Source organism: Rhodoglobus sp. G.S.4, assembly GCF_056619605.1.
Genome location: NZ_CM152748.1, coordinates 977765 through 1093107, shown reverse-complemented (window position 1 = coordinate 1093107; position 115343 = coordinate 977765). Strand labels below are relative to the sequence as shown.

The following is a 115343-nucleotide window of genomic DNA, read 5'->3' as shown; positions in this document are numbered from 1 at the left end:
GCTGATCGCGGCAAGTACTGCAGCATCCGCGGGCGCTGAAAGCTCGCCATCGGCATCATCAGTATTCGACGAAGCGCCAAGCCGAATCGTTGCCGTGTACTGCTTGTCGAGGCCAACCAAGTAGGTCAGAAGCCGAGTCGCATTGTTCGCGCCGAGCACGAGAAGACCCGTGGCCATGGGATCTAGAGTGCCGGCGTGGCCAATCTTGCGTGTTCCCACGGATGCCCGAGCTCTGGCGACAACGCCGTGGCTCGTTATTCCTTGAGGCTTGTCGATGAATAGGATTCCGCTCGTCGGATTGCGCGGTGGTTTAGCCATGACCGCACCTCCCGAACCCAGCGGCCCCGGATGGGCAGCGCAACAACATTAGCCAATTCTCTCGCATCGCACACGCGTATCGACACCGCCGGTCAAGTCCCAGCCGTTCGCGCGGTCAAGCGCTTAGACTTCGACCATGCGAATTGGCATCATTGGGGCGGGTGCCGTCGGCGGCGCAATTGCGGCTTTGCTTGCGCGCGCCGGCCATGATGTCGAAGTGACAGCGCGCGGGGCGCACCTCCACTCCATTCGCCAATCTGGCATCGCGCTCACTGGCGCGTGGGGCGAAAGCACCGCCAGACTTCGCGCGGCAGCGACCCTCACGCGCGTCAACGAGCTTGTTGTCGTGGCGACAAAGGCCCACGACGCTGAGCAAGCACTTCGCGACAACATCAAATATTTGCGCAACGTTCCCGTCGTCGTTTTTCAGAACGGACTCGATTCGCTCGAGGCCGCACAGCACGCCTCGCCTCGCTCCGACATTATTGGAGGCCTCGCGACTTTCGCTTCGTCGTTCCTCTCCCCTGGCAAGATCCATGTCACCGCCGCTGGCCCCAGCTACGTCGGTGTCGCTGGAGATAACGATGTTCCTGCTCGCTATGCCGCCCACACCCTCAATGACGTCATGCCGACCTTCGTTGTGCCCAACTTTCGCGGTGCACAGTGGACAAAACTCGTCATCAATCAGGTCAACGCGCTGCCCGCGATTAGCGGCCGTAGCGTGCAAGCCGTCGTTTCACACCGAGGCCTACGACGCATAATGACAGCAAGCATGCGCGAAACAGTGCGCGTTGGGCTGGCCGGCCACATCCACTTCGAAACACTCCAGGGGCTCACCCATCGCCAATTGCGCACGTTCGCTCGAACACCGCTGCTGCTCGGCGAGCTACTCCCCCGGCTCATGGCACGGCGCATGGGCCGCACCCCCAACCCTGGCTCGACCCTTCAGAGCATTCGACGGGGCCAACCAAGCGAAGTGGACGCGCTGAACGGCGCCGTTGTGCGCACCGCAGCCGCCAACAACAGCAGCGCTCCCGTAAACGCCCTTATGGTCGAGCTCGTACACGCGGTAGAAGAACGCGGCACCTTCTTCAGCCCCGATGACATCGCCGCCCGCTATGCGGCTCTCACGAGTGGCAACTGAGAATTCGGCCGCAGATCTCGTCATACTTTCGCGGCTGATTCGAGAATGGTTCGTCGAGAACGGTCGTGAATTGCCGTGGCGCCAGGATGGCTACGGCGCCTGGGGCATCTTGGTCAGCGAAATCATGCTGCAACAAACCCCGGTCATCCGAGTCATACCGCGACTCGAGCAATGGCTCGAGCGGTGGCCGACACCGGCTGCACTCGCCTCAGCGCCTCCCGGCGATGCCGTACGGGCGTGGGAACGGCTTGGGTACCCCCGACGTGCGCTCAACCTCCACGCCGCGGCCACAGCAATTACTGAGCACCACGGCGGAATTGTGCCGGAGGATGTGCCAACGCTCATGGCTCTTCCCGGCATAGGTGACTACACCGCTCGCGCTGTCGCCGCCTTCGCCTACGGTCACCGGCATCCGGTCGTCGACACCAATGTTCGGCGAGTAATTGCACGAGCAGTGCGCGGTCAGGGCGAAGCGGGGCCGCCGTCAACGAAACGTGACCTCGCAGCGATGGAAGAACTGCTGCCAGCCGAACGCGATGCGGCTCGCGCAACTAACGCTGCGGTCATGGAACTTGGTGCCATCGTCTGCACCGCGAGAAAGCCGCTGTGTGACGAGTGCCCGATTAGGGAGCACTGCCAGTGGCGTGCCGCGGGCTACCCGCTGTATGAGGGAAAACGGCAAGCCACCCAAAAACGGTTCGAGGGATCCGACCGCCAAGTGCGGGGCCTGATCCTCGCCGAATTGCGCGCAAGCGATGTACCGGTGACGGCAGAAGAAATTGCCCAAGTGTGGCCAGAAAGTGTCCAACGAAATCGAGCCATCGCTGGGCTCCTCGCGGACGGCCTCGCCGTGAAAGTGGGCGCCGACTACGAGTTGCCGTAGTCGAATGCTCTTATGCTCTAGTCGTCTTTGCTGACGTAAACGGCGTCGTCATCGTCATCGTCATCGTCATCGTCATCGTCGAAGCCAGCAGCTTCTTCATCGGCGGCGATATCGCGCGGTTTGACGTAAGGGTCTTCATCGCCGGCGTAGGTAGCGTTCTGCTTGAGCGAACCGATCGATGCGTCACGCTGATGGGCCTCGGTGAGGAGGGAATCGATCAGTGCGGCGTTCTCGGGAATTCCATCGGGAATGAACTCAATCGACGGGGTGAGCCGTGCGGTGAGATTCTTCCCAACTTCGCGACGAACAAGACCGGTAGCGGATTTGAGGGCGGCGGCGCTGTCGAGGCGCTCCTCATCTGTTCCGTAGACGGTGAAGAAGATTGAGGCGTGCTGCAAGTCACCGGTAACACGAACGTCAGTGATTGTGACAAATCCGAGTCGCGGATCTCTGATGCCACGCTCTAGCGTCTTCGCAACGATTACTTTGATGCGGTCGGCCATTTTTGCCGCACGAGCTGCGTCAACCATCTCTACTCCTTCTATAACTTTTGCTGCCTCAAGATTAACTGAGGCGTTGACGGCAACCTGAGCAGGAAGCTCGAGGAGCCTGCGTAGCTCCGCTTCCTGCTCAGGTTGCCGTCATAAGCCAACGAGTTAGACTCGCGGCTTTTCCTTCATTTCAATTGTCTCGATCTCGTCACCGATTTGGATGTCGTTGAACTTGCCAAGTCCGATACCGGCTTCATAGTCGGTGCGAACTTCAGTGACGTCATCCTTGAAGCGACGCAGCGAGTCGATTGCGAGGTTGTCGCCAACGACGACACCTTCGCGGATAACTCGTGCTTTGGCGTTTCGCGTGATCGTTCCCGAGCGCACGATGACACCGGCGATGTTTCCGACCTTGGAGGAACGGAAGATCTCGCGGATCTCGGCAACACCAGACTGAACTTCTTCGAATTCTGGCTTGAGCATGCCCTTGAGCGAGTTCTCGACGTCTTCGAGTGCTGCGTAGATGACCGAGTAGAAACGAACGTCGACACCTTCGCGAGCGGCACGTTCCCGTGCCTTCGGGTCGGGGCGAACGTTGAATCCAATGATGATTGCGTTGTCGACGGTAGCGAGGTTGATGTCGCTCTCGGTAACAGCACCAACACCGCGGTGGATGATGCGCAGCTGAACCGAGTCATCAACATCAATCTTGAGGAGCGACTCTTCGAGGGCTTCAACAGCACCCGATACGTCACCCTTGATGATGAGGTTGAGCGATTCGACCTTGCCATCTTCGAGGGCCTTCGTGAAGTCCTCGAGGCTGATGCGCTTGCGGCTACGAGCGAGCATTGCGTTGCGCTCTGCTGCTTCACGCTTTTCGGCGATCTGACGAGCCATGCGGTCATCGTCGGTAACCAAGAACACGTCGCCGGCCTTGGGTACTGAGGTCAAACCGAGCACAGCAACCGGACGCGACGGCTCAGCCTTGAGGACAGAGTCGCCGTTCTCGTCGAACATTGCACGAACGCGACCGTAAGCGGTTCCGGCAACGATGGGGTCTCCGACCGAAAGCGTTCCCGACTGGATGAGCACGGTAGCAACAGCACCGCGACCCTTGTCGAGCTTGGCTTCAATCGCAACACCACGAGCATCCTTGTTGGGGTTTGCGCGCAGGTCGAGCCCAGCATCCGCTGTCAGGAGCACAGCGTCAAGAAGCTCGGTGATACCGATCTTGTTGAGCGCCGAGACGTCCATGAACATCGTGTCTCCGCCGTACTCTTCGGCCACGAGGCCGAATTCGGTGAGCTGCTGACGTACCTTGGCCGGGTTTGCACCCTCTTTGTCGATCTTGTTGATTGCGACAACGATCGGAACATTTGCTGCCTGAGCGTGGTTGAGGGCTTCAACCGTCTGGGGCATGATTCCGTCATCTGCAGCAACCACGAGGATCGCAACGTCGGTGACCTGAGCACCACGAGCACGCATGGCGGTGAACGCCTCGTGACCCGGGGTGTCAATGAAGGTAATCGGACGCTCGAGGCCGTCGTGCTCTTTGACAACCTGGTAGGCACCAATGTGCTGCGTGATGCCTCCGGCTTCGCCAGCGACAACGTTGGCGTTACGGATAGCGTCAAGCAACTTGGTCTTACCGTGGTCGACGTGACCCATAACGGTGACAACGGGAGGGCGAATTACGAGTTCGTCTTCCGACTCGTCTTCAAGTTCTTGATCGAGGTCCATGTCGAAGCCGAGCAGCAGTTCGCGATCTTCTTCTTCTGGCGAGACCATTTCGATCTTGAAGCCGAGCTCTTCGCCCAAGATGTCGAACGTTGCCTCGTCGAGAGACTCCGTTGCCGTTGCCATCTGTCCCAAGTGGAACAGTACGGTAACGAGGTTTCCGGGGCTTGTGTCGATCTTGTCGGCAAAGTCGGTGATCGATGCGCCACGGCGAAGGCGAATTACTTCCTTGCCGTTTCCGCGGGGGACGCTAACGCCACCAAGCGAAGGAGCTTCTCTCAGTTCGAACTCTGCCCGCTTCGCCCGCTTCGACTTGCGTGCCTTGCTCTTGCCGCCACCGCGACCGAAAGCACCAGCAGTGCCGCCACCTGGACCGCGACCACGACCGCCGCCTGGCGGACGGTTGGGTCCAAAGTTATTGGGTGCGCCGCCTGGACGAGCACCGGCTCCAGCACCAGCGCCACCGGGACGCTGACCGCCACCGGCACCTGGGCCACCTGGACGCTGACCGAAGCCACCGGGGCGTGCGCTCTGGCCAGGGCCGCCTGGGCGCGGAGCGCCTGGACGAACTGAGCCGGGGCGAGCAGTGCCTGGGCGAGGTGCACCCGGACGAGGAAGTCCGGGGCGAGGTGCGCCTGGGCGAGGAATTGAGCTGTTGCCGCCGCTTGCAGCGGGACGCCCCATTCCCTGGTTAGAGGCAAAGGGGTTGTTTCCCGGACGAGGTGTACCCGGACGAGGAACAGAGGATGGGCTCGGAGTCGCAGCGGCGTTGCCCTCTGGCTTCGCTCCAGACTCAGCGGATGCTTTCTCTGCAGCCAAAGCCTTTTCGGCAGCGAGTGCCTGAGCTTGACGCTCGGCGACAGTCAACGGTGCGGGGGCCGCGCCCTCTTCTGATTCGTGAGTCGGCTCGGGCGCTGGCGTAGGAGCCGGGGCTTCTACAACAACCTCTGCCGGGGTCGGAGCACTAGGCACCGGGGTCTTGGGTTTTGGCGCAGCTTTCGGCGCGGCCTTGGGAGCAGCCTTGGGCTTCTCTGGCTCTGCCGGTGCTTTCGCAGCGTCTGCTTCTAGAGCAGCTTTTAGCCGTCGTGCGACGGGTGGTTCAATGCTTGACGAAGGGCCTTTAACGAATTCGCCCATTTCTTTGAGCTTCGCTAGTGCAGCCTTGCTATCGACGCCTGCTTCGGCGGCAACTTCGTGTACGCGTGGTTTGGAAGCCACATTTCTCCTGTCTGGGTCTGCTCCCAGACAGGGGCAGACCGCTAATTACGGACGGAACTCATTTCGAGCCGCTCATTAGTTGTCCATAGGTCAATCAGCCTGTTCGTTAGGGGACATCGGTTGATGTCCCGTCTCATATTCAGCTAACACTGAAAGAAGTGTTCCGGTATCTAGTGGCAACTTCACCTTCAATGCACGCTCAAAAGCCCTGCGTTTGACTGCAGACTCTAAACACGTGGATGTGGGGTGGAGCCACGCACCGCGACCCGGACGTGTGGCCGAATGGTCGGCCACAACCGCACCGTGAGATGCGATAACCCTCAGTAACGAGGATCTGCTGCCGCTTGCGCGACAGCCAATACACGTTCTTACTGCGTCCATGATACCCCTACTCTCCAATCCCGCACTCCCCCGCGCCCAGTATCGGCACGTCAGCAGCGCTGGGGAGCGACACACAACCGCGGTCAGCCCTAACTCACGGGGAGCAGAGCCTGCCGCAGTCGTATGACTACTCGTCGTCGAGAATCGAGTCTGGCTGGATGTCGATGCGGGCGCCGGTCAGTTTTGCTGCCAGGCGCGCATTTTGTCCTTCTTTACCGATTGCCAGTGAAAGCTGGTAATCGGGAACGAGGGCACGAACAGCTTTGGTTGCTTCGTCGATGACAAACGAGCTGGACACCTTGGCGGGCGAAAGCGCGTTTGCGACGAAAACAGCAAGATTCTCCGAGTAGTCGACAATGTCGATCTTTTCGTTGTTGAGTTCTGCTGTGACCGCGCGAACACGCTGTCCAAGCTCGCCGATGCATGATCCCTTGGCGTTGATTCCCGTTTCGGTCGCCCGCACGGCCATCTTGGTGCGGTGACCGGCTTCGCGGGCCACCGACGTGATCTCGACAAGTCCGCTTGCAATCTCGGGGACTTCAAGGGCAAAAAGCTTGCGTACGAGCGAAGGATGCGTGCGGCTGACCGTAATCTGGGGCCCCTTATCGCCCTTGTTCACTGCGGTGACATAGACACGAAGTCGTGAACCGTGCTTGTACTCTTCGCTCGGAACCTGCTCTTCTGGAGGCATAATCGCCTCGACGGTTCCCAGATCAATGTGGATCATTCGAGGGTTAGGACCCTGTTGAATGACGCCAGCAACAATGTCGCCTTCACGACCTTTGAATTCGCCGAGAACTTTGTCGTCACCGATGTCGCGAAGCCGTTGGTTAATTACCTGCTTCGCTGCGAACGCGGCAATACGACCAAAATCGCTCGGGCTGTCTTCAGCCTCACCGATGATTGCGCCTTCGTCGTCGTATTCAGGAACCCACACACTGACGTGGCCAGTCTTGCGGTCGAGTACGACGCGAGCAGTCGGCGCAAGTTCTGCGACCTTACCTTCGGGAGCCTCAACGTGCTTGAGATAGGCACTCATGATTGCCTGCTCAATGATCTGCACTAGCTCTTCGAACGGTATCTCTCGCTCGCGCTCCATCATGCGCAGCACGCTCAAGTCGATATCCATTGAGGGCCTCCGATATTCATTTAGGGGTGATAAACCGGAGCCTCACTGGCTCCGAATAGGCTAGTTTAGCCGCCTCAGGCGAGCAGCGCCGCACCAACCTCGTCGATGCTCGTGCTGGTGCGCTCGTTTGTCGTACGATCCCAGACTTCGACCATTCCGTTGGCAGCATCACGACCGACAATGACGATCTTGGGCACACCGAGCAGCTCAGCGTCGCCAAACTTTACGCCGGGCGAAACTTTGAGGCGGTCGTCGAAGAGCACGTCGAGTCCGGCGCTTTCGAGCGAAGACACCAAGTTCTCAGCGGTCTCGAAAATGAGCGGGTCTTTTCCTGCCGCCACGATATGAACGTCGAAAGGGCTGATGTTTTTCGGCCAGAGCAAGCCCTTACCGTCGTTGGTGGTCTCAGCGATGGCGGCCATGAGGCGAGTAACCCCGATGCCGTAAGAGCCCATCGTGACGGTCACAAGCTTGCCGTTCTCATCGAGCACCTTGAGTCCGAGAACCTCGGCATATTTGCGGCCGAGCTGGAAGACGTGCCCAATCTCCATTCCGCGAGCGGTTTCGATGGGTCCGCTGCCGTCAGGAGCCGGGTCACCGGCGCGGACATCGGAAATCTCTACAGTGCCGTCGGCAATGAAATCACGACCGGCGACAAGACCGAGAACGTGCTTCTCGTGGATGTTTGCCCCGGTGATCCACTGAGTTCCATCAACGACACGGGGATCGAGCATGAAACGGACACCGGTTGCTGACTTCTCACCGATAACGGCACCCTCGGGTGACCACGGGCCGATGTAACCCTTGACAAAGCCGGGGTTGCCCTCGAGCTTGGCAAGGGTGGCGAAATCTTCTGGAGTTGCCGCTTCGACCTCAGCAGGCGCGAAGGCAACCTCAGCGCGCTTGAGATCAACATCGCGGTCGCCTGGCAGCCCAACAACAACAAGCTCGCGGGATCCATCGAGCGAGCTGAGCGCCAAGACAACGTTCTTGAGCGTGTCTCCCGCAGTCCACTGGCGGTCAGCGCGAGGCTGCTGCTCGTTCGCTAGAGCGACAAGCGTGTCGATCGTTGGTGTGTTTGGCGAATCAAAAATGAGCGGTTTAGGAAGCCCATCAATGGGAAGCGACTCTGGGACTGTTGTGCGGTACGCCTCAACGTTCGCGGCATAGCCTCCAGCAGAGCGAACAAACGTGTCTTCGCCGATAGGGGTTGGATGCAAGAACTCTTCGCTCTTCGAGCCACCCATGGCTCCAGCATCCGCAGCAACCACGACGTACTCAAGGCCCAAGCGAGCGAAGATTCGCTCGTAGGCGTCACGGTGCTGCTGATACGAAACGTCGAGGCCGGCATCCGTGTAATCGAAAGAGTAGCTGTCTTTCATCGAGAACTCGCGACCACGCAATAGGCCCGCGCGAGGGCGTGCTTCGTCACGGTACTTGTCCTGGATTTGGTACAGCGCCAGCGGAAGATCCTTGTAGCTCGAGTACAGGTCTTTCACGAGCAGCGTGAAGACCTCTTCGTGCGTTGGCGCCAAAAGATAGTCAGCCCCGCGGCGGTCCTGAAGACGAAAAATACCGTCACCATACTCAGCCCAACGACCAGTCAACTCATAGGGCTCGCGCGGCAGCAACGCCGGAAAGTGCACCTCTTGCGCGCCAAACGATTCAAGCTCATCGCGGATGATCGCCTCGATATTGCGGCGAACCTTGAGACCAAGTGGCAACCACGCAAAGACACCAGGAGCCTGACGACGGATGTAACCGGCACGCACCAAAAGGCGGTGACTGGCTACCTCAGCATCGACGGGGTCTTCGCGGAGCGTGCGGACAAAGAGTTGAGAAAGACGTGTAGACACGTCTCAATGTTAGTGGCGCTACGGTGTCAGTACTTGCGGGGTACCGATCTCACCGGCAGGCATTTCTGCTGCGATGCGATTGGCCTCTTCGATGAGAGTCGCAACGATCTCTGATTCGGGCACAGTCTTGATGACTTCACCCTTCACAAAGATCTGGCCCTTGCCATTACCGCTGGCAACACCGAGGTCAGCTTCGCGAGCCTCACCCGGTCCATTCACGACACAACCCATGACAGCAACGCGCAACGGAACCGTCATGCCCTCGAGGCCCTCGGTGACATCGTTTGCCAACTTATAGACGTCGACCTGAGCGCGACCGCAGCTGGGGCACGAGACGATTTCAAGCTTGCGCTCGCGAAGGTTGAGCGACTGCAGGATTTGCAGTCCAACCTTTACCTCTTGAGCTGGTGGTGCCGAGAGGGACACCCGAATGGTGTCGCCAATGCCTTCGGAAAGCAAGATGCCGAACGCGGTAGCGCTCTTGATCGTTCCTTGAAATTCGGGGCCAGCTTCGGTGACGCCCAAGTGCAGCGGCCAGTCACCGCGCTCAGCGAGCAGGCGGTAAGCCTTAACCATGACGATGGGGTCGTTGTGCTTGACCGAAATCTTGAAGTCGTGGAAGTCGTGCTCTTCGAAGAGCCCAGCCTCCCAGACGGCACTCTCAACGAGCGCCTCTGCGGTTGCCTTGCCGTACTTCTGCAGAATGCTCGGCTCAAGCGAACCGGCATTCACACCGATCCGCAGGCTTACGCCAGCATCTTTCGCTGCCTTGGCGATCTCGCCAACTTTGTCGTCGAACTTGCGGATATTTCCGGGATTGACACGAACAGCGCCCACTCCGGCATCGATCGCTGAAAAGACATAGCGCGGTTGAAAGTGGATGTCGGCGATAACCGGAATTTGGCTCTTCTTCGCGATGATGTGCAAGACATCTGCATCATCCTGATGAGGAACAGCGACGCGAACAATGTCGCAACCGGAGGCGGTAAGTTCGGCGATCTGCTGAAGAGTTCCGTCGATGTTCGTGGTCTGCGTCGTCGTCATAGACTGCACGCTGACTTGCGACTCGCTGCCGATTCCTACAGAACCGACCTTAATCTGCCGGGTCTTGCGACGAGGAGCGAGGACTTCGGGAACTTTCGGCATTCCAAGATTGATTGCTGGCACGATTCCAGTCTAGAGCCGACTCCTGAACAACACCGGAACGCTAGTTCGCGGCGAGGTGCGCGCCGAGGGCTTCAACGAACTCCTTGGGGTGTTCAAGGTGAGCCGAATGGCCGCAGTTTTCCCACGCCAACTCGGTGTATTCGCCGCCATTGGCGACGTAGCGATCGAAAACAGCGCGAGTTTGTTCGATCATTGGCTGCGGCGGAGCGATGTCCGCCCCCGGCCAACCAGGAATGACACCGAGTTGGCCCAAGAAGTTGAGATCAAATCCCGAAGCATCCGAAACAATCGCGTCACCGAGACCGCGAACCCACAGAATGGGCGGTTTGCTCGCCAATTCGGTGATTCCACTGACATTGAAGTGGTCTGGCGTCATCGTATTGAGCACTCCGCGACCGCCGGGACCGAATCCGGGCCACGCCTCAATAACGACAGAATCGCCAGGGTAATTGTCTTCGCCTGTCGCCGTCGTGAGCATCGACTCAACCCACAGATCTTCATGCTCAGCGTGCACTTCGGGGTTCGCAACGTATGCCGTGCGGAAAACCATGCGAGCGGATGCCGGAGAGTCGACACCCGTATTACCCGCCTGGAGCTGGGCGATAAAGTCGGGGTTCGCTCCCCCGCCACCGGTGCCAGGGCACTCCGGGGCGAGAATCTCGCCGGTGGGGCCCTTGGTTCCGCCAAAGCCATAGGGCGACACTGGGGAGACAAACGTTGCTGTTGCCACACGCTCAGCGTGGTCGATCATGAACTGCATGACGACGCCGCCACCCATGCTCCACCCGACAAAGTTTGCGCGCTCTACACCGAGAGAATCCAGCACTGCTGCGATGTCGTCAGAGAAATCGCGAACGCCACGGGTGGCATCCACTGGCAATGTCTCGCTGTCTCCAAAACCGCGAAGATCGATGGCGAGCGCACGAACATTCGGGTCGAGTCCGAGCATTGTTGGTTGCCAGAACAGTGACGATGACACGTTGCCGTGAACAAAAACGACGGTCGAGCTCGCCGGATCTGCTGGCCTTTCCAGCACTGACGCGACAAGGCGCGGGGTCGTAATGCTGTGCTGAATGATGCCGTCGAGAAGAGTAGCCATGGGGTGTCCTTTAGTCGGTGAAACTGCTGGAAATGCGGGTGTCCACAGAAACCTAGTGAGCGATGAGGTCGACCGTGAGTTCAGGCTCGGTAGCGGCCCGCACGGTGGCTTCGTCGACTCCGGGAGCGAGCTCGCGCAGCACGAGACCCGTTGGAGTGATATCGATCACGGCAAGATCCGTGATGATGCGGTGAACAACACCTCGGCCGGTGAGCGGTAGCGAGCACTCATTCACGATCTTGGGAGTTCCGTCTTTCGCGACGTGTTCCATGAGCACGATCACTCGTGCAGCACCGTGCACAAGATCCATCGCGCCGCCTGGGCCCTTCACCATCTTTCCGGGAATCATCCAATTGGCCAGATCTCCGGCAACAGATACTTGCATTGCACCCAAAATGGCGGCATCGATCTTGCCACCGCGGATCATGCCAAAGCTCATAGCAGAGTCAAAGAAGGCTGTGCCGGGAAGCGTGGTGACGGTTTCCTTTCCTGCGTTGATCAGGTCAGGGTCGACGTTTTCCTCCGTCGGGTACGGTCCAACACCGAGGATGCCGTTCTCCGACTGCAACACAACAGTGCGCCCCTCGGGAACATAGTTCGGCACGAGCGTCGGAAGGCCGATGCCCAGATTCACATAGGAACCGTCAGCAAGTTCGAGCGCCGCCCGCGCGGCCATTTCTTCACGAGTCAAAGCCATTACGCAACCACCTTCTGCACTGTGCGACGTTCAATACGCTTCTCGACATCGGAACCAACCTCAATGACCCGCGTGACATACACACCGGGCAAGTGCACGGCATCCGGTTCGATTTCACCAGGTTCAACTAGCTCTTCAACCTGAGCGATACAGATGCGGCCAGCCATTGCCGCGAGCGGCGAGAAGTTGCGGGCCGACTTGGCGAACACAAGGTTGCCGCGACGGTCCCCTTTAAGGGCATGTACGAGTGAAAAGTCAGTCGTGATCGATTCTTCGAGAACGAACTCTTTTGACGTTCCGTCCACATCGAATGAGCGAACCTCCTTCGGAGGCGAGGCGATCGCAATGCCACCGGCACCGTCATAGCGCCGCGGAAGACCACCCTCAGCGACCTGAGTACCCACGCCCGTCTGGGTGAAGAACGCCGCCACTCCGGAACCACCGGAGCGTAGCTTCTCGGCGAGCGTGCCCTGTGGAGTCAGCTCAACTTCAAGCTCACCCGTCAAAAACTGGCGCTCAAACTCCTTGTTCTCACCAACATACGACGACGTCATTTTCCGGATGCGACGGGCCGCCAGTAGCACGCCAAGCCCCCAGTCATCCACACCACAGTTGTTGCTCACAATGCTGAGGTCATCAGAGCCCAACTCCAATAACGCCTCAATCAACACCATTGGGTTGCCACAGAGACCGAAGCCGCCAACGGCAAGAGATGCCCCACTCGGAATATCCGCGACTGCCTCCGCCGCCGACCCCACTGTCTTATCGATACTCACGCTCGAACCTCCCGCGGTTGACTCGCCAATAGTTCACCCATGACGTCCGCAACACAATCTGCGCCGCGCTGCGTCAAAGTAATTGTGTAGTGGTTGACATCGTGCGCCTCATGAAAAATCACCTGAGGAAGCTCTCTGTGCCACTGCTCACACTGTTCCGGAGAATACAACGCGGGCACCTGATTGAGAAGCCCTCGAGGTGCACGGATGAAATGAACCGGCACCCTAATTGCCCGAAGCGCACCCAAATATTCCGCATCGCCGCTCAACTGCAACGCATCATAAGTGACCGCCTCAATATTGCTTGCCGGATGCAACGCTGGCTCAGTACCAACCAAGTCGTAGTCAACATAGTCACGCACCGCTTGAGTGAAATTACCCTCAAATGCCGGATGCTGAGCCCAAAAATCTTGATAGCTGGCACGATCCGGGAACGTCATCGACAGTCGCTCCGCCGCCGGCCCCAAAATCACTTGAGGAAGTTCCTCCATCGTCGTGCCCTCCGGAGCCGGAATCGGCAGACCACCATCAATGAGAACCAACCCGGTCACGCGCTCCGGGTAGAGCGCCGAAAGGCTTGCAGCGACAAAACCACCCATCGAATGAGCAACAACGAGCGCCGATTGCGTCTCTGTCGCAGCCAACAGCGCGTTCATGTCAGCGGCGTGCTGCGGCATCCCGAACGGAGCAGGAAGGCCACGGCTCGCACCGCGCCCCCGCAGGTCGGGAGCGATAACGCGATACTCAGGAAAAGCTGCGGCAATCAGAGGCCATGACATATGGGATGCCGTGATGCCGTGGATCGCCAGGATGGTGCCCTTCGGTGGCTCGGCTGGCTCCCAGATGGCTGCCGTGAGTTCGCCGCCATCGACGAGACACGTGATAGTTCGATAGTGCTGAGTCATCGTGCGCTCCAGCCGCCATCCATTGTGTACGAGGCGCCCGTCACCATTCCGGCGGTGTCACCAGCAAGCCACAGCACGAGGTCGGCAACTTCGGACGGCTCAAGCAAACGCTTAATGGCACTCTCAGTGAGCATGACCTTTTCGACAACCTCAGATTCGGGAATGCCGTGAACCTTTGCCTGATCAGCGATCTGCTTCTCGACGAGCGGAGTGCGAACGTAACCGGGGTTGACGCAGTTGCTTGTCACCCCGTGCTCGCCGCCCTCCAGCGCCGTGACCTTCGAAAAGCCTTCAAGGGCATGCTTGGCGGCAACATACGCTGACTTGTATGGCGATGCCCGCAAACCATGAACCGAGCTGATGTTGATGATGCGACCGAATTCGCGCTCATACATGCGCGGCAGTGCGGCCCGCACAAGCAAGAACGGTGCCTCAATCATGAGATCGAGAATGCGGCTAAACATCGCCGGCTCGAAACTCTCGATCGGGCTCACGTGTTGGATACCGGCATTGTTTACGAGAATGTCGATGTCGAGTGAGAGGTCCGCAAGAGCCGCGGTGTCGGTGAGGTCGACCTGCCAGGCCTCCCCACCCACGAGCGTCGCCTGAGCGGTGGCAGCATCACCGTTGAGATCGGCAACAATCACGTGAGCTCCGGCCTTGGCCAGCGCGACAGTACAGGAGGCACCAATTCCACTTGCGCCACCCGTAACGAGGGCCCTTCGGCCCGTCAGATCAGTCATTTCTCGACTCCTTCACTGCGCGGCTCTGGCACTGCCAGACCTCGGCGGATAAACGTGATCATTTGATCGAGAACTTCATCGGGAACCCGCGATGTTCCACTTGCGGTCGGATCGGCGTCATGGCCCGCCGACGGGGAGTCTCCCCACAAGACCCACCGCATCCCAATCATTTCGCCGATGCCCATCAGCGCCCAGGCTGCAACGGTCGGATCAACGTCACCGATTTCCCCGAGCAACTGTGCTTCTTTGAGACCTTCGATATAGCCATCGACGATGCGCGAATAGTGCAATCGCAGCGACTTGGGCGAAACAAATTCAGCCTCGCGCACCACGCGGTACAGCGCGGGGTGTTCCGCCGTGAATTCGAAGAACGCCCGAAAGCCGGCGCGCTCTGATTCAATGCGATTGGATGCTGCGCCCGATGCTTCACTCATCGCCCGACGAACACGCCGATTCAGATCCTCCACGAGCTCTTCGAAAATCTCGAGCTTGCTCGAAAAGTACAAATAGAACGTGCCCTGACCTACGCCGGCCTCTTCTGTGATGCGCACGACAGAAGCATCCGTGTAGCCATAACGGGCAAAGATTGTCTCGGCAGCCTCGATCAGTTTCGTCTTGGTGCGGGTGCCGCGAGCGGTAAGTGGTGTGCTCATGAACTGATCCGTCCTGATTGTGCCGACTGTTCTGTCCATTGGCTAAGAAGTACACGACGTCGAACTTTGTCGCTGGATGACCGGGGAATCGACTCCACGAATAGCACTCGTTTCGGCACTTTGAACTTGGCGAGAGAAGCGAGGGCAAAATCGAGAACGTCAGTTTCATCGGTCGATTCACCAGAGCGAACGACGACCCAGGCGACGGCAACTTCGCCCCACTGCTCGTCTGGCACTCCGACAACGGCGACGTCAGCAATAGCTGGATGCCCGAACAGCACACCCTCAATTTCTGCAGGAGCTACCGACTCTCCCCCGGTGATAAAAATGTCCTTGATTCGATCGAGAACGCGGTAGTAACCTTCCGCATCCCGATCCACCAGGTCTCCCGTGGCCAGCCACCCTTCGCGAAGAGCGAGTGCCGTCGCTTCTGGGGCGCGAAAGTAGCCAGTGAAGACACCCGGGCCATGAACCAGCAGCTCTCCCTGCCCGGCGCCAGTGATTCGTTCTCCCGTGACGGGGTCGGCGATATCGACGTCAACATGCGGATACGGTTTGCCCGCTGATCCGATGCGAACGCGCGCTTCCTCATCGGGAAGGCACAGCACATTGGGGGCAGCTTCGGTGAGGCCATAGCCCTGCGTAAGCGCTACACCCCGACCGTGCCACACCCTCAGCAACGGTTCGGGCATAGGAGCACCACCAACAATGGCGTGCGCCAGACTCGACAAATCACTCGACGCGAATCGTGGATGCTGCGACAAAATTAGGTAGTTCGCTGGCACGCCCATCATCGTCGTAATGCGCCGATCAGCAATAAGTTGAAGCACGCGTGCGGGGTCAAAAGTGCGCTCAAGAACCACTGTTGCCCCCATCCACCACGCCAAGAGTGGCTGAATGTTCCACCCGCCAACGTGATACTGAGGCATTACCGCGAGCACCGTGTCAGCGCTCGTGATCTCGGCAGTACGAGAGAGTGACAGGTTCGTCCAAAAGCAATTGGAATGACTGAGGATGGCGCCCTTAGCTTGCTCGAGGGTGCCCGAGGTAAACACGATGAGGAGAGCGTCCTCGTCTCGGACGGGTCGTCGCACCGGCAGTGCCGCATCCTGGCGCAACGGGGCAACAATGTCTCGTTCGATACCGTGGGTGCCCAAAATGCTACGGGCAATGGGGGCCCGAAGGCGATCTGTGGCGAGTGAAGCCAGGGTCGAAAATTCGTCTTCGACGAGCAACAGTGCGGGATCTGCTTGCTCCAGTTGCTGAGCGATCTCTCGCGGAGAGAGGCGCCACGACAGTGGCACAAGTACGAGCCCTGCCTTTGCACACGCAAAGAACACCACAACGTGGTCTGAGCTGTTGCCGGTAATCGTCGCAATTCGATCGCCAACACCGTAGCCGCCATCGAGGAAAGCGGCGGCGAGGGCTGTGGCCCGATCATCCAACTGCCGGTAAGTCAGCACCACACCACGGTCATCAACAGCTACGCGCTCTGGCGTAGCGATGGCGCGATCGGCCGTCCACCGCCCTAGCGTGTGTAGCCCATCAGGCTGACTCATTCCGCCTCCTCAAGCTGCTTGCGAGCAGCCGGCGTCGAACGAGTGCCTGTTCCTAGGCGCCGCACTGCACCGGCAATTCCTCCGGGAAGGAACAACACCACAAGGATAAACAGCGTGCCCAAGATAAAGAGCGGTTCTGACAGAGGAATACGCAAAACTGCGGGAAGTCCGGCAATTGCGTCGGAACCTGCGAGCGCCGTCAGTCTCTGATCGAGCAAGGTGTAGATGATTCCGCCGACGATGGCACCCCATCGCGAACCGACACCTCCGAGCACCACAATCACCAGAATCGTGAGCGTGAAGTCTGCGGATGTTGCTCGAGGAGTCGTTCCGCTCTGAAGCAGCAAGTGCACCATTCCCACGAGCGATGCCAAAACCGACGCGATGACGAACGCCATGAGTTTGACGCCGAACGGGCGTAATCCGAGCACTCGCACTCTCAACTCGTTTTCGCGCGTTGCCGTCACCGCGTGACCGGCTCGAGAATTTTCGAACCACGCCACGACGACAAAAACGATGACCAGCAGCGCGAGCGCAAGCCAGTAAAGGTTTCGTGTATTGATCACACCAACGAAAAAGTCGGGGATGTGCTCGGTGTCGAGCCGCAGCCCCTCCTCGCCGCCAGTGGCGGAAGGATTACGTCGCACGAGTACGTTTCCTGCCTGCGCAAAAGCCAAAGTGACCATCGCGAAGGAGATTCCAGTAACTCGTAAGCTCAGCGAGCCGAGTAAATAGGCGGCCGCGATGACAATCGCCAGAGTGAGGCCGAGCGCCGGGATCAGGGTGAGCTCAGTTTGCTGCAACACAATGCCAAGTCCGTAAGCACCGAGGGCAAAGTAGAGCGCATGGCCAAAGGACAGCATGCCCGCCGTGCCAAACAGCAAATGGTAGCTCAGAGCAAGCGAAGCAAAGAGTAGCGCGAGGGCGAGCAACTGAAGCGTACCCGGCGTGTAGGTGGCCCCTGGCAGTACGCCGGGGATAGAGATGTTCAGCAGCGGCAGCAGGGCGGCGAACACCACAAACGCTCCCCCGAGCATCCACCACGTGCGCTGGCTGAGGTTCGTTAGCGACTTCATGCCTTCTTCCCCAAAATTCCGGTTGGGCGAACCAACAGCACGACAGCGAGCAACAGAACAACCATGAGGTCGCCAGTTCCGCCCAAGAAATAGTTAGCAAACTGCTGCAGGATGGCGACAGCCACCGACGCAATCGCCGCGCCAGCGAGCGAACCCAAACCACCAATCACGGTGACGATGAAAGCAAAGATCAGCAGTGATCCGCCCAGCTGCGGTGAAACGTAACCGAAGTAGTGCGAGGCGAGCACCCCACCGAGACCAGCTGCTGCCCCTCCAATCGCAAAGACAACGGTGAAAGCTTTACGCACGTCGATCCCCAACGCGGTCACCATCGAACGATTTTCGACACCAGCCCGAATGACAAGCCCAAACCGCGTGTACCTCAAGAATGCAACAATGCCGAGCAGTACGAGCACCGCAGCCCCGATGAGCAAGAAGCGATCATTCGGAACGCGCGCCCCCAATATCTCTGTCGTTTGCGACAACCATGGTGGTGCAGTGACGTAGATGGGATCAGTACCCCAAATTCCCTCAAAAAGTGCAACCGTCGCCAGAGCCAATCCCACGGTGACAAGCACTTGCTCAATGTGCCGGTTGTACAACCGCCGGATCAGCAAAAACTCAGTTGCCGCAGCGACGGTAGCGCCAACGACCATGCCGAGCAGCAACGAAGCAATTAGCGTGCCCCAGCTCTCTCCGCCCAGACGCCGCGCCAGTTCCCAACCGGCAAAAGCGCCGAGAGTGAGAAATGAACCGTGCGCGAAATTCAGCACTCCCATGAGGCCGTAGATCAGCGAGAGACCGGATGCCACCAAGAAATACAGTGCACCAAGCCCCAGGCCGGTAATCAGCAGGAGAATTATGGTGCTCATGCGACTCCCAGCAATTCTTTTGTCAGGGCTTCATCGCCCAAGAGTTCTTCGGCGCTGCCGTCGTAAACAACGCGGCCACCTTCAAGCACGATGGCTTTCTCTGCGAGCATCCGCACAACCTGAAGATTTTGTTCAACGAGCAGAACGGGAACAGACTGCGCTGCCCGTTCCAGAGCCCGAGCGACATCCATGACAATCAACGGCGCTAGCCCCTTAGTCGGTTCATCAACCAACAGCACGCGGTTGTCGTTAACGAGTGCACGAGCAAGCGAGACCATTTGTTGCTGACCACCAGACAGGGTTCCCGCAAGTTGGCCAGCCCGCTGAGTGAGATCAGGAAAAAGCTCGGCGATCAGTTCACGATTTGGTGAAGAGTCACGCTCAGCGAGGCGCAAGTTTTCGGCAACCGTGAGAGACGCAAACACTTCGCGATCCTCCGGAACATAGCCAACACCGCGCTGCACAATTCGATGGGTAGGTTCGCGGTCGACCCGCTCCCCCGCCAACGTCACTTCCCCAGAACGTTCGATTAGCCCCATGATCGCGCGCAAAGTGCTCGTCTTGCCAACACCATTGCGCCCCAAGAGTGCCGTCACACCAACGGGGAGCATCTCGAAACTCACCGCTTCAACAACCTGCTGACCCTCGATGCTTGCGCTGAGATCAGCAACCGTCAAAATCGAATCTGTGATCGTCGGCGTCGTGCCGGTCGACTCGGTCATAGTGGTGCCCCCAAATAAGCTTTCTGCACCGCTTCGTCTGCCATCACGGCATCCGGGGTGTCACACGCGAGCAACTGACCATGGTGCATAACCGCAACACGGTCAACCAGGCCGAGCACGACATCCATGTGGTGTTCAACCATCAACACTGTGCGTCCAGACTGATGAACCTGGCGGATGACGTCGCTGAGTCCAGCAACATCTCCAGAGGCGACCCCTGCCATCGGCTCGTCGAGCAAGATCACGCTCGGGTCAGTAGCGAGCAGCATGGCGATCTCAAGCTTGCGCTTGTCACCGTGGGAGAGAACTCCTGCCAGCGTCTCACTGTGATGACCCAAACCGACCTCGTCGAGCCCCGCTCGAGCAATCGTCGATGCGGCATCGGTTGGCCTGGGAAAGCGAAGCACCGAAGTAGCACCACCCAGCTTGACTTGAGCTGCCAGCCTCACGTTCTCCACAGCACTCAACGCCGGAAAGAGACTGGAGGTCTGAAAGGTTCTGCCGAGCCCAGCCCGGGCTCGCGCATCAATGGTCTGATTCGTGACATCGCGCCCCTCAAGACTGACGGTTCCCGTCGTGGGAGTCATCACTCCAGAGATGAGGTTGAATAGCGTGGTTTTTCCGGCCCCGTTAGGGCCGATCACGCCGAGCATCTCGCCCTTCGCTACCGACAGTGACACGTCATCGATGATGACGGCACCGCCAATCGTGAGAGCTAGATGCTCGACCGTGAGCACGGGCTGGTTCGACATAGCTTCTAACTTCGTTGGTTATTCAGCGACGGGAGGCGTGACAGCTTCAGCGTCAACCGCGGTTACCAGCTCAGGCATCCACGAGTCGCCGTCAGCGACAAGAGTTACCTGGAACATGGGCTGGATCATGGCGTGGTCTTCAGCGCGGACGGTGATCGATCCCTTGACGGAGTCGAACGTCCAACCTTCAAGAGCCGCAATCATGGCGTCGACATCGTCGCCGCCTTCACGCACAGCCTGAACAACCATCTGCGCGGCAACGAAGCCATCAGGCGAGAACAGGTCAGCCTGCTTGCCCTCTGCCTCGAGGTAGCTCACCATGGCCGAGTTGGCGTCGTTGTCTGTTGCTCCACCGAAGTAGTGGTTGAGGAAGCTGATCTTGTCGCTAGCGGGACCGTAGGCGCCGTAGGTCGAGATGTCGCCAAGCCCGGTAGCAACCGGAACGCTATCGAACACGCCCTGCTGGCTGAGTGCCTCCCACATCGCACCAGAGGTAGCTCCAGCCCACGCCACGAACACGAGGTCAGGCTGGGCATCAACAATCTGCTGGGCGAACGGGGTGAACTCGGTTGCATCTTCAGGAACGAGCAAGCTCGTCACATCGGCACCTTGGCCGCCGAGGACGGCAGTTGCTGCGGCAACGTTGCCTTGACCGAATGCGGTGTCCTGACCGAAGACGAGAACCGACTTACCCGAAGGGTCTCCGATAAAGGTTCCTGCAGTAGCGACGTCTTGGTAGCTCTGGCGACCTGAACGGAAGGTGTAGCCATTGACACCGGTGATGGCATCAGCGGCTGCGGGGCCCGAAATGTAGAGAACCTTGTTTTGCTCAGCCTGTTCGGCCAGCGCGAGCGCGATTCCGGATGACACCGTGCCCATGATGATCTTCTTGCCTTGACCGATCACGTCTTTCGCTGCGGTGACTGCCTTGTCGGCATCGCCGGCGTCATCCGTGATTTCGATGTTGAGTTCACGGCCGTCGACGGTGCCTGTGCCGTCGGTGGCGTAGTCGAGACCGGCGTCGAATCCGGCGAGGTAGGCCTCACCATAGGCCGCAAGGGGGCCGGTTTGGGAAGTGATGATGGAGATGTCGACCGGAGCGAGCTCGTCGCCGCCCGAACCGTTATCTACGCTGGGGGCACAGCCCGCCAGTGTGAGAGCTACCGTCGCAATTAACGCCGGAGCGAGGTACTTTTTACTGACCCGCATGATGGGACCTTTCCTGCTGCCTTAGGAGGATTGTGATCTGAACCTGAGACCCGGTTCAGGTTTCATGTAGCCTATGGTTGCTCAACCTCGCTGTCAACAACGGCGCACCAACAAAGGAGTTTGCACAGTGGCCAACACCCCTGCACCCAACGATGTAGTAATCCTTTCCGCAACACGCACTCCACAAGGGAAACTGCGCGGACAACTCGCCTCACTCACCGCCGTCGAGCTCGGCGCCATAGCGCTTCGCGCCGCCGTCGAACGCTCCGGCGTCGACGTTGACTCCATTGACCAAGTGATCTTCGGCCAGGTCATTCAGGCCGGCGCCGGGCAGAACCCCGCGCGCCAAACGGCCATCGCCGCAGGCCTCGCCTGGAAAACCCCCACCGTCACAGTGAACAAAGTGTGTCTTTCCGGGCTTGCCGCAATCGTGGATGCTGCACGCCTCATCCGTCTCGGCGAAGCAAATGTCGTCGCTGCCGGCGGTCAAGAATCCATGACTAACGCACCGCACGTGCTCCCCGGATCGCGCATGGGCTGGGCTTACGGCACAGTTTCAGCGCTGGACTCTGCCGCGCACGATGCCCTCACCGATGCTTTTGATGCCGAGTCAATGGGCGCTAGCACCGAACGTCACAACGGCCGCCTCAATATTGGCCGCACCGAACAGGACGAAATCGCCGCTGCCTCGCACCAGCGAGCGGCCGCCGCAATCGAAGCCGGCATCTTCGTCGACGAGATTGCACCGGTGACTATCCCGCAGCGCAAGGGTGACGACCTCATTCTGGACACGGATGAGGGTGTGCGAGCAACCACCACCGTCGAAACTCTCGCCGGGCTGCGTCCCGCTTTCGATCCCGAAGGCACGATCACCGCCGGAAACTCGTCGCCCCTAAGCGACGGAGCATCCGCCGTGATCCTAGCCAGTCGCGCCTGGGCTGAAGAAAACGGCCTCACCTGGCTTGCCGTGCTCGACCGCTCCGGCCATGTCGCCGGCCCAGACAACTCGCTGCACTCGCAGCCAGCGCGCGCTATCGCCGCCGCCCTCGACAACGCAGGATGGAGCGCTGGCGACCTCGACTTTGCCGAGATCAACGAGGCCTTCGCCGCAGTGAGCCTGCGCTCGACCGCCGAGCTCGGGCTCAGTCATGACATTGTCAATATCCACGGTGGCGCTATAGCAATCGGACACCCCGTTGGCGCGTCCGGTGCTCGCCTCGTCGTTCATGCAGCGCACGAACTTGCCCGCCGCGGCTCAGGTCGCGCCGCAGTCGCACTGTGCGGAGGCGGCGGTCAGGGCGACGCCCTGCTGCTAACCCGCTAGTACTGACTAGTTTGCGCTAGTCCGTCGGTACTGCGCCGTCGGCGTTGCAGCGTTCGGCACTCGCACGGTTGATTGCGGTCTGGCCTCACGGGGCTAGACCGCAATTCGCCAAAAACTAAAAGATCGAAATGGGCTTCACAATGTCTGCATAGATGAGCAGCGCGCTCATTGCTCCGAGCAAGACAACAACCACTAGCGTCAACGGGATGATCTTGGCGGTATCGACCGGTCCAGGATCGGGCTTGCCAAAGAGCTTCGCGAAGAAGCGTCGAACACCTTCATAGAGCGCACCGGCGACGTGTCCACCATCAAGCGGCATGAGTGGCACGAGGTTGAAGACGAAGAGTGCGACGTTTAGTGAACCAATCAGTCCAATGAGCGAGGCCACTCGGTCTGCAACCGGAGAGGAATCGAGGCTGGCAATCTCGCCAGCGATCCGGCCGACTCCAACAACACTGATTGGTCCGTTGGGGTCGCGCTCATCTGGCCCAAAAGCCGCATTCGCGATATCAACCATGCGCTGCGGAAGGTGCAGGATGACGTTGGCGACAGCGACAACGTTGTCACCGACCGCGGGAAGCACTGCGGTAACAGGCTGGCGCACCGTTTCAACCGCCGAACCAATCCCCAAGAAACCGTACTCTTCGGTCTGAGGGTTGCCGTCGGCATCTTCGACAATTGCCCCTCGATCATCGTAAACATAGCGTTCGGTCAGCAGCGGCTCGGCCACCAGAGTGACCTCGGCGCCATCGCGCTCGACAACGACCGTTAGCTCGTCGCCAGCAGCCGCACGGATGTACTCAGTGGCTTCAGCCCACGTCTCGACCGGCTCACCGTCCATCGACACCAAACGGTCGCCGGGGAGCATCCCAGCCGCAAAACCAGGGGCCGCAGGATCAGCGCTTTCGCACGACTGACGTTCAGAAGTCGCAGGGAGCACACACTCCGAGACACTCCCGATTGTGGTGCTCGTCTGGGCAACACCAAATCCCATGAAAAGAATCGCGAACATGACGATGGCAATAAGCAGGTTCATCACCGGGCCACCCAGCATGATGATGATCCGTTTGATAATGGGCAGGCGATAGAAGGCCCGCGACTCATCAACGTCCACGAGAGTGTCAGCGCTGGCAGTACGAGCATCCTGAATCAGAGCCTGAAACATACCTGTCGTGGCGGTGCGCCCCCCACTGTTTGCTTTGCCCGGAGGATACATTCCCGCCATGGCGATGTAACCGCCAAGAGGAATTGCCTTGACGCCGTACTCCGTCTCTCCCCGTTTGCGGGAGAAAATAGTCGGGCCAAACCCAATCATGTACTGGCTTACGCGCACCCCAAAGAGCTTCGCCGGCAGTAAGTGGCCGATTTCGTGCAGGCCGATAGACACGGCGAGTCCGACGACGACAACAAGGATGCCGAGAATATACAAGAGCACGTTTTCCACCCGCTAAGAATAGCCACGAGCGCCGACGTCCACCTGTGCCAGCGCTGTGCAGACCTCAGAACTACCCCGCACTGGGGGTTTTTGAGACTCAGTGGCGAGTCTTTGACACAACCGAATCTGCTTCACGACGAGCCCAGACCTCGGCCTCGTGCAGGGCGTCAAGACTCAACTCGGTCGGCTGGTGGCTCTCAACGACCCGCTCGACGACATCCAAGATGTCGAGGTAACCGATAGCACCAGCGTGGAACGCCAGCACCGCTTGCTCGTTTGCCGCATTGAAAACTGCCGGGAATGTGAGGCCTGCCGTACCGACAGCCTTCGCCATCTCGACTGCAGGAAAAACTTCGCTATCGAGCGGCTCAAAACTCCACGTGCTTGCTGTAGTCCAGTCCAGCGGTACGCCGACACCCGGAACACGGTGCGGCCAATCCAATGCGAGCGAAATGGGCAAGCGCATATTGGGCGGGCTTGCCTGGGCAATCGTCGAGCCATCCACAAACTCGACCATCGAATGAACAATGGACTGAGGATGGACGGTGACAGCAATGCGGTCATATGGCACGTCAAACAGCAAGTGTGCCTCAATCACTTCGAGACCCTTGTTGACCAGTGTCGAGGAGTTCGTGGTGATTACGAGGCCCATGTCCCACGTCGGATGCGCCAACGCCTCGCGCGGCGTTACCTCATGCAACGACTCTCGCGATCGACCGCGGAACGGACCACCGGATGCCGTCAAAACTAGACGCTGCACCTCCGAGTGCTCCCCCGAACGAAGTGCTTGCGCGATGGCCGAATGCTCGGAGTCCACCGGAACAATCTGGCCCGGCTTCGCTCGCGACATCACTAAATCGCCACCGACAATCAAACTCTCCTTGTTGGCCAAAGCCAACACTGCGCCAGAATCAAGCGCAGCGAGCGTGGGACCCAAGCCCACAGAACCCGTGATTCCGTTGACGATAACGTCAGCCTCGACATCCCGAGCCAACTGAGCAGCCGCTTCAGCACCGAACGCAATGTGCTCGACGCCAAAACGCGCAGCTTGTTCCTCAGCGAGCGCGCGGTTCGACCCGGCGGCCAGCCCCACTACTTCGAATTGGTCGCGATTGGCATCGATGACGTCAAGCGCCTGAGTGCCAATTGATCCGGTCGATCCGAGCAGAATTATCTTGCGCATTCCGCTACCTTAGCGAGCCAGACGAAACTGACGAGCGGATGCTAGCCAATGCCGAGAATATCGACAACGAACACGATGGTGTCAGTTCCACTGATCGCAGCGCCTTCGTTGCCAGCTTCGCCGTAGCCTTCGCTTGGCGGGAGGACTGCGATGATCTGAGATCCGACTTTTTGTCCCTCAAGAGCAGCTTTGAAACCGGGAACAACCTGTCCGGTATTGAAAGTCGATGGGGTGCCGCGCGCCCAACTTTCATCAAAGATTTCGCCAGTTGTCCAGTTCATTCCTACGTAGTGAACGGTGACATCGGAATTTTCGCCAACAGTGTCGCCGTCACCTTGCTTAAGCACGGCCACGGCGAGCTCAGTGGGAGGATCAGTCGAAGGAATCGTGATGGTCGGGCGACCATCGTCGTCGAGCTCAACGGTAGGGAAGCCATCCTCAGCGGGCTGATCTTCGCCATCAGCTCGGGGAAGAGCTGCCGGCGCTGGAGCGTCAACGGAAACGATGTCGACCACAAAGACAATGTCGTCGTCGGCGCCAACACCAAGCTGCTCGCGAGCGGCATCGTCGGCAAATGACTCGTCAGGAGGAATTACACCCACGACGCGCGAACCGGCGGTAGAGCACTGAATGGTCTTGACGATACCGACGAGGAACTGCTCGGCATCAACCGGGAATGGAGCGAGACCGGCTTCGTCATAAGTCGTCGACGACAGCTCTTCACCAGTAGCACCGCTGTACAGAGAGAACTGAACGTTAGCGGTTGCGCCCTCAACAGCAACCTCGTCACCGTCTCCGGCGATAGCAACGGTGCGCTGAGTTTCAGAAACGTCTGTGGGGAAGTCAATTGTGACTTCTGGCTTCGCGCCGAAGTCGCCAGCGGTATTGACGGCTTCCGAAGCAGATCCCGATGCTGTGGGCGAGCAATCACCTGATTGTTCAGCCGTTGTCGAGTCGCCGGGGGCGCATGCGGCAAGCGAGGCCACAACACCGAGGGTCAGGAAGAACGGAATCGCTTTACGCACAGGAACCTTTCACAGCAACAACAAGAAGAACCAATCCTCGCGCACTATTGCTGTGCGTAGCGTGTGGAATCGCCGCCCAGTGCACGATCGCCAAGCGATGTTGGCTCAGACCGCTTTCTCATCCCCGACGATGATCCGCGGCTGGTGAAGCACAGGGAAGTTGACGGATGACGCGATGAAACACTTCTGACTGGCTTCGGTGTGCGCATCCATCGCATCCTCAACGCTTCCGGCAGAGATCGTCACCACCGGCCGAAGCGTCACCGAGGTGAAATGCCCGCCTCCGTTGTCCGTCTGCTTCATCGTGCCCGAAACTTCGTCGTGGTAGGCGGTGACAACGATGCCGCGGCTGACCGCTACGTGCAGATAGCTGAGCATGTGGCACTGGCTGAGCGCGGCAATGAGCAACTCCTCCGGGTTCCACCGTGTGGCATCACCGTGAAAAACACGAGCGCTCGAGCCCTCGATGCTGTGCTTGCCAACGGCAGTGACTTCGTTATGGCGAGAGTACCCACGATATTCGCGCGTTCCCTCACCAAGATTGCCCGACCATTCGAGTCGCACTTCAAAGTTGTGATCGATATTCATCAGAAACTCCTTCGCCAGCATCTAGCCCAAAGCCCATGATCGCAGTACGAAGTCCCACCACCACGCGCGACTCCACCGTATCTCGCTCAGACCTCACGGCGAAGTGCTTGAAGTGCTTCGAAACGGCTAGCGTGGGATGGTGAATGAAGCTACCTCAGGCCAAGCCAACGCCCTCACCGTCGAAGACACCGTGCAGCTTGCTGTGCTCGAGCGGTCGGGGATGATCGAATCTCGCCATCTCGGAGCGGCAGTAGTGCTCGCCCCTGACGGTAGCGAATTGCGTCGTCTCGGCAACCCCGAAGCACTCATCTATCCGCGCTCGACTCTGAAACCGATGCAAGCGATCACTGTCCTGCGCTCAGGAGTCACACTCAGCGACGAACAACTCGTGTTGGCCAGCGCAAGTCACATCGGTAGCCAACGCCACCAAGACGTTGTCGCCTCGACCCTGGCCGCCTACGGCCTCAGCGATGATGATTTGCGTTGCCCGCCCGACTGGCCAGCAGACTCGGCTGCTCGACGCGCAACGGATGCTCCTAGTCGGCTGGCCATGAATTGTTCAGGAAAGCACGCGAGCTTTCTTGCGGCCTGTGTCGTCAACGGTTGGCCACTTGAGAGCTACCTTGAGCACGATCATCCGCTGCAATCTCGAATCCGCGAAACGATAGTCGAGTTCACTGAAGCTGAGCTGGCACATGAGGGTACCGACGGTTGCGGCGCCCCCGTCTTCGCGATGAGTCTTGTTTCCTTGGCACGGGCAATCCAACGCGTGACCACGGCAACCGCGGAGAACGATCCCCACGCTCACGCCCTCGTCAGCGCGATTCGGGCCAACGCCTGGGGGCTAGACATGCCGCAGGTTGCCGAAGCGATGGACACCCTCGGCATTATTGCCAAGCGCGGCGCCGAGGGTGTTCTTATCGCGGCGGCGCCCGATGGCACCACTGTCACGCTGAAAATCCTTGACGGGTCTATTCGGCCGCTGCTCCCTGTCGGTTTGTCCTTGCTCGCTGAAGTTGGTGCCATCGACGCGGATGCTGCCGCTGCGGTTCTCGCCTCGACTACCGAAAAAGTACTGGGTCGAGGCGTGCCCGTCGGTGAACTGCGTTTTCAGCTCACGTAAGAACTACGTGCTAATGATGGTGCGAGGATGACGGCAGGTCAGCCCTTACCGGTGATGCGACGGAACTCGGCATTGAACGCTTGGTCATCGGTGGTACTGAGCGTGCGGAAAGAACTGGCGCGCGACATTGCAGTGGCGTTGGGGAACGTGAACTGGTTTGTGGCCAACTCCGGGTAGTTCTCGATTGCGTACTCAAGGGTGCCGTCAACAGGGCTCACACACTTGATCCACTGCACGACCTTGGTCGCGTTTGCGGGATCGTAGTAAAAGTCCATCAGCTTTTCAACGTTGGCTTTGTGCTGAGCACCCGCAGGAATAACGAGCGAGTCCGTGAAGAACGTGCCCCGCGATCCTGGAAGCAAGAACTTGTACTTTTCGTACCCAGCTTGGGCATTGAGCACAGCGATATCGCCGGCACGAGCAAATCCGGCTACTGCTTCGCCTGACTTGAATTTGTCGATGTAGTCACTGCCCATGACCCCAAGAATGTGTTTGGACGCGAGGTGCTTTTCGAGAACATCACTCGCCTTCTTGAATTCGTCGATTCCCCAGATATCTTTCGAGATATCGACACCTTGGGCGAGCAAGAGCATCCCCATCGTGTGGCGCATTTCTGCGAGAACAACGACTTTTCCTTTGAGTTCATCTGCCCACAGTTGCTCAACCGAAACTAGGCCCTTGGGATATTCCTCGGTGTTCCAGGCAATGCCGATGAATCCGCTTTGCCACGGCAGTGAGTAGTCACGGTCGGGATCGAAGTCGGGATGAGCAAGCTTCTTGTTGAGGTTCGCCTTGTTGGGGATGTTCGCCGAATCAATCTTCTGTGCGTAGCCGAACCTGATCAGTCGAGCAGCCATCCAGTCGCTGACAACGATTACGTCAGCCCCTGTTGGCTTTCCCAACGCGAGTTGGTCTTTCATCGTCAAGTAGAAGCCAACGTTGTCTTTGACAACAGAACGGTATTCAACACTGACACCGGTCTGATTCTTGAATTCTTTGAGGGTCGCGGAGTGTCCGCTGAGGTCTTCATCAATGTATGAGGGCCAGCTTGCCCACACGAGAGAGCTATCACTCTCTGAAATATCAATAGCACTCGAGCCGTCTGGCGCGGCGCATGCGGCAAGAGCTAACGCGGATGCGCCAAGCCCTGCTCCCTGCAATAGCCGCCTGCGGCTGAGTTGAGATTGCTTCGCCTGCAGCATCAGCTGTTGGATCGCTGGATCCTGCGGAAGTGGTCTCGTCACGTTTTCTCCTTCGCCACACCAATTACCCCGATGGTAGTGAGCGCAGTTTGCGTAGTTGTAGCCCCAGTTAGGAGGGGCTTTATGGGCGCGTGGCAATAATTCCATGTTTTGTGCTCAGATTCGCGCCATTATTGTGCCCAATTCGGGTACCGCTGAAGATCACGTCCTCACCACTTCTCGTCGCGAGATTACACCGTGGTAGTTCTTGGCAGTCGCACTCTCTCTGCTCCAGCTTCGGTGACGTTCCAGTAGTGGCCCGAGCCGGGAGCAAGAGGGGGTGGCAGTTCCCGAGTGCGCGCGAGCGTGCGGTAGTCGCTGAGGTTGCAGCCATCGAGCAGGATTGTGGCGTGCGCTCTGAGGAGCGTTAGCGCGCCCCAGCGCGACTGCCATTCATCGATTGATCCGATAATGGCAACGGGGTCGTTCCCGTTGGGGATGAACAATTCGCGTTCGGAACCAGGCGCTCCTTCGAGTACGCGCGTTTGCCATCCTGCTGCGGCGAGTGCTGCTCTGGTTGCTGTGGGACGGCTGCTGGCGACAGCGAGGTGCTCATGACGATTGAGGGTTCTGACGGCTGCCGCTCGCGGCACAGGTGGCACATCTTCGCTTCTGGCGATGTGCACTCGCATGTCTTTCCATAAACCACCTCCGGGAGGTAGTGCCGGGTTAAAATCGTCTGAGGCGCCGCCGGAAAGTACGAATTCCTGCCGACTGCTGAAGCGGAGCCTCAGGATGTTTGGCATGAGTTGGGCGATGGCCTGCAGCGCTGCGGTGACACGTTGAGCGCTCGCGACCACCCAAATTTTGTGAGCGGGTCCCTCGCGGAGGAGGCGAATAAGTCTCTCGAGAATTGCGGCTCGGTGGTCGTCGTCGAACCGTGAAACTATCGCGTCTAGATCATCAATGAGCACGATCGTTCCCCCCGCGGACTGCTCGCGCGATGTCGAATTATCGAGTAGCGCATGAATTTCGGCAAGCGTGTCCCAGAATCCTGCCGCGTCGAGCCCTCCGGCTTCAATGCGGAAGCAAGGCTCTTCGCCCATGTGTGGGCCTGTGACCGCTTCTGCAGAGTCTGCCGTCACAGGGCGAGCAACACCGCGAGAAGCGGCCGCAGCGGCGACTGTGGCGATCGCGACACTCTTGCCGCTGCCTGGGCCACCGAGAATGAGAACATTCCCGTCTGCCATCGGCGACCATTCCGCAATGCCCTGGCGCTGCTCCTCGGGGATATCGCTGAGCCCAAAGCAGATGGTGGCCTCTTCTCTCCCCTGTCGCCAAGCCCTCCCCCCAGCGGAGCTACTGCGTTCAGCGACATGAGCGAGCGAAACATCGCCGGGAAGGGGTTCGCACCATGGTCGTCTCGGGGTTACGGTGGCTGGCCATCGTTTGGCAACTGTCTGAATGTCGTCTGGCGTCGCGAGCGCGAACTGCGCTAGCTCGGCGGATGAGGACCCGTGAGCAAGCCACGCGCGACCCTTCGCTCCCGTTGGCAGCTCGGCCGCGCGATCGCTACCGATCACGGCGGAGCTATCTGCTCCGTTGTTCACCCGCAGCGAAATCCGAAGATCGGCATTGGCTAGGAGCGAATCTCGCACCACTCCTGACGGGCGCTGTGTGCACAAAATCAGGTGCACCCCGAGAGACCGGCCACGGGCAGCAATGTCGCTAAACAGGGCGTGCAGTTGAGGATAGTCGGCCATCATCGCCGCAAACTCATCAACGACAATCACTAGGCGCGGAAGTGTGTCCAGTTCAGCGACATCTCTCACCCCGGCGATGGCGAGTGCACGCTCTCGGTACTGCAACTCTGCTCGAAGGCTGACAAACGCTCGACTGGCCTCGGCAGCGTTGAGGTCAGTAATGATTCCCACCGTGTGGGGAAGCTCTGAAAGGTGAGCGAATGCTGAACCACCTTTGAAATCGACGAGCAGGAAAGTGACATCGTCCGGCGAGGATTCTGCAGCCATTGCGAGAACCCAAGAGATGAGCAGTTCGCTCTTGCCGCTTCCCGTGGTCCCCCCAACAATTGCGTGCGGCCCGTGAGCAACAAGATCGACAACGATGCGACCGTTCGCCCCCACCGCTGGCCGACTCGCTAGCGACTTGGTACGACGCGGTCGCAGCTCGCAGCCAGGATCCAGCTGGCCCAATAGGCCTCTCAGTTCGACCGAATTAGGCACTGCACCATCGCTGCTTGCTAACCCGTCGCGGGAGGCAATGTCGTGTGCCGCGAGCGCCCACGCCAATGCTTGCTCCCGACCGAGAAACGATGGTGCAAAGTTTCGCCGCTGATGTTTGTCCGGATGGCGGACAACAGCGACCGTGCTCCCGTCGGCGCGAATAATAATTCGATGCCCGCTCGGGGCGTGCTCCTCATTCTCGACAACGCTGATCGAGACGCTGGGTACACCATCTCCGAGTACTCCCCAGTGAACACTTGCCCGGGTGTGCGCATGGTCAGCATCATCGACACCGCTCTCTGAACGCAAGACTCGGTGCGGAAGATGTGCACTCCATTGCTCTGAACTAAAGACGCCGCGCAACCTCACCCAGCTTGTCGTTGGCGAAAGCGTGCGCGCTAACTGAATGGCCAGCCCCCTGGCTAGGGAGAGTGCAATTGGCTCGGTACCGAAAATCGCAATGCCGAGCCGAGCATTCACAGCGATGGGAGCACCGTGCACACTCGCAGCCTGATCGACTAGGTGCTGGTAGTGCTCGTCGGTAACCGGATCCACCGCATCGTGCGATCCGGAACGATCAATGACGAGGTCGCTACGAACTGTGCCGTAGCCGAGGTGCACCGGCAGAACGTCGCGAGGCTCTCGCGCCCAGCGCAAGGAATCTATCTGCACGTCGTTCACCATGACGATCGCCGGTGGCGTGCGCTCAACAAGATCGCCTCGCTCCTGCCGATGGTAAGCCTCAATGGACAGTTGGGTCGCCGCTACTTCCCGGGAAAATCGTGCGGTTTCGGCGCGCAGCTTTTTGCGTGCGGAAACCCGCGAATCAATGAAGCTTCCCGTCGCCGCTAGTGGGCCAAGCGCAGCGAAGACCAATGCGAAGGTGGATCCTGTTATGAGCCAAATCGCCAACGAAGCCACGATCGGAACTGTTGCAGCGACGATCGGGAATCTAAAGGGCGCTGCGGGCTGTGGAGCAGTAGGCAAAGTAATACGGGGGCCAGTAGCGCGAGAATCGGTCACTCACTGAGTTCATCAGCCTTCAGCATCCGCTCATATCACTCACCCCAAGTAGTGGAAAGAGTGCATCCTGTAGGATTTGTGAGGGACGCTTCTCCCCGGTTCGACCGCACCGACGGTGAGTAAAGCGAACGCCGGTGAGTTCTGTCGCTAACTAACGATGAAGAACTGTTCGCCGATCTCAACTCGTGTGCCGCGCATGACTCGATAACGCTTGCCGGGTTCACACCGCTTGGGTTCTCCCCCGGGTTCTCGCACGACCGTTCCGTTGCCGGAGTAACGGTCGCTAATCCAGAAGGCACCAGTGATTTGACCGAACTCAAGATGCGTCTTGGACACGGACTTACTGGGGTCGGTAATCGGCACGAGAATGTCGAACTTTTCTGATGGCTCTGCAATCGGATTGCGACCAACCAGACCGGTTCCCGTCACAATCACGCTGTCGCCCGTGCTGAACTGAAGCACAAAACGTGTGCCAGAAAGACTTCTCTCGACGATCCGAGTGTCTTCGATGTCTTCGTCGTCGGAAGCAAGCGATGCAATCGGGGTTGGCGGAGCGATGGGAAGCTCCACTCGGTGATGAGACATCGGCGGCGGTGCAAGAACTGAGAGCCCAGCCGTCTCAGATGCGCCGCTACCATCCGTGCTTGCGCTCACCTCCTCGGCAACTCGCTGATCATCGCTTGACGCAAAATCTGGCACTGCGCTGAGTCGCTCGAATTCGGCAGCTGAGCCGTTATGGTTTCCGTCAACGGCACCAACCGAAGCTGCCTCATCCAAGGAGTCGATTGATTCACGTGGAGCGGATGTCGACGCTGCCTCAGAACTCAACTGTCCGATTTCCGTCGCACGGGAACTCGAATCCGCATCCGAAAATTGTGGGTCGCCTGAATCGTCGCGTGCCTCGTCGCTCGAAGCAGAGTGGTCGTTTTGCGAGTCTGCGTTGTCATCATCGTTCTGGGAAATTGTAGGCAGTTCTGGGGCGTCTCCCGATTCGGGATTCCCCGCGTTCATGGCCTGGTCGGCGATCTCGGCCTGCTCGGCGACCTCAGTGTGCCCGGATAGTTGTGCCTGCTCAGCTAGTTCAGCCTGCTCAACGTTCTGATTCTGTTCAGTCTCGTCTTGTGCCGCTACCTCGTCGATGTGACTAGCAGCGAGTGTGTTGCGCGCTGAAGCGACTGCCCCGGTGCGGGCGGTTGGTTTTCCCCAGGGGAAGGGGTCTAGTGGTGGCGCGACCGCGGTGCGAGCTGTTGGCCCGATTCCGTGTTTGACGAAGCCACAGGAGCCGCAGAAGATATCGGATTCCGAAAGAGCTTCACCACATTGAGCGCAGACTGCATCGCTCGATGCCGACACGACCAGTGGCGCCGTCGGTGCTTTTTCGGAATCAACAGAAGCGACTGACTCGTTCTGCGGACCATTGACACTGTCGGATGCCCGGGGAGCAGTTGCGCTGAACGAAGTCACCTCAGCCTCTGGCTCGACCGCTGTCGTTGAGGGAGCTGGCTGATCGGCTACGCGCTCCGATGCTACAGGCGCAAAAGCGGACGCCCTCAATCGATCTGCTGTCGTAAAGAGCGTTTCTTCACCGAGGGGGCGCACCTGCTTTGCAGGGGAACGCTCGGCGGCAGGAACGGCCACCTCGGGCCGACCCACATTCTTGAGATCTGGCGCAAACGCCGATCGCGGCAGGGGCGACGGCTCGACCAAGGGCTCTGGCTCAACGAGTGCTTCAGGCTCGGCCGGAAGCTCAGGCTCGGCTTGCTCTTCGTGCTCTGTCTGCGGCTGCGGCTCTGGCTCTTGCGCTGGCTCTTGCGCTGGCTCAGGCTCGGATTTAGCGTCGGATTCGGTTTCGGTTTCGGGCTGAGACTCTGATTGAGGCGCGGGCACCGGTGCGTCGCCCGCAAGCAGCACTACCCCGTCGCGATCGCTGTCACGGACGCCAGAGTGATCCTCTTCGAGCGATCCATTGACGTCACGAGTTGGATCGTCTCCGCCACGCGCATCGTCATCGACAAGCGCACCGTCATCGTCAGCAACATCGCCGCCGTCAGCGGCCTCGCCAGCCTTAGCGGCACCCGCATCAACACCCGCATCATTAACTACAGCAGCGTCAGCGTCGCCGATCTCAGCTATCGGGATTTCGTCATCAGATTTCGGCGCGTGGTCAGAATCGGCGTCAGTTTCGGACTGCACCGAATTCTCAGTCGCTGCGTCGTTGACCACCACTGCCTCGTCCGCGGCTGCTGCGTCCACCGCTGCCTCGTCCGCCGTGGCGTCGGGTGACTGCGGCCATGCCGCTTCTTGGGGGTTTGGCGCCGGAAGGTCGCGCCAACCCTCGTCGGCTGCGGGCGGGACATCGCTCACCACTGGTGATGGGGAAATGGTGGCGGCGAAAGTGAGAACTGAGGGGTCGACGACTTCGTCGTAGGGACCATCTTCGTCGAACGGCAAAACCTCGTGCTCTGGGCCGTCTTCTGGCTCGTCCTCGGGAGCGCCGTCGTGCTGAACTGATTCGCTGTCGTCAGTCGGAGTGTTGGGAAAGTCGCCAACATCGTGGGCTGAGAGTTCATCAGCGCTGGGGAGCACCAGCGGCTCGCCTAGCTGCAAAACTATGGTGTCGGATGCTGTGGGCGCGGTCTCATCGAACTGATGAGTTTTGTCGGCTGACGCAGATGTTTCGGCGCTGACTTCGTGAAGGTCAGCGGTGGCGGCAGTCGATGTCGGAATCGTGGGGCGTGAAACCGGACGAGACGCGGCTGCCGGTGCGACCTCAGCGCTCTCAGCGCTCTCAGCGCTCTCGCCGCTTTCGACCGAGTGACGGCGACGTGCGCTCAGCAAAGCCGCTGCCTTTGCCTTCTTTTCCGCGCGCTTCACTCGTGCGGATTGTGAGCGTTTGGGAGCAGCATCAGCGCTGCGGCGGGCGCGCCGGGACATCGCGGGCCGCCCGCACTCGGCACAGTAAACAGCATCGGCGGGCAGTTGCGTCGCGCAGAAAGAACAGATCATCGGGTAGTCCTCTATCGCTTAAACAGACTTGTGACACTATAACCACCGAGCGATCGCAGTGATATTTTGGTCGTGAACCGCGCCCAACGCGACAGTCCAGTGTGAAGCTGATTTTCGAGATCGGTGACGTTCGTCCAGAACGCATCGACCTCGTCTGACTTCGGATCAGCTCCGGAGAAAATTACGCGGTCGGCATGCACCGCAAGGTCATGGGCGGCTGGTACTTGCACTATCGCAGCGACCTCCGTTCGGGTTCCTGACGGTGGTGGCGTGTAGCCGTGGTCAAGGAGGGAGTCTTCAAACTCTTGCCAACCACCGCTGATCTGGTCGAGGGCGGAATCTGCGCGTCGGCGCAATATCCGTCGACGCAGTTTCGCGGCGACAATAAGCAAGAATGGGGCAGCGATCACGAGGAGCACGAGCAACGTCCAACCGACAGCGCGGAGAACCGCGAGGATCGCCTGCAGCACAGGATCAAGGTCAGGTTGCAGCGCCTGCTCACTATCCGGGTTTGACTGGCGGTTGAGCGTGTCCGATTCGATTTCCGGAGGTTGCACGACTGTTTGGGGGCGAGCAACCTGCGCAGTGTCATCCGGATCTTCGTCCGGAATCTCACGCAATGGTGGATTGGGGTCAAGCGTGACCCAGCCATATTCTTCGGTATTGACTTCGATCCAGGCGCTCACGTCATTGCCGCGAATCTGCTGGTCTGAAGTGACGAACCCGAGCACTATTCGGGCGGGGAACCCCAACTCGTTTGCCATGATGGATGCCGCAACCGCATACTGCTCTCCATCACCGATCATTCGCTGCTCAGTAAACAGCTCAGCAATTCGATCTGCTGAGTGACCAGATCTGCTAGCCGGTTCGTCTACACCGACACCGTGACTGATGTAGCCGTCAGCTGCCAGGCCGGCAAGCATGGCGGCGAGACGCTCGCCTGGCACGGTGATCCCACGCACGTACTGGTCGAGTTTTTCCGTGAGTTCGTCTGGCGAGACTCCGATGGGAGGAACTTCAGCTGCACCAGGCGTAAGTGTCGAAATTTCGTCATCCGTGGGTTGGACGGGGACAACGCCTTCAAGGGTGTAGCTATCGCCACGCTCGAGTCGCTCGGTCACCGCTGCAGTGCCGGAAACTTTGTTGTAGTAGAACGAGTCGCGCAAATCCGCGGCTCGATCTCCACCGAAGTCAACCTCTTCAAACAGGCCAACGGTCGGCACCCAAACTCCTGAATATGCGGCAATAGTGATTGCCATCTGGGCCGGACTTCCTTCGACTTCAGACTGGTCAAAGCGAGAAGGCACACGAGCAAATGATCCGGAAGCGCTCGTGACGCGACCGCTACCTACCGCGTAAACAACCCCATCGTAGCTATCAAGTGTGGCAAGCCTGACTCGAGTTCCCAATGGGACACCCGACACTTCGAAAAGCACAGAGTTGGCTGTTGTTGGCTGCCAATAGCGCCGAAAACCAGAAAGCGGGCTCACGTAATCTCGCGGATCAAAAGGCTCAACTATCGCCGTGCGAAGCACGGAGCGATCGTTCACGGGAGGCACAGCGTTGGCAAAAGCGACTGCGGCACTTGTCGCGATCGCCAAAATCATGACCGCACTGATTACTGTTCGCGCACCAGCAAAGCCAAACTCTCGCTTGCGTCGAGCTACACCAGCGGTATCCATCGCGGCTTCAAGAGCATTGACGGTGTCGCGTCGACGTCGCCAGCGAAACCACACCAGCGCGAGCGCAATGACGACCAATAGGGCGATTGCCAATGTTGCCGGTCGATCGGGGTAGGTGGGGCCAAACGCCACTGCCGACAAGAACAACGCGATTGGTGGAATCACTGAAAGTTCTGGGCTTCTGGTGCGATAGGCGATGCTGAGCGCAGCGACTGTGGCGGTGAGGACAAGCACGAGGGCTGGTACGAGCAACGCTTGATAGCTGCCAACGGGAAGGGAAATTGTCAGAAGTTGCTTCCACCCGAGAGCAACACCGAGAACGAGATCGATAAGTCCGCCGAGCGTCGGCAACACTGTATATTGCGCCTCGGATGGAATCGCAATAGGAACTCCGATCACCAGAAATGCAACAAACGTGACAAGCGTTGTCGTCACGAATGACCATTTTCTCCAGAGCGAAACGACGGCCACAATGGAGCCGACGATCACACTCACGGCGATGAGAATGATCACGGCGGGGCTGCGGTAGATCGGCCACAGCGCGGCCGCAGCGAGAACAATTGCCAGCCAGAGCAGTCCGCCGCTGACAAGGAAGAAGGAACGTGACAGTGTGCGCCTCATACTGCCGCCGATCGCGCGAGGGCTCGTTTAAGATCCTCGAGGTAGCCGATCGTGAGAACGCTCAGTCCGGCGACCCTGCGCAAACCAGGAACTGTTTCCGGGTCACACACAATGGCAACCACTTCCACGTTCGCGGCGAATTTTGTTGATGCAGCGCGCAGTTGCTGCGAGGTCACGGGTGAACCGCAAATAAGAAACGCGACCGAAACACCGCTCGTCTGCTCAGAAGTAACGCGTGCGACATCCACAATTCGAAGAGCCGTTTCTGCATTCTGCACGCGAGTGAGGTCGTCGAGGAGTCGGGTCCCGGTCAAAGTGGAAAGGGCTCGTACGGCGAAAATCTTCCGTTTGGCAAACTGCGGTGTTTGCGCGCTAGCAACTACCGTTACCGTTCTGGCATCGCGAATAGCTTGCGCGCCCAGAGATCCGGCAACGCTCACCGCCATCTCGAATTCATATTCGCTCGCAAAGTCGGCAGTCGCCAAGCTTAACGCGATCACCAAATGACTGCGGCGGGTCTCCTCAAACTGACGAACCATATACCGGCCGGTTCGCGCAGTGGTTTTCCAGTGGATGTTGCGCCGCTCGTCACCCGGAAGGTATTCGCGGAGCGCATGAAAAGAAATGTCGTTATTTGCTAGATCCTTGGTGGGGTTTCCTTCAAGGTCGCGGATCAGACCAGTGCTGACACTGGGGATACTGATGGTGCGCGGGTGAACGAAGACTTCCGCGGACTCAGTCCACACGAGCTCGCGGCGTACAAGCCCTATCGGGTCAGCGCGCACTGTTCGTACGGGGCCGACTGATATAACGCCTCGACGATGAGTAGGGATGGGAAAATCGTGCGTTGCCGAACCGCCGGGCCGGATGCTCGGAAGCACTGCCTCGGCAAAGGTCTGAGCGACCGGAATTTCAGCGACAACTCCGAGGCTGCGTCGCTTACTCTCGTTGACCCCGCGAACCTCGCCGCTTGCAGCCTCCCCGACAACCACACGCCGTCGATCCACGTGAAGGCTGATTGCGAGCTGGCTTCGCCCAAAGAGATAAATGGCCGCCATCAGCGATACAGCGATGAATGCGTAGCCCGCAATAACGAGTTCGACCCACGCTATCGAGTAACCAACGATCAGGCTCAGAGGGATGAGGGCAAGAATCACCCAGCCGAGCGGAGTCACGACTGACGTGACTCTCGCCGCGTAGCGAGAGATCATGGTGCGCGCGAGGCCAACGAAACGCACGATGGCCACGATTAGGTCAGCGAGAAACCCCGTGCGGTACCCGACAATTCGAGTTCGTGCGTTGTCGAGTCCCCGGATTGCAGTCGGGAAGTCTGCGTCAGAGCGCGCTCGTTCGCCGCTCGGATCCTGATGTTCCGCTGCGGGTTGTTGACGGGGCTCTCTTTTAGCCTGGCGCGAGAAAATCGAACTCACACGGCTTGCCGTTCAGTGGGTGGAGGATTCTCAATCAGAATCTGGGCGATAACACTCGAGGCGGTTACACCTTCAAACTCTGCTTCGGCATCGATCACCAGTCGGTGCGCAAGTACGGGCTCGGCAAGTGCTTTCACGTCATCGGGAACGACATAGTGCCGACCGTTGGAGGCCGCCAGGGTCTTGGCTGCGCGCATCAGCGCGAGCGCTCCACGGACACTCACGCCAAGTCGAACTTCAGTTGCGCTGCGAGTCGCTTCAACTAGCCGGCTTACGTAGTCATTTATTGTCGGGTCGACATGAACAGTGCGAGCGAGCTGAGCCATTTCAACAACAAGCTCAGCGCTGACGACAGGGTCAATGGTCACGGAGTGCGCGGCCACGCCGGCACCATCAAGGATACGAAGGGTGGATGCCCGGTCTGGGTAGCCGATCGAAGCTTTCATCAGAAAGCGATCCAGTTGTGCTTCGGGTAGACGGTAGGTACCCGCTTGCTCGATGGGGTTTTGAGTAGCAATCACCATGAAGGGCGCGCCAACGGGGTGTGAAATTCCGTCTACGGTTACTTGCCCTTCTTCCATCACTTCTAGCAGCGCAGCTTGAGTTTTGGGGCTCGCACGGTTGATCTCATCGGCAAGAACAATATTGGCAAAGATTGGTCCGGGGTGGAACTCAAACTCGTTGTCCCGCTGATCGTAGATACTGACTCCGGTGATGTCACCCGGCAGTAGGTCTGGGGTGAACTGGATGCGGTTCGTGGTTCCTGACACGCTTTGCGCTATCGCGCGAGCGAACGAGGTCTTTCCTGTGCCGGGGTAGTCCTCAAGCAGCAGGTGCCCCTCGCTCAGCAGCGCAGTGAATCCGAGGCGCACCACAAACGTCTTTCCGAGCAGGATTTGCTCGACATTCGTGACGAGCCTGTTGAAACTCTCTGCGAACCATGCAGCTTCATCGGGAGTCATGCTCATACCGCACCTCTAGTCATAATCGAATCCGTTATACGTTCTGTCGTAGGTTTGGCCACCGTTGGCGATGACGCGGACGACAAGTGTTGGGGTTGCCAGTAGGGCCACGTCCGCGTGGCAGCTGCCGCCGGGCGTGCTGGTGTTGGCTGTCTGCCAAGCATCAAGCGTTGCGCCTCCACAGCGATACTGCACAGCCTCGTAGGTGCCGGTGGGCCAATCGAGCCACGTGAAGGTTCCGCTCTGGTTAAGTACGTCATTGTCAGACGTGAACGTGAGGCTTGCCACTGAGGGGTTTACGGGAACTCCGAGCGGGAATGGTGTTGACCAGGTCGGCTGGCAGATCGGGCCCGATCCGTAGCTTCGGCACGCGCGCACTTCAACGGAAACGTAGGTTCCATACTGTTGACCACCGTCGGCCGTGAGGAACGAGCCGAGCGCAACTGGTCCAAAAATTGTGCCGGGAACGCTGCCACCGCTGAGACGGTAGTAGAGCGTGTAGTCGCTTGTCAGCGCGTCGCTGCCCATCATTCCACCGTTGACGGTGAAGTCGAATCGGTTGCCGTTTGCCACCGGTCCTGCCGTATTGAGCGCGGTCACGACAGCGGGAGGGGTGTGCGCAATCACTGTTGGAGATACGGTGCAGCCTTGCCCGTTGTAAGCAAACACAAGCATTGTGTACGTGCGATTGGGGGCTAGCCCGGTAAACGTTGTCGACGTACCGCTGGCGGCCGCCGAAAGCTTGGCACCGTTGCGAGCGATCGATCCGTCAGCAGCACAGGTAGGAGCTGTCCCGGTATAGGCAGCGGCGGTGTACTCGGTAACGGGGCGACCATTCTCGCTAAATGCTCCCGCCCACGTCAGATTGGCTGTGCTGTCGTTGACAACGCTCGCAACGGGAGCAGCAAGTGCGATCGGTGGGCCAGCGGGTACTGCGCTGCGCGGCTCGCTGGTATTCCACACCGATAGCGCTGTGTAGGCCGCGTTCCGCGGGCTGACTGTATAGGTAACGGCGACACCGTTGTCGAGTACCCACGTCGCTGGAGTATCCCAGGTGCACGTGGTGCTGTCGCATTGCGTCAACCCGAGCGAGGTCTCGAATCCACCAACGACAACGCGGTAACGGTCCACTGGTGAACCACCGCTCGGTGTGGGCACCGCATTCCAGGTCAGTCGCAGACCGTGGTCAAGAGGGGCTGCACTCAATGCAGTGGGGGCTACGGGGATGATGTCAGACCAGACAGCGTCTGCAAGCGTTACGGGGTCGGATTCTCCGATCGCGTTAATAGCGACCACCGTAACTTTGACCGCATTCGTTGGGCCGTTGCCTGCGGTGGCGATTGCACACGTTGTGCCGGCACACTCCGTCGTGTTCGCAACGACGGTGCCGACTTTCGTGGTCACCCGATACGACGTAATGGCCGAATTGTTAGACGGACCGGCGTTCCAGCGCATCATGATGGTCTTGTCCCCGAAGCCGCTTGGCCCCAGGTTGGAGACCGGATCAGGTCGATCCTGAACGGAGACCGTCACTGTTCCCCACACGTAGCGAGACACATCGTTGGTCGCGTCAGCAACCCGATACTGAAGATTCACGTCGCCGGGCACTGCGTCAGCCGAAACGGTAACGGTCAACGTGCTCTTATCGCTGCTCGGCACGATCGTCAATCCGGCGGGGATCGCTCCGCCACCGAGCCCGCGAATATCGATAACCCGCAATGGTGCACCGGGGAACGGATTGGTCGACGCGTCGTTGGCTAGTACGTCGACGACCGTGGTCTGACCGCGTTGAGCAATTGCAGAGTCTGGCGCTGGGCTTGCCAGCGGGCGAGTTGAAGGAACTACATTGAGCTCGATACGCCCGGATTTACCCTCAGAGAGGTCGTCCTTGACCCCGAGCGAGATCGACGTCCGAGTTCCCTTAAACGCGCTGTTGTTCGCGCGAAGAATCAACGTCGTGCCCTCAAGCGAATAAGTGAAGCCCTCAGGGAGTGGGCTCAACACGGAGTAGGCGAGTTCGTCCAGGTCGTCAGGGTAGGGGTAGTTCGTCAGCTTGAGGAGATCGATCTCCTTCTCCTGGCCCGGCTCAAAATCAATTACGGCGCCGCCAAAAACTGGAGCTTGGTTGTCTCGAGGGAGCACGTCGATCGGCAGCACCAAGATTGCTTTGCGGCCTTCAGGGTCGGTCGCTGACGTGCCGTCCGTGACCTCAAACGAAATGGATGCCGGACCAAAGTACTTTTCTGCCGACGTGTAAACAAGAGTGTCTTCGTCGCGCACGAGGCTCGTGCCATCACTGTGGGTCGCCAAGACCGTACTGGAGTCGGTGAGTCGAACCGGCTTCTCCCCGACCGCAATGATGTAGTCGTTGAGATCGATAACTAGCGTGCTCTCACTATTGACGCTCAACTTTTTGGCTCGACGATCGATCTGGGGCAAGGCGTCGTTGTACCCGGGCACTTTGATGAAGGCGTAGCTGAAGGCTTCGGGGTCTGCCGGGTTGGTGACGCGGAACGGGATGATCTGTCCGGCATCCTCAACAGAAATTTCGATCTTTTTGTCAGAGGTCACTCGTGCGACATCGCCGAAGCCTGTGTAGATTGCCAGCGATAGCGTGCGAGGGTCACCATCCGCAAAGAACACGTCACCGAGCACATCGACCGTTACACGATTGCGGTCGAGCACGTCTGACAGTGTGAGAACACTATCCGTCGCTATCGGGTAGGCGGGTTTGGCTTCAGGGTCAACTGTGACGCGGATGAAGTTCTGGCTCGAACCGCCCGTTTCGTTCTCGATGACATAGATGATTCCGTAGTCGCCTGGTTCTTCTGGCGGAGTCACATTGACGACGTCACCGTCGATTTCAGCAACGGTTGCAGGATCGTTCGGTTCGACAGACACGACAGACAGCGGACTACCATCAGGGTCGGAGTCGTTAGCAAGGACCTGAACTGAGACTGTAATACCCGGCTTGACAGTGACCTCATCGATGATTGCCACGGGGTTCCGCGCACCATCGATTCGTGGGCTGATACCGATATTGATTTCGCCGTTCGCTCGCGCACCCAGCGAATCAATGAGCGTGTAGCTAAAGGTGTCTGTTCCGGCGGAGTACTCTCCGGCTTGGTAAACAAAGGTATTCGAATCGACTTCAATGACCGCGCCCTTGCTGGGGTTGGTTGCTTGACCCAGCAACTGAACGGAGTCACCATCGGGGTCTGCTGACGTCAACGGGATTTGCACTCGCACGGTGTCTCCAGCAAGAACGCGAGCAGTAACCGTCGGGGGAACTGGCGGGTTGTTGCTTGCCGGGTCGAGTTCACGAACGGCAATGCGCACAATCGCGGTTGCTGACTGACCATCGGGACCAGCGACTTGATAGGCGGCGGTGAAGTTTCCGGTGCGGTCGGGCGCAAGGTAGCGAAGAACTTGGCCGGAGGCGAACAGGAGCCCGGAATCCTCAGGGAGGTCCTGAGCAAGCTTGGGCACGAGAGTCAGTTCGAGTCCATCAGGGTGTTCGTCGTTGTGGAGTACCCGAATGTCGACAGCTTGACCCACGCGAACGGTAACGGAATCATCGTTCGCGATCGGAGCTTGCAGCCGCGACGGGGCGGGAATTTCAACAACAGTAATAACGCCAATGGCGTCCGCAAGGCCGTTACTAATGCGGTAATTGAAACTCACTGGACCGTCGTCGAGTGGAGCTTCCAAGCTGACACGCACGAGTCGCTGTTCCAAGACTTCGGCGCGTACGCCAGAGCCGGCGGGCAGATTCATGATTTCTGTGACGAGAAGCACTCCGCCGGCGGGGTCAACGTCAGTGCCCGCAACATCGATTCGTTCGTTCTGCAGTGTCTGCACGAAAATCGTCTTGGGTACCGTAATCGGTGTCGTGTTCGCGTCTGGTGGTGCAACGACATCGATTCGTACGATTGCCGTAAACGTCAGGTTTCCGTCTGTGACAACGTACTCAAGATTGTGGCTGCGAATCTCATCGCTCTTGAACCGGAAGGTGCCCGTCTCGTAGCTGGGCAAGACTTGAGCACCAGTCTTGGCTGGAACGCTATTGAGGCGGATGTTTCCGTTGCCACCGCGAACATGAGCCAGCGGTGAGACCGTGACTTCTTTGCCCGCATACGCCAGTACGACAAAAGGATCGGCTTCGATCGGAACTTCCCCGGGCGATTTGACCGAAACGGAAATGCTACCCGAGCTTTCGGCGTCGCCATCTGAAACGACGAGAGTGACGATTTTGAGTTCGCCGCCAGCGCCGGAGTCAGAGAAAATAACGTCTCCGCCTGGCTTGTAGCTCACAGTGTCGGGAACCGCGACTGCCGCGCTCGTCAGATAAAACGGATCACCATCGGGATCAACCCAGTCGCCAAGCACTTGTTCGGTAATTCGTCCGCTGGTTTGAACGGTGAACTTCGTCGCCCGCACCTGCTGCGGCGGCGAGTTTTCAGAATCTGGGCGAATGTCGACGACCACGGTTGCTGTCGCTGTACCACCGCGACCATCACTGATGGTGTAGCTGAAACTAACTTGGCCGCTCGCACTTGGCTCGAGCGTAAGTTGAATCTGCTGGCGTTCATTGATTCGGTCGATGCGACCTACACTTGCGCTAATCGTCGGCAGTTCTTCGACAACGAGGACGTCGCCGTTTGCGTCATAGTCATTCAGTAGCACCGGAAGAACTGTTGCGCGACCGGGGCGAGCCCCGAACGCGTCGTCAACGGCAACGGGTGGTTGCTGCACCTTGTCGACTTCGGGTTCGAGATCGAGAAGATTTTGTTCAACTTCAGGTTCTTCCTCATCTGTCGTGATGAGTTCGTTCCAGTTATTGATGAGCTCGCCATCATCCTGAATGGCCCAGGTGCGTCCGCTGAGTCGATCATTGAGAACCGCGCGCGTGCCATTAACGGAATATGACAACTGCGCGTTGGCTTGCATCTCGGCCAATTGCAGCATCACACCATCACCGGCATCCGTTGGACAGCGTCGCCAGTTCTCGCCGCTCGTCCAAGCGGCGAACTCGCAATCACCAATCCGAAGCGGTGCCGAGGCCAACCCTGACTGGCCAGTTGCCAAGCCAACGGCGGCGGCCCCACTGAGCGGAACGCTAAGAACCCCATCGCTATAGCCGATGAGCACTCGCTCTCCCCCGGTGGATGGGAGCTGGAGGATCGGGCCATTGCCACCATCAATAAGGCCAGTGAGGTCGACCGTCCTGCCGTCCATATAGAGCAGTTGAGCATCCGCATCGAGAATTGCCCACTGGCCGGCAACAGAGGTAATGCTGAGTTCCGCAGTGGTGTCGAGGTCGAGGGTAACGCTCGATTCTGCGGTGTCGGAGATCGCGGCGTTCACCCGAAAAAGCTGACTTGTCGACGGGGAGAAAGCGAAAAGCAATCCGTCTTCGTCAACGCTGACAATCGCGTCGGCACCGAGGCTCAGCGACGCGACAGACTCAGCATCGAAATTGAGGAAGTCGTCGTAAGAGCGGATCCATACTTCGCCGGTGCCATGTTCAAGCACAACGACGTTTTTCCCTGCGAAGAAGACCTCGGGTTGGTTTGGCGGGAGCGCAATACTCTCGGCTACCTCTGAAAGCGCGGGATCAACCACATCGATCGCGCTCTCAGAGCGATCGAATAGCAGCACGTTCTCCCCGTGCTGAACAACCTCAAGGTCAGCGCTTTGAGCGTTCACCACCGAGTTGATTTCGAGCACTTCTGTACTTGCGCGGCCAATAGCCTGCTGCTGGTTGTTGGCAACCCACACAGCACCGTCGGCAAGATCAACGCGCTGTGCTGTGTAACCCGTCGACACAACGGCGATCGTTGCGATCAACGCAACGATCGCAGAGATGGCTACCGCACCAACAACAGTGGAGCGGCGCGCTCCGCGCCACAGCTTAGCCATCGTCACCGCCTACTTTTACTGGCGTCATGGCAACACCGCGCACTTCTGAGCACTCGATGACCCAGACTTTCCGTCGCGCGTCACTGTCACAGAAATGCAGACGTTCTCGCCTGATTCCGCATCGACGACGAAACTCGGCTCCCGTTGTTGCACCGGCGGTTGACCGTCGGTCGTGGTGATTTGGTACGAATCACCCGCTTCGAGTCCGGGATCTTTCCAAGAAAATTCCACAACATCGCTCGATATTGTCGCGCTGATATCGCTAACAACAGGAATGCCACTCGACTGTGACTGCAACTGGGTGAACGTCACAGTTGCCCCCAGCACCACAACAAGTGCGGCAACAATTACTCCGACCCACGCGATGGCCTGCATGCGGTAGCCGCGAGGTGGCGGGTTCGAGCCAGTCTTTCGTCTTCCCGCTTTTTCATCGACGGCCTCGCTGTCGAAAGAACCGAAACTGTCATCGATCGCTGCCGGACGACGACGCTTTCGGCGTTGAGATGACGAAACCGGCAAAGCCTGACCTGGACGAACTCGAGTGCGGTCTTCCAACTCTGCAACGGTCGCGAGTGCCCAGTCATCCATAGCAACTTCGATCGGAGTTTGCGAAAGGCCGAGTTCCGACTCCACCGCTTGGAGCTCGTGCACAAGCTCAAGCACACTGCCTTGGCGAGATTCCGGCTTGCGCGACATCGCACGATTCAATGCACGCTCAAGGCTCTCGGGAACGTCGCCACGACCGGTCGTGCGAGGCTTGGCTCGGTTGATTCTCGAAATCAAGTCCGTCGACTTATTCGACTCGCCCGGTACTTCGAACGGCGAACGACCGGCCAAGAGGGAATAAACAGTCGCAGCGTACGACCACAGTTCAGACTCAATAGTGCCAGCAGTCTCATCCATCAAGACTTCTGGTGCGGACCACGGAATCGACATTCCGACGGCTTCAAGATTTTCGGATTCGCTGAGGGTCGCTGCGATTCCGAAGTCAGAGAGCACCGGATGCCCGTAGGCGGTCGTCAGGATGTTCGATGGCTTGATGTCACGGTGAAGAACGCCGGCGCGATGAGCTGTTTCAATCGCGCTGCCGATCTTGATAGCGATGCGCAGCACCTCGGGAACTGGCAAGCGCTCGGCCCGGTAGCGCTGACTCAAAGTCGATGAGCAAAGTTCCATCACCAAGTACGGTCGGCCATCGGAAGAGACGCTCGCCTGATAGACCGTGAGGATCGACGGGTGGGCGCTGAGCTGCGCCATAAGATTCGCTTCGGCCTGAAACATTTGTCGAACTTGGTCGTTGACAACTTCACTCAGCATCACCTTGACAGCGACCTGACGTCGTGGCATGTTCTGCTCATAAAGAAATACGTCAGCGAATCCGCCGGAACCAAGAACGTGGACGTGGGAAAACCCCGGCAGCGCAGGGGGCTCTGATGGCAGTCTTCGAGCCACAGCACACCCCTAACATGTCGACGAGTTCGACCATTCTAAGTGAGCAATTAGCTCAATATCCGGATTCTGCCCCTTGTTTGGGGTCAGAGAGTCTGTCCCCAGTATGGAGGACCTACCGCCTAGTCCACTGTAGGTACTTCTAGTACATCGAGGATGATCGCGGTGATGTTGTCACGACCACCACTGTCGAGTGCTGCTGCGATCAAAGTTGACACGGTTTGTGCCGGGTCAGTGCGTTCGGCCAGTTGACGCGAAAGTTCATCCTCCGGCACCTCGCGAGTGAGTCCATCAGAACAGATGAGCAGTCGTTGTCCCCGGTGGATCGGCAGCATCCAAAAATCTGGCGATGGCGCCGCGTTGAAGCCGATCGCCCGTGTGATGATGTTGGCGTCTGGGTGATCGTCAGCTTCGTCACGAGTGATGAGTCCAGCATCCACAAGATCTTGAACTACAGAGTGATCTCGGGTGATCTGGGTGAGCACGTCATCTTCGAAAGAATAAACCCGACTGTCACCAACATTGAAAACTGCGAAGGCCACCGACTCGTGATGCTCAGTGAGCACAACACCGGTGACGGTAGTGCCGACGCCAAGTTCGCTGTCCTGAGCGATCAACCCGATGTAGTCAGTGGCGCGCTCAAGTGCACGTTCCACCGAACGCGCAGGCAAGAAGTCTCCCGTGATGGCGTCATCGAGGCGCTCGACGACGGCAGCGCTAGCGAGGTCACCAGCCGAATGTCCGCCCATGCCATCAGCAACCGCGAACATCGGTGCCCGAGCGACATAACTGTCCTCATTTGCGGCACGCCGATGTCCAGTATGAGTGCCTGCAGCCCACGCAAACGTAAACGTCTGGTCTTCTCGCCCTGGCAATGCGATCGTGTGCCGTGAATTGTTGCCGCCGATTTCGGTCACGGCCACCTTCCTGCTTGCTTTACTCCAGACGCCGCCGCGGCAGAATCCGAATAATGTTTCCGTCTCCAATATCCACTAGCGTGCCGGCAGTTACGACTACCGACTCACCCTGCCGAAGTTTTTTCGCGGCATTGCCGGGAACTTGAACAACGGACCCGTTGGTAGATCGAAGATCTGTCACGATAACTGATGAACCCAACTGACGTATCTCTACATGGGTCTCTGACACTTCTCGCGTTGGCGAATTCACCGCGATAAGCCTAGGCCCGACGCCGCGAACGACGCGTGGGGGCCTAGGGTCACGGCCAAACACACACGGATGCTCAAGATTGTGGGCACCTGCTGCACCATCGATTTGCACCCGGTAATACAGTGCGGATGTCTCGGGCGTATTCGCGGCAGTGGGACGTGAACGAGTCACCGGTTGGGCCCTGACCCGCGTCGGCAGGCGTGCAGGAACTTGTGCGGTTGGCGAGGCTGCGGCCCGGCCAGCGGAGGGCGCAGCACCAGCGCCTGGCCGAATATACGGCTGCACTACTACCGGCCGTTTTCTGGACGAAAGAATGATCGTGTCATCGAGGTCGGGCTCAGTCGGCTGCACGACGGGACGCTGGCCCGCAGTAATCGTGTCGTCGAAGTCTTGCTTCACCCCGTAAGTTTAGGCTCGCTTGACGATTTCTCGTGGGAGAACGTCACGCTTTTCCGATAAAACTCATGACGTGCTTGATGCGGGTGTAATCCTCAAAGCCATAGCTTGAGAGGTCCTTTCCGTACCCAGAGTGCTTGAATCCGCCATGAGGCATTTCGGCGACGATCGGGATGTGGGTGTTGATCCACACGCATCCGAAGTCCAAATGCTTCGCGAAGCGCATCGCGCGGCCGTGATCGCGAGTCCACACGCTTGACGCGAGCCCGTAGTTGACATCGTTCGCCCATTCGAGCGCTTGGTCTTCATCAGTGAACTTCTGAACGGTGATGACCGGCCCAAAGATTTCGTTTTGCACGGCAGAGTCATGTTGCTGAAGCCCGGAGATGATGGTCGCTTCATAGAAGTAGCCACGCTCACCTTGACGATGCCCGCCTAGCTCAATCTGAGCATGGGATGGCAACTCATCAACTACGCGGGAGACCTGCGCAAGCTGATTCGCGTTGTTCACGGCTCCGAAGTACACGTCTTCGTCTGGCGCTCCTGTCTTGGCGTTTTCTCGTGTCCACTTCACCAGCTCAGCGACAAATTCATCATGCACGTCCTCCTGCACGATCAGGCGCGTTGCCGCCGTGCAATCTTGACCAGCATTGAAGTATCCGGCGGCACCGATTCCTGCTACCGCCGCAGGGATGTCTGCATCGTTGAAGACCACAACCGGGGCCTTACCGCCAAGTTCTAGATGAACCCTCTTGAGATCAACGGATGCCGCCTTAGCGACCTCCATACCGGCCCGAACCGACCCGGTGATGGAAACCATTTGCGGTGTCTTGTGGTCGATCATGAGGCCGCCCGTTGTGCGATCGCCCGTGAGTACGTTGAATACGCCTGCTGGGAGAAACTCGGAGGCGACTTCTGCAAAGAGCAGCGTTGATGACGGGGTCGTGTCGCTCGGCTTCAGGACGGTGGTGTTGCCAGCGGCAATAGCTGGCGCAACTTTCCACACGGCCATATTGAGCGGGTAGTTCCACGGGGCAACTTGACCGATAACGCCGATAGGTTCGCGACGAATCGATGATGTGTGGTCTTTCAGGTATTCGCCGGAGGCCATACCCGAAAGGTGCCGTGCCTCCCCCGCGAAGAATCTGATTTGATCGACGGAGAGCAGGATTTCATCGGCCACCAAACTGTTGCGCGGTTTGCCGGTGTCTCGTGATTCCAGATCGGCGAATTCTTCGGCTCGAGCTTCCATCGCATCAGCGATGCGGAACAGGGCTAGTTGACGCTCTGACGGCGTGGTCTCGCCCCACGTCTCGAATGCTCGCGCCGCAGCGCCGTAGGCTGCATCAACATCGGCGGCTGACGATATTGGTGAGGTGGCGTAGCTCTTCTCCGTTGCCGGGTCGACCACATCGAAACTGTTCTCGGTGGTGGCGGCAACATACTCGCCATTGATGAAGTTTTGGATCTCAGAAGTGCTCATGCCACCAAGATACCTACCGCGTCGTCAGTAATCCACTGCTGAACTGACGATTTCCGCTGTGAAACGACTATTTTGATACGGAATCACTTGCAGAAGAGGGTTTCAACTGACAAAATCGAGCAATGAGCACCTCGTCTCGCAGTTCTGCGGCCAAACCTGTGCACCTCGACGATGTCTCAAAGGCGATCATCGAGCAACTGCAGAACGATGGGCGCCGCTCCTATGCCGACATCGGCAAGGCGGTCGGTCTCAGCGAAGCAGCTGTTCGGCAACGTGTGCAGAAACTCACCGACTCGGGTGTCATGCAGGTCGTTGCTGTTACTGATCCCATGCAACTTGGCTTCTTTCGCCAGGCAATGATCGGCATCCAGGTATCAGGAGACACGACCTCTGTCGCCGAACAAATCGGCAAGCTTTCGTCAGTTGACTACGTCGTGCTCACCGCGGGCAGCTTTGACCTTCTTGTCGAAGTCGTCTGCGAAAACGACGATGACCTTATTGATCTCCTGAACCGCGACATCCGCGGAATTCAGGGCGTTCGCTCTACGGAGACCTTCGTCTACTTGCGTCTCCACAAGCAGTTCTATAACTGGGGCACGCGCTAAACGGCGCTCCCATTCCCCTCAAGAAAGTGTCTGTCATGCCAGAGTTCGACGAAGCCGATCTGCAGCAAAAAGCTAAGGATCACCTGTGGATGCACTTCTCTCGCCAATCGGTGATGGAAGACGGTCACGGCGTGCCCATTATTGTGCGCGGCGAAGGCCATCACATTTATGACACTGCAGGCAAAAAGTACTTCGATGGACTGAGCGGGCTCTTTGTGGTCAATGCTGGTCACGGCCGCAAGCGCTTGGCCGAGGTTGCCGCTAAGCAGGCAGAAGAACTCGCGTTCTTCCCGCTGTGGTCGTACGCCCATCCGAAAGCCATCGAGCTTGCTGACCGTTTGGCAGGCTATGCTCCTGGCGACCTCAACCGGGTATTTTTCTCCACCGGCGGCGGCGAGGCCGTAGAGACGGCGTTCAAGTTGGCGAAGCAGTACTGGAAACTTCAGGGACGCCACACTAAACACAAGGTGATTTCGCGGGCAGTGGCCTATCACGGCACACCTCAGGGGGCACTGGCGATCACGGGCATCCCCGGCATGAAAGAGATGTTCGAGCCTCTGGTTCCTGGTGGCTTTCGCGTGCCGAACACCAACTATTACCGCGCCGAGGAAATGGGTTTCCGTGGCACGGAAGAAGAGTTCGGGCTGTGGGCAGCCAACCGTATCGAGGAGATGATTCTCTTTGAGGGCCCCGAAACCGTCGCAGCGGTCTTCTTAGAACCCGTGCAGAACTCGGGCGGATGCTTCCCACCGCCGCCCGGCTACTTCACGCGAGTGCGCGAGATTTGTGATGAGTATGACGTGCTGCTAGTGAGCGATGAAGTCATTTGCGCATTCGGGCGCCTTGGCCACATGTTTGCGTGTGACGCCTATGACTACATTCCTGACATGATTACGTGCGCGAAGGGCATGACGAGCGGGTACTCCCCGATCGGCGCGACGATCGTGTCAGACCGCGTTTATGAGCCCTTCAAGCACGGCGCGACGACTTTCTATCACGGATACACCTTCGGCGGGCATCCTGTGTCGGCCGCTGTCGCTCTCGAGAACCTTGACATCTTTGAAGAAGAGAAAATCAACGAGCACGTTCGGGAAAACTCCCCGAAATTCCGTGCGGCTCTTGAACGTTTGCTCGACCTACCAATCGTTGGTGATGTGCGGGGCGATGGGTACTTCTTTGGCATTGAGCTCGTCAAGGACAAGGCGACGAAAGAGACCTTTAATGATGATGAGTCCGAGCGCCTTCTGCGTGGTTTCCTCTCCAAGGCTCTCTATGATGCCGGGCTCTACTGCCGTGCTGACGATCGAGGGGATCCTGTGATTCAGCTGGCACCGCCGCTAACGATCGGTCCAGCCGAATTTGACGAGATAGAATCGATCCTGCGTTCGGTTCTCACCGAAGCATGGAGCCGCCTCTAGAACCACAGCAGGTTCGTTCTCTTACCCGCGGCTCAGTTAGAGTTGTTTCGTGAGTACTGAGGATAATTCGCCGATATTGCGCGAGCGCGATCGCCGTTCCCCCATGACCGTGTCCCGGGCAATTGCGATTGCCCTCGCGGTCATGCTCAATGTTGCCGTCATCGCTAGCGGAGTGTGGGTACTCACTAATCAGCAACGCATCGCTGATCAGTTTGCTGTGTGGCAGTTCGAACCGTCATCGAGCGTTGAGAAGTATGTCGGTGAGGCCGGCATGTCCGACGAGGGCAAGTTCTTGTTTTACGCAAGCCAGCCGACGATTCAGACGAACCCCACCTTTAACAGCACGTGCTCGAACGTCGAAGAAAACTTCGGGGTGCTCGGCTGCTACTTCCCGAGCAATAAGTCGATCTACCTCTTTGACGTTACGGATGATCGGCTCGCCGGTATCGAGCAAGTCGTCGCCGCGCACGAGATGCTGCACGCGGCGTGGGACCGCACCTCTAGCGCGGAACGAGCACGGCTTACTCCGCTGCTGGAAGCAGAAGCGAAGCGGATGAAAGACGACCCAGAGTTTGCCACAACTCTAGAGTTCTACGCTAAGACCGAGCCCGGAGAGCGGTCGAATGAACTCCATTCCATTATTGGTACGGAGTTTGCCGAACTCAGCCCCGAACTTGAAGAGCACTACGCCGAGTACTTCACCGACCGCTCGGCGGTTGTTGCCCTGCACGAAAAGTCCAATGCTGTCTTTACCGCTCAGCAGGAAGCTAGCGAGAAGCTGGTAGCCGAGCTCGATACGCTACGCGCCAGCATTGATGCCGACTATGACTCTTACAATGCGGGCTACGACCAATTAAACCGGGACATCGATAGCTTCAATACCCGCGCAGACAACGGCGACTTCTCCACGGCCCAGCAGTTCAACAACGAGCGCAGTTCGTTGATCGATCGTCAAGAATCCTTGAATTCGTTCTACGCCTCAATCGAAAAGAATGTCGCGACGTACGAAGACATGGTGACGCAGCTTGAGGCACTGAACGCGACGATCAGCGAACTCAACAAGAGCATCAATATCGAGCCGCGGGACGACAAACTCTAAGACTCATCCTCCACAGCGCTCCCCCAAAGCCGAATATCGCGATGTCCGAAAATAGCCAGCGGCGCCTCTAGAGTCAGGATTACGCTCGAATCATGCAACCAGGCAACGCACTCCAGCACGAAGAAACCTACCTTCGCCGTCTTCCGTCTCCTATCGGCCGCATCGAGCTCACGAGCGATGGGGAAAGCCTCACAGGGCTAGCCATTGAAAACAGTGGCGTTCTGCCTCATGGCGCCGAAGACGAGCGTTCCTGTGCCGTGCTCGATGAGGCGGCACGACAGCTCACCGAGTACTTCGCTGGCAAACGTCGCTCATTTGACTTGCCTCTGTCTGCTAGTGGCACGGCATTCCAGCAGTCGGTCTGGCACGAGCTAAACCAACTCCCGTTCGGTTCAGCTGTTTCCTATGCCGATATCGGCCGCGCGACGGGCCGCCCCACTGCGGGCCGTGCGGTAGGAGGCGCCGTTGGCGCTAACCCGATCCCCATCATTGTGCCCTGTCACCGCGTGCTCGCGTCGAACCAGCGCATCACCGGTTACAGCGGTGGTGCGGGCATTCCTACGAAGGTGTGGCTACTCGCACACGAAGGAATCAGTCACCGATGAGCGAGCGGGCATCGATTATCGTCGGGCCCGATGGCCGCGGTCGTTGCGGCTGGGTCGGGGACGACGAACTCTATCGCCGGTACCACGATGACGAGTGGGGGGTTCCCCTTCGCGGCGACCACCGGCTCTTCGAGAAGATCATGCTTGAGGCTTTCCAAGCCGGGCTTTCTTGGATTACGATCTTGCGACGACGTGAGGGACTACGCGATGCGTTCGACCACTTTGACCCAATGGCGATCGCGAAGTATTCCGACGCAGATGTGGCTCGACTGCTCAACGATCCCCGCATCATCCGCAACCGCCTCAAAGTCTCAGCAGCAATCACCAATGCCCGAGCAACGCTGGAACTCACTCAGCAGGCACCGGGCGCGTTGGATGCACTGCTGTGGCAGTTCGCTCCCCCAACACGGGCGCGACGGCTATCGTCGCTTGCAGATGTACCTGCCGTGACCGCCGAGTCCACAGCCATGAGCAAGGCCCTCAAAGCTCAGGGGTTCCGATTCGTGGGGCCGACGACGATGTACGCCCTGATGCAATCGGCCGGCATGGTCGACGATCACGTCGAAGGCTGTTGGCGAGCAGCCTAAGTGGCGGCGGCGACGACCAGATCGAGTTCTCCAGGTTCGCCGCGCTCAAGCTGAAAACCCGCACCCCTCGCCCACTCCATTAGCGATTCGACGGTGGAATGGTGGATACCGGCGCTGATGACCGCCCGAGAGAAGATACCCTTGGACTTCTTGTTGAAGTGGCTCAGCGCGACGCGCTTTCCGTCCGGCCCCTCAGTGACAATTCGAAGATAGACACTGTTACCCGACGCAGCGCCCAGCTGCGCATAAGCCTCAGAGCGAAGATCAAGTTGCAGCCCCTCGACGGCGCTCAAAGTCTCCGTAACCGAGGCACGCCAATGTGATTTAAGAGTCAATCCGGGTAAGCGCGAATTGTGTGAAAGTCGGTAGGCTGGAATCGGATCTCCGGCCCCAATGGGCCCGAAAAGTGCAGAATGCACAACCACCGTTTTGTGGGCGAAGTCACGTTCTGCAGGAGTCAGGCTCGGCGCATCGAGTCCGTCAAAAAGTACGCCGGTATAGCGTTCGAGGGCTGGCATAACGGGTGCGGTGGCCAGCGTACGGTTCCGCTCGACCTCGAACTGTTGTTTAAGGCTGAGTCCAAGCGCTCGTCGGGCGGTTTCGGAATCGCCCGTGAGGTGCGTGAGCTGTTGAGCAACGGTTTGACGGTGCTCGGTCAACGCAGGGAAAGATAGCCGTGACCAATCGAGGGCGGAGCCGTGGACTCCGCCGTCTCGTTTCGTTTCAGAGGGAGGAAGAAGAACGATCACGCGTCAAGAAAGGCGATGGCCCGTTCAACGTTGACACCGATCGCGCCGGCAGAATCAAGGGTGATGCGTGCAGTCGCACCGCTCGCTCCAGTCCAGGCCGAGTATTCGTCCAGATTGTGTTCCACAGCATCTCGAGCCAGAACACCGGACCGTTCTCGTTTAGCTGCGCGCTCGACGAGTCGAGTTTTGTGTTCTTCGCGATCGGAGCACACGACTTCGATGAACCGGATGCCGGAACCTGTGCGCTCAGCGAGGTTAACCCACTGCTCGCGCGCAGGATCCACGGCGTTTACGGCGTCGATGATGATATCTCGATCGTGCATGAGAACAGATTCTGCGAGAGTCTCTGCTACCAAATAGGCGGCAAGACCTGTCGGTTGTCCACTACTAATTCCGGCTTCCAGAATCGCAGTTTCTATTTGGTCGACCGACAGGATTGTGATCTTGCGCCGGGCACCAATGACCTCTGCGAGAGTGGTCTTACCTGCGCCCGGCAGCCCAGCCATTGCAATTAGCATGAAACGAAAACTAGACCAACTCTGCGGAACTCGCCACGACTGTTACCGTGTTGTTCTCCACTGAGAGGAATCCGTTATCTGCGTTTGCGGTGACGAGTGTTCCATCAGCGGCGGTGACTCGAACTTCACCCTTCGCGAGAATCGCTAGAAGCGGTTCGTGGCCAGGAAGAATTCCGATTTCACCTTCGGTAGTGCGCGCGACGAGCTGGCTCGCCTCTCCCGACCAGAGTTCCTGGTCGGCAGAGACGACGCTCACCTTGAGAACGGCCATTGTTAGGAGTTCTCTTTCTGAATCTTGGCCCACTGCTCTTCGACATCGTTGATTCCACCGACGTTGAAGAATGCCTGCTCGGCAACGTGGTCGAACTCACCCTTGACGATCGCGTCAAACGACTCGATGGTCTCCTTGAGCGGAACAGTCGATCCCTCAACACCGGTGAACTTCTTCGCCATGTAGGTGTTCTGTGAGAGGAACTGCTGGATGCGACGTGCGCGCGAAACGGTGATCTTGTCTTCTTCAGAGAGCTCGTCAACACCGAGGATCGCGATGATCTCCTGGAGTTCCTTGTTCTTCTGCAGAATCTGCTTCACGTTGGTAGCAACACGGTAGTGGTCGGCACCTAGGTAACGAGGGTCGAGGATACGACTCGTCGAGGTGAGCGGGTCAACGGCCGGGTAGAGACCCTTCGACGCGATTTCACGGCTGAGCTCAGTCGTAGCGTCGAGGTGGGCGAAGGTCGTTGCCGGAGCTGGGTCGGTGTAGTCGTCAGCAGGAACATAAATTGCCTGAAGCGACGTAATCGAGTGACCACGCGTCGAGGTGATGCGCTCCTGAAGGATACCCATCTCGTCGGCGAGGTTCGGCTGGTAACCAACGGCCGAAGGCATGCGGCCCAGAAGGGTCGATACTTCAGAACCGGCCTGCGTGAAGCGGAAGATGTTGTCAATGAACAACAGAACGTCCTGCTTCTGAACGTCACGGAAGTACTCAGCCATGGTGAGAGCCGAGAGTGCAACGCGCAGTCGCGTTCCTGGTGGCTCATCCATCTGGCCGAAGACTAGAGCAGTCTTCTCGAAGACGCCTGCTTCGTCCATTTCGGCGATGAGGTCGTTACCTTCGCGGGTACGCTCACCAACACCGGCGAAGACGGAAACTCCACCGTGGTCCTGGGCTACACGCTGGATCATTTCCTGGATCAGAACGGTCTTACCGACGCCGGCACCACCGAACAGACCAATCTTTCCACCCTGTACGTAGGGGGTAAGGAGGTCGATGACCTTGATACCGGTCTCGAACAGCTCAGTCTTTGCTTCGAGCTGGTCGAATGCCGGGGGCTTGCGGTGGATGGGCCAGCGCTCGGTGATCTCGACAGTTTCACCGTTGACCTTGCCATCTTCATCCGCGTTGAGGATCTCACCGGTAACGCTGAAGACCTTGCCCTTGGTGACGTCACCAACGGGAACAGTGATCTGCTCGCCGGTGTCGCGCACTTCTTGGCCACGAACGAGTCCGTCAGTCGGCTTGAGCGCGATGGCGCGAACGACGTCGTCACCGAGGTGCTGTGCGACCTCAAGTGTGATCTCAGTCGTCTGACCACCGATGGTGACGTTGGTCTTGAGGGCGTTGTAGATTCCGGGGATCGAATCGTGCGGGAATTCGACGTCCACTACGGGGCCGGTTACTCGCGAAATGCGACCAATACCGGCAACTGTGGCTGCCGCAGCCTTCGTGGCTGCAGGCGCCTTCTTGGCTGGTGCTTTTTTGGCTGGGGCCTTCTTGGCCGGGGCTTTTTCAGTCATGGCTTCCCTATCTATGGTTCTTACTTAGCCGAGCTGAGGGCGTCCGCGCCGCCCACGATCTCGGAAATCTGCTGGGTGATCTCTGACTGGCGCGCGTTGTTTGCGAGGCGCGTGTAGTCGTTGATTAGCTTGTCTGCGTTGTCGCTTGCAGACTTCATTGCCTTCTGTGTAGCAGCGTGCTTTGCAGCAGCCGACTGAAGCATGGCGTTGAAGATGCGACTTTCGATGTACACAGGCAGCAAAGCGTCGAGCACCTTGTCCACCTCTGGTTCGAATTCGTAGAGGGGAAGAACATCCTTCTCGTCGGGCGCTTCAACACCCTCAACGATCTCCAGAGGGAGGAGACGAACGACCTCGGGAACCTGCAGAAGCATGCTTACCAAGCGGTTATACACGATGTGAATTTCATCCACGCCGCCCTCGCTCGCTGGCTGCAAGAACTTGCCAACTACGGCATCGCCGATTTCCTTGGCAATTTCGAACGCTGGCGAATCTGTTCCGCCGGTCCAAATCTGCTCAGCATCTCGCTTGCGGAAGGCGAAGTACGCCGCGGCCTTGCGACCAACGAGGTAGTAAACAACTTCTTTGCCTTCGCCCTCGAGCCGAGCTGCGAGTTCGCCAGCTTCGCGGAGAACGTTCGTGTTGAACGCTCCTGCGAGGCCACGGTCGCTCGAGAAGATGACTACCGCTGCGCGGTCGACTGTCTCTGGCTCGGTTGTCAGCACGTGATCGACATTCGAGAAAGTCGCCACCGCCGAAACGGCACGAGTGACTGCACGTGAGTACGGTCCCGATGCAGCAACCCGCTGTTTCGCCTTTTGAATGCGCGACGCGGAGATCAGCTCCATCGCGCGTGTGATCTTCTTGGTCGTCTTGGCAGAACTAATCTTCTGCCGGTAGACCCGAAGTTGCGCTCCCATAGCTTTCTAACTTTCTCTGTCGTGTTGGTCGATGATCACTGGTTCGCTGATTACTGGCGCAGAGCTCAGCGCTTCTGCTTGACGATCTGCTCTTGAGCGATGTCTTCTTCAGCGATCTCTTCGAACTGCTCGGATCCTACCGAGTTGAGCGACTTGCCCTCACCGGTCTGGAAACCTAGCTTGAATGCTTCGACTCCCGCATCCATGTCAGCAATTAGCTGGTCATCGAGTGCGTTCTTCTCGCGGAGGGTGTCGAGAACCTTCGTGTTACGAGCGAGGTAGTCGTGCAATTCGCTTTCGAAACGAAGAATGTCTTCGACGGGAACCTCGTCGAGCTTGCCGTTCGTGCCGGCCCAGATCGAAACGACCTGGTTCTCGACGGGGAAGGGCGAGTACTGAGGCTGGCGAAGCAGCTCGGTGAGGCGTGCGCCTCGAGCGAGCTGGCGACGGCTAGTTGGGTCGAGGTCAGATGCGAACATTGCGAATGCTTCGAGCGAGCGGTACTGAGCAAGCTCAAGCTTCAGTGTTCCTGAAACCTTCTTGATCGACTTGACCTGAGCGTCTCCACCAACACGCGAGACCGAAATTCCCACGTCAACAGCGGGGCGCTGGTTGGCGTTGAACAGGTCGGACTGCAGGAAGATCTGACCGTCGGTGATCGAGATCACGTTGGTCGGGATGTACGCAGCAACGTCGTTTGCCTTGGTCTCGATGATGGGAAGGCCCGTCATCGATCCGGCACCGAGCTCGTCGGAGAGCTTGGCACAACGCTCAAGCAGACGGGAGTGCAGGTAGAACACGTCACCGGGGTATGCCTCACGTCCTGGCGGACGGCGCAAGAGCAGCGATACGGCGCGGTAGGCCTCAGCCTGCTTGGAGAGGTCATCGAAGATGATCAGTACGTGCTTGCCGCCGTACATCCAGTGCTGGCCGATGGCTGAACCGGTGTAAGGGGCGAGGTACTTGAATCCTGCAGGGTCGGATGCGGGAGCAGCCACGATGGTGGTGTACTCCATCGCGCCGGCCTCTTCGAGCGCGCCCTTGACAGCAGCAATCGTCGAACCCTTTTGCCCGATGGCGACGTAGATGCAGCGAACCTGCTTGTTCTCGTCGCCCGACTCCCAGTTTTCTTTCTGGTTGATGATGGTGTCGATCGCAATGGCGGTTTTACCCGTCTGGCGGTCACCAATGATCAGCTGGCGCTGGCCACGGCCGATCGGGATCATGGCGTCGATAGCCTTGATTCCGGTTTGCATGGGCTCGTGGACACTCTTGCGATCCATGACGCCAGGTGCCTGAAGTTCGAGCGCACGGCGAGCTTCTGCCTTGATCTCACCGAGGCCATCGATCGGGGCGCCGAGAGGATCGACTACACGACCGAGGAATGCGTCGCCAACTGGTGCGGAAAGTACTTCACCCGTGCGGGTAACCTCCATACCTTCGACGATGCCGGCGAATTCGCCGAGGATGACAACACCGATCTCGTCTTCGTCGAGGTTCTGGGCGAGGCCCAGTGTGCCGTCGGCGAAGCGGATGAGTTCGTTGGCCATTACGCCGGGGAGGCCGTCGACGTGAGCGATTCCGTCTGCAGCGTCGACGACGGTGCCGGTCTCGGTTGTCGCAGCCTTGCCGGGCTCGTAAGCCTTGACGAAGTCCTTGAGCGCGTCGCGGATCTCGTCCGGACTAATGCTGAGTTCTGCCATTGTGTTTTCCTATTCCGTGGAAAGGTCTGCTAACTCGCTAGCCCGCGAGTTGGATCCTGAGGTCGTTGAGCTTGGTGGAAACGCTGCCGTCGATGACTTCGTCACCGATCTGAACGCGTACCCCACCGATGATCGAGGGGTCGATGCGAACGTTGAGCTTGAGCTCGCGTCCGTAGTTCTTAGTGAGGCCCGTGCGCAATCGTTCGAGCTGCGCTGCCTTGAGCGGCGCCGCAGTCGTGATCGTGGCGACTGACTGACCTGCCTGGTCGGCAACGATGTCTGCTGCAGTGGCGATTAGTTCACCGATGCGGCGGCCACGTGGCTGCTGAACGAGCTGGTCGATGATGACGACAGCCTGTTCTGAAGCCTTGCCCTTGAGCAGTTCGTGAACCAGCGCAGACTTCGATGCGGCGGAGCCAAGCTTGCTGCCTACGGCGAGTTCCAGTTCGGCATCTGAAGAAACGGTGCCACCGAAAGCGAAGAGCTCGTTATCAATAGAGAGCTTTGCGGGAGCAGAATTTGCCACCGACCGAATGCCGATCTCTTCGATTCCTGCGAGCAAATCATCTGCACTCGACCAGCGAGCGCTCACGATGGCTGAAAGAACGGTGCGCGTAGAGGCGCTCAGCGACGAGAAAACCGAACCGATAATCGCGGCCTTGTCTTTCGCAGCGGCGGCAGGATCAGCCAAAGCGGAACGCAATTGGGCGGAACCGCCCACAACGCGCCCGGCTTCAAACAGCTCTGCGCCAGTGGCCAGAGAGTTCTTGGCAGCGACCGATGCCAAAGCATCCTTCGCGGCAACAAGCGCTTCTCTCGTAGCTGATCCCATTACTTTTTCGCCTTTGCCTTCTCTGATGCCTCAAGGTCAGCCAGGAACTGATCGACGAGCGCAGACGACTTCTTGTCATCGGTCAAGCTCTGCCCGATGACGCCCGATGCGAGGTCGATGGCCATTGAGCCAACCTCGGTGCGGAGCGACACGAGAGCTGCTTGACGCTCTGCCTCGATTGTGGCCTGTGCGTTCGCAGTGATGCGTGCAGCCTCAATCGATGCCTGCTCTTTGAGCTCGTTGACGATCGCGGTGCCTTCGAGTCGTGCCTGTTCGCGAATTTTCGCGGCCTCGGCACGGCCCTCAGCGAGCTGCGTCTTGTACTGCTCGAGAGCTGCAGCAGCTTCGGCCTGAGCGATCTCAGCCTTCTTGATGCCACCTTCGATAGCTTCGGCGCGTGCGTCGAGCGTCTTCGTTAGTGCAGGAAGGAACTTCTTCCAGAAGAAGAACAAGATGATCGCGAAGCAAACCAACGACCAAACAATGTCGTAGGTCTCCGGAATCAACGGGTTGGGCGATTCGCCCTCCGTTGCAGCAGCCAGTAGTGCGGTTAGCATCCCAGCCTCCTCTTAGTCAGTTAGCGATTACGGGAAGGGGATGAATGCAACTGCGATCGCAACGAATGCGAGCGCCTCGGTGAATGCAATACCGAGGAACATAAGGCCGGTAAGGCGACCCTGAAGTTCTGGTTGGCGTGCAACCGACTCAACGGTCTTGCCAACAACGATGCCTACACCGATAGCGGGTCCGATGGTTGCAACACCGAATGCGAGGGGTGCAATGTTTCCAGTCAGCTCTGCGACGTTCATTTGTGTTTCCTTCCGTGGTTTTCTAATCCAGGCGAATGCCGGGATCGGTCTAGTGCTCTTCGACCAGCGCGAGCTGGATGTATACGGCGGTCAGGAATGTGAAGACATAGGCCTGAAGTACCGCGACAAGGAGTTCGAAGATTGTGAAGATAAAGCCAAAGGCGAGGGTGCCAATACCGAAGAGTCCGAAGAGCCCACCGGCGGTGAAGAAGAAGAACTGTGTTGCCGAGAAGCACAGCACGAGAAGCATGTGGCCAGCGACCATGTTCATGAGAAGTCGAAGCGCCAGTGTTACGGGGCGAAGGATGAACGTGGAGAGGAACTCAATCGGCGTAACGACGATGTAGAGGTACCACGGAACACCGGACGGGAAGAGCGAAGCTTTGAAGAAGTTGCCACCCTGCTTCTTGATTCCTGCGTAGATAAACGCCACGTAAGCAACGAGAGCCAGAACAAGCGGAACGCCGATAACTGAGGTGCCAGCGAGATTGAGACCCGGAACTATACCGGTGAGGTTCATGGCCAGCACCATGAAGAACATGCTGGCGAGAATGGGCATGAAACGCTTGCCGTCTACCTTGCCAAGAGCGCCATCGGCGATGTTGGACTGAACGAAGCCCACAGCCATCTCGAGGAGGCTTTGGCCGCGACCGGGAATCATTCGCATGCGGCGGGTGCCGATCCAGAACAACACCACAATGAGCGCTACCGCAATAAAGCGAATAAGCATGAGGCGGTTGATCTCAAACGGCGTGCCGTCAAAGAAGATCGCTGGAGGGTAAAAATCGAACAGCGTGGGGCCATGAAAACCCCCATCGCCGGATCCGTCATCGGTGGCAAAGGGCGCTAGAAGCGCGAGAGCGTTATATAACAGCGCTGTCTCCAGAATCGGGGCGTGTCATCACGCGGCGATGGAAGTGGGGGGTTGAACAGGTCAAAGTCTATCAAGAGAATCAGTCTCACGACGAATCCAGAGGCGAATCCGACGAGAATTAGTTTGACGTCGAGATATCTTCACCTGGCAGCTTGACGCCGGGTACATAACTCTCACGCGCACGAACGAACGCGAGCACGTCAACGACGAGACTGCCGATCACAGCAGCGAGGATTGCAAAGAAGAACACGAGAGGTTCCAAGAACGGTTGCCCGCGCAGCACGACGAGGATTGCGATGAACACCACGAACTTGAGGAGCCACGCGCCAAGCACGATGCCAAAGAACAGAGTGCTCGAGGAATCACCGTTCGTGGCTCGCGAAGCCACAACGATAGTGCCGGCCGTGAACGCCATGAACAGCGCAGTGAGTCCAGCACCGATGAGTGCGCTGATGAGTCCCGGCGTTCCCGCGACCAAATAACCGATGACTGAACCGGCCAAGGCAATAGCGACAGTCAGTATCGCGCCATAGGCAAGAGCACGGCCGAGAATGGCGGAAGACTTCATAGGGTGGGTTCCTTCGTGAGTGGCGTTGGTGAGGTGTCGGTGGACGCGGCATCCAAACCGTCGTATCGTGCGTCGTCGTTCTCGGGAGTTTCGCGCAGCTCGCCACGACGTTGAGCAGCGGCCTCACGTGCCTTGCGAGTGCTCAAGGGAGCAAGGGTGATCGCGGCGCACACCGCAAGCCCAGTGACGAACATCAGCGCGCCCCAACGCCACGGCACAAACGTAAAGGCGAGAACACCGACGGAGGCCACGAAGGTCCAGCTGTACAGAATCAGAACAGCGTGAAGGTGCGAATGCCCCATGTCGAGCAGTCGGTGATGAAGGTGCTTACGGTCAGCACTGAACGGCGATTTGCCTGCTCGGAGACGGCGGATCATCGCGAGCCCAAAGTCGAGCAGCGGAATGACGAGCACCGCTACCGGAAGCAGGATGGGAATGAAGGCCGGCAAGAAATCGAGCGTAAATTTATCGGGCTGCGCGAGATAGCCCGCATCCACTTGTCCAGTGACAGAAATTGCTGATGCCGCCATCAAAAGGCCGACGAGCAGTGCACCGGCGTCGCCCATAAACATCTTGGCTGGATGGAAGTTGATCGGCAGGAAGCCGACACATGCACCGATAAGGATCGCTGTGGTCAGCGACGCCAGGTTGAAGTATTCGGTTTGGGCCTGTGACTGCAAAAGATAGGCGTAGATGAAGAAGACGCCATTGGCGATAACAGCGACACCAGCCACTAGCCCGTCAAGGCCATCAATGAAGTTCACGGCGTTCATGACCAACACGACGGCAAAAATCGTAATGATGAGCGAGACATACGGCGAAAGGATGGTCTGCCCGCCGACGGGAAGCGTAGTGAGCTGCACCCCCTGCCACGCCAAAACTCCAGCCGCGATTATCTGCCCGGCGAGTTTGGTGAGCCAGTCAAGATCCCAAATGTCGTCAGCGACACCGATGACAACAATGATGAGCGCTGCGCCAAGCAGGCCAAGAACCTTACCTGGGTCGTTGAAGATCAGCGAAAAGTTGCTGAAGCTCGATGCAACGGCAAACGCAACGATGATCCCAAAGAACATCGCGACGCCGCCAAGTCGAGGCGTAGGCGTTGTGTGCACATCGCGTTGGCGAACCTTCGGGTAAAGCCGGTATTTGAGACTCAATTTGAGTACAAGCAGCGCAAGGGCGTAAGTAACGATTGCCGCAATGCCCGCGATGAGCAAGTAGAAGATTATTCGCATCGGTCGGCCCCGATCAGTGCACGGATCGACTCTGCCGGGATAACACCCTCACGCACAATGCGCAGTTTGCCACCCTCAGAAAGCAAACCAGTGGCATCCACAATCGTGGAGGCAAGTTCGCCGCCCTCACCATCATCGAGGTACACCGAGACGGATTCGCCCAGCATCGCTTGAGCCTCTGCTGCAGTACGCGCGGCGGGAAGCCCCGTGCTGTTTGCGCTCGAGACGGCAAGCGGGCCCGTTTCAGACAGAAGCTCCAAAGCAATCCGGCTTGATGGCATCCGCAATGCAACAGTGCCGTGGGTCTCCCCCAGATCCCAACTCAGCGAGGGCTGTGCTGGCAAAATGATCGTCAGACCGCCTGGCCAAAACTCGGCGACAAGAGTGCGCACCTCATCCGGAACCTCGGCTGCAAGCGCGTCGAGAGTGGGGATGCCAGGAATCAGAACGGGAGGCGGCGACTGACGCGTGCGCCCCTTGGCATCGATGAGCTTCTGAACAGCCTCGGGCTGAAAAGCGTCTGCCGCAACCCCGTAGACGGTGTCAGTCGGGATGACAACAAGATCGCCGCGGCCAATAGCAACACGTGCGAGCCGCATGCCGGTAAGAAGCTGAGCGTCGTCTGCGCAATCGTAAAGATCATCCATGTCCCCAACATGGTACCCGTCTAAACAGTGAAAGACTGATCACGACAAACAGATAGCGATGGTCAACAATGACGCTGCTTTTCATCTTTGACATGGATGACGTGCTCTATGAGTACGACTGGCGTGCACGCATGGCCGCAATGAGCGAGCTGACCGGCCTCAGTTTTCTCGAACTGCGTCGCCTCTGGTGGCACGATGACGGCGAATTCGGCGCCGAAGCTGGCCTCTACCCCACGGGTGACGAGTACCTCGCAGCGTTTGAACGTGCAATCGGTCAGTCAGTGGATGTCGCACGCTGGGTCGAGATCAGAGCAGCAGCAATGACGGTGTGGCCCGATTCCATCGCAGCTGCACAACGCGCTTCCGAGCTAGGACAGGCGACCCTGCTCACGAACAACGGAGCCCTCCTTGGCGATCATTTGCCCACCCTCGCCCCTGAACTCGTAGATATTTTCGGCGACAACCTGCGCACCTCAAGTCACTACGGGGCGCGCAAACCCGATCCGGCAGTCTATGAACGAACCCTCGATGCCTATGGTGTTGATGCCCGCAACGCTTTCTTCGTTGACGACATGCAGGTGAATGTGGAATCAGCGCGGCAACTCGGAATAACAAGTCACCAATTTCTCGATTGCGCCGGACTACACCGTGCTATCGAAGAGTTCGCCAACGCGCGCGCCTAAAACGACCGCAGCACAAGCGACGCTGGCACGCGAGAGCGGGCCAGAAGCGCGTTCCTAGAGCAGCGCGGTAGTCGCGCGATCTCGGCCGAGCAAGTCTTTGTGGTGGGCAACAGCATTCCAACCGTCTGCCGTGAGCAGCGCGGCCAATGCCGAGGCTTGCTCTTCGCCATGCTCGAGCACGAGAGTGCCACCCTGGTGCAAAAGCCGGCGTGCCGTCGTTGAGACGCGGCGTACGACATCCATGCCGTCTTCTCCTCCATAGAGCGCCAGAGCGGGGTCGTGGAGCTGCACTTCGATGTCGCGCGGGATTGCGGCCGCGGGAATGTAAGGCGGGTTCGAAATCACAACATCGACGGTGCCGTTGAGTTCAGGAAAGGCATCCCCGAGGTCAGCGTTGATGAGAGTCGCGTTATCGGCGCCGTAGCGACGAAAGTTTTCGCTCGTGTATGGCATCGCGTCGGGCGACAGCTCGACCGCATAAATACGAGCGCGCGGCACCTCTGTGGCCATTGAGAGAGCAATCGCTCCACTACCGGTGCCAAGATCGACACCGATCGGCTCAGGAGTAGCACTCGCATTGAGCGCATCGATCGCGAACTGCACCACTGTTTCTGTCTCCGGGCGTGGCACAAAAACACCGGGGCCAACCCGAAGCTCAAGATTTCGGAACGGCGCCATGCCCGTAATGTGCTGCAGAGGTTCGCGAGCGGCGCGGCGAGCAAAGAGTTCGCGCACTGTCGACTCCACCTCCGCAGGCACTGTCGACCCGGTGACCACGCGAACACGAACCTCACCGCGGCTCAATTCAAGAACGTGCGCTACGAGAAGTTCGGCATCCACAGCGGGACTCTGCACTCCCGCGGCAGTCAACAATTCAGTGCCGCTGCCCAGAAGGTCAGCGACACTGATGTTGTGTGCAGATGTCACTTCAGGCTTAGGAGTCGTTGCCGACTGCCGCCAAGCGCGCCTCTTCATCAGCCATGATGCACGACTGGATGACAGGCTCGAGAGCACCGTTGATCGCCTGGTCAAGGTTGTAGGCCTTGTATCCCGTGCGGTGATCAGCGATGCGGTTCTCAGGGAAGTTGTACGTGCGAATGCGCTCGGAGCGATCCATGGTGCGAATCTGACTCTTGCGGTATTCGCTCGCCTCAGCGTCCGCTTCTTCTTGATAGCGGGCGAGGATGCGCGCACGCAGCACTCGCATACCGGCTTCGCGGTTTTGCAGTTGCGATTTCTCGTTCTGCATGGCCACGACGATGCCGGTCGGAAGGTGAGTAATACGAACAGCGGAGTCCGTTGTGTTCACCGACTGGCCACCGGGGCCCGAGGAGCGATACACGTCGATCTTGAGATCGTTCTGGCTGATCTCGACCTCTTCTGGCTCGTCGACCTCAGGGAAAACGAGCACTCCAGCAGCAGAAGTGTGGATGCGGCCTTGAGACTCAGTGGCAGGCACACGCTGAACGCGGTGCACTCCCCCCTCGTACTTCAAGTGCGCCCACACGCCCTCAGCGGGATCGCTCGAGTTGCCCTTGACGGCCAACTGAACATCTTTGATGCCGCCAAGATCGCTCGAGGTCTGCTCGATGATCTCCGTCTTCCACTTCTTTGACTCTGCGTAGTGCAAGTACATGCGCAGCAGGTCGCCAGCGAAGAGAGCCGATTCTGCACCGCCCTCCCCCATCTTGATTTCCATGATCACGTCACGGGAATCGTTGGGGTCACGCGGAATCAGGATGCGGCGAAGCTTCTCCTGCGCTGCATCCAGTTCCTCAGTAAGACCGGGGACCTCGGCAGCGAAAGACTCATCTTCGTCAGCCATTTCTGTGGCTGCCGCGAGATCATCGGTCAACTGACGCCAGTTGTTGTAGGCCGCGACAATGCGCGACAACTCGGCGTAACGTCGGTTGACTTTCTTCGAGCGGACCGGATCTGAGTGGAGCTCGGGGTCAGCTAGCTGACCCTCGAGCTCCCCATGCTCGGTCAGCAGCGACAGTACTGACTCGAACATAGTTAGTCCTCTTTTTTACCGTTAGTGGAAGGAAGTGATTTCTGGATCTGCATGAGGAACTCAACGTTCGACTGCGTTTCCTTGAGTTTATTCAACACGATCTCGAGAGCGGCCTGCTGATCGAGACCTGCAAGAGCGCGACGCAAGTTCCAGGTGACCTTCACTTCGTCAGCACCGAGAAGCATTTCCTCACGACGCGTGCCGGAGGCATTGAAGTCGACTGCCGGGAAGATGCGCTTGTCAGCGAGCTGGCGCGAGAGACGAAGCTCCATGTTGCCGGTGCCCTTGAACTCTTCAAAGATAACTTCATCCATCTTCGAGCCAGTCTCAACGAGAGCCGTCGCGATGATCGTGAGCGAGCCGCCCTCTTCAACGTTGCGAGCCGCACCGAAGAAACGCTTCGGCGGGTACAGCGCTGCAGAGTCGACGCCGCCCGAAAGGACGCGGCCCGACGGCGGCGCCGTCAGGTTGTAGGCACGGCCGAGGCGCGTGATCGAGTCGAGCAAGACAACAACGTCGTGACCGAGCTCAACGAGGCGCTTAGCGCGCTCGATAGCAAGTTCAGCGACGGTGGTGTGGTCTTCAGCTGGACGGTCGAAGGTCGAAGCAATAACTTCGCCCTTGACGGTGCGCTGCATGTCGGTGACTTCTTCAGGGCGCTCGTCGACGAGAACGACCATGAGGTGAACCTCAGGGTTGTTCTTCGAGATCGCGTTCGCAATAGCCTGCAGAACCTGCGTCTTGCCTGCCTTGGGCGGCGAAACGATGAGACCGCGCTGGCCCTTGCCGATCGGAGCAGCAAGGTCAATGATGCGGGTCGACAGCATGGTCGACTCGGTTTCAAGACGTAGACGCTCCTGCGGGTAGAGCGGGGTGAGCTTGCCAAATTCAACGCGGTCGGCTGCCTCTTCAACGGGCAAACCGTTGATCGAGTCGATGCGCACGATAGCGTTGTACTTCTGGCGGCCCTGGCTGTTGTCGCCGTCACGAGGCTGGCGGATGGCACCAACGACAGCGTCGCCCTTGCGCAGGTTGTACTTCTTGACCTGACCGAGCGAAACGTAAACATCGCTGTTGCCGGGAAGGTAACCAGTGGTGCGAACGAAAGCGTAGTTGTCGAGAACGTCGAGGATGCCGGCAACCGGGATCAAGACGTCATCATCGGTGATCTCTGGCTCGAAGTCGTCCCCCATGTTGCCACGGCCACGCTTGCGGTCACGGTAACGGCCACGTCCACCGCGCTCGGAATCAGCGTCGCCACCGCGTGAGTCGTCCTGGTTGTTCGGGCCGTTGGTGCCGCGGTTGTCATTGTTGCCGCGGTTGTCGCGGTTGTCGCGGTTTTCCCGAGGCTCGCGGTTCTCACGAGGTTCGTTGCCGCCACCGTTGTTGTTCTGGCGACGGTTGTTGTTCTGACGACCTGAACCATCGGCGTTCTGGCCGTTGCGGCTGCGGTTGCGGTTGCGGTTACGCCCCGAACCCGACTCACCGTCGGAGTTGTTGTCGCCATCGTTATCACTGTCGGAATCGGAATCTGATGATCCACGGCCGGAGTTGTTGCTCTTGTCGCTGCCGCTGTCGGAGTTGTCCGCAGTGTTGGCGTTGTTGTCACGCTTGTTACGGCCAGCGTTGCGACCCTTGCCAGCATCGCTGCCCTTGTCGGCGTCGCCGCCCCTGTCGGAATCGCTCTGCGCCTTGTCTGGCGTGGCATCGGTTGACGCGCCAGAGTTGGCGTCATCGTTCGAGCCCGACGTGGCTTCTGCGGCGCGGCTTGAGCTGCGACGGTTGCGCTTAGGCGCTGCGGCGGCTGCGGCGGCATCCGATGATGCTGGTGCATCGGTCGGTGCGCTCGAGGTTGCTGCAGCATCCGACTCGCTTGCTGCTGGTGCAGCGTCGACCTTCTTCTTTCGAGGAGCCGTCTTTGGCTTCTGCTCTGCGGCACCGGTTGACGGCGCAGCGTCTGCTGCGGGAGCAGCAGGATCAGTTTTCGGTGCAGCAGTCTTTGGTGCAGCGGTCTTGGCAACCTGCGGGGCGCCAGCGGGAGCTTCGGAGCCTGCGATCGCGGCGCCGTCGACGCTCGTGACACGGCGCGAAGCGCGCTTGCGTGCGGGAGCTACTTCAGCTGCTGTTGATGCTGCTGCATCTGTTGATGCGGATGGTGCGGTGTTGCTGTTCTTCTCGTTGATAGCTTCCACGAGTTCTCCTTTGCGAAGTTTTGAAGTGCCGGTGATGCCGCGTTCGGCTGCCATTGCTTGAAGCTCGGGCAGTCGCAACGCGCTCAGCGCGGCACGGGAATCCACGCTTGATGCGTGGTTGTTGACGTCAGTCACTACTTGGGGTTCCTTTCCCCAACCACGCTTTCGAGCGATGGTGGAGAGCTAGTCGCTCACCGATGTCTACGCGGATGCGCAGGAATCTAATTCGGGGATGCGACGGGTGAAGTGCAACCGGGATGCTACGACTACGCCGTAGCTTCTACCTGGTGCTCAATCACTGTAGCACCTTTGAAGTCCACAGCTAAGAGTAGGCATTCCCAAGGCGTGGCGGCGTGTTCCTGCACGAGTGCCATAGCCTCAAGTCTTCTCGCTGGGTCGTCGGCGAGCACGAGCACAGACGGGCCGGCACCAGAAACTACGGCGGCGTGACCGTGGGAGCGCAGCATCCGAATCAGTTCAGTTGTCTCGGGCATCGCTGCAGCCCGGTAGTCCTGATGAAGTCGGTCGCCGGTGGCCTCGAGCAACAATTCGGGGCTCTGGGCAAGAGCTGCGATGAGCAGTGCCGCCCGGGAAACGTTGTAAACCGCATCAGCGTAGGGCACCGTTTCTGGCTGCAAGCTGCGCGCATGGGCCGTTGACACCCGAAAGTCGGGAACACAGACGAGAGGTGAAACTCCGCGATGCACGATCAACTTCTTCGCTTGCGGCCCGGTCTCGGTGCTCCATGCGATCGTGAGTCCGCCCAAAAGGGCTGGTGCGACATTGTCGGGGTGCCCCTCTAGCTCGGTTGCGAGCACCAGGAGCGTCGCGGCATCCATCTCGACGATGCCCTCGAGCAGCCCCTTGGCTGCCATTACTCCAGAAACGATCGCCGCCGCAGAGGAGCCGAGCCCTCCACCGTGCGGGATGACGTTGCTTGCGCTCACATGCAGTGCTGGCATTGTCTGCCCGAAGTGGGTAAAGCAATGCTGAATCGCTTGGATCACCAGGTTGGACTCGTCGGTGGCAACAATGCCGGCGCCGACACCCGTGACATCGATCGTGACACCCGAGCCCTCTACCGCTGTGACGATGAGTTCGTCATAGTGCGAAAGGGCAAGCCCGAGCGTGTCGAAACCTGGACCAAGATTCGCTGAGGTCGCCGGCACACGCACTACGACGCTGCGACCGACCAGCGAGGTCATGCCTTGGCCAACCCCAGAACGCTGGCGACCTCAGCGGTGTCAACGGGAACAATCTTGGGCGTGATATCGTCGCCGCTTGCCGTCTTGAGCGCCCACTGTGGGTCTTTCAAGCCGTGACCGGTGACGGTAAGAACTACTGTCGATCCGCGAGGGATCTGACCAGCTTCTGCGCGCTCCAACAAGCCCGCAACGCTGATTGCGGATGCCGGTTCAACAAAGATGCCGACTTCGGCAGACAGAATGCGTTGAGCTTCAAGAATCTTGGCATCGCTGATGGCACCGAAGTAGCCATCGGAGACTTTGTGGGCTTCGGTGGCGAGGTGCCACGAAGCGGGATTTCCGATGCGGATGGCGCTAGCGATTGTTTCGGGATGCTTGACCACTTCGCCGCGAACGATCGGTGCACTGCCTTCGGCTTGGAAACCAAACATGCGCGGCAACTTGGTGGTGGCCGAGCGTGCAAGTTCTTCGCTGTAGCCCCGGAAGTATGCGGTGTAGTTTCCGGCATTGCCGACGGGAACGATGTGGAAATCGGGGGCATCGCCCAAGACCTCAACGACCTCGAACGCAGCAGTCTTCTGGCCCTCGATGCGGTCAGGGTTAACGGAATTCACGAGGTGCACGGGGTAGTTGTCTGCGAGATCGCGAGCGATATCGAGGCAGTCATCAAAGTTGCCCTGAACCTGAATGAGTTCGCCATTGTGGGCGATGGCCTGGCTGAGCTTGCCCATCGCGATCTTGCCCTCAGGCACAAGAACAGCGGCGGTAATTCCGGCGTGAGCGGCATACGCTGCTGCCGACGCTGACGTGTTACCGGTCGAGGCGCAAATGACCGCCTTCGCACCGTGCTCGACTGCCTTGGAAATGGCCATTGTCATACCGCGGTCCTTGAAAGAACCGGTCGGATTCATGCCCTCGAACTTGACCCACACGTTCGCACCAGTGCGCGCAGAGAGAGCTGGAGCAGGAAGAAGCGGTGTGCCACCCTCCCCCAAGGTGATGATCGGAGTTGCATCAGAGATGTTCAAACGATCTGCGTACTCGTGAAGAACGCCTCGCCACTGCCGATTCTTGATTTCGCTACCCACTGGTTAAAGCCCCTCAACTCTCAAAACGGACACAACTTCACGCACAACCGAATTCTCGGCAAGCGCGGCCACCGTGGCGGCAAGCGACTCATCTGTCGCCTCATGCGTCACAGTAACTAGGGTAGCGCTAGGCACACCCTCAGTTACTGCGCCGACGGTCTGGTTGACCGCCTCAACAGAGACTCCATGATCGCTAAAGACTGCGGCAATTGACGCGAGCACACCCGGCTCATCGACAACCGTCAAGGTGATCTGATAGCGCGTCATTACGCTCGAGATCGGCAAAATAGGAAGATTGGCGTGCGTGGACTCGGCAACGCCGGGGCCGCCAATGACGTGCCGACGTGCAGCAGAAACGACATCGCCAAGAACCGCGGATGCCGTCTCGAGTCCGCCAGCGCCCGCGCCGTAGAACATGAGACTGCCTGCAGCCTCGGCCTCAACAAAGACGGCATTGTTGGCACCGTGCACGGCAGCAAGGGGGTGAGCTAGCGGTACGAGCGCAGGGTGCACCCGCGTGCTTACCCCGTCAAAGCCGCTGGAAGCATCGACGATTCGTTCGCAAATTGCGAGCAGTTTGACGACGTAGCCAGCTTTGCGGGCAGCGACGACCTGCTCGGCGGTGACGCCTGTAATACCTTCACGGTGCACAGAGTCGAGCGGCACACGCGTGTGGAACGCGAGGCTCGACAGGAGCGAAGCTTTCTGGGCGGCGTCATAGCCTTCGATGTCGGCTGTGGGGTCTGCTTCGGCATACCCGAGGCGAGTTGCCTCGGCGAGGGCGTCGTCAAAACTGTCGCCCGTGGCATCCATGCGGTCAAGAATGTAGTTTGTGGTTCCGTTGACGATTCCGAGGATGCGCTGCACGCGGTCACCGGCGAGGCTGTCACGTAGCGGGCGAATGATGGGGATCGCACCGGCAACGGCGGCTTCGTAGTAGAGCTGGGCGCCAACCTGAGCGGCTTCTTCGAAGAGCTCGGCACCGTGGTGAGCGAGCAGGGCCTTGTTGGCGGTGATCACGTCGGCCCCGGAGTGAAGTGCCTTGAGAATCCAGGTGCGAGCGGGCTCAAGCCCACCAATCAGCTCGATCACGATGTCGGCGCCAACGATGAGCGACTCTGCATCGGTCGTGAGCAACTCCTTCGGGATGTTGGTGTCGCGCGGTGCATCAAGGTCACGAACGGCGACTCCGACAACTTCAAGCCCGGCTCCCGCGCGGGCAGCAAGCTCGTCGGCGTGCTCGAGCAATAGTGCGGTGACCTGTGATCCGACACTTCCTCCGCCCAAAACTGCGACGCGAAGGTTGCGGTATTCGATCATTCAGATTCTCCCGATGGTGTAATTCCTGCGTCGCGGCTGAGTAAGTCTTCTTCGGTTTCACCGCGCACAATAATGCGAGCTTTTCCGTCACGCACAGCAACTACGGGTGGCCGCGCGAGGTAGTTGTAGTTGTTCGACATCGCCCAGCCGTAGGCGCCCGTTGCCGGTACAGCGATAATGTCGTCTGGCTCAATATCTCCAGGCAAGTATTCGGCGCGCACAACGATATCGCCCGCTTCACAGTGCTTTCCCGCAATCCGGGCGAGCGTCGGCTCAGCCTGCGAAACGCGATTGGCAATCCGGGCCGAATAATCGGCACCGTAGAGGGCAGTGCGAAGGTTGTCGCTCATGCCGCCATCTACGCTCACGTACTTGCGCACAGCTTCACCGTCAACAAGCACATCTTTGATTGTGCCAACCGTGTACAGCGTTGTCGTCGATGGCCCAATGATGGAACGGCCTGGTTCAATCGCAATGCGAGGAACAGCGATGCCCAGGCGTGCACATTCGGTTTCCACAATGGTGGCAAGCGACGCGGCAAGTTCGGCAACCGGCAACGCCTCGTCTGCCGAGGTATAGGCGATGCCGAAACCACCGCCAAGATTCAGCTCAGGCACCGGACCCTCAGCAGACAGTCGCGCATGCAACTCAAGCAAACGCTGCGCCGCCTCCGCAAAGCCAGCAGTATCGAAAATTTGCGAACCAATATGCGAATGGATGCCCACAAACTCCAACGAGGAGTGCGAACGAATGTGCGTCACCACAGCCTCAGCATCCGACAACGGAATCCCAAACTTCTGGTCTTCACGTGCTGTCGCCAAATACTCGTGAGTTGACGCGTGAACCCCGCTATTGATGCGCAAGCGCACCGGCTGGGTTCGACCGTGCCGTGCGGCGGCTTCAGCAACCCGACCGATTTCGACGACGCTGTCGATAACGATGGGGCCGATGCCCGCGCGCACGGCACGGTCGATCTCGGAAAAACTCTTGTTGTTGCCGTGGAATCCCAGTCGCGACGCGTCGACACCAGCCGCGAGCGCAACAGCCATTTCGCCGGCGCTAGCAACATCGATGTTGAGGCCGGCTGCCGTCATCCAGCGGGCAACTTCGGTGCACAAAAATGCTTTGCCCGCGTAGTACACCTTGACGCTCGAACCGATGCGAGCGAACTCGCTATCGAAGGCATTCTTGATCTCGGTGGCGCGCGCGATTGCATCCGCTTCGTCGATGACGTACACGGGGGTGCCAAAGTCACGAACAAGTTCACTAGCGGTAACGCCGGCAATCGCGAGTTCGCCAGTTTCTGTGCGCGCCGCATTATGCGACCAGACGGTCGACGGCAAAGAGTTTGCTTCGGCGGGAGCGTTTAGCCACTCGGGCGCCAGCGGATTCGCGAACACAGTCGCACCTCACAGAGATGTAGACGAAAAGCGGCGGATTGTGTCCGCACGAGCGTAGGGGATGCAGACCACTCTAACGGCAGTCTCGGCTAGCGCTGAATCGAGTTACTCCGCAGCGCAAACGCCGTATTGCTGCCATCGGTCATCGCCGAGGGCAATGCCATCTGCGCTGAGCTGGATGACGAGGTCAGAACCCTCAACCGCGACGGAGTCGATCGTGAGCGCTGCGGGCATCGACGAGGCAACGCAGAACTTTTGCGAGCTAAGGAGGCTGCCAGCAAGCCCAGAAACGAGAGGGTTGTTTCGTAGATCGGCAACCGAAATTTGTTGATCTCCTAGGAGCACCGATTGCGGCTCAAACTCGAGGGAATCCCCCGCCGCCACTGGCAAGAGGTCAAGCGCGACCGGGATGCGGATGAAGAGCAGTTGGAACACGGTGGAGACCCGGATCGCTGGCTCCTGCAATTCGATGGAATCGAGCTCGATGCCGCTGAGCGTGCTCGCCAATTTGGTGATCTCAGAGTTCGGGATTGATGCCTCCATCGTGAAGGTGTCAAGCGCGCCAGAGGGAAGCAACGGTACTTCTGTCGCCACAATGTGGGCGGATGCTTCGAGGCCGTTCACTTCGACACGATCGAGTTCGACTGTCACGACATCGATTCCGCCGGTGAGTGCTTGCAGCACGAGGGAGCCAGAGCCGAGGTCAACAGCGACGCCATCCGTTGACTCAATTCCGAGCGAAGAGGCGATTTCGTCGCGCACCAGAGTCTCGGCGGCAGCGCGCCCTGCCGTCTCAACGAGCACAACACCAAGGATCAGGATGACCGCGATGATGCCGCCAGCGATCCACCAGCCTCGCCAACCACGACGACGCGATTGCGGACGGGATGCTGACTGAGAGCCATCATCGAGAACAAGTTCGACAGTGGGCTGCTGGTCTGTGTCTGCCACGAAATCTACATCCGCTCCGGTGCACTGACGCCGAGCATCCAGAGCGCATTGCGCAGAACCTGGCCGACAGCGTCATTGACCCAGAGCCGAGTGCGGTGCACATCGGTAACCTCTTCATCGTTCATCGGCGTGACCCGGCACTGGTCGTACCAGCGGTGGTAGCTGCCCGCGAGTTCTTCCGCGAAGCGCGCGATGCGGTGCGGCTCGCGCAACTCTGCGGCCTGAGCCACGATGCGCGGGAATTCAGCAAGAACACCCAGCAGGATGCTCTCGGTTTCGTTCGTGAGTAGTGAGGCATCGAAGACGCTGCGATCCACTCCCGACTCCCCCGCATTGCGAGCAACGCTGTGCGTGCGGGCATGCGCGTATTGCACGTAAAACACGGGGTTGTCGTTCGTGCGCTTCTGCAGAATCTCCGGGTCGAGGTTGAGCGGCGAATCGGAGGGGTAGCGGCCGAGCGAGTAGCGCAGGGCATCCGTTCCGAGCCATTCGCGCAGGTCGTCGAGCTCAATGATGTTGCCGGCGCGCTTAGAGAGGCGAGCGCCGTTGATGCTGACGAGCTGCCCGATGAGCACCTCGATGTCTTTGTTGGGGTCGTCACCGGCCGCGCCGGCGAGCGCCTTGAGACGGTGAACGTAACCGTGGTGGTCGGCACCGAGTAGGTAGATCTTGTGGGCGTAGCCACGGTCACCCTTGCTCAAGTAGTAGGCCGCATCGGCAGCAAAATAGGTGTAGATGCCATTGCCGCGCTTGATCACACGATCTTTGTCATCACCAAAGTCGGTGGTCTTGACCCACACTGCGTCATCGATATCGGCGACGTGGCCCTGAGCCCGCAAACGCTCAACGGCCGTATCGATCGCGCTCTTGCCGTCGTCCTTCACCGCGTGAAGGTCACGCTCACTGAACCAGACATCGAAGTGCACGTTGAACGCAGCAAGTGACTTCTTGATCTCGCCGAGCTGAAGTTCGTAGCCACGCTCGCGCGCCACAGCGATCGCAGCATCGTGGTCAAGTTCAAGAATTTCGGGGTTCGACGCGAGCACACGCTGAGCGAGTTCCGCAATGTAGGCACCCGGATACCCGTTCTCGGGGGTCGGTTCGCCCTTCGCTGACGCCAGAATTGACGCCCCAAAGTTGTCCATCTGGTTTCCGGCGTCATTGATGTAGAACTCGCTAACCAGCTCAGCACCGGCAGCTTTCAGGATGCGGGCCAGTGAATCGCCGAGAGCGGCCCAGCGAGTGTGACCGATGTGCAGCGGGCCGGTGGGGTTCGCCGAAACGAATTCCACGTTGATGGTTTGCCCGGCAAGCGAAACGTTGTTGCCATACACATCACCCTGCTCGACGATCGTCTTCGCGAGTGCGCCAGCGGCAGCAGCATCCAGCGTGATGTTAATGAAACCGGGGCCTGCGACATCCACCGAAGCAATGCCGTTGATCGCACGAACCTGTTCGGCAATCTCAGTTGCGAGCTCTCGGGGGTTGGCCCCGAGCGCTTTCGCCAATTTCATAGCGATGTTGGATGCCCAATCACCGTGATCGCGATTTCGCGGTCGCTCTAACACCAGATCGGTCACGGTCAGGCCCAGATCGGGCGTGCCGCGGTCCGCCGCAATGCGGGAGACGACAGAGAGCAGGGTGGCAGAAAGATCAGCAGGATTCACTCCTTAAGAGTACTGGGTGGTCGCCGCCGTTCTTTTCGAAGTTCACGACACTGCCGGGTCACTGCGCAGCAATGCCACTACAGGTCGCGAGAATGGAACCATGGCTCTTCGACTTCGTGTTCTTCCCGCAGTTATCGCACTTAGCGCATCTGCTCTTCTGCTGACCGCTTGTGTTCAAGCAGAGCCCGACCCTACTGGACCCAATCCGACACGCACCATTGACCCGTCGAGCACGCCTTCTAGTTCCGCGACGCCCGAGCCAACGACCTCAGCAACCGCTGACCCTGAAGCTACTGCCGTCACTCTGGCCTGTACAGATCTGATCTCGCCTCAAGCGATGTATGACTTCAATCCCAACTACTTGTTGCTGAACAACTTCTCCCCCGCTGCTGGGTCTCCCGCCGCTACCGCACTCGCGTCGAAAGGCATCGCGTGCCGCTGGGAGAATTCCACCAGCGGTGTGACGATCGATGTGTCAGTTGCCAAGCCTGCCCCCAACAAGCTCGACGGACTCAAGTCGAACGCTGGTAGCGCTGCGAGCGGCTTTGACGGCTACTTCGCTGCTGCCGGGGGCACCGGAACCGCGCAAGTATTCAGCGGAGCCTATTGGGCAACGTTGAGCTCACAAGCATTCTTCGAAGCCGCGGATGCCGCAGAACTTGTTTCTGACGTGCGTTCAGCACTGAAATAACCGAGCAGACGCGCGATAACCGAGCGGACCCACGGCGCGCAAGATTCTCGCCGTAGCTGCGGCGCTCGTTAGGAGAGCTGTACCGGTGACTGGTGGTCGTCGATCGGCAGCGAGTCTGCTGTTGCCGTGATGACAAGGTTCTGCAGGAACAGGTCAGCCCAATGATTGGTGAGGAACGCGACATCGGCGGCGTCCCGGCCTGTCGCAATGCGCACGAGTGACTGGCGAGGAGCGAGTCCCGTGGAATCGACAACCCACCACTGACCGTCAATGAATGCCTCAGCGACGGCATGAAAATCCATCGGGCTCAGCCCCGGTGCGTATACCGAGGCGTAGCGAGCGGGAACATCCTTGGCGCGCAACATCGCGATGGTGAGATGCGCAAAGTCGCGGCACACTCCCCGACGCGAAAGCAGGGAATGAGCCGCGCCATCCGTCGCGAGAGAAACACCTGGCGTGTAGCGAAGATTCTGCGCTACCCAATTGCGCACCGCGTGCACCAACTCGTGACCGGTCTGAGTGGGAAATAGTGAACGCGCGGTCGGCGTGAGTGCATCGGATTCGCAATAGCGACTGGGGCGCAAGTACTCGACCCGATCGATGTCATTGACCGGTGCCGGTTCGGGGCTCGCCTCAACGGCGGCGGCATAGTGGACGACGAGCCGGCCAGGGCCCGCAATCAGCGTGTGAAGTCGAGTTCCGCGCGCATCGACCAACTCTGTTGGTTGCTGGGGCACGCCATCCAACACGAAATCCAGCGACTCGGATGACGTAGGCCACGAAGAGGCGACAGCGATGCTGAAGACCATTTCGGTGCGACCGCGAAGGTCAAGTTCTTGGTGGGATGAAACTGTGCGCAGCATGACTCGATACTGTCACGGGAACCTGAAGTGGGTATGAGAAGACCGTGCTAATCGTTGGGGCGATTGCTTGCTAAGCTAGGGTCCTTGCCTTCGTAGCTCAGGGGATAGAGCGCCGGTTTCCGGTACCGTAGGTCGGGGGTTCGATTCCCTCCGGGGGCACTGTTATTTCTGCTCTTCGCCGCTTCAGGCTGTTTCCACTGGCTGTCGTGACAAAGGTTATTCGTTGACCTGAGGTCGTTGCGGCGAGATACTGGGGTCACCACCGGAAAGCTTCCGGGGGAAGGGTTCAGGCGTCATCCGCCGATTCGAACCATCGGCATGATTAGGCCTGCAGCTCGGACAGGAAAACTGATCATGGCCGGATCAATCGAATTCCTTTCGTCGACAGGCGATATAGCGCGAGTGAACTACTCAGTTCCACTTCCCGGCAGCCATCAGGGCAGGCGCCTTGTTCGCCTTGATCTTGGCTTGACTGCTGGTGACTGGGTGGAAGCAGAACTGACGGGCGGAACCACCCCTGCGTTAGCCGCAGGAATCCACCAGGATCAGTCTGGGAAGATCACTATAGATCCCGGCGCCGCGACCACATTCTTGCGCAAAAAGTTGACGCGCCTCGGCTACCCAGCCGCCGATATTGACACGGCACTTGCGGCGCTTCCTGACGAGATCGAAGGCAATGATCCGCCTCCGCAGCAACCCGGACTGGCGCCAGACACGCCATTACCGAACCCGCCGAAACCGGGCGGCCTTGAGGGGCTTGCCAAACGATTCGTGTCAGCGGCACGGGAGGGAATGGTCTTGTCGCCTTTGCCCGGGCCCGGCGGATCCGACGTCACGGAAACCGTTCCTGTTGACATCGAGCCAGATCCACAACTGTTCCTCGTTGAAAAAGTCGCTATTTCGTCATTCCTCGGGGACTACGGCATGGGCAAAACTGTCAAGACCTTCACCCTTTTGCCTGGCGAGTCCACCACGATCCGTGTCAAGACGTGGCAGTCCACGAAGAAGAGCCGCAAGGAGTCATCGTCGATCATTGATTCGCACGAAGACGAAGCCAAAGAGCGGTTCGAAACGACCGTGCAAAACGAGACAACGGACAAGAGCACCAAGTCACAGGAAGAGAAGTGGTCTGTCGAGGCGGAGGCTTCTGCCACGTGGGGGTGGGGAAGCGCGAGCGTTAAGGGTTCAGCTTCAGGCGAATACCAATCCGGCCGCGAGCAGTTTGCCAAACAGGTCTCTTCAGCCATCGGCGAGCACGCGAAGACAGCGTCCTCGAAGCGTGAGTTATCGGTAACATCCGAATCCGAAGTTTCGGTCGAAGAAGGATCTGAGGAAGTCATCGAGCGCACCATCACTAACGTCAACGTGCGTCGCGTGCTCAACTTCGTGTTCCGTGAACTCAATCAGGAGTACCAGACGCATCTGCACCTGACCGATATCCATGTTGCTTATACAAACGGCATGGACGGCGTCTGGCGCGAAGTTCCGATCTCTGGCCTTCGCGGACTGCTAGCCGAACTCTTGCACGAAGGCAGTGGCAAACGGGACGAGATTGCCAGACAGATAGTGAAGTTTGCCTCGGTGGTCTTCGATGGGCACGATGAACCCGTCCGCACACTAGAGCTGGTTACCTACGACCCGATCGAAGATACGTTCACGATCAGCACTATCGCCAAGGACGCCGACGGCCTTCCTGAGGCCCCGACCCAGAATCAGTTCTACCGCTTCAAGAAGGGGAATTTGGCCCAAGATCTGGTTCCAGGGGTGCTGCTGTCGACCCAGAGCATCGTGATGCGGACTGATTCGGTGATCGTTGAGGCGCTCTTGGGCGAGTCCGATGCACTCGACGCATTCGCGATGGAAATTCAGGGCGCAGCTGCCACCGCGAAGACTCTTACTAACCAACGCGAGAGCCTGATCCAAGACACTTTGGCGGCAATCCCCGATCCTGAGCAACGGGCGAAGTTGGCTGCGGCGCTCTTCGTGCCGCACGCCTCGGAGCCGTCGCTATGAACCGGGCAAAGTCGTGAGCGGTAACCGGGGCCCTCTCGACGAAGACGGAATAACTGACACCGAGGTCTTGACCGAAACGAGAGTGGCCGACGCAGGTCCTGTAACTAAAGCGGCCCGCAAGTCGACGCCCAAAAAAATTACCCCCAAAGAGGCTGATGCACGTGCGCGCAGCGTCGCCGGCACGTGGCTAGAGCGGATCGACCCAACATTGACGCCGAGAGCGGTGGAAATTTTGGGCTGGGAAAGCCCAAAATTGTCCGAATTTGTCCAGGGCTATCCCTATGGAGCCTGGACTAACTCGCCTTCACTGATCTTCGTCAACTTCGACGCCGTGCCCGTCTGGTCCGATCGCTTGGACGCTTGGCTTATCGCCACCTTGAAGCATGAGTCCATCCATGCGGCGTGGTTCCGTGACGGACCAGCAGCAACACCCCCACGCGCCAAGGGACACCCCGCGACATTTCTCATTGGCCTGGCTCATGAAAAATTGACCTACAAGGAGTGTGCCGCGTGGCTAAAGTCCGGCGCTGCTACCACGCTGATCGAGGACCACATTCGTAAACCGGCCCCTCCGGCTGCGCTTAAAGAGATCAAGCAGCACGAGCGTTCGCAATTCGGCTACTACAACGACCTCACCCGTGCACACGAGCGGGTCGTTAAGCTGCCCGAGGCGCAGCGCGAAAAGGCGGCGTTTATCGAACTAAAAAAATTCGGGCTCCCCGCCACGTTAAGTGCCGACCCTGAAGCGGCCATGAAACAGCTCTACAAGGAGCCGTAGCAACTCGCCGGCCAATAGCGACCCTGCGCGGTTACCGACGATTGATTTATCAGTCAACTGAACCACGTTATGAAACGACGCAGCAGGCCTTGGCGCCGGCATCAGTGCTGGTTGCCACGGAGGCGAGCATCTTGACTGGATCGGCAAAGGCTTCGCAGCAGAGTTCGTAGACGTTGGAACGGCCACGTGGCGTCACTGTTACGAGGCCGTTCTCGCGCAGTGGGGCGAGGTGGTGGCTCACGAGGGTTTGGCTGAGGCCGGTGGCATCGGTCAGTTCACGCACTGTGTGAGCACGCTCGGTGAGCAGCAATACGAGTTGCAACCGATTGGGATCACCGAGGGCTCGCAATAGGGGCGCAAGACTGTGAGCGCGTTCAGCACTTGCCGACCACGCGGGCTTCTGAATCATCAGAAGTTCAACCGGTTTACTCATGACCGCAATCGTACACGAACTGTTTGTTATCAACAGTAAGTACTGTTATTGTGAGCAAACACTGAAGTTGACTTTGAGGAGCGTTGTGACCACCGAACACTCAGCGCCAAGCGCACTGCCCGTCGTCGTTGTCGGAGCCGGGCCCATCGGGCTCGCAGCCGCCGCCAACCTCGTGACTCGCGGCATCCGCACCGTCGTTCTTGAAGCAGGCACCCACGCCGGTGCAGCAATCAGCGACTGGGGTCACGTCGCATTCTTTTCCCCCTGGAACTACAGCATCGACCCCGTAAGCCGCGAACTACTCGAACGCGCTGGCTGGACCTCCCCCGCTGCCGACACCCTGCCAACGGGGGCCGAAATAGTGAAGGACTACCTGCAACCGCTCGCCGCCACCGCCGAACTTCACCCCGTCATCCGCTACAACAGCAGGGTGATCGGGATGTCGCGCCAAGGCATCGACTCCACCAAGACCATCGGGCGCGAACGCCGTCCACTGCTCGTTCGCGTTGACTCCCCTGATGGCGTGTATGACATCCTCGCCTCGGCGATTATCGATGCGTCGGGAACGTGGGGCAACAGCAACCCTGTCGGCGCTTCCGGGCTACCCGCGACGGGTGAAGCCGTCGCCGGTGAGTGGCTAGTTGGCCCGTTACCTGACGTTCTGGGGCGCGACCGCGCTCGCTTCGCAGGCAAACACACCCTCGTGATTGGCATGGGACACTCTGCCGCCAACACCCTGCTGGCTCTTGCCGAATTGCGCGAAAGCGAGCCGGGCACCGAAATCACGTGGGCGATTCGTGGTCGTTCCCCACAGCGCCTCTATGGCGGAGGCACCGCCGATGAATTGCCGGGTCGCGGCGCCCTCGGCACCAGACTCAAAAAGGCCATCGATGCTGGCGCAATCGCGCTTCTCACCGACTTCACTGTCGCGAGTCTCGCACCAGACGATGACGGTCGCCTTGTCGTGACGAGCGAGAACCCTGACGGCGATCAAACCGTGACAGTGGATGCTCTCGCCGCCGCCACCGGGTTCCGCCCCGACCTTGACATCCTGCGCGAACTGCACCTCAGTCTTGACCCTGTGCTTGAAGCTCCTGTTGAGCTTGCACCGCTCATCGACCCCAATGTGCACAGTTGTGGCACGGTGTCGCCGCACGGAGCGAATGTGCTTGCGCATCCGGAGAAGAATGTTTATGTCATAGGCATGAAGAGCTATGGCCGCGCGCCGACTTTCTTACTTGCTACCGGGTATGAGCAAGTGCGATCGGTGGTCGCCGCGCTGGCGGGCGACACGGTGAGCGCTGATCGCGTGAACCTGTTGCTGCCCGAAACGGGGGTGTGCTGCGGAAGCGGCGCCGGATGCTGATCCCGACCATCTGAGCGAATCTGCGACCGCGGCGGGCACTCGTCACTAGTCGTCGATGACGATCCCGAGGTTGCTCGCAAAGAGTGGGGCAAGCTCAGTGAGCTGATAGGAGTTGAGCGTCGCGCCCTTCAGATGCTCGACCCCGCCAAGCTGCCGCAGTTCAACTCCGCGAAGATCAAAGTTGGTCAGTGTCGAGCGTGTGAGATCGAGGTTGTTGATCTGGGTGTTCGCGAACGAGACCCGATTGGCGGTTGCAGCACCTAGGTCGAGTTCGTCGATGCGGCAGTCCGTGAAGAGAACGTCTTCGAGTGTGGCTCCCCGCAGATTGAGGTAACCGATTCGGCAGTGGGTGAATCGAACAGAACTCCAACTCGTTTCGTAGAACTCAGCTGACCCCAATCGTAAGTTTTCGAAACTCACATCGCGAAAATTTGAGCGGGGTGCCGTAAAGATCGGAGCATTGAGTTTGTCGAAGCGAGTGTCAACAAAGGTTGCCGCTCGAAAATCGGTTTCGCTGGCTTCGAGTTCAACAAACTCACATTCAGAGAATGACACTCCGGCCAGTTGCTGCTCCCGAAAGTCAGCCGCAACATACTGCTCACCGCTGTAGCTTTCGTGCGCCTGTACAGCAGCGGCAGTGCCAATAGCGAGGTTCTCGAATCGCAGTTCATCGAATCGAGGGGCTGCGGTTAGCGGTTTTCTAGTCATGCTGTTCGCACTTTCTGGTCCGTTCCCGAATCATCGAATGCCTGCACACCCTCCTGAGCACGCGAATAATCCACGCTACTCGACCCCCAGGAACGCTCCCACCACTAATCTGTCTCCATGACTTCACCCGCCACCGCCGCTGACCGGATCGCCCACTTCTCCAGCAAACTTGACTTCGAAACGGATGCCTCCGACGTGCACGCTGCCATGCACTCAGAGACGACATTCGTGCTCGTCGACACTCGAGGCGATGTGGCTTGGGCCCAAGGCCGAGCCGTTGGTGCAATCCACATTCCTACGCGCGAAATTGCGGAACGTGCCGCCGCCGAGATCCCTGCCGGAACGCCCGTCGTTGTTTACTGCTGGAGCCCCGGATGCAATGGCGCGACCAAAGGTGCCCTCGAGTTCGCGAAGCTCGGCTACGAAGTGCGCGAGATGATCGGCGGATTCGAATACTGGGCGCGCGAAGGCTATCCCGTCGTCAGTAGCGACGGTCGATTAGTGCGCCAGCCTGACGTCCTTACTGCACCTGCGGCTGGACCCGACTGCGACTGCTGAGCTGGCACGGTGCCAGCACCAGGTTTCACAGCGCACCCAGCGTTTTTAGTGCGCCGAGCGCGCCCAGCGCGCCTAGTGCGCGTCGCTTGAGTGCAGCTCCAAGAATTCGTAGAGTTCGCGGTCGTCAACGCCGGGGAATGTTCCTGACGGCAGCGGTGACAGGATGTGTGCGTGGAGCTTTGCGCTCGACCAGGCATTGCCAGCCCACCGGTCGCGCAGAACATCCTCTGGTTTGCGGCAGCAGGTTTCGTCTGGGCAGGTAGATGATCGGCGGTTGTCGGTGGCACGGCCGCGGAACCACTTCGAGTGCGAGAACGGCACCCCGATAGTGATGGAGAACTCTTCGGCATCCGTTGTGCCGGTTTGGGTAGATTCGAAGAAGCTGCCATCGGGGGTGTCGGTGTATTGGTAAAACTCGGTTGTGCGGTTGGTGCGGGTGAATGCGGTGCGGGCGCTCCAATTGCGGCACACAAATTGGCCCTCGGCTGAACCTGTGACGTCCACGGGCAACCGCAATCCGTCATTTTCGTACGCCTTGTAGACGGCACCGTCGTCGCCGACCCGCAAAAAGTGGGTTTCGAGATCCAGGTGCGAAGTTGCAAGGTTAGTGAAGCGCAACGCTGCTGCCTCATGCGTAACACCGAAGGCATCCCGAAAGTCTTCGACAGCAATATTGCGCTGGGCTTTGGCGTTGCTCAAGAATTCGACAGATTGTTTCAACGGCATCAGAACGGCGGCCGCGAAGTAGTTGATCTCCAGTCGTTGATGCAAGAACTCGGCGTAGCTGGTTGGCTCAGTGTGGCCAAGCACTCGGTGCGCCATCGCCTGTAACGCCATCGATCGCAGTCCGTGCCCACCGGGGATTGATGCCGGTGGTAGGTAGATGCGGCCGTGTTTGAGGTCAGTGACCGAACGGGCTGAGTGCGGCAGATCGTGCACGTGAACGAGCTCGAATCCTAATGATTCCGCCATCAAACTCACTGCACGGTGAGTGAGTGCTCCCGTGGTGTGGTTTCCGGCAAGCGTCAACTTTTCTGCTTCTGCTTCGAGATCAGGAAGGTAGTTGTCGAGAGTACGCATCTGCTGGCGCAACTCGGTGTTGGCCCGTCGAGCTTCTTCGGGGGTGGCGATCGCTTTGCGTGAACGGGTAGATAGCTCATGGTGCAATCCAACGATCGCTTCAAGCGTTTCGTCAGGAATTCCTTTTGACGGGCGAATCTTGGGCAGCCCCAATGAGGCGTAGATGGTGCTGCGCTGCACCCGATCCAATTCAATCTCCAAAGCTGCCCGTTTTGTGGGCGGCGCCTCGTCAAGCAAATCAGCCAATTGGATGTCCGTGGCTGACGCAATTGCTGACAGCAAAGTCAATCGTGGCTCGCGTCGCCCATTCTCCATAAGGGAGAGCTGACTTCCAGCAACACCGACTCGGTCGCCGAGTTGGTCGAGGGTGAACCCGGCGGTCGTACGGAAATGGCGGATGCGTTGGCCCAGAGTCACAAGATCATTCACAGGTTCACTATAACTAAAGAAAGCAGATTCTTTTCAGACAAATCCCGAGCAATGCGCAGAAATATGGGTGATCATCGAATAAGAACAGTTTTTTCAGCACCACACACTTCAGCGGAAGGTAGAAATGAGCATCGCCGAGATGACAAAGACCCACTTCTCCGCACCCGACGGAACCGACCCCAGCGTTGTCGCCTGGGTGGAAGAGATCGCCACCCTCACCCAGCCAGACGAAATTGTCTGGTGCACCGGCAGCGCTGAAGAAGCCGACCAGCTCGCGAACCAGATGGTTACCGCGGGAACCCTCACACGACTCAACGACGAGTACCGCCCCCACAGCTTTCTCGCACGCAGCGACCCCAGCGATGTCGCTCGCGTTGAATCGCGCACGTTCATTTGCTCCGCAAAGGAAAGCGATGCAGGTCCATCCAACAACTGGGCCGCTCCCGCAGAAATGCGCACCACGCTTGACGGACTTTTCGCTGGCAGCATGCGCGGTCGCCGGATGTTCGTTGTCCCCTTCTCCATGGGACCGCTTGGCTCTCCGCTCGCCAAAATCGGCGTGCAGGTAACAGACTCCCCCTACGTCGTCATGAGCATGGGCATCATGACGCGAATGGGAACCGCCGTTCTTGAATCGATCGATGCTGGCACTGAATGGGTGCGTGCCATCCACAGTGTTGGTGCACCGCTCGCCGCCGGCGATACCGATGTGCCGTGGCCCTGCAACCAGACCAAGTACATCAGCCACTTCCCCGAGACTCGCGAAATCTGGTCCTTCGGTTCCGCCTACGGCGGCAACGCGATTCTCGCCAAGAAGTCATTCGCCCTACGCATCGCTTCGGTAATTGCTCGTGACGAGGGATGGCTCGCCGAGCACATGCTGCTCCTTAAGCTCACGAACCCACGCGGTCGTGTTTTCCACATCGCTGCGGCATTCCCAAGTGCCTGTGGCAAGACCAACCTCGCCATGCTCAAGCCGACCATCCCCGGCTGGAAAGCCGAAACAATCGGTGATGACATTGCGTGGCTCGGCAAAGGATCTGACGGCCGACTGCGCGCTATCAACCCCGAAGCTGGCTTCTTCGGTGTGGCCCCCGGAACGGGAATCGCCACCAACGAAACCGCGATGGAAACCATCTGGGGCAACACCGTCTTCACCAACGTCGCTCTGAAAGACAACGGCGATGTGTGGTGGGAAGGGATGACCGATGAGGCGCCTGAGCACCTCATCGATTGGCAGGGAAACGACTGGACGCCCGAATCAGGCACCCCGTCGTCGCACCCCAACTCACGCTTTACTGTGGCTGCTGCACAATGCCCCACCATCGCAGATGACTGGGAGTCACCACAGGGCGTCGTCATCGACGCAATAATCTTCGGCGGTCGCCGCGCGACCAACGTGCCGCTAGTGGTGGAGGCACGAGATTGGGAGCATGGCGTCTACCTGGGCGCCACTATCTCATCTGAGCGGACGGCGGCTGCCGAAGGCACCATTGGCGAATTACGGCGTGATCCGTTTGCCATGATGCCTTTCTGCGGATACAACATGGCCGATCACTGGGCGCACTGGCTCTCCGTTGGCCAAAATTTGCGCACCTCAGGCACTGTTCCGCGCATTTTCCAGGTCAACTGGTTCCGCAAATCAGCGGATGGCTCGTTCCTCTGGCCGGGCTTTGGCGAAAACTCTCGCGTGCTTGAGTGGATTCTGGAGCGAGTTGACGGGCAGGTTGCTGCACGCGAAAGCGCCCTCGGCCTGCTCCCCCGCGATGGTGACCTCAACATTGATGGCCTCGAGCTCAGCGACGACACGATGGAACAGCTCTTCGCAATCGATACTGACTCGTGGAAGGCCGAAGCGGCATCCACCGAAGAATTCTTTGCCACCTTCGGTGACCGTGTTCCTACGGCAGTAACTCGCCAACTTGAGCAGCTAAAAACACGCCTCAATAACTAACCAACGAAACCGCCTCGCCGTTCGTCTTTAGTAGTGTGACCACAATTGCGCTAACTGTTGGCCATTCCTCGGCCACAATAGAGACAACGGCGAGGAGGGGCTCAGTGACTGAGACCGAAAACACCCCTGCCCGCTGGGAAGACGTAGTCACGCAACTCGTCGCAGAGCGAGGCGAAGCCTTGACGCGCTATGCGTACCTGATCTCAGGAAACCGCGACGATGCATCCGACCTTGTTCACGATGCACTCGTCAAAACATTCGGCCGGCTGCGCAACGGCTTTTCCATAGCCAGCGCAGAAGCGTATGTGCGTCGCGCCATCCTCAACACCTATCTCGATCGAGGTCGACGACTCAGTCGTTGGCGCAAAATTGCGCACCTCACTATTGAGCCTGAAACTCAAGAATCTCCGGATGCCGACACCGAGATTCGACTCGACTTGCAGTCTCAGTTGATGAAGCTACGCCCGCGCGAACGGGCCTGCATAGTGCTGCGGTATTACGAAGATCTGAAGGTGGATGACATCGCCGAAACCCTGCAGATCAGTCCCGGCGCCGTAAAACGCTATTTGAGTGACGCGCTCGCGCGGATGGCAGTGAGCCTTGATCGCGCCGAAACCCACGACCTGCGGAGCCACCATGGTTGATGAGAACGAACTGCGCGCCCACCTCGCCGCAGGAGAAAAGCCCGCGATCACGATCGACACCGCTGCCATAGTTTCCCGCAGCAAAGCCCGACGCCGACCACGCCAGTTGGCGGTTGGTGCTGTTGGTGTTCTCGCGGCAGCATCCCTGCTGTTTGCCGGAATTAGCACATTTCCCCGCACCGGTGATCTCATGGCAGGAAGTGTGGCATCCGACCAATCGGCGACTCGCGAAGAGGGCGGTGCCGGTGCGGACTCAGCGGAGTCGTACATTGCGCCCCAGGATGGCGCCGTTTCCGAAACGTGTGGAGCAATCATCCCGTCGAGCGCGGCGACACCCTATGGGCTCGCGATTGACCTTGACATTGATAGTACGGTCCCGGCATCCGGCAGTGCGTTCGGTACCGTTCGTCTCACCAATACTTCGGATGAAGCAGTAACGGGAACAACCGCCTCGGTCCCCGACGTCAATTTGACGCGGGACAGTGTCTCGATTTCTCACAGCCCCGACGCACAAATCCTGTCCGTCATTCCGGTGAATTTGCAGCCGGGCCAAAGCATTGAGTTCGCGGTCTCAATTGCGATTCACGATTGCACGGTCATCGACACTGGCGGAAAGGTCGAGCCTGGCACCTACGCCATAAGCACCTCGCTCGCATTCGCGCCGACCGACCCCGAAACGGGAGCGGCTGCCGAAGTGCGCAGCACACCGTCAACGATCATTCTGGAGTAACTAGGTCGCTCCACGTGTCGTTTCGCTAGACTCCTCGTGTCACTTTCGTCGACAAGGGAGCACCAGTGAAGGCTCGATTAGCCACCGTATTTGCCCTTGCTGTTGGGCTCGCAGTGATGACAGCGACGCCAGCTCTCGCCGACGACCCTGTTCAGCTCGATGGCGCCTATGTCATCGACAACACCGGCGTGCTCGACGGCAGCACTGCAGACGTTGTTGCGGCTCTCGACTCGCTGTACGAGCGGACTGGTGTGCAACTTTTTGTGGTCTACGTTGACGAGTTCACGAACCCCAACGCTCCCGTTGACTGGGCGAATGCCGCGGCAGAGGCCAATGGCCTCGGTGACGCCGATCTTCTGCTGGCGGTTGCTGTTTCGCAACGACAGTATTCGCTGTCTGTCTCCGCTGATGCGCCCGTAACTGACGCTCAATTGGATGCGGCCGAGAGCGCTATCGAAGCACAACTTCGCAACGACAATTGGGCTCAGGCTGCTATCGCGGGGGCGAATTCGCTCACCGGCGAAGAAGCACCATCACCTTCTGCATCATCGGGAGGTGGCATCCCGCTTCTACCGATCGTTGGCGGGGCTGCCGTCGTCGGTGTCGGTGCCTATGCGATCTATCGCGTGCGGCGTCGAGGCAGCGCTAGCAATTCTCAGAAGCCGGGCGAGAGTGTCTCTCAGGAGGAACTCGACCGTCGCGCAGGCAGCGCTCTAGTCGAAATGGATGATGCACTAAAGACAAGCGAGCAGGAGCTTGGTTTTGCGATTGCCCAGTTTGGTTCGGCCGCGACTGCCGAGTTTGAGGCGTCACTGGCGAAAGCAAATAGCACTGTTGCGCAAGCGTTCCGTCTGCGCCAGAAACTTGATGACAGCGAACCAGAAAGTGCTGACGAGAAACGTGCTGTGACCCTCGAAATCATCGCCCTGTGTGAGCAAGCCGATGGCCTGTTGGATGACCAAGCCGACGCCTTTGAAGAATTGCGGCAACTCGAAACAAACGCGCCGGCAGCCCTCGCTGAGACGTCGGCACTGATTGCCAGCGCGAGCAACCGAGTTCCGTCAGAAGAAAAGGCTTTGGCCTCGTTATTGGAGCGCTATGCACCAGCTGCGCTTGATTCTGTGGCCGACAATGTGGAGCGAGCCCGCGCCCTGCTGGCCGCTGCCATTGAGTCATCAGCGACCGCCAGTACGGCGATCGAGGCCCAGAAATCTGGTGAAGCTGCTGTTGCTGTGCGCACAGCTCAGGCCCAATTAGGTCAGGCCGTGCAGCTCATGGATGCCGTGGATTCACTTGCCACAGAGTTGCAATCGGCCGAGCAAAAACTGGCTGCCGCAATCACAGACACCACTTCAGACATTGCTGCAGCTCGCGCTCTGCCCCGCGACGACGCCTCGTCAGCATTGCAGCCATACATCGCTACTGCCGAAACCGCTCTTGCCTCGGCACAGGCTCACTCGAATGATCCCGTGGCAAGCTTGAGCTCGCTCGGTGAGGCAAACGCTGCCCTAGAAACAGTGTTTATTGGGGTGCGTGATCAGCAGGCGGCCGTCGCTCAGGCAGCGACGCAACTGACAGCTGCGCTTGCGGGCGCTCAGTCGCGAATCACCACGACGGCACAGTTCATTACGACCCGTCGCGGTGGTGTCGGCTCCGAAGCGCGAACGAGAATTAGCGAAGCCGATCGTCAGGTGAAGCAGGCACTGGCTTTGCAGACATCCGATCCGGTTACGGCCTTGACGCATGCGAGACAAGCCGATCAGCTAGCTGCGACGGCATACGATCTCGCACAGCGTGATGTCTCACAGTTCTCGACCGGCGGCGGAATGGGTACTGGCATGGGCGGGCTCGGTGGGCTTGGCGGTTTCAGCGGTGGTGGTGGCAGCTCGGGTGGCGACATTCTTGGTGGCATCATCGGAGGCCTTATCGGCGGCAGCTTGGGCTCACGGTCATCTCGGTCAGGCCAGAGCCCGTCGTGGGGCGGCTCATCGTGGGGTGGCAGCTCGGGCTCGAGTGGTTCACGTTCTGGTGGTTCTCGGATGGGCGGCAGCAGTCGTTCTGGAGGCGGCAGTCGCTCTGGCGGAAGTTCTGGTCGCAGTGGTGGCGGTCGCAGTCGCGGCGGTAGATTCTAAGTACGGTTTGCTCGGTAACACTTACGAAAGGCATGTCGCATGGCAAAGCAGTCGATCCTCGGACGTATTTCACAACTACTGAAGGCGAATATCAACTCGATTCTCGACCAGGCCGAGGACCCTCAGTTGATGCTCGACCAGCTTGTGCGTGATTACACGAACTCCATTGCGGATGCGGAGAGCGCTGTTGCTCAGACGATCGGCAATCTCCGGCTCATGGAGCAGGATCACACCGAAGACAGGAACGCTGCCGCCGATTGGGGTCGTAAAGCCCTCGCGGCAAGCAACAAGGCAGATGAACTTCGCGCAGCGGGCAACTCGGCTGACGCTGACAAGTTCGACAACCTTGCGAAGATCGCCATCAGCCGTCAGGTTTCCTCCGAAAACGAAGCCCGTGCCGCCGCCCCAACAATTGCCTCGCAAACGCACGTTGTTGATCAGCTCAAGAGTGGGCTCGACGGCATGCGCGCAAAACTTAGCGAACTGACCGCAAAGCGTGATGAACTCGTCGCTCGCTCCAAGACTGTCGAAGCGCAGTCGCAAGTTCACGATGCTCTCAAGTCGATCGACCTGCTCGACCCGACTAGCGACCTCGGTCGTTTCGAAGACAAGATTCGGCGCGAAGAGGCCAAGGTTCTTGGGCAGCAAGAGTTGGCAGCATCCAGCCTCGACGCCCAGTTTGAAGGCCTAGAAGATCTCGGAAAGCAGAGTGAAGTTGAGGCCCGCCTGGCCGCGCTCAAGTCGGGCGGCACTAAAGCTGTGACGGCTGGCGAGTAGCGCGAACACGAAATCTTACGAATGACAATTGACTACGTTGTCGTTCCACAGTGGCAGGGCTCAGGGTCTTCCCGAGCAATGCAACTCGTGGACGGTGCCGAGTCGATTCGGGGCGATCTTCCCTCCGCATCGACTCGCACCGTAGACGTGCCGCTCGAAGCTGGCGATCACCAAGGCACTGGCGTTCAACGCCTGAGTTCACTCTTGCTTGTTCGCGACCGAGCTCTTCAGCTCTATGCCGCAGACTCTGCGACCCACGTGACGATCGGGGGCGATTGTGGTGTCGAGTTGGCGGCGATCGGGCATGTCAGCGCCAACGCACCAGTCGTGGTCTGGATTGACGCCCACCCCGACCTGCACACTCCCGCCTCCAGCCCTTCTGGTGCATTTACGGGGATGGTACTTCGGACTCTTCTGGGTGAGGGTGCAGCGCCACTCGTGCCCGCGCATCCGCTCACGACAGATCAGGTGATTCTTGCCGGCGTGCGCTCGGCAGACCCCGAAGAAGACACTTACATTGAGGATGCTGGCATCCGCTCGATTGGTGTGATCGAGTTTTCTCCTGAGTCAGTCTTAGAGGCGCTGGCCGAAGCGGGCGCAGAGTCCGTGTATCTCCACATTGATCTCGATGTGCTTGACCCTGCCGACATGGCGGGTCTCGGATCCCCGGTGCCGTTTGGGATCACTCCGGCACTGCTCGCTGACACAATTCGCGCGATTGTGGCCAAGTATCCGCTTGCCGGCGCCGGAATTACTGAATTCGCCCCGGCATCCGTCAGTCAGGCAGCGGATGATCTGCCGACCATATTGCGACTGATCGGCGCCATTACTTCGGCACGGTAGGGCGCGTTGTTTGTCGCCGCTAGCCGGGACATCGACAACAGGGTGCTATTCCCGAGGCTCCTCAGCTACCGAGACTGACACCGAATAATTGGCGCCATCGACGTCCTTGATGGTGACCTCACTATCGAAGTCTTCATTGAGCGCCGGATCAGTCAACACACAGTCGAGGGTTGTGCCATTCTTCAGCTCGATCAGGTCGTCACCGCAGTCGATCGCGGGCAACTCGCCGACGGACTGTTCTAGCGCCGCGGCCGCCGTTGCCGCAATCGAACTCGCGGAGATCTCAACGGGCGGCTCGCTTGAGCAACCAGCGAGGAGGGCCGTCGAGGCAACAGCGAGAGCAAGAATTGCGGAACGCAACACGGGAACCTCCGAAAAGTTGGGCTGGGTATGAGCTTATCGTCAGCTTCCCTCCCCACGTTGGCGCGCGGGTCGTAGGCTGGGACCATGACTGACCTCAACACCAGTAACACCAAAGTGACCGTGGAACGAGATGGCCACGTCTTGCTCATCGGGCTCAATCGAGTCGACAAACGCAACGCCGCCGACATGGAAATGTTGCAGCAGCTTGCGCTTGCCTATGGCGAGTTGGAGCGAGACCCTGAGTTGCGCGCCGGATTCGTTTTTGCCCATGGTGACCACTTCACTGGCGGCCTCGATCTTGCCGATATCGGCCCCCGAATCGGTGCCGATGGTCTCGATATGGTTCCCGAGGGTGGGATAAACCCGTGGCAAGTTTCCGGGCAGAAACTCTCCAAACCTGTGGTCATCACCGTTCAGGGCACCTGCCTCACCCTCGGAATTGAACTGATTTTGGCCAGCGACATTGCCGTTGCGGCCGATTCAAGCGTGTTCGGCCAGGTCGAAGTCTCACGCGGAATCCTTCCGTTCGGTGGAGCGACTATCCGCTTTCCCCGTCAAGTTGGATGGTCGAATGCGATGCGCTGGATTCTCACCGGCGACAGCTTCGATGCCGCCGAAGCTCATCGCATCGGAATGGTGCAAGAGGTCGTGCCCCATGGCCAGCAGTATGCCCGCGGACTTGAGCTTGCTCAGCGGGTCGCCGCTCAGGCACCGCTCGCTGTTCAGGCAGCCCTCGCCAACGCTAACCTTGCTATTCGCGAGGGCGATGCTGCGGCAGAGGCCGGGCTTCAACCAGCGCTAGTCGCAGTCGCTCAGAGCAAAGATGCCAGAATCGGCATGGAAGCTTTCATGACGCGCACAACCGCACACTTCGTCGGAAAGTAGGAATCACTGTGACTGAGAATGCGTGGGATGTCATTGTTATTGGCGCCGGCGCTGTCGGCGAAAACGTTGCTGACCGGGTTGTGCAAGGCGGACTGAGCGTTGCACTCGTCGAAAGCGAACTCGTCGGCGGCGAATGTTCCTACTGGGCGTGCATGCCCTCGAAGGCGCTCATTCGCAGCGGGCTCGCCCTGCGTGCCGCCACACGCGTGGCAGGTGCAGCCGAAGCGGTCACGGGCGGCATCGATGTTGCTGCTCTGCTCGCCCGCCGAGACAGCTTCACGAACAACTGGGATGACGCTGTCCAAGTCAGTTGGGTAGAGAAAGCGGGCATTGATCTCGTGAGGGGCCACGCGCGGCTCGATGGGCCTAAACGAGTCATCGTCACCGCAAAGGATGGTGAGGTCACCACGTTGACGGCACATCACGCAGTTGTCGTCGCGACCGGATCGACGCCGATGCTTCCGAATATTTCTGGCCTCATTGAGGCGCAACCGTGGACACCAAGGGAAGCAACATCCGTCAAAGAAGTTCCTGAATCCTTCGCCATTATTGGTGGCGGCGTTGTCGGCGTTGAGATGGCAACCGCCTACCGCGACCTCGGCGCCAAAGTGATCCTCTTTGCTCGTAGCGGTGTGCTCAACGGTCAAGAAGATTTTGCCAGTGACCTGGTCGCGAAAGCTCTCCGTGAGCGAGGCGTCACTATCGTGAAGGCGTCCCCCACGCGCATCAAGCGCACCGGTCACGGCATCGACATTGATACCGAAACCGAAAGTTTCACCACATCCGAAATTTTGGTGGCGACGGGTCGCACAGCGCGCACCACAGATATCGGAATCGACACCGTCGGCTTCACCCCCGGAGACTGGTTGGCCGTCGACGACACCATGCTCGTGCACGACACCGACTGGCTGTATGCCGTTGGTGACGTCAACCACCGTGCGCTGCTCACCCACCAGGGCAAGTATCAAGCGCGCGCTGCTGGTGATGTGATCGTGGCACGCGCCACCGGTGCTGTGGTCGATAACGCACCGTGGGGCTCTCACGTGGCAACAGCAGATCACTGCGCTGTTCCCCAAGTGACGTTCACCGACCCCGAAGTCGCCTCAGTTGGCCTCACCGCTGAAGGTGCCGAGAAGCACGGAATAGACACTCAAATCGTTGACTACAACATCGGTTGGGTTGCCGGGGCAAGCCTTCAAGCCGACAACTATGAGGGCCAAGCACGGCTCGTCATTGACCGAGAACGTCAGGTCATTGTCGGTGCAACCTTTGTCGGTCAGGATGTCGCAGAGCTGCTGCACTCTGCCACGATCGCCATAGTCGGCGAAGTCCCTATCGCGCGCCTCTGGCATGCGGTGCCCTCGTATCCGACAATCAGCGAGGTGTGGCTGCGGCTACTCGAGGCTGTTGGTCGCCCCTAACGACGGCAACGGGCTGAAGAAATGAGCGCTTCACGAGGCCTACGGTTTGGCCGCGCCATTGCCCAAGCTGAACACAATCCGCGAGTGCAGCGAGTGCTGCTGCACCCCGCTGTTACGCGACCCGGGTATTGGTTTGCTACCGCATCCGGGCTGCTGTGGGGTGGGCTACTGAGTGGCTTTCGATTGCGTTTTCGTGGCGGTGTGATTGTTGCCGAGCATGTGCCGCGCTGGGCGTTTGGTCGCGGCGGCACGACCATTGGCGCGGTGTATCTCACATGCGACAATGTGAGCGACACGGTGCTTGAGCATGAGGCTGTGCACCGTAAACAGTGGCGGCACTATGGATTGTGGTTTATCCCGCTGTATTTGCTTGCCGGGCAGGACGCTCTGAAGAATCGATTCGAAATCGAGGCCGGGTTGGAGCTAGGCGGTTACCTTCGCGGCCGATCGGCGCGCACACCCAAGGTTTAGGCGGAGCGCCGTGAACTAGTTCGAGCTGAGCAGGCGAGCGGGGCCCTGATGGGCAACCCACGCATAGACGGTGCTTTCGCCGAACGCGCTCACGGGGAGCATTTCGCTCAACCACGCGTCAACCGAGCGAGCGACGCTCTGGCCACGTTCGCGTAGTAGCCAGCACACACTGAAACGGCCGGGAGCCGCTAGCGGCTGGATATCGTCAGCGGAGTCGACCTCGATGAAAACTTGGCCGCGAGAACGGGCCGGCAATGTCGCGAGAATCATCGAGATGGCGTCGATCGAGGTCTCGTCTCCCGCGAGCAGCACGCGGTCAGCCGACTGGGGATTCCAGGCGATCTGCGGGGTGAAGAGTTCGGGAAACATTGATCCCAGTATAGGCATGCCTTACCTAAATAACGAAGCGCTCTCGGCGGACTCTAAGCCCCAAACGCCGCCGGATGCCGCGAGCCCCATTGAAAGCGCCGCTCAAGCTGCGCGCCAATCGCGAGCAGCACATCCTCGCGACCGGGGCGGCCAATGAGCTGCACGCCCATCGGCAGCCCTTCCGCGGTTGCGTGCACGGGGAGGCTGATCGCGGGCAGGCCCGAGACGTTGACGAAACTCGTCCAAGGTGTGTACTGCACTTGCTTTGCAAAGTTCTCGAAGGCATCCTCGGCATGAAACCAGCCGAGCGGGCGTGGCGTCATGGCCATCGCCGGCGTCAGCACGGCGTCGTAGGTCGAGAACTGGCGGATGACGCTGCGCTCAAACCGAGAGAGGGTCGCGATGGCGACGCCCACGTCGCTCGCGCTCATCCGACGCCCGCTTTCGATGAGCCATTTCGTGAGGGGTTCCACGAGCTCGAGTTGCTCACCATCGAGCGGGATTCCGGCCGCTCCCGCTTGCCACAGCACCGTGAAGGCTTCGGCGTATTCGGGTGAGGGGTCGAGCGCGAAGTCTTCGCTGCCGTGGCCGAGTTGGTCGAGCGCTGCGCGAGCGAGGGTGAGAGCATCCTGAGCTTCGGCCGACACAGAAATCTCGTAGGTGTCGTCCCACGGCGAGGTTGTCATGACGCCGATATTGAAGGTGCCTTCGCCGCGGATCGCGGCGTTGAGGAAGGCGCCACCGTCCCACGTGGGTGGGCCAACCGAGAACGGCGAGGGGCCGGCGATGCCATCGAGGAGCAATGCCGCATCCGCCACCGTGCGAGCGAGAGGGCCGGTGACCGGAAGCTGGCCGAGACTGCCGAAACCACTGCCCGCGGGCACACGACCACGGGATGGCTTGAGCCCAACGAGTCCAGTCGCGGCGGCGGGGATACGAATCGAGCCACCACCGTCCGAGCCCGGCGCGAAGGGCAAGAGCCCCGCAGAAACCGCGACGGCTGCTCCCCCGCTGCTGCCGCCGGCGCCTAACGAGGTGTCCCAGGGGTTCACGGCTGGGGCATCCGAGAGCGGCTCGGTGTAGGCGGGCAGCCCGAATTCGGGGGTTGCGGTTTTGCCGAGGCTGATTGCGCCGGCAGCATCGAGAACGTCGGCGATCTCATCCGACACCTCGGGCACGAAGTCAGCAAAGGCGCGCGATCCGTAGGCGGTGCGCACTCCCGCGCGGGCCCACAAGTCTTTTTCGCCCGAGGGCAGACCCCAGAGGGCGGAGGCGCGGGAGCCAGAGGCCTCTAGCTCGCCAGCACGCTGGCGCGCAGCATCCGGAGTCACCGCCGTAAAAGCGCCCAGCTCAGGATTCAGCCGTTCAATGCGATCGAGGTAGCACTCCACGAGTTCGGTGGGCTTCACCTCGCCCGATCGCAAGAGATGTAGCTGCTCAAGGGCGGTGAGGCGATGAAGTTCTGACACGGATTCAGCCTAAGGGGGTTGACAACGTCCCGCCATGCTGGTTAGTTAGTTGCATCACCAACTAACCAACTAGCCGAATCGCAGCTAGATCAACACCACAGAAACAGAAAGGAGGCTCACATGGATGACTCCCGCCCCATCTTCGCGCAAGTTGCCGAGAACATTGAGAACGACATCATCACCGGCGCACTGCCCGAAGAAGGCCAAGCTCCCTCGATCAACGAGTTCGCAGCCTTCTATCGCATCAACCCCGCGACCGCCCTCAAAGGCGTCAACGTTCTCGTCGATGCCGGAATTCTCTACAAGAAACGAGGAATCGGAATGTTCGTCGCCGCTGGCGCTCAAGAACAACTCAAAAGTACCCGTCGCAACAAGTTCAGCAGCGAGTATGTTCGCCCCCTCTTGGCCGAAGCAGAAAAGCTCGGCATCGACTCCACCCAACTCACCCAGATGATCGCCAAGGAGGCGAACAACTCATGACCTCCACCATCGAGGTAAACAACCTCAGCAAGCACTTCGGCAAAGTGAAAGCCGTCAGCGACGTGAGCTTCACGGTCGCCGAGAACAAGATCTACGGCCTGCTCGGCCGCAACGGGGCAGGCAAGACCACCCTCATGCAGTTGCTCACCGGCCAAGAGTTCGCCTCAAGCGGCACAATCTCGCTGTTCGGGCATTCTCCGGTCGAGAACGCGAAGGTTCTGCAGAACACCTGCTTCATCAAAGAGAGCCAGCGCTACCCCGAAGACTTCCGCCCCAAGGACGTCTTCAAGACCGCACCCTGGTTCTTCGCCAACTGGGATCAAGAATTCGCCGAGCGTCTGATCGCCGACTTCCGCCTCCCCCTCGACCGCCGAATCAAGAAGCTCTCCCGCGGCCAGCTCTCCTCCATCGGAGTCATCGTTGGCCTCGCCTCACGCGCACCACTCACCTTCTTCGATGAGCCCTATCTGGGTCTGGATGCCGTGGCACGTCAAATCTTTTACGACCGCCTTCTTGAGGACTACGCCAACCACCCGCGCACCGTGATCCTCTCCACTCACCTCATTGACGAGGTCGCCAACCTGCTCGAACACGTACTCGTGATCGACGACGGCAAGCTCCTCATCAACGAGGACGCCGAAACTCTCCGCGATCGTGCAACGAACGTCGTCGGTATGAAGACCGCCGTCGACACGTTCATCGGCAACCGCGAAGTGCTGCACCGCGACGGAATCGGCGGGCTCAGCTCCGTGACCGTGTCCGGGCTCAGCGAGAGCGAGCGCCGCGAGGCAAAAGCTGCCGGACTGGAACTGTCACCGGTGTCGTTGCAGCAGCTCATTATCCAACTCACCCGCACCGAGACTAAGGAATTCGAGGCCAGCGCATGACCACCACAACCACGGCTCTCGCCCAACCGGCAAGCCCCCTGAAGCGCATCGCCAATGTCGCCAAACTGCATTTCGCCAACCCGTGGACGACTCTCGGCCTACCCTGGATCATTCTCGGCGTGATATTCGTGGGAACTCTCACAATTTGGTGGCTGATTTTCTCGGCGCTCTCCCCCGAGGCTCGCGTAGGTGCACTCGAAGGAACAGAATTCGGTGGATCCAGCTTCTTCATCTTCATTTACATGATGGTGGTGGCGATTCAAGCGATCAGTATTACTTTCCCTTTCGCCCTCGGCTACGGCGTCACTCGTCGTGACTACTACCTCGGTAGCGCGCTTGCCTTCGTGGTCCTCGCCGTCATCTACACCACGGGCCTGAGCGTTCTGGCCGCCATCGAAAACGCAACCAACGGCTGGGGGATGGGTGGCACCATGTTCGCACCGATCTACTTCGGCGATTCCACGCCCGAACGCATTTTTGTCGTTTTCGTTTTGTTCCTGTTCTTCCTCTTCTTCGGTTCAGCGATTGCCGCTGTCTGGGTTCGTTGGAAGGCAACCGGCGTTTCCGTGTTCTTTATCATCGTCGGAGCACTCCTCGTCGGATTGATTGCGCTGGCGACCTTCACGGACTCGTGGGCTGCGGTTGGTGCCACGCTGGTCGACCTCGGCGTTCTCGGGGTCGCGGCTTGGAGCCTCGTGCTCACCGCGATCAGCGGCGTGGCCGGGTTCACGCTGCTGCGGCGGGCAACCCCGAGAAACGCGGCGTAGCTCAAACGCGGCGGTCGATACACCGGCCCAGATACGCGGATGCCCGGCTCTCCCCTTGCGGAAAAGTCGGGCATCCGTTCGTTGCGGAAGCAATCGCGCAGGACGGCGTTACTCCTCGATCGACTTCTGCAACAGGTACGTGCCGACCCAGCGGTCGAACTTGAAGCCGACGCGCTTGAGATGCCCGATGGATTCGAAGCCCAATTTCTGGTGCAGGTACACGGAGGCCTCGGTTCCCTCATCCGAAATGACGGCAATAATTTCGCGGATGCCCGCCCGACGCCCACGTTCAATGAGTTCGTTGAGCAGCGCACCGCCAACACCCTGGCCTGTCGCAGACGGCGAGAGATAGATCGAGCCCTCGGCCGTACGCTTGTAGGCGGCCTTAGGACGCCACGGGAACATCGCGGCGTAGCCGAGCACGCGCTCGTCGTCGTCAACCGCGACGATGAACGGCAGCCCCGACTCTTCAACCGACGTGCGCTTGGCCGTCATGATCTCGGGAGTGACCTCGACAATGTCGAACGTGACAACGGTCGTGCTCACGTAGTAGCCATAGATTTCGGCGAGCGCCACATCATCCGCTGCGATGGCGTCTCTAAAGTGGTGTGCCATGGCTGCTCCCGAGGTGTCGTGACAAAGAAGGTGAGTGGTGAAGACTGTCTCGCCCCGAGGGTGACGAGACTCTTATTTTATGGGGCTGGTGACGGGTCGATTCGCCAGTCGATGGGCTCAGCGCCTTGCGCCTCGAGCGCAGCGTTCACGCGACTAAATGGCTTCGAACCGAAGAAACCCCGACGAGCAGAGAGCGGGCTCGGGTGAGCACTCATGATCACCGGGGTATCGCCCAACAGTGGTGCAACGGATGCCGCATCCTTGCCCCACAGCACGGCAACAAGCGGTTGCGGCCTCTCCGCGAGCGCGCGTATCGCGTGGGCCGTCACTTCTTCCCAGCCGTGACGACGATGGGAGCCCGCCTCCCCCGCCCTCACTGTCAGCACCCTGTTGAGCAGCAGCACCCCTTGGCATTGCCACGCGCTGAGATCGCCATGAGTTGCTGGCGGGATCCCGAGGTCGTCGTTGAGTTCGCGGTAGATGTTGCCGAGACTGCGCGGTAGCGGTCGCACCGCCCGGTCGGCCGAGAACGCTAGCCCCACGGCGTGCCCGGGCGTCGGATACGGGTCTTGGCCGACGATGAGCACTCGCACGTCATCGAAAGGCTCACGAAAGGTCCGCAGCACTGCGTTTTCGGCGGGAAGCCACTCGCGTCCCTTCGCAGTCTCCTCAGCAAGAAAGGCAGCAACCGCCTCGAGCTGAGTCGCGACGGGGTCGAGTACGCGAGACCACCCGGGGTCGACACTGCTGAAATCCATGTCACTACGCTAGCTTCCGCCCCCGCTACCGATAGCATCCGTTCATGTCATTCCTGCGCGGAAAATCCGGGGCCATCACGATGGGCCTCATCGGCTACCTCTTCTTTGTCGAACTGGTGAGCGGAATCATCCAGGGGTACTACATCCCGCTGATCCCCGACCTCGTCGAGCATTTAGGCATCCGCGACGCTGATTTCAACTGGTTTGAGGCCGCCCAGCTGCTCCTGAGCGCCATTGTGGTGCCGATTTTGGCGAAGCTCGGCGATATGCACGGCCACAAGCGCATCCTGCTGATCTCGACCGTCCTCACCGCCGGAGCAACGTGGTGGTTGGCGTTCACGGGTGACTTCACGAGCTTCCTGATCGCGTGGGCGCTGCAGGGGTTCTACGTCGTCTGGCTCCCGCTCGAAGTCGCACTGATCTTCGACCGCGGACGCACGACGGGAATGGGCGCATCACAAACTCGCCGCGCTGCGGGATTCCTCGTCGTTGCCCTCGAAGCCGGTGCCATCATCGGTGCCCTCGGTGGCGGCCGCATCTTCAAGGCCTTTGGCGAGAACGTGCAGCAGACCCTCATGATCCCCGCCATCGCGGTAACGATCGTCTTCTTCGTGATCCTGTTCGGTGTACCCGAATCGAAACCGCTGCCCGGCCGCACGCTCGACTTCTGGGGCTTCGTGCTCCTCACTTTCGGCCTCTTGCTCATCACGTCGGGGCTCACGTTCTTGCGAATCAACGGGCCAGGCGCTCTGTGGGTGTACGTCATCATGCTCGCTGGTGTCGCCACCTTCATTCCGTGGGGTCGTTACGAACTGCGCCAGAAAGATCCTGCGATCGATCTTCGGATGTTGCGAGACCCGAGCATGTGGCCCATCCAACTCACTGCGGGGCTTGTCGGCATCAGCCTCCTCGGCGCCCAGGCACCGCTCGCGACCTTCGCCGGCACCGACCCGATCAACGGGTACGGCCTCGGAATGGAATCGGATGAGATCTCGTACATTATCGGCGCCTACCTTGTGTCAATGATTGTGGGAGCGCTGCTCTTCCCGATTCTGTCGAAGTGGAAGAGTCCGCGGGTTGCCCTCATCGTGGCCACGTTCTTCGTCGCAACCGGCTACCTCATGTTCTTGCCATTCCATGCGACAGTGCTGAGCGTCTTCCTCAACATGAGCATCGCAGGTCTTGGCTCGGGTGCCCTCGTCGGTGCGCTCCCTGCCGCTGCCGCTGCCGCTGCCCCGCGGGGCCAGACCGGCATCGCGACTGCTCTCACCAACACGACCAAGACGATTGGTGGCTCGTTCGCCTCGGCGATCTTCGCCATCGTGCTTCTGGCCGGGGCGGCATCCGCCGTCACCGAAACCGCTTCAAGCTTGTTCGGCTACCTGACGGTGTTCACGATCTGCGGTGTTGGTGCACTCGTCGCCGCCGTGCTGCTGTTCTTGGTGCCGAAGCTAGCCTTTGCGGACGTGGTGGATGACATCGATGAGCTCGTGCCAGCAGTAGGAGCGGACGACACGGGGACCGCGAGCACCGAACCTGCGGCAGCGCCCGGAAACAGCAACGACTAACGAACCTTCAGCGCGCCCCTGATCATCTTGTGCGGCGCAGCCTGGGCAACAGGCTTGATCGTGATGAGGTCGAGGTTGACGAACGGCGGCAGCTCAAGAGCGTGCACAATTGCCTCGGCAATGTCATCGGCAACCAGCGGGTCGGGCACATTCTCATAGACGGTGTCTGCCTTGGCAGCGTCTCCGCCGAAACGAACGAGCGCGAACTCTTCTGTCTTCACCATGCCGGGAGCAACCTCGATCACCCGGATCGGCTCCCCCGCGAGCTCCAGCCGCAATACAGCGGTGAGGGCGTGCTGGGCAAACTTAGCCGCATTGTAGCCGCTGCCACCCTCGTACGGCACTGAGGCTGCGATTGACGTGATCATGAGGATGCTCGCGGTCTCGCCCTCAACGATCGCTTCGCGCAGCAGCGGCAAGAGCGCGCTGGTAACGCGCTTGGTTCCCACGACGTTGACGTCGAACATCCGGATCCAATCATCCGCGTCGCTCTCTTCAACACTCGCGACGCCGAGCGCGCCGCCCGCGTTGTTGACGAGCGCATGGATGGGGCCAAGCTCACGAAGGTAGGCGGCGAGCGCCTCCACGTCATCCTGTTTCGTCACGTCGGCAACGAACGTGTCAACCCCGGTGTCGGCCGCGAGCGCCGCGAGCCGTTCCTCACGACGCGCAACAGCGACCACACGCCATCCGTTATTGGCGAACCGACGAGCAGTCGCCTCGCCAATGCCTGAGCTTGCCCCGGTAACTACTACTCGCTTGATTGCCATGTGTTAAAAGTAGCGGCATCCAGTAGCGGTCAGCCACCGGATACCACCCACCCGCTCCGCGGAAGCGCCCTAGCGTTCGTTTGCGACGAGGTATTCGGCAGAAGCCAGAATGGCGTCGGTAGAGGAAATGTAGGTGAAGCCCAAGTCACGCGGGGCATCGGAACCGTCAACATCGAGGTTGCGCTGGATGGAACCGGCAAGGGCCCGCACCGCGGGGTTGACACGAGCAACAACTTTCACCAGCCAATCGGGCAGCTGCCGGGTAGTGATCTTGCGCTCCGGATAGACCTTCTTGAGCACGGCGCTGGCGTCGGCAATCATCATCGCACCCGCATTCGCCGGATAGCGTTTGCCGATCGCCACCGCGCTGTCGATCGCTGCAACATGCATGCGGGCAACGTCACGCACATCCACGATCGGCAGGTTCGATTTGGGGTACGCCGGATCGACGCCCCCGAGGAAGCGCTCAACGTACGCCAATGAGGTGGCGTAGTGCTCATCCATCGGCGGACCAAAGACGGCTCCCGGGTTGATCGTAGTGAGCTGCATTTCGGGGTGCTCGGCCACAAATTGCCACGCCGCACGTTCTGCCAAAGTCTTGGATGCTTCGTAGGCAGTCGTATCGGGATGCTTAGGGTCTGTCCAGTTCGCCGGCGTAGAGACATCCATTCGCGGCTTGGCTGAATCTTTGTAGATTGCGGCGCAGCTCGAGGTGAGGATGACGCGGTGCACCCCAGCGGCCTGCGCTGCGCTTAATGCCCGGCGCGTGCCCTCAACGGCAGGCCGGATAAGCTCCTGGGGGTCTTTGGGCTCATCAACGGGGAAAGGAGACGCGGTGTGGAGAAGCACATCCACTCCGACCATCGCCTCTGCCCAGCCCTGATCTGCGAGCAGGTCGAGCGACACGAAGCTCAAATCAGCACCGGGGAATAGCGCCTCGACCTGTGCCTGCCGCTTTTCTGAGCGAACTGCCGCTTTCACGGAGTAGTTTTCCTCCAACAATTCGCGAATGAGGTGTTTAGCGATGAAGCCTGATGCGCCAGTAACGAGCACGGTGGTCATGTTTTCTCCTGAAAAGATTCTTGTAGCGGGATGGCATGAGAGGCGGGGCGGGTAATGCCGTTCCAGAGCACGGTGAACGCTCGTTCGCCCTGCTCAGGAGTGAGCGCGCTGTCGACGGACAGCTCCAGTTGACGGATAAACGTCTCGGCTAGATACTCGTCGGGGAGATCGACAAAAAGGTTTGCTCGCGAGCACTCCGCAAGCAGGAGATACAGCGCTCCGAAATGGGCGTCCGCGACCTGCTGCGCCTGAGGACTCACGAGATCTGCTCCCTTGAGCAATAGTTTCACTCGATGGTGCTCTGGGTAGCCCTTCGCCCACTCCAGCCACCGCCGCCATGCCGTAAAGAATTGCTCACGAGGCGCCCCGTCGCGGTCGAATTCTCCCAACGCCTCGGCGAGCTCGTCGGTGAGATGCCCATACACGGCGTCGAGCAATTTTTGCTTCGACGAGAAGTAATTGAAGAGGGTCCCATTGGACACACCTGCGACAGCGGCAACCTTTGCCGTTGAGACTCCAATGCCCTCTCGATCGAAAAGCACGATGGCGGCATCAAGAATCGCCTCCGGTTTGTGTTTCATTCTTCCACCGTAGGTATTTTAGAGTGACTAGTCAATCTAGTCTCGCTTCCGGCGGGGAAGGCACACGAAGCTCACGGTCTCGCGCACTACACTTCAACGAATGACCGGAGCTTCTCTCACCACAGCGGCGCCCGCCCGCACCCCCAAGGCGCGCATGCCGCACTGGGACAATGCGCGCTTTCTTGCCGTCACCCTTGTGGTGATTGGGCACGGAATCCAGCGCCTCACGTACGACTCCAACTACGCTCTCGCGCTCTACCTGTTTATCTACGCCTTCCACATGCCGGCGTTCGCCATTATCAGTGGCTATTTCTCTAAACCCGGGGCTCCCTCAGCGCTTCAAATGCGGCGAGTTCTCACCGACATCCTGCTGCCGTATTTCATCATGGAGGCCATTTGGGCTCTCGTGAAGTATTTTGCTGAAGGTGAGACTGATCTCAACCCGTCGAAGCCAAGCTGGACCCTATGGTTCCTGCTCGCTCTCGGAATCTTTCGACTGATCCTGCCCTATCTAGCGTTACTCCGCTGGCCGTTGCTGTGGGCCATAATCGGCTCGGTGGGGGTTGGCTATTTCGACAATGTCGACAGCACTTTCTCGCTCTCACGCGCGATCGGCATCCTGCCCTTCTTTGTTCTTGGCTGGAAGCTTCGTGAATGGCGAACCATAGAAAGATGGCAAACCGCTACACGTTCCGTTTGGCTGTATCGCGGACTTGCCGTCACCGTTTTCGCTGGCTGGTTGGCAATAATCCTCGGCAACATCGAGCTCTGGCGAACCATCGACTTGCGCTTCTGGTTCTTCTACGACGACTCCTACGAGGGCCTCGGCGAAAACCAGTGGTGGGCTGGAGGCGTGCGATTGGGGCTCATCCTGCTTGCCGTAATTCTCAGCGCGGCATTCTTCTCACTCGTTCCACGACGCCACACCTGGATCACGGATGCCGGGCAAGCGACCATGTACGTCTATCTTCTTCACAGCTTCGTTCTCTATCCCCTTCGAGAAAGCGGACTGCTGCATGATGAGCGAGCTTCCGCAATGTGGCTGCTCAGCCTCGTTCTTGCGTCAATTGGGGTGGCTCTCGTGTTGTCGACTCCATTTGTGAAGAAAATATTCCACTACATCATTGAGCCAAAACCGCTGTGGTTGTTTACGCCGTTACCAGACGAAGTCGCCAAAGATTCAAAGAAAAGTTGAGTTACGACATATTTCAGCGCTGATTGACCGTCAGAGGGACCCTGCTTAGGCTCTGAGTGTGGCGGATAGCCCGATCCACCCTTAAACCTGAGGAGGCCGCCGTGAGCGACTGGAACTTCGAAACCAAGCAGATCCACTCCGGTGCGCAGCCTGACCCGACCACTAACGCGCGGGCTACACCGATCTACAAGACCACGGCCTACGTGTTCAACGATGCTGATCACGCCAAGAACCTCTTTGCTCTTGCCGAGTTCGGAAACATTTACACCCGCATCCAGAATCCAACACAGGATGTCGTCGAGCAGCGCGTAGCCGCTCTCGAAGGCGGAACCGCTGCACTGCTGCTCGCTTCCGGCCAGTCGGCAACCACATTCGCGGTTCTCAACATCGCCCAGGCTGGCGACCACATCGTGTCGTCATCGTCTGTCTATGGCGGAACTTACAACCTCTTTAAGTACACGCTCGCCAAGCTCGGCATCGAAACCACGTTCGTTGAAAATCAGGATGACGCAGCCGAGTGGGCCGCAGCGGTGCGCCCCAACACCAAACTTCTGTTTGCTGAGACCATCGGTAACCCGCGCATCAACGTTCTCGACATCTCGCTCGTTGCCGATGTCGCCCACGAGGCAGGTGTTCCTCTGATCGTCGACAACACGATCGCGACTCCGTACCTCATTCGCCCCTTCGAGCACGGGGCCGACATCGTCGTTCATTCAGCAACGAAGTTCTTGGGTGGCCACGGCACGGTTCTCGGCGGAGTTATCGTCGACGGTGGAAAGTTCGAATGGTCGAAGAACGTTGAGAAGTTCCCGGGGCTCACTGAGCCCGACCCCTCGTACCACGGCGCGAGCTACACGGGCGTGCTCGGCGACGCCATTGCCTACATCATCAAGGCCCGCGTGCAATTGCTCCGCGACTTGGGTGCAGCAATCTCTCCCGACAGCGCGTTCTCGCTCATTCAGGGCATCGAGACGCTCAGCCTACGCATCGAGCGCCACGTTCAGAACGCGCAGGCCATCGCCGAGTGGCTTGACAACCACGAAGACGTTGACGTTGTCTACTACGCCGGTCTGCCGTCGAGCCCGTGGTACGCCAACGCGAACAAGTACGCCCCCAAGGGTGTCGGCGGAGTTCTCTCCTTCGAGCTCAAGGGTGGCGTAGAAGCTGGTCGCTCCTTCGTCAACGGTGTCTCGCTGTTCAGCCACGTTGCCAACATTGGTGACGTGCGCAGCCTCATCATTCACCCCGCGTCGACCACCCACTCCCAGCTCTCCCCCGAGCAGCAGTTGACTGCTGGAGTCACACCAGGACTGGTGCGACTTTCGGTGGGCCTCGAGAACATCGAGGACATCACAGCCGACCTGCAGTCCGGCTTTGATGCGGCACGCGCAAAGACCGCTGAGGTTCGCGCTCGCGCCTAATACCGCTGATCCTGGCGGCGGTGTTCCCTGAACACCGTCGCCATTTTCTCGTTTACCGGGCACCCGATCCGCGTAATAATTTCGTGCCCAACGGATTAGTTCGCGATACTTAAGAGGACATGGACTGGCAGACACCTGAGGACACTGTTCCTTCAGCATTTATCACCGACGCAAACGTGCGTTCACTCCTCGGCAAGCCCCCAGCAACGGGCGCCTGGCGCGAGGGCGATCCTGTCGGTCAGCGGCTATTCACTACCGTCACCAATCTTCCGCTTGAGTTCAGCGGAACACTCGCGTCTGTTCGTATCGCCTATGAAACGCACGGCACCCTCAACGAGGATGCGTCTAACGCCATCCTCGTCGCGCACGCCCTCACCGGCGACAGCCATATTGCGGGCACCCCCGGTCATGGTCATTCAACTGCCGGATGGTGGAACGACCTTGTTGGTCCGGGCAAAGCAATCGACACCGACCGCTGGTTCGTCGTCTCCCCCAACATTTTGGGTGGTTGCCAGGGCAGCACTGGTCCGGCATCACACGCCCCCGATGGAGCCGAGTTTGGCGCCCGGTTCCCGTTCATCACCATTCGCGACCAAGTCGCAGCACAGGTCGCCCTGAGCGACGTTCTTGGCATCGACCAGTGGGCTGCCGTCATCGGTGGCTCCATGGGTGGGATGCACGCCATCGAGTGGGCCGTCGGCCACACCGACCGGGTTGCTCGCGTTGCGATCCTTGCTGCGCCACCGGTCTCAACGGCAGACCAGATTGCCCACAACTCTGTGCAGGTGGAATCTATCCGCACTGATCCCGCTTTTGCCGATGGGGCCTACTACGACGCCGCCGACGGTGACGGTCCGCACCGCGGCCTCGCACTCGCGCGACGTCTCGCGCTGCTCAACTACCGATCATCCGATGAATTGAATGAACGCTTTGCGCGCACGTGGCAAAGCGAAGTGAGCCCGTGGGGCCGCGGCGGTCGCTATGCGGTTGAGAGTTATCTCGATTTTCACGGCAACAAGTTTGCGCGCCGTTTCGATGCCAACAGCTACATCACACTCGCAGAAGCGATGAGCTCGCACGATGTCGCACGCGGGCGAGGCACAATGCGACAGGCTCTCAGCCGGGCCACGATGCCCGCCCTGGTCCTTGGCATCGATAGCGACCGACTGTTCCCGGTCTCCGGCCAAGAAATCATTGCCGAGCATTTGCCAGGGAATATCGATGGCGCAGTGCCGCACGTCATCCATTCGCCGTTCGGACACGACGGATTCTTGATTGAAGCTGAGCTCGTCAGCGACCAACTTCGCCGCCTTCTCAACCTCTAGTCCTGCTGGGAATCAGCGCGCTCTGAGCGTGTTGACGAGAAATTGCCGATTCCTCATGCGAAAAGGCGGTGCGTCACCCCCGAGGGAGGGGGTATCTGTGCAAGCATTGCGACAAATGGACCTCATCGCTAAAGAACGGGATCGCCTACTGCAGCGCACTGCGCGGGTAGCGAGCTTGAGCTTTCTTGCCGTTTCCGTCATTTGCCTGAGTCTTCCGGGCGCCGTTCAGACCACGACACTCTTCTTATGTCTTCCGCTCTACCTGATTATCACGGTCCTGCAGTTTCAAATGGGCAACAGTCGCTCGCTCGGCTGGGTCGTTCCGTCTTTTGTGGCGGGAATCATCGCCATCTTGCTCATCGCTGGCACGCCGGGAGGGCCAAACCAATCGGGCCTCGCTGCGGCAGCCCAACTCTCGTCGGCGTCACTCGCCTGCATTGCCATTGTGCTCACGAGCACGCTAACGCGACGCCTTGTGCTTTTGGCAAGCTTCGTTGCCGTCGCTGGCACAACGGTATTGGCTCTCGAGCCGTTCCAAAACGCCGTCCACACCCTCGCACTGCTGGTCTTCGGTTGGCTCCTTGCTGCGCTAATCGGTTTCTGGATCAGTTCCGGGGTGCCTCAAGCAGTGCGACGCATTGCGAGCATCGGCCGAGCTCACCGTGCAGAACGTCAGGCTAGCGAAACCGAAGCTCAGCGTCGTCAGGGAGCCCGTCTACTTCACGACACTGTTCTGGCAACACTGACGCTACTTGCCCACTCTGGCTTGGGAGTGTCTGCGGATGCCATGCGCCAGCAAGCGGGCGACGATGCCCGATTGTTGCGTCAGTTGCGCCTCGGCGCCACACCTACCCCGCAAGCATCCGGTGATTACAACCTCAGCACCCCGGTGAGCGAAACAGTGCTCGGCACCACGCTCGAGTCTGTAAAACAGCGCTTCGGCCGGATGGGACTCGAAGTGAGCTGGCATGGCACGGGCCAGGTTCTCCTGCCGAGCGATGTGCTCGATGCTTTCCTTCTCGCTTTGGCTGAGTGTCTCGAGAACGTTCGCCGTCACTCTGGCGTGACCGATGCGCACGTCACCATCACCGAAGACGAGACAACCGTGCGCGCGATGATCACCGACTCTGGTGTGGGGTTTGTGCTCGACGACGTCGATTCCGCCAGTCTCGGATTCAAAGAATCGGTGGTTGCTCGACTCAAGGAAGTGGGCGGCCAGGCCCGCCTCTTTTCCACCCCTGGTTCCGGCACGACCGTTGTCTTGGAGGTTCCACGATGACCTACGCTCCTCCAGAAGAGAACACTCTCGGTGTCATTATTGGCGGCAAGCCTCGACACTCCAAGAGCGCGAGGATCAGCCGTCTCGCGGGCGAAGACACCCCGCGACTCACTAGCCTCGGAACAGGTTTTGTTGGCGTCGGCGCCGCTGTGCTCGTCAGCCTGCGGGCAATCTACGGCCTCGTCTGGCTCGTCGTCCAATGGGACCTCTATCCCAACCCAGTTCCCGCAGCGGCAGCCTGGATAGTGCTCGTTCTCCTCATCGTGGGAACGATTACCGCAGTTCAACTCATGAGCGGCCAACTTCCCCATTGGATGTTCGCGCTCTTCCTCTTCGGTCTCGCCTCCGTCGTTGCTCTCGACCTCTATGCGATCTGGCCTCTTCATGACATCGGCGGGTACGCCACCTCGGCTATCGCCGCGGGGATGACGCTACTTCTTGTACTGACGGTCCGCCCAAGTTCCGACATCATCATCGCCGTCTCGGTAATCGGAGTGGCGTTGGCGGCAGCCATTGTCATCAATGTTCCCCTCACGACAGAAAACATTGCGCCACAAATTACGTCGGTATCATTTGCCGTTCTGCCCACCGTGATCGGACTTGCCCTCATCCGCAACTTCCGACGGCTCGTGCAGGTCGAGCTCGACCGCGTTCTCGTGCAGAGCACCCTCACTGCGCCTCGCTTCGCCGTGGGAATGATGGCATCCGAGGAACTCGCACGCCTCGACTTAGCTGCCGAAAAATTGCTCGACTCGGTATCGAATGGTTCGACAAAGCTCCCTCTCACCCCCAAGATCGCGTCAACCGCAGCATCGCTGGCAACCGAATTGCGTTTGCACCTCATCGAAGGGCGACGCGAAACGTGGCTGTACCACGCCATCACGGAGTCGGACTTGCTCGGCAAGTCAGTGACCCTCACAGACAAGGGAAGCCTGGCTGGGCTGCTCGACCCTGTGCAGCGGGATGGCCTCCTTTCCACAGCATGGCTGTTTGTCACTGATACGGCCAAACGCGGTGCCAAGAATTCCGTTCACATCACAATCGCACCATCAACAACCGCTGTGGCCCCGGGCTCCGAAGATAAAGTGGCGATCAAGATTGCGATTACCTCCAGCGGAGTAGCCCGAAACCGGATCGACGCCTCCACGTGGGAGGCAATCGCTAAGGTGGGTAGTTATACAGATTCCACCGAAGATTCCAGCGTGAGACTGGACATCGAATGCCTTGTCGAAAACCCCGCCGACCAATAAATTCGTATGATAAGACGATCAACTAAGAGGAATTCATTGTGACTGAACCAACAAAGCGCATCCGGCTCGCAATCGTTGACGATCACCGAATGTTGCTCGGCGCTCTCACCGAGTGGATTCGAAAGGCTGCCGCAGACATCGACATGGTCGTTGCCGTGCCCACGTGGCCCGAACTCACCATCCACCCTGAGTTCCCTGTTGATGTCGTCTTGCTCGACCTCGATCTCAAAGACAACATCCCCGTTTCACTCAAGATCAACACCCTCAAGTCGATGAACGTGCGCGTTGTTTTGATGAGCACATACTCCGAACCCAACGTTGTTCGTGAAGCTCTCGCCGCCGGCGCCCTCGGCTACCTCGTCAAGAGCGAAGACGCTGACATGATCGTTGAAGCAATCCGGGCCGCATCTAAAGGCGAGTCCTTTGTCTCAGCCGAGCTTGACCTCGCGATCAACGCCGACGAAATCGGTGGTGCTCCCAAACTCAGCGCCCAAGAACGCCGCGTTATGGCCCTCTATGGCGGCGGCGAGCCCGTCAAGTCTGTGGCCTACCAGCTCAGCATCTCCGAAGAAACTGCCAAGAGCTACCTCAAGCGTATTCGCGAGAAGTACCGCGTCGCGGGCTTCGATGTCGGAACGAAGGTGGCGTTGCGCAAGCGCGCACTCGAAGACGGCATCCTCATTGAAACCGAAACGATGCACCACCTCTAGGCCGCATCACTTGCCAGTAGACACAACAAGAACCGCCCTGATCTCACCGAAAGTGGGTCAGGGCGGTTCTTGCGTTAAACGGAGTTAGTTCTCGGAGCGGATGATGGCTTGCTCGAGACGTTCGACCTTGCCCGTCATCTCACCGGTGTGACCAGGGCGGATGTCGGCCTTCAGCACGAGCGAAACTCGCGAACCGAACTGACCAACAGCCTCGGTCGCAGCCTTCACAACGGCGAACACCTCATCCCAATCGCCTTCGATCGTCGTGAACATCGAATCAGTCTGGTTCGGGAGCCCCGAGTCTCTGACAACTTTCACTGCGGCAGCAACCGCATTGTGTACGGAGTCGGTTCCGTCTGGCCCACCGCTGGGTGCTACTGAGAATGCGACGATCATGCTGGCTCCTTTGTTGTCGTGCTTGCTGTGGGTGCTGTGGGTGCTGTGGGTGCTGACGGTGCCGTCGAGCTCAGCCGCGCAACGCCAACAATGGCCCACCCTAACAACACAATGAGCAACAGATTTCTGACGCTCAACAGGGCGATCATTGCGGGGTTGGAAGCTAAGAGCAAGTGATACAGGTAGGGGTAAACGGCGTGGGTGAGCGCCGCAATCACAAGCGTGAGCACTGCGGGAATGCGAAAACTCGGGGCGCCGTTTGCACCACGGGCGCTGCGCGTCAACATCCCGAACACGATGGGCACAGCGAGCCAGGTTATGAACTGGGGTGAACCGACTTTGTTGACAACAATCAGTGCCGCTACCAGTGCCAAACTCAACATCGGCAGAATGACCAAGGTTGCGACTCCAGCCCGAACCGCCCGCACACCGAGCAACGCGATTGCGAGAACAACGATGGCGAGCACTGGGGTGATAACTGCGGCCGCGACCTCGACCCCTGAGCCAGCGATCTGAAACGTCAGAATCGTATTGTCGTAATAGATAAAAGTGTCAGGAACACCCGCCACGATCTGCCACAGCCAAATCCCGGCAACGGGCGACTCGATCTGGATGCCACGGCCGGTTTGCTGCGTGATAAAGCTGAAGACATTCCAGCCTGCGCCAGCCAGAAGGGCGAACACGACGATTGTTGCCGAGGTGGCAGCTGCGCCAACGACAATCTTTCCGCGGTCGCGGACGGCGATGAGTGCCGCAAGCACGAGTGCCGCCGGCCACACCTTGATCCAAGTGGCGCAGGCCAGAACAATCGCGGCCGCCTGTGGGCGCGAACGGAGAAGCGTCACCCCAATGATCGCCACAGCAACAGTGATGGCATCGATTCTCGCTAAAGCAATCGGGCCGAGAACGAGCAGAAACGCTGTCCACCACCAGCCGGCGATCATTCCCGAACGCGAACGCCCCCATCCGGTGAGAAATCCGAGCGCGAGCACGTTTGCACCCATCACGAGAGAAAGCCACGCTGCTGCGATGTGTTCAAGCCCGAATGTGACGGATGCCAAAATCGGTACCAGCGCCAACAGCGGATACACCCAGGGCATATCCACGCCGACAACGACGCCAGAGGCGTAAGCCTGTTCAGCCCACCGCGCATAGACGATGGTGACGTCCCCGAGTGGGAGTC

General features: G+C 59.2%; 104 protein-coding genes and 1 tRNA gene (2 of these 105 running past the window's edge). 35 read left to right on the top strand and 70 right to left on the bottom strand.

From position 1 onward, the window contains the following. Window positions 1-318 carry the 5' portion of a tRNA pseudouridine(55) synthase TruB gene (gene truB, locus AC061P_RS05260; RefSeq protein ID WP_480392016.1) on the bottom strand. Its footprint begins 618 nt before the window's first position, so 318 of the gene's 936 nt are visible here — the first part of the coding sequence; its start codon is at window positions 316-318; its stop codon lies beyond the left edge, outside the window. Window positions 319-454: 136 nt separating this feature from the next. Here truB and AC061P_RS05255 point away from each other — a divergent pair, with 136 nt between their 5' ends. Together AC061P_RS05255 and AC061P_RS05250 are read left to right on the top strand one after the other, a co-directional pair. Further along, window positions 455-1462: a ketopantoate reductase family protein gene (locus AC061P_RS05255; protein ID WP_480392015.1), complete on the top strand. Its 1008-nt coding sequence runs from the start codon at window positions 455-457 to the stop codon at window positions 1460-1462. After that, window positions 1452-2345, top strand: a complete 894-nt coding sequence (locus tag AC061P_RS05250; protein ID WP_480392014.1) for an HhH-GPD family protein — start codon at window positions 1452-1454, stop codon at window positions 2343-2345. Before AC061P_RS05255 ends, AC061P_RS05250 begins: the two co-directional genes overlap by 11 nt. A gap of 17 nt (window positions 2346-2362) precedes the next feature. On the opposite strand, the gene rbfA is transcribed toward AC061P_RS05250, so the two are convergent. The 18 genes from rbfA to AC061P_RS05160 all read right to left on the bottom strand — a co-directional run bounded on the left by rbfA (window position 2363) and on the right by AC061P_RS05160 (window position 21387). Then, window positions 2363-2875 (bottom strand): 30S ribosome-binding factor RbfA, encoded by a 513-nt coding sequence (gene rbfA, locus AC061P_RS05245; RefSeq protein WP_480392013.1) that lies wholly within the window; start codon window positions 2873-2875, stop codon window positions 2363-2365. A gap of 126 nt (window positions 2876-3001) precedes the next feature. Next, complete coding sequence (gene infB, locus AC061P_RS05240; RefSeq protein ID WP_480392012.1) at window positions 3002-5791, bottom strand: translation initiation factor IF-2; 2790 nt, start codon at window positions 5789-5791, stop codon at window positions 3002-3004. 90 nt (window positions 5792-5881) lie between these two features. Next, window positions 5882-6172, bottom strand: a complete 291-nt coding sequence (locus tag AC061P_RS05235; RefSeq protein ID WP_449648901.1) for a YlxR family protein — start codon at window positions 6170-6172, stop codon at window positions 5882-5884. 127 nt (window positions 6173-6299) lie between these two features. Further along, entirely contained in the window at window positions 6300-7301 is a 1002-nt protein-coding gene (gene nusA / locus AC061P_RS05230) for a transcription termination factor NusA (protein ID WP_480392011.1), read from the bottom strand. Between the two features lie 74 nt (window positions 7302-7375). Then, window positions 7376-9157, bottom strand: coding sequence for a proline--tRNA ligase (locus tag AC061P_RS05225; protein ID WP_449648899.1), 1782 nt, complete (start codon window positions 9155-9157; stop codon window positions 7376-7378). Window positions 9158-9175: 18 nt separating this feature from the next. After that, window positions 9176-10324, bottom strand: a complete 1149-nt coding sequence (gene ispG, locus AC061P_RS05220) for a flavodoxin-dependent (E)-4-hydroxy-3-methylbut-2-enyl-diphosphate synthase (RefSeq protein ID WP_449648898.1) — start codon at window positions 10322-10324, stop codon at window positions 9176-9178. Between the two features lie 40 nt (window positions 10325-10364). Then, window positions 10365-11423: an alpha/beta fold hydrolase gene (locus AC061P_RS05215; protein WP_449648897.1), complete on the bottom strand. Its 1059-nt coding sequence runs from the start codon at window positions 11421-11423 to the stop codon at window positions 10365-10367. 52 nt (window positions 11424-11475) lie between these two features. Continuing rightward, window positions 11476-12120 (bottom strand): CoA transferase subunit B, encoded by a 645-nt coding sequence (locus AC061P_RS05210; RefSeq protein WP_449648896.1) that lies wholly within the window; start codon window positions 12118-12120, stop codon window positions 11476-11478. Next, entirely contained in the window at window positions 12120-12896 is a 777-nt protein-coding gene (locus AC061P_RS05205; RefSeq protein WP_480392010.1) for a CoA transferase subunit A, read from the bottom strand. The genes AC061P_RS05210 and AC061P_RS05205 overlap by 1 nt, the downstream gene beginning before the upstream one ends. Then, window positions 12893-13801 (bottom strand): alpha/beta fold hydrolase, encoded by a 909-nt coding sequence (locus AC061P_RS05200; protein ID WP_480392009.1) that lies wholly within the window; start codon window positions 13799-13801, stop codon window positions 12893-12895. Before AC061P_RS05200 ends, AC061P_RS05205 begins: the two co-directional genes overlap by 4 nt. Then, complete coding sequence (locus AC061P_RS05195) at window positions 13798-14544, bottom strand: 3-hydroxybutyrate dehydrogenase (RefSeq protein ID WP_449648893.1); 747 nt, start codon at window positions 14542-14544, stop codon at window positions 13798-13800. Before AC061P_RS05195 ends, AC061P_RS05200 begins: the two co-directional genes overlap by 4 nt. Beyond that, window positions 14541-15197, bottom strand: a complete 657-nt coding sequence (locus AC061P_RS05190; protein WP_480392008.1) for a TetR/AcrR family transcriptional regulator — start codon at window positions 15195-15197, stop codon at window positions 14541-14543. The genes AC061P_RS05195 and AC061P_RS05190 overlap by 4 nt, the downstream gene beginning before the upstream one ends. Next, on the bottom strand, window positions 15194-16756 hold the full coding sequence (locus AC061P_RS05185; protein ID WP_449648891.1) for a class I adenylate-forming enzyme family protein: 1563 nt from the start codon (window positions 16754-16756) through the stop codon (window positions 15194-15196). The genes AC061P_RS05190 and AC061P_RS05185 overlap by 4 nt, the downstream gene beginning before the upstream one ends. After that, window positions 16753-17832 (bottom strand): branched-chain amino acid ABC transporter permease, encoded by a 1080-nt coding sequence (locus AC061P_RS05180; RefSeq protein WP_480392007.1) that lies wholly within the window; start codon window positions 17830-17832, stop codon window positions 16753-16755. Before AC061P_RS05180 ends, AC061P_RS05185 begins: the two co-directional genes overlap by 4 nt. Next, window positions 17829-18704: a branched-chain amino acid ABC transporter permease gene (locus AC061P_RS05175; protein ID WP_449648889.1), complete on the bottom strand. Its 876-nt coding sequence runs from the start codon at window positions 18702-18704 to the stop codon at window positions 17829-17831. The genes AC061P_RS05180 and AC061P_RS05175 overlap by 4 nt, the downstream gene beginning before the upstream one ends. Next, window positions 18701-19426: an ABC transporter ATP-binding protein gene (locus tag AC061P_RS05170; protein ID WP_449648888.1), complete on the bottom strand. Its 726-nt coding sequence runs from the start codon at window positions 19424-19426 to the stop codon at window positions 18701-18703. The genes AC061P_RS05175 and AC061P_RS05170 overlap by 4 nt, the downstream gene beginning before the upstream one ends. Then, entirely contained in the window at window positions 19423-20178 is a 756-nt protein-coding gene (locus tag AC061P_RS05165) for an ABC transporter ATP-binding protein (RefSeq protein ID WP_449648887.1), read from the bottom strand. The genes AC061P_RS05170 and AC061P_RS05165 overlap by 4 nt, the downstream gene beginning before the upstream one ends. Window positions 20179-20196: 18 nt before the next feature. Beyond that, window positions 20197-21387, bottom strand: coding sequence for a substrate-binding domain-containing protein (locus tag AC061P_RS05160; RefSeq protein ID WP_480392006.1), 1191 nt, complete (start codon window positions 21385-21387; stop codon window positions 20197-20199). 127 nt (window positions 21388-21514) lie between these two features. On the opposite strand from AC061P_RS05160, the gene AC061P_RS05155 reads away from it, so the two are divergent. Further along, window positions 21515-22711, top strand: coding sequence for an acetyl-CoA C-acetyltransferase (locus AC061P_RS05155; protein ID WP_480392005.1), 1197 nt, complete (start codon window positions 21515-21517; stop codon window positions 22709-22711). Between the two features lie 115 nt (window positions 22712-22826). On the opposite strand, the gene AC061P_RS05150 is transcribed toward AC061P_RS05155, so the two are convergent. The 4 genes from AC061P_RS05150 to AC061P_RS05135 form a co-directional block, all read right to left on the bottom strand. After that, a complete protein-coding gene (locus AC061P_RS05150) occupies window positions 22827-24155 on the bottom strand; it encodes a M50 family metallopeptidase (RefSeq protein WP_480392004.1) in 1329 nt (442 codons plus the stop codon). A gap of 88 nt (window positions 24156-24243) precedes the next feature. Then, entirely contained in the window at window positions 24244-25329 is a 1086-nt protein-coding gene (gene dxr / locus AC061P_RS05145) for a 1-deoxy-D-xylulose-5-phosphate reductoisomerase (RefSeq protein ID WP_449648883.1), read from the bottom strand. Window positions 25330-25370: 41 nt separating this feature from the next. Continuing rightward, on the bottom strand, window positions 25371-26354 hold the full coding sequence (locus AC061P_RS05140) for an FKBP-type peptidyl-prolyl cis-trans isomerase (protein ID WP_449648882.1): 984 nt from the start codon (window positions 26352-26354) through the stop codon (window positions 25371-25373). Window positions 26355-26459: 105 nt separating this feature from the next. After that, the gene (locus AC061P_RS05135; RefSeq protein ID WP_449648881.1) at window positions 26460-26942 is read right to left on the bottom strand and encodes an OsmC family protein; all 483 of its coding nucleotides are present in this window, start codon (window positions 26940-26942) and stop codon (window positions 26460-26462) included. A gap of 136 nt (window positions 26943-27078) precedes the next feature. Here AC061P_RS05135 and AC061P_RS05130 point away from each other — a divergent pair, with 136 nt between their 5' ends. Continuing rightward, the gene (locus tag AC061P_RS05130; protein ID WP_449648880.1) at window positions 27079-28065 is read left to right on the top strand and encodes an asparaginase; all 987 of its coding nucleotides are present in this window, start codon (window positions 27079-27081) and stop codon (window positions 28063-28065) included. Window positions 28066-28103: 38 nt separating this feature from the next. On the opposite strand, the gene AC061P_RS05125 is transcribed toward AC061P_RS05130, so the two are convergent. The 11 genes from AC061P_RS05125 to AC061P_RS05075 all read right to left on the bottom strand — a co-directional run bounded on the left by AC061P_RS05125 (window position 28104) and on the right by AC061P_RS05075 (window position 50630). Further along, window positions 28104-29309 (bottom strand): ABC transporter substrate-binding protein, encoded by a 1206-nt coding sequence (locus AC061P_RS05125; RefSeq protein WP_449648879.1) that lies wholly within the window; start codon window positions 29307-29309, stop codon window positions 28104-28106. A gap of 188 nt (window positions 29310-29497) precedes the next feature. Next, entirely contained in the window at window positions 29498-32512 is a 3015-nt protein-coding gene (locus AC061P_RS05120; protein ID WP_480392003.1) for an FtsK/SpoIIIE domain-containing protein, read from the bottom strand. Window positions 32513-32659: 147 nt separating this feature from the next. After that, window positions 32660-35386, bottom strand: coding sequence for an FHA domain-containing protein (locus AC061P_RS05115; protein ID WP_480392002.1), 2727 nt, complete (start codon window positions 35384-35386; stop codon window positions 32660-32662). A 143-nt stretch (window positions 35387-35529) separates the two neighbouring features. Beyond that, window positions 35530-37821, bottom strand: a complete 2292-nt coding sequence (locus AC061P_RS05110) for a transglutaminase TgpA family protein (RefSeq protein WP_480392001.1) — start codon at window positions 37819-37821, stop codon at window positions 35530-35532. Then, window positions 37818-39251 carry a DUF58 domain-containing protein gene (locus AC061P_RS05105; protein WP_449648875.1) on the bottom strand — a complete coding sequence of 478 codons (1434 nt, stop codon included), beginning with the start codon at window positions 39249-39251 and terminating at the stop codon, window positions 37818-37820. The genes AC061P_RS05110 and AC061P_RS05105 overlap by 4 nt, the downstream gene beginning before the upstream one ends. Then, window positions 39248-40219 (bottom strand): AAA family ATPase, encoded by a 972-nt coding sequence (locus tag AC061P_RS05100; protein ID WP_449648874.1) that lies wholly within the window; start codon window positions 40217-40219, stop codon window positions 39248-39250. The genes AC061P_RS05105 and AC061P_RS05100 overlap by 4 nt, the downstream gene beginning before the upstream one ends. A gap of 9 nt (window positions 40220-40228) precedes the next feature. Beyond that, the gene (locus AC061P_RS05095) at window positions 40229-46135 is read right to left on the bottom strand and encodes an Ig-like domain-containing protein (RefSeq protein WP_480392000.1); all 5907 of its coding nucleotides are present in this window, start codon (window positions 46133-46135) and stop codon (window positions 40229-40231) included. A 24-nt stretch (window positions 46136-46159) separates the two neighbouring features. Then, window positions 46160-47587 (bottom strand): serine/threonine-protein kinase, encoded by a 1428-nt coding sequence (locus tag AC061P_RS05090; protein WP_449648872.1) that lies wholly within the window; start codon window positions 47585-47587, stop codon window positions 46160-46162. Window positions 47588-47706: 119 nt separating this feature from the next. After that, window positions 47707-48501 carry a PP2C family protein-serine/threonine phosphatase gene (locus AC061P_RS05085; RefSeq protein WP_449648871.1) on the bottom strand — a complete coding sequence of 265 codons (795 nt, stop codon included), beginning with the start codon at window positions 48499-48501 and terminating at the stop codon, window positions 47707-47709. A gap of 19 nt (window positions 48502-48520) precedes the next feature. Further along, window positions 48521-49150, bottom strand: a complete 630-nt coding sequence (locus AC061P_RS05080; RefSeq protein WP_449648870.1) for an FHA domain-containing protein — start codon at window positions 49148-49150, stop codon at window positions 48521-48523. Window positions 49151-49193: 43 nt separating this feature from the next. Next, entirely contained in the window at window positions 49194-50630 is a 1437-nt protein-coding gene (locus tag AC061P_RS05075) for a gamma-aminobutyraldehyde dehydrogenase (protein WP_449648869.1), read from the bottom strand. Window positions 50631-50752: 122 nt separating this feature from the next. Here AC061P_RS05075 and AC061P_RS05070 point away from each other — a divergent pair, with 122 nt between their 5' ends. From AC061P_RS05070 to AC061P_RS05050, 5 genes are all read left to right on the top strand, one after another. After that, window positions 50753-51235 carry an Lrp/AsnC family transcriptional regulator gene (locus AC061P_RS05070; RefSeq protein WP_480391999.1) on the top strand — a complete coding sequence of 161 codons (483 nt, stop codon included), beginning with the start codon at window positions 50753-50755 and terminating at the stop codon, window positions 51233-51235. Window positions 51236-51270: 35 nt separating this feature from the next. Then, complete coding sequence (locus tag AC061P_RS05065) at window positions 51271-52653, top strand: aspartate aminotransferase family protein (RefSeq protein WP_480391998.1); 1383 nt, start codon at window positions 51271-51273, stop codon at window positions 52651-52653. Between the two features lie 49 nt (window positions 52654-52702). Further along, window positions 52703-53752: a hypothetical protein gene (locus AC061P_RS05060; RefSeq protein ID WP_480391997.1), complete on the top strand. Its 1050-nt coding sequence runs from the start codon at window positions 52703-52705 to the stop codon at window positions 53750-53752. A 92-nt stretch (window positions 53753-53844) separates the two neighbouring features. Next, the gene (locus AC061P_RS05055) at window positions 53845-54357 is read left to right on the top strand and encodes a methylated-DNA--[protein]-cysteine S-methyltransferase (RefSeq protein WP_480391996.1); all 513 of its coding nucleotides are present in this window, start codon (window positions 53845-53847) and stop codon (window positions 54355-54357) included. Next, window positions 54354-54944, top strand: a complete 591-nt coding sequence (locus AC061P_RS05050) for a DNA-3-methyladenine glycosylase I (RefSeq protein WP_480391995.1) — start codon at window positions 54354-54356, stop codon at window positions 54942-54944. The genes AC061P_RS05055 and AC061P_RS05050 overlap by 4 nt, the downstream gene beginning before the upstream one ends. Here AC061P_RS05050 and AC061P_RS05045 read toward each other — a convergent pair. From AC061P_RS05045 to AC061P_RS04985, 13 genes are all read right to left on the bottom strand, one after another. Then, window positions 54941-55693 (bottom strand): YaaA family protein, encoded by a 753-nt coding sequence (locus tag AC061P_RS05045; protein ID WP_480391994.1) that lies wholly within the window; start codon window positions 55691-55693, stop codon window positions 54941-54943. The genes AC061P_RS05050 and AC061P_RS05045 overlap by 4 nt on opposite strands. Then, window positions 55690-56211, bottom strand: coding sequence for a P-loop nucleotide/nucleoside kinase family protein (locus tag AC061P_RS05040; protein ID WP_480391993.1), 522 nt, complete (start codon window positions 56209-56211; stop codon window positions 55690-55692). Before AC061P_RS05040 ends, AC061P_RS05045 begins: the two co-directional genes overlap by 4 nt. A gap of 10 nt (window positions 56212-56221) precedes the next feature. Further along, window positions 56222-56482 carry a F0F1 ATP synthase subunit epsilon gene (locus tag AC061P_RS05035; protein WP_449648861.1) on the bottom strand — a complete coding sequence of 87 codons (261 nt, stop codon included), beginning with the start codon at window positions 56480-56482 and terminating at the stop codon, window positions 56222-56224. Between the two features lie 2 nt (window positions 56483-56484). Beyond that, window positions 56485-58011 carry a F0F1 ATP synthase subunit beta gene (gene atpD / locus AC061P_RS05030; RefSeq protein WP_480391992.1) on the bottom strand — a complete coding sequence of 509 codons (1527 nt, stop codon included), beginning with the start codon at window positions 58009-58011 and terminating at the stop codon, window positions 56485-56487. Between the two features lie 20 nt (window positions 58012-58031). Further along, on the bottom strand, window positions 58032-58931 hold the full coding sequence (locus tag AC061P_RS05025) for a F0F1 ATP synthase subunit gamma (RefSeq protein WP_449648859.1): 900 nt from the start codon (window positions 58929-58931) through the stop codon (window positions 58032-58034). A 65-nt stretch (window positions 58932-58996) separates the two neighbouring features. After that, a complete protein-coding gene (gene atpA / locus AC061P_RS05020; protein WP_480391991.1) occupies window positions 58997-60634 on the bottom strand; it encodes a F0F1 ATP synthase subunit alpha in 1638 nt (545 codons plus the stop codon). A gap of 37 nt (window positions 60635-60671) precedes the next feature. Next, window positions 60672-61466, bottom strand: a complete 795-nt coding sequence (locus AC061P_RS05015) for a F0F1 ATP synthase subunit delta (RefSeq protein ID WP_480391990.1) — start codon at window positions 61464-61466, stop codon at window positions 60672-60674. After that, window positions 61466-62023 carry a F0F1 ATP synthase subunit B gene (locus tag AC061P_RS05010; RefSeq protein WP_449648856.1) on the bottom strand — a complete coding sequence of 186 codons (558 nt, stop codon included), beginning with the start codon at window positions 62021-62023 and terminating at the stop codon, window positions 61466-61468. Before AC061P_RS05010 ends, AC061P_RS05015 begins: the two co-directional genes overlap by 1 nt. Before the next feature lie 27 nt (window positions 62024-62050). Continuing rightward, complete coding sequence (gene atpE / locus AC061P_RS05005) at window positions 62051-62275, bottom strand: ATP synthase F0 subunit C (RefSeq protein ID WP_009771813.1); 225 nt, start codon at window positions 62273-62275, stop codon at window positions 62051-62053. 49 nt (window positions 62276-62324) lie between these two features. Beyond that, entirely contained in the window at window positions 62325-63149 is an 825-nt protein-coding gene (gene atpB, locus AC061P_RS05000; RefSeq protein ID WP_480392161.1) for a F0F1 ATP synthase subunit A, read from the bottom strand. 118 nt (window positions 63150-63267) lie between these two features. Continuing rightward, window positions 63268-63717, bottom strand: a complete 450-nt coding sequence (locus AC061P_RS04995) for a Cg1360 family ATP-synthase-associated protein (protein WP_449648855.1) — start codon at window positions 63715-63717, stop codon at window positions 63268-63270. Further along, complete coding sequence (locus tag AC061P_RS04990) at window positions 63714-64946, bottom strand: MraY family glycosyltransferase (RefSeq protein WP_480392160.1); 1233 nt, start codon at window positions 64944-64946, stop codon at window positions 63714-63716. The genes AC061P_RS04995 and AC061P_RS04990 overlap by 4 nt, the downstream gene beginning before the upstream one ends. After that, complete coding sequence (locus tag AC061P_RS04985) at window positions 64943-65599, bottom strand: L-threonylcarbamoyladenylate synthase (RefSeq protein WP_449648854.1); 657 nt, start codon at window positions 65597-65599, stop codon at window positions 64943-64945. The genes AC061P_RS04990 and AC061P_RS04985 overlap by 4 nt, the downstream gene beginning before the upstream one ends. Before the next feature lie 68 nt (window positions 65600-65667). Here AC061P_RS04985 and AC061P_RS04980 point away from each other — a divergent pair, with 68 nt between their 5' ends. Next, window positions 65668-66282, top strand: coding sequence for an HAD-IA family hydrolase (locus AC061P_RS04980; protein WP_449648853.1), 615 nt, complete (start codon window positions 65668-65670; stop codon window positions 66280-66282). Between the two features lie 54 nt (window positions 66283-66336). On the opposite strand, the gene prmC is transcribed toward AC061P_RS04980, so the two are convergent. From prmC to argS, 9 genes are all read right to left on the bottom strand, one after another. Further along, the gene (prmC, locus tag AC061P_RS04975; protein WP_480391989.1) at window positions 66337-67209 is read right to left on the bottom strand and encodes a peptide chain release factor N(5)-glutamine methyltransferase; all 873 of its coding nucleotides are present in this window, start codon (window positions 67207-67209) and stop codon (window positions 66337-66339) included. A gap of 7 nt (window positions 67210-67216) precedes the next feature. Further along, window positions 67217-68296, bottom strand: a complete 1080-nt coding sequence (gene prfA / locus AC061P_RS04970) for a peptide chain release factor 1 (protein WP_449648851.1) — start codon at window positions 68294-68296, stop codon at window positions 67217-67219. A 2-nt stretch (window positions 68297-68298) separates the two neighbouring features. Then, window positions 68299-70623 (bottom strand): transcription termination factor Rho, encoded by a 2325-nt coding sequence (gene rho / locus AC061P_RS04965; protein ID WP_480391988.1) that lies wholly within the window; start codon window positions 70621-70623, stop codon window positions 68299-68301. 131 nt (window positions 70624-70754) lie between these two features. After that, a complete protein-coding gene (gene thrB / locus AC061P_RS04960) occupies window positions 70755-71693 on the bottom strand; it encodes a homoserine kinase (protein ID WP_449648849.1) in 939 nt (312 codons plus the stop codon). Beyond that, on the bottom strand, window positions 71690-72781 hold the full coding sequence (gene thrC, locus AC061P_RS04955) for a threonine synthase (RefSeq protein WP_449648848.1): 1092 nt from the start codon (window positions 72779-72781) through the stop codon (window positions 71690-71692). The genes thrB and thrC overlap by 4 nt, the downstream gene beginning before the upstream one ends. Before the next feature lie 3 nt (window positions 72782-72784). Further along, window positions 72785-74101 carry a homoserine dehydrogenase gene (locus tag AC061P_RS04950; protein ID WP_480391987.1) on the bottom strand — a complete coding sequence of 439 codons (1317 nt, stop codon included), beginning with the start codon at window positions 74099-74101 and terminating at the stop codon, window positions 72785-72787. Then, on the bottom strand, window positions 74098-75501 hold the full coding sequence (gene lysA / locus AC061P_RS04945; protein ID WP_480391986.1) for a diaminopimelate decarboxylase: 1404 nt from the start codon (window positions 75499-75501) through the stop codon (window positions 74098-74100). The genes AC061P_RS04950 and lysA overlap by 4 nt, the downstream gene beginning before the upstream one ends. 105 nt (window positions 75502-75606) lie before the next feature. Then, window positions 75607-76452: an LmeA family phospholipid-binding protein gene (locus tag AC061P_RS04940; protein ID WP_480391985.1), complete on the bottom strand. Its 846-nt coding sequence runs from the start codon at window positions 76450-76452 to the stop codon at window positions 75607-75609. Between the two features lie 5 nt (window positions 76453-76457). Continuing rightward, window positions 76458-78119: an arginine--tRNA ligase gene (gene argS / locus AC061P_RS04935; protein ID WP_480391984.1), complete on the bottom strand. Its 1662-nt coding sequence runs from the start codon at window positions 78117-78119 to the stop codon at window positions 76458-76460. Between the two features lie 16 nt (window positions 78120-78135). Here argS and AC061P_RS04930 point away from each other — a divergent pair, with 16 nt between their 5' ends. Then, window positions 78136-78810 (top strand): arginyl-tRNA synthetase, encoded by a 675-nt coding sequence (locus tag AC061P_RS04930; protein ID WP_449648843.1) that lies wholly within the window; start codon window positions 78136-78138, stop codon window positions 78808-78810. A gap of 68 nt (window positions 78811-78878) precedes the next feature. On the opposite strand, the gene AC061P_RS04925 is transcribed toward AC061P_RS04930, so the two are convergent. After that, window positions 78879-79673 (bottom strand): transglutaminase-like domain-containing protein, encoded by a 795-nt coding sequence (locus AC061P_RS04925; protein WP_449648842.1) that lies wholly within the window; start codon window positions 79671-79673, stop codon window positions 78879-78881. Between the two features lie 86 nt (window positions 79674-79759). Between AC061P_RS04925 and AC061P_RS04920 the strand changes: the two genes are divergently transcribed. From AC061P_RS04920 to AC061P_RS04910, 3 genes are all read left to right on the top strand, one after another. Then, window positions 79760-79832 (top strand) — tRNA-Arg (locus tag AC061P_RS04920). Window positions 79833-80027: 195 nt separating this feature from the next. Next, window positions 80028-81686: a hypothetical protein gene (locus tag AC061P_RS04915; protein ID WP_449648841.1), complete on the top strand. Its 1659-nt coding sequence runs from the start codon at window positions 80028-80030 to the stop codon at window positions 81684-81686. Between the two features lie 82 nt (window positions 81687-81768). Continuing rightward, entirely contained in the window at window positions 81769-82464 is a 696-nt protein-coding gene (locus AC061P_RS04910) for a hypothetical protein (RefSeq protein WP_449648840.1), read from the top strand. Window positions 82465-82531: 67 nt separating this feature from the next. On the opposite strand, the gene AC061P_RS04905 is transcribed toward AC061P_RS04910, so the two are convergent. Beyond that, window positions 82532-82897: an ArsR/SmtB family transcription factor gene (locus tag AC061P_RS04905; protein WP_449648839.1), complete on the bottom strand. Its 366-nt coding sequence runs from the start codon at window positions 82895-82897 to the stop codon at window positions 82532-82534. Between the two features lie 85 nt (window positions 82898-82982). Here AC061P_RS04905 and AC061P_RS04900 point away from each other — a divergent pair, with 85 nt between their 5' ends. Next, window positions 82983-84263 (top strand): NAD(P)-binding domain-containing protein, encoded by a 1281-nt coding sequence (locus AC061P_RS04900; protein ID WP_480391983.1) that lies wholly within the window; start codon window positions 82983-82985, stop codon window positions 84261-84263. A gap of 45 nt (window positions 84264-84308) precedes the next feature. Here AC061P_RS04900 and AC061P_RS04895 read toward each other — a convergent pair whose 3' ends face one another. Beyond that, entirely contained in the window at window positions 84309-84971 is a 663-nt protein-coding gene (locus tag AC061P_RS04895) for a pentapeptide repeat-containing protein (RefSeq protein ID WP_480391982.1), read from the bottom strand. 117 nt (window positions 84972-85088) lie between these two features. On the opposite strand from AC061P_RS04895, the gene AC061P_RS04890 reads away from it, so the two are divergent. Beyond that, window positions 85089-85529: a rhodanese-like domain-containing protein gene (locus AC061P_RS04890; RefSeq protein WP_449648836.1), complete on the top strand. Its 441-nt coding sequence runs from the start codon at window positions 85089-85091 to the stop codon at window positions 85527-85529. 72 nt (window positions 85530-85601) lie between these two features. Here AC061P_RS04890 and AC061P_RS04885 read toward each other — a convergent pair whose 3' ends face one another. Continuing rightward, on the bottom strand, window positions 85602-87038 hold the full coding sequence (locus AC061P_RS04885) for a helix-turn-helix domain-containing protein (RefSeq protein ID WP_449648834.1): 1437 nt from the start codon (window positions 87036-87038) through the stop codon (window positions 85602-85604). Window positions 87039-87177: 139 nt separating this feature from the next. On the opposite strand from AC061P_RS04885, the gene AC061P_RS04880 reads away from it, so the two are divergent. The 6 genes from AC061P_RS04880 (at window position 87178) to AC061P_RS04855 (ending at window position 94118) form a co-directional block, all read left to right on the top strand. After that, the gene (locus tag AC061P_RS04880; protein ID WP_480391981.1) at window positions 87178-88992 is read left to right on the top strand and encodes a phosphoenolpyruvate carboxykinase (GTP); all 1815 of its coding nucleotides are present in this window, start codon (window positions 87178-87180) and stop codon (window positions 88990-88992) included. 104 nt (window positions 88993-89096) lie between these two features. Then, a complete protein-coding gene (locus AC061P_RS04875; protein ID WP_480391980.1) occupies window positions 89097-89636 on the top strand; it encodes a sigma-70 family RNA polymerase sigma factor in 540 nt (179 codons plus the stop codon). Beyond that, a complete protein-coding gene (locus AC061P_RS04870; RefSeq protein WP_480391979.1) occupies window positions 89629-90366 on the top strand; it encodes a hypothetical protein in 738 nt (245 codons plus the stop codon). The genes AC061P_RS04875 and AC061P_RS04870 overlap by 8 nt, the downstream gene beginning before the upstream one ends. Before the next feature lie 65 nt (window positions 90367-90431). Then, window positions 90432-92498 (top strand): TPM domain-containing protein, encoded by a 2067-nt coding sequence (locus AC061P_RS04865; protein ID WP_480391978.1) that lies wholly within the window; start codon window positions 90432-90434, stop codon window positions 92496-92498. Between the two features lie 39 nt (window positions 92499-92537). Continuing rightward, window positions 92538-93275, top strand: a complete 738-nt coding sequence (locus AC061P_RS04860) for a PspA/IM30 family protein (RefSeq protein WP_449648829.1) — start codon at window positions 92538-92540, stop codon at window positions 93273-93275. A gap of 21 nt (window positions 93276-93296) precedes the next feature. Further along, on the top strand, window positions 93297-94118 hold the full coding sequence (locus AC061P_RS04855) for an arginase family protein (RefSeq protein WP_480391977.1): 822 nt from the start codon (window positions 93297-93299) through the stop codon (window positions 94116-94118). A gap of 45 nt (window positions 94119-94163) precedes the next feature. Here AC061P_RS04855 and AC061P_RS04850 read toward each other — a convergent pair whose 3' ends face one another. Then, complete coding sequence (locus tag AC061P_RS04850; protein WP_480391976.1) at window positions 94164-94481, bottom strand: DUF4333 domain-containing protein; 318 nt, start codon at window positions 94479-94481, stop codon at window positions 94164-94166. Between the two features lie 84 nt (window positions 94482-94565). Between AC061P_RS04850 and AC061P_RS04845 the strand changes: the two genes are divergently transcribed. From AC061P_RS04845 to AC061P_RS04835, 3 genes are read left to right on the top strand one after another with little or no spacing between them, the layout of a single operon-like run. Next, window positions 94566-95366 carry a crotonase/enoyl-CoA hydratase family protein gene (locus AC061P_RS04845; protein ID WP_480391975.1) on the top strand — a complete coding sequence of 267 codons (801 nt, stop codon included), beginning with the start codon at window positions 94566-94568 and terminating at the stop codon, window positions 95364-95366. 8 nt (window positions 95367-95374) lie between these two features. Next, window positions 95375-96787 (top strand): dihydrolipoyl dehydrogenase family protein, encoded by a 1413-nt coding sequence (locus tag AC061P_RS04840; protein ID WP_480391974.1) that lies wholly within the window; start codon window positions 95375-95377, stop codon window positions 96785-96787. 21 nt (window positions 96788-96808) lie between these two features. Further along, a complete protein-coding gene (locus AC061P_RS04835; protein WP_449648824.1) occupies window positions 96809-97258 on the top strand; it encodes a hypothetical protein in 450 nt (149 codons plus the stop codon). Window positions 97259-97273: 15 nt separating this feature from the next. On the opposite strand, the gene AC061P_RS04830 is transcribed toward AC061P_RS04835, so the two are convergent. After that, window positions 97274-97627, bottom strand: a complete 354-nt coding sequence (locus AC061P_RS04830) for a siderophore-interacting protein (RefSeq protein ID WP_480391973.1) — start codon at window positions 97625-97627, stop codon at window positions 97274-97276. 53 nt (window positions 97628-97680) lie between these two features. Then, window positions 97681-99096 (bottom strand): amidase, encoded by a 1416-nt coding sequence (locus tag AC061P_RS04825; RefSeq protein ID WP_480391972.1) that lies wholly within the window; start codon window positions 99094-99096, stop codon window positions 97681-97683. A gap of 120 nt (window positions 99097-99216) precedes the next feature. Here AC061P_RS04825 and AC061P_RS04820 point away from each other — a divergent pair, with 120 nt between their 5' ends. Genes AC061P_RS04820 through AC061P_RS04810 form a run of 3 tightly spaced genes read left to right on the top strand, consistent with a single transcriptional unit; the run spans window position 99217 to window position 101230 of the window. Then, on the top strand, window positions 99217-99576 hold the full coding sequence (locus AC061P_RS04820; protein WP_480391971.1) for a GntR family transcriptional regulator: 360 nt from the start codon (window positions 99217-99219) through the stop codon (window positions 99574-99576). Then, on the top strand, window positions 99573-100463 hold the full coding sequence (locus tag AC061P_RS04815; protein WP_480391970.1) for an ABC transporter ATP-binding protein: 891 nt from the start codon (window positions 99573-99575) through the stop codon (window positions 100461-100463). The genes AC061P_RS04820 and AC061P_RS04815 overlap by 4 nt, the downstream gene beginning before the upstream one ends. Continuing rightward, window positions 100460-101230, top strand: coding sequence for an ABC transporter permease (locus AC061P_RS04810; RefSeq protein ID WP_449648819.1), 771 nt, complete (start codon window positions 100460-100462; stop codon window positions 101228-101230). Before AC061P_RS04815 ends, AC061P_RS04810 begins: the two co-directional genes overlap by 4 nt. Before the next feature lie 108 nt (window positions 101231-101338). On the opposite strand, the gene AC061P_RS04805 is transcribed toward AC061P_RS04810, so the two are convergent. Further along, the gene (locus AC061P_RS04805; RefSeq protein ID WP_480391969.1) at window positions 101339-101845 is read right to left on the bottom strand and encodes an N-acetyltransferase family protein; all 507 of its coding nucleotides are present in this window, start codon (window positions 101843-101845) and stop codon (window positions 101339-101341) included. A gap of 77 nt (window positions 101846-101922) precedes the next feature. Then, complete coding sequence (locus tag AC061P_RS04800) at window positions 101923-102603, bottom strand: uracil-DNA glycosylase (protein WP_480391968.1); 681 nt, start codon at window positions 102601-102603, stop codon at window positions 101923-101925. 44 nt (window positions 102604-102647) lie between these two features. Between AC061P_RS04800 and AC061P_RS04795 the strand changes: the two genes are divergently transcribed. Beyond that, window positions 102648-104171, top strand: a complete 1524-nt coding sequence (locus AC061P_RS04795) for an MFS transporter (RefSeq protein WP_480391967.1) — start codon at window positions 102648-102650, stop codon at window positions 104169-104171. On the opposite strand, the gene AC061P_RS04790 is transcribed toward AC061P_RS04795, so the two are convergent. The 3 genes from AC061P_RS04790 to AC061P_RS04780 form a co-directional block, all read right to left on the bottom strand. Continuing rightward, entirely contained in the window at window positions 104168-104941 is a 774-nt protein-coding gene (locus tag AC061P_RS04790; protein ID WP_480391966.1) for an SDR family oxidoreductase, read from the bottom strand. The two genes, AC061P_RS04795 and AC061P_RS04790, sit on opposite strands and share 4 nt — an antisense overlap. A 69-nt stretch (window positions 104942-105010) precedes the next feature. Then, a complete protein-coding gene (locus tag AC061P_RS04785; protein ID WP_480391965.1) occupies window positions 105011-106003 on the bottom strand; it encodes an NAD-dependent epimerase/dehydratase family protein in 993 nt (330 codons plus the stop codon). After that, the gene (locus AC061P_RS04780) at window positions 106000-106584 is read right to left on the bottom strand and encodes a TetR/AcrR family transcriptional regulator (protein ID WP_480391964.1); all 585 of its coding nucleotides are present in this window, start codon (window positions 106582-106584) and stop codon (window positions 106000-106002) included. The genes AC061P_RS04785 and AC061P_RS04780 overlap by 4 nt, the downstream gene beginning before the upstream one ends. A gap of 100 nt (window positions 106585-106684) precedes the next feature. Here AC061P_RS04780 and AC061P_RS04775 point away from each other — a divergent pair, with 100 nt between their 5' ends. The 6 genes from AC061P_RS04775 (at window position 106685) to AC061P_RS04750 (ending at window position 113764) form a co-directional block, all read left to right on the top strand. Further along, the gene (locus AC061P_RS04775; protein ID WP_480391963.1) at window positions 106685-107779 is read left to right on the top strand and encodes an acyltransferase family protein; all 1095 of its coding nucleotides are present in this window, start codon (window positions 106685-106687) and stop codon (window positions 107777-107779) included. Window positions 107780-107880: 101 nt separating this feature from the next. After that, window positions 107881-109200 carry a bifunctional o-acetylhomoserine/o-acetylserine sulfhydrylase gene (locus tag AC061P_RS04770; protein ID WP_449648811.1) on the top strand — a complete coding sequence of 440 codons (1320 nt, stop codon included), beginning with the start codon at window positions 107881-107883 and terminating at the stop codon, window positions 109198-109200. A 119-nt stretch (window positions 109201-109319) separates the two neighbouring features. After that, window positions 109320-110525, top strand: a complete 1206-nt coding sequence (gene metX / locus AC061P_RS04765) for a homoserine O-acetyltransferase MetX (RefSeq protein ID WP_480391962.1) — start codon at window positions 109320-109322, stop codon at window positions 110523-110525. Between the two features lie 115 nt (window positions 110526-110640). Then, on the top strand, window positions 110641-111804 hold the full coding sequence (locus tag AC061P_RS04760) for a sensor histidine kinase (RefSeq protein ID WP_480392159.1): 1164 nt from the start codon (window positions 110641-110643) through the stop codon (window positions 111802-111804). Then, window positions 111801-113054: a hypothetical protein gene (locus AC061P_RS04755; protein WP_449648809.1), complete on the top strand. Its 1254-nt coding sequence runs from the start codon at window positions 111801-111803 to the stop codon at window positions 113052-113054. The genes AC061P_RS04760 and AC061P_RS04755 overlap by 4 nt, the downstream gene beginning before the upstream one ends. 38 nt (window positions 113055-113092) lie before the next feature. After that, entirely contained in the window at window positions 113093-113764 is a 672-nt protein-coding gene (locus AC061P_RS04750; RefSeq protein WP_449648808.1) for a response regulator, read from the top strand. A gap of 84 nt (window positions 113765-113848) precedes the next feature. Here AC061P_RS04750 and AC061P_RS04745 read toward each other — a convergent pair whose 3' ends face one another. Both AC061P_RS04745 and AC061P_RS04740 read right to left on the bottom strand, forming a co-directional pair. Further along, the gene (locus AC061P_RS04745; protein ID WP_449648807.1) at window positions 113849-114160 is read right to left on the bottom strand and encodes a thiamine-binding protein; all 312 of its coding nucleotides are present in this window, start codon (window positions 114158-114160) and stop codon (window positions 113849-113851) included. Next, a protein-coding gene (locus tag AC061P_RS04740; protein WP_480392158.1) for a glycosyltransferase 87 family protein crosses the window boundary here: on the bottom strand, window positions 114157-115343 show its 3' portion. 85 nt of this gene lie beyond the right edge of the window; only the last 1187 of its 1272 coding nucleotides appear in the window; its start codon lies beyond the right edge, outside the window — the gene reads right to left on this strand; its stop codon occupies window positions 114157-114159. Before AC061P_RS04740 ends, AC061P_RS04745 begins: the two co-directional genes overlap by 4 nt.

Coding starts and splice junctions, on each gene's coding strand:
- AC061P_RS05255 (WP_480392015.1), top strand. CDS start 455: ATGCGAATTGGCATCATTGGGGCGGGTGCCGTCGGCGGCGCAATTGCG.
- rbfA (WP_480392013.1), bottom strand. CDS start 2,875: ATGGTTGACGCAGCTCGTGCGGCAAAAATGGCCGACCGCATCAAAGTA.
- AC061P_RS05235 (WP_449648901.1), bottom strand. CDS start 6,172: ATGGACGCAGTAAGAACGTGTATTGGCTGTCGCGCAAGCGGCAGCAGA.
- nusA (WP_480392011.1), bottom strand. CDS start 7,301: ATGGATATCGACTTGAGCGTGCTGCGCATGATGGAGCGCGAGCGAGAG.
- AC061P_RS05215 (WP_449648897.1), bottom strand. CDS start 11,423: ATGGCTACTCTTCTCGACGGCATCATTCAGCACAGCATTACGACCCCG.
- AC061P_RS05210 (WP_449648896.1), bottom strand. CDS start 12,120: ATGGCTTTGACTCGTGAAGAAATGGCCGCGCGGGCGGCGCTCGAACTT.
- AC061P_RS05200 (WP_480392009.1), bottom strand. CDS start 13,801: ATGACTCAGCACTATCGAACTATCACGTGTCTCGTCGATGGCGGCGAA.
- AC061P_RS05195 (WP_449648893.1), bottom strand. CDS start 14,544: ATGACTGATCTGACGGGCCGAAGGGCCCTCGTTACGGGTGGCGCAAGT.
- AC061P_RS05190 (WP_480392008.1), bottom strand. CDS start 15,197: ATGAGCACACCACTTACCGCTCGCGGCACCCGCACCAAGACGAAACTG.
- AC061P_RS05185 (WP_449648891.1), bottom strand. CDS start 16,756: ATGAGTCAGCCTGATGGGCTACACACGCTAGGGCGGTGGACGGCCGAT.
- AC061P_RS05180 (WP_480392007.1), bottom strand. CDS start 17,832: ATGAAGTCGCTAACGAACCTCAGCCAGCGCACGTGGTGGATGCTCGGG.
- AC061P_RS05175 (WP_449648889.1), bottom strand. CDS start 18,704: ATGAGCACCATAATTCTCCTGCTGATTACCGGCCTGGGGCTTGGTGCA.
- AC061P_RS05170 (WP_449648888.1), bottom strand. CDS start 19,426: ATGACCGAGTCGACCGGCACGACGCCGACGATCACAGATTCGATTTTG.
- AC061P_RS05165 (WP_449648887.1), bottom strand. CDS start 20,178: ATGTCGAACCAGCCCGTGCTCACGGTCGAGCATCTAGCTCTCACGATT.
- AC061P_RS05160 (WP_480392006.1), bottom strand. CDS start 21,387: ATGCGGGTCAGTAAAAAGTACCTCGCTCCGGCGTTAATTGCGACGGTA.
- dxr (WP_449648883.1), bottom strand. CDS start 25,329: ATGCGCAAGATAATTCTGCTCGGATCGACCGGATCAATTGGCACTCAG.
- AC061P_RS05135 (WP_449648881.1), bottom strand. CDS start 26,942: ATGAATATCGATCACAACTTTGAAGTGCGACTCGAATGGTCGGGCAAT.
- AC061P_RS05130 (WP_449648880.1), top strand. CDS start 27,079: ATGGTGAATGAAGCTACCTCAGGCCAAGCCAACGCCCTCACCGTCGAA.
- AC061P_RS05110 (WP_480392001.1), bottom strand. CDS start 37,821: ATGAGGCGCACACTGTCACGTTCCTTCTTCCTTGTCAGCGGCGGACTG.
- AC061P_RS05100 (WP_449648874.1), bottom strand. CDS start 40,219: ATGAGCATGACTCCCGATGAAGCTGCATGGTTCGCAGAGAGTTTCAAC.
- AC061P_RS05095 (WP_480392000.1), bottom strand. CDS start 46,135: ATGGCTAAGCTGTGGCGCGGAGCGCGCCGCTCCACTGTTGTTGGTGCG.
- AC061P_RS05075 (WP_449648869.1), bottom strand. CDS start 50,630: ATGAGCACTTCTGAGATCCAAAACTTCATCAATGGCGAGTATGTTGCC.
- AC061P_RS05070 (WP_480391999.1), top strand. CDS start 50,753: ATGAGCACCTCGTCTCGCAGTTCTGCGGCCAAACCTGTGCACCTCGAC.
- AC061P_RS05065 (WP_480391998.1), top strand. CDS start 51,271: ATGCCAGAGTTCGACGAAGCCGATCTGCAGCAAAAAGCTAAGGATCAC.
- AC061P_RS05055 (WP_480391996.1), top strand. CDS start 53,845: ATGCAACCAGGCAACGCACTCCAGCACGAAGAAACCTACCTTCGCCGT.
- AC061P_RS05050 (WP_480391995.1), top strand. CDS start 54,354: ATGAGCGAGCGGGCATCGATTATCGTCGGGCCCGATGGCCGCGGTCGT.
- AC061P_RS05040 (WP_480391993.1), bottom strand. CDS start 56,211: ATGCTAATTGCAATGGCTGGGCTGCCGGGCGCAGGTAAGACCACTCTC.
- AC061P_RS05035 (WP_449648861.1), bottom strand. CDS start 56,482: ATGGCCGTTCTCAAGGTGAGCGTCGTCTCTGCCGACCAGGAACTCTGG.
- atpD (WP_480391992.1), bottom strand. CDS start 58,011: ATGACTGAAAAAGCCCCGGCCAAGAAGGCCCCAGCCAAAAAAGCACCA.
- AC061P_RS05025 (WP_449648859.1), bottom strand. CDS start 58,931: ATGGGAGCGCAACTTCGGGTCTACCGGCAGAAGATTAGTTCTGCCAAG.
- atpA (WP_480391991.1), bottom strand. CDS start 60,634: ATGGCAGAACTCAGCATTAGTCCGGACGAGATCCGCGACGCGCTCAAG.
- AC061P_RS05015 (WP_480391990.1), bottom strand. CDS start 61,466: ATGGGATCAGCTACGAGAGAAGCGCTTGTTGCCGCGAAGGATGCTTTG.
- AC061P_RS05010 (WP_449648856.1), bottom strand. CDS start 62,023: ATGCTAACCGCACTACTGGCTGCTGCAACGGAGGGCGAATCGCCCAAC.
- atpE (WP_009771813.1), bottom strand. CDS start 62,275: ATGAACGTCGCAGAGCTGACTGGAAACATTGCACCCCTCGCATTCGGT.
- AC061P_RS04995 (WP_449648855.1), bottom strand. CDS start 63,717: ATGAAGTCTTCCGCCATTCTCGGCCGTGCTCTTGCCTATGGCGCGATA.
- AC061P_RS04985 (WP_449648854.1), bottom strand. CDS start 65,599: ATGGATGATCTTTACGATTGCGCAGACGACGCTCAGCTTCTTACCGGC.
- AC061P_RS04980 (WP_449648853.1), top strand. CDS start 65,668: ATGACGCTGCTTTTCATCTTTGACATGGATGACGTGCTCTATGAGTAC.
- prfA (WP_449648851.1), bottom strand. CDS start 68,296: ATGTTCGAGTCAGTACTGTCGCTGCTGACCGAGCATGGGGAGCTCGAG.
- thrB (WP_449648849.1), bottom strand. CDS start 71,693: ATGACCTCGCTGGTCGGTCGCAGCGTCGTAGTGCGTGTGCCGGCGACC.
- AC061P_RS04950 (WP_480391987.1), bottom strand. CDS start 74,101: ATGATCGAATACCGCAACCTTCGCGTCGCAGTTTTGGGCGGAGGAAGT.
- AC061P_RS04925 (WP_449648842.1), bottom strand. CDS start 79,673: ATGCTGCGCACAGTTTCATCCCACCAAGAACTTGACCTTCGCGGTCGC.
- AC061P_RS04915 (WP_449648841.1), top strand. CDS start 80,028: ATGGCCGGATCAATCGAATTCCTTTCGTCGACAGGCGATATAGCGCGA.
- AC061P_RS04905 (WP_449648839.1), bottom strand. CDS start 82,897: ATGAGTAAACCGGTTGAACTTCTGATGATTCAGAAGCCCGCGTGGTCG.
- AC061P_RS04895 (WP_480391982.1), bottom strand. CDS start 84,971: ATGACTAGAAAACCGCTAACCGCAGCCCCTCGATTCGATGAACTGCGA.
- AC061P_RS04890 (WP_449648836.1), top strand. CDS start 85,089: ATGACTTCACCCGCCACCGCCGCTGACCGGATCGCCCACTTCTCCAGC.
- AC061P_RS04880 (WP_480391981.1), top strand. CDS start 87,178: ATGACAAAGACCCACTTCTCCGCACCCGACGGAACCGACCCCAGCGTT.
- AC061P_RS04870 (WP_480391979.1), top strand. CDS start 89,629: ATGGTTGATGAGAACGAACTGCGCGCCCACCTCGCCGCAGGAGAAAAG.
- AC061P_RS04860 (WP_449648829.1), top strand. CDS start 92,538: ATGGCAAAGCAGTCGATCCTCGGACGTATTTCACAACTACTGAAGGCG.
- AC061P_RS04855 (WP_480391977.1), top strand. CDS start 93,297: ATGACAATTGACTACGTTGTCGTTCCACAGTGGCAGGGCTCAGGGTCT.
- AC061P_RS04845 (WP_480391975.1), top strand. CDS start 94,566: ATGACTGACCTCAACACCAGTAACACCAAAGTGACCGTGGAACGAGAT.
- AC061P_RS04835 (WP_449648824.1), top strand. CDS start 96,809: ATGAGCGCTTCACGAGGCCTACGGTTTGGCCGCGCCATTGCCCAAGCT.
- AC061P_RS04830 (WP_480391973.1), bottom strand. CDS start 97,627: ATGTTTCCCGAACTCTTCACCCCGCAGATCGCCTGGAATCCCCAGTCG.
- AC061P_RS04820 (WP_480391971.1), top strand. CDS start 99,217: ATGGATGACTCCCGCCCCATCTTCGCGCAAGTTGCCGAGAACATTGAG.
- AC061P_RS04815 (WP_480391970.1), top strand. CDS start 99,573: ATGACCTCCACCATCGAGGTAAACAACCTCAGCAAGCACTTCGGCAAA.
- AC061P_RS04810 (WP_449648819.1), top strand. CDS start 100,460: ATGACCACCACAACCACGGCTCTCGCCCAACCGGCAAGCCCCCTGAAG.
- AC061P_RS04805 (WP_480391969.1), bottom strand. CDS start 101,845: ATGGCACACCACTTTAGAGACGCCATCGCAGCGGATGATGTGGCGCTC.
- AC061P_RS04800 (WP_480391968.1), bottom strand. CDS start 102,603: ATGGATTTCAGCAGTGTCGACCCCGGGTGGTCTCGCGTACTCGACCCC.
- AC061P_RS04795 (WP_480391967.1), top strand. CDS start 102,648: ATGTCATTCCTGCGCGGAAAATCCGGGGCCATCACGATGGGCCTCATC.
- AC061P_RS04790 (WP_480391966.1), bottom strand. CDS start 104,941: ATGGCAATCAAGCGAGTAGTAGTTACCGGGGCAAGCTCAGGCATTGGC.
- AC061P_RS04785 (WP_480391965.1), bottom strand. CDS start 106,003: ATGACCACCGTGCTCGTTACTGGCGCATCAGGCTTCATCGCTAAACAC.
- AC061P_RS04780 (WP_480391964.1), bottom strand. CDS start 106,584: ATGAAACACAAACCGGAGGCGATTCTTGATGCCGCCATCGTGCTTTTC.
- AC061P_RS04775 (WP_480391963.1), top strand. CDS start 106,685: ATGACCGGAGCTTCTCTCACCACAGCGGCGCCCGCCCGCACCCCCAAG.
- metX (WP_480391962.1), top strand. CDS start 109,320: ATGGACTGGCAGACACCTGAGGACACTGTTCCTTCAGCATTTATCACC.
- AC061P_RS04760 (WP_480392159.1), top strand. CDS start 110,641: ATGGACCTCATCGCTAAAGAACGGGATCGCCTACTGCAGCGCACTGCG.
- AC061P_RS04755 (WP_449648809.1), top strand. CDS start 111,801: ATGACCTACGCTCCTCCAGAAGAGAACACTCTCGGTGTCATTATTGGC.
- AC061P_RS04745 (WP_449648807.1), bottom strand. CDS start 114,160: ATGATCGTCGCATTCTCAGTAGCACCCAGCGGTGGGCCAGACGGAACC.